Origin of the sequence: Desulfoferrobacter suflitae, from assembly GCF_022603395.1 — a bacterium.
GTDB classification, from domain to species: domain Bacteria; phylum Desulfobacterota; class Syntrophobacteria; order Syntrophobacterales; family Syntrophobacteraceae; genus Desulfoferrobacter; species Desulfoferrobacter suflitae.
Genome location: NZ_JAIBKA010000015.1, coordinates 1 through 106,308 on the forward strand (window position 1 = coordinate 1; position 106,308 = coordinate 106,308).

Here is a 106,308-nt window from a genome sequence, read left to right on the forward strand (position 1 = left end):
GAAAACTTGATGGGCGTGAGTCAAATTATTTTTTTGAATTGACGACGGTTAAGTCACGTATTGTAACATCACAAATTGAAGGGAATGCCGAGACCGGAGCGGCGACGGCCGTCACGGCACCCTGAACGGAGCGACACCGACTGCGGGATTTGACAGCGGGCAGGCCTATTACTTCGACGGCATAAACGACTACATAGAGGTTCCATTGAAAATCAACCCCTCCCAGTACGTCAAATTGACCATGGGTGCCTGGGTGAAGCCCAGCTCCGCCGATCCGGTGCGGCAGGTGTTGTCCTGTGACAACTGTGGTTACGACCGTTCGCTTGGGATCGATTACCGCGGCGGCGGCATCGGCTGGTCCGCTTTCTGCGGCAGCCAACAGGTGCTGGGCTTCAAGGCGGTGGTGCTGGAAGCCTGGGTTTTCCTGGCGGTGGTCTACGATCAAACGGCAGGAACCGTCAAACTATACGCGGGCAATTATGCTCCTCTCAATAAGAGCTCGTGCACCCTCTATGAAGAATACAACATAGTGGACATTGGGCGCAATCCCGGTTATGGAGAATACTTCCACGGAGCCATTGACAACGTTTTCTTCCTTGGAGAAGCGCTGAGCGAAGGACAGATCAACTACCTGCGCACGACCGGCCCTTCCGCCCTGTTTTTATTCGCGCGCGGCATGGGACCCGCCGGTTATATACCGCTGCTGTTTGACTGATGCATGGCGGATCCAGTTATGACTCAGTCGCTCAGCAGCAGGTGAAGCACACCCGGCGCCACTCCGGGCAGCGCCATCGGTGTGGGCACCGGGGTATACTGGATGCCCGCTGCATCGCCCAGGCCCCACTGGCCGTTCCGCAGGCACAGGTGACTGCGGGAACCGTCACCGTTGGAAATGCCGATGGTTTTGTCCCTCTGCGCGATCCTGCCGGTGTGCTCATTGCCGTCCCCGTAGAGGAACCGGATGACTCCCGAGGAACTCAGCTGCACGGCGACATTGACCGGGCGCCTGTCCCGGTAGGTGTGAGCCGCCCAGCGGATAGTCACCCCGTGCGGCTGTTGGCTAATGTAGACAGCATCCCCGTCCGCCTTCAATACGGTGAGATCGTCCCAGAGTGGGGCTATGGCCTGTTTGGCCTTGAGACCGTCCACGCTGTTCTGATAAGTCGGGTCCTCCCGGGCGCCGAGGTAGATGAGGCCGTTGGCATCCACAGCCACCCTCGTATATCTCTTTCCATAATAGGGGAATGTGAAGGGGAGAGGATACTCCCAGGCGGCATCGTCCCCCGACCAGCCTTGGGCCACCCCTCCCGTCGGGAAACTTTCCTCCACCTCGACCTGCGTGTAGCCGCTCAGGGCGGTATCGGCAACCTCTTGAGCCAGTCCGCTGAACGAAACGCGACGGCCCAGGTCCCATGGATCAGAGTAGTAGCTCGGATGTTCCCCCAGGTTATCGTCGTAGTAATCCATTTCCTCCGATTGTCTCGAATCGTGAGCCAGGGCATACAGGTAAGCCTCTTCCATGCTCACCACCCCGTCGCCGTCGGCGTCTCCGCCGGCCGGGTTGGCCGCCGCATAAGTGAAGTGATAGCTGAACTCATCGTACTCGTAAGTCGGGGCCATGGCGTAGGAAAGCTCCCAAAAACGCGCAGCTGAAATGAGCACCCGGTTGGGGGCCTGCAGATCGTCGATCATCCCACCGGAAAAACATTGTTCAAAGATGCAGACGGTAGCCCCGGCCGTCACCTTGTTCACTTCCGCAGCAAATTCGGCGTCCGTGATGGTTTCACCCCAGAGGTAAAGGATAACCGTCGGGTTGGCGTACGGACTGACATCATTGGACCCGCCATGGTCCGTAGCGAAAATGTAGAGGATGTCGTCGGCGCCGAGCCGGCTTCGCAGGCTGTTAAAAACCTTTGTGATATTCGCTTTGGTGGCGCTGAACCGGATGTCCGGATCTCCATCGCCATCCAGGTCAAGGGGCGAGTCGGTGCCGTCGGAACGATCCGCCGACGGGTCGGTGCCGTCGCTCATGAGCACATAGATGTGGTCATCCTGGAAGCCGTGAGCCGTCAATGTGCGGTAAAAATAAGAACAGTCGTTCCAGTAGCGGACGTGATTGGACCATGCATTAAAACCCCCGGAAATGATGACCGCCCAACGATTGGCCGGCGGCGTGCCGACTTCTTTGGGCAGTATGTTCACCCTGGCAGTGAGATCCGGAGGGGAAAGGGAACCCTTCGGCACATCAATGGAATTGCCTTCGAGCTGCGAAGCAGGAAGCGACGGCATCTCCCTGAAAAGAGACATGGTCTTCGGCGGCGTCATGGATGGGGTCACGAGGATTTCCCCCGATTCCTTCACCAGCACAAAACGGCAAGCGTGCTCCCAGTTGGCCGGTGGATTGTCGTCCAGAAAGAAAACCCAGCCGGGACCGTCGCCCAGGATGAGTCGCTCCCGCCAATTTTCCACTGCCACCTCACCCTCCAACCGGCCTGCAATGGCGTATATCTTGCGGTTTCCGACCGTATGCCCGAGCAGTCCGTCGATCAACCGTTGGTAAGCCATCGGTAGAGACTCCACCGCAGTTGCAGAGGCAAAGTTGGTCGATGTCAGCCGAGTCATCGTCAGATAAGAGGAGAGGGACAGGGGCCTTCCTTTGGTGACTTTCCCAACGACAGCACCTGACGGGGAGACCAGGACCACCTGGTGAAGCGGATGTTCGGACAGGGTGTCCTCGATGAAGAAGATCCAGCCCGGGCCCTCTCCCAAACGAACCGGACCTTCTGTTGTCTCGATCACAACCAGGCCATCCGCCGCCTGCGGATCGCCGAAAACCTCCCGGCCTGCAAGGTCGTCGCCCAGTACCTCGGCAACCAGCTTGTCGTAAGCGAATTGCAGGGAATTGATCTGTGCGTGGCAAATGGGAGAAATATACAGAGGAGCCACAAAGAGGAGCAAAAGCAGGCATCGGATCCGCGGGTTTTTGATTGTTCCCATATCACCCTCTTAAGTATTTGAGAATTAGAGTTATATTTTGCTTTGCTGAATTAGAGCAAGCATGATACGTGCGTCACGACGGACTCGCAAGGCTATTTTGGGCTTGTGCCCCAGTGGGTGCCTCGCCGCCCCCCCGCCCACAGTGGCCTTCAACCTTGTACTCCCGCAGGAAATTATTGAATTCATTGTATGTCTTGACAGTTCTCAGGGGCTTGGAGTATGTTTTGGGCAGTGGTTGGCAGGGGGGGATTGTTTTCACGCTTTTCACAGCAATCAAAGCCTACTCGACATGGCCGAAGGCAGCTTGCCGTCGGGCAGGGTAGCGCCTGCGGGCGGGAGGCGGGGAGGTGCGTATGCGGGACGACCCGGAAGGAGGCCGGCCATGCGCAGGAGCGTGACGGTATCACTCGCAGTGGGGGCACTGTGGCTTTGTATCGTTTCTCATTCCAACGCCGAAACCTACACTGTTCGACCGGACGGGGGCACGGCAGAGCAATGCAACGGCGTGACAGATGCCCCCTACACGGGCTCGACCGGTGGGCAATGCGCCTGGGCGCATCCTTTTTGGGCGATCAACGGGGGTAACCCGCCAAGCTGGAAGATCAACGGCGGGGATACCCTGATTGTCCGTCCGGGGAGTTACCGCATGGGCTTCGGCGCCCCCAACACCTCCTGGTGCGATGCTGCCTACCCCTGGGATTGTGTGCTCCCTGCGTTGCCCTCAGGTGCCGATCCTCTGCATCCAACCCGGCTCCTGGGCTACGGATGGAATCAAGGCTGCCCGCAACCGCCGGAGCTGTGGGGAACGGAGAGGGCCGCCCACATCCTGAGCCTTGAAGGTACGTCCAATGCAGTGGTCGCATGCCTTGAATTGACCGACCATTCGGGCTGCATCGAATCCTTCTGCCCGGACTGTTCGGACCCGGCTGCCGTGGCGGTGAGATGCAAGAGAGACTCTTATTCATATGGTGACTGGGCGGTGCGAGGCATCGTGGCTTATGATTCCAGCGATGTGCGTCTGCAGGACCTCGACATTCACGGACTGGCCCATACCGGCGTGCACGCAGCGCGACTTTCGGACTGGATCGTCCAGGACGTGAGAATTGCCGGCAACGGCTGGTGCGGTTGGGATGGGGATATGGGGGCCACAACCAGCAGCAATTCCGGTACCCTGACCTTCAGACGCTGGATAGTGGAGTGGAACGGGTGCGCCGAGACCTACCCGGGCCGACAGCCCGATCACTGCTGGGATCAAGAACACGGCGGCTACGGCGATGGAGTGGGGACAGAATCCACCGCCGGCCATTGGATCATCGAAGATTCCATCTTTCGCTACAACACCTCCGACGGACTGGATCTTCTCTATGTGCGGGAAAATCCGAGCCTGATCGAAATCCGGCGCACCCGGGCCTACGGCAACGCGGGCAATGGCATCAAGGTCGCCGGTCCGGCCGGGATTGAAAACAGTCTAATCATCGGCAACTGCGGCTACTTTTCAGGCAAGCCCTTCGCCCAGGAAATGAGCGCGCACTGCCGTGCGCTGGGCAACAGTTTGGAGTTCAGCTTCGGCGCAGGCGATCAGGCGACCGTGATCAATTCGACGATTACGGGCCAGGGGGATTGCCTGGTGGCGGTGGCAGGAGACCGGGGAAACCTGCCCTGTGACGGATCCGAAAGCCTGACCGCTCGAAACAACATTTTCATCGGCCACCAGGATTTTCTCCAGCCCTGGGAGAGCGCCTGCTACATCTGGTATGATGAAGAGAATTATTCCGGTACCTTCAACACCGATTACAATGTGGTCTATAACACCAAGATCGGGAACGTGGCCCCGGCGAGTCATGACCTGACCCAAAATCCTCTGGTTGTCAATGCCAGCCTGGCAAGCTTTGACGGCCATCTGCAGTTTAACAGCCCGGCCATCGACACGGGACTTCCGGTAGGCGGCCTGGTCCCCGATCATGACCTGGAAAATCGGACGCGCCCCTGGGGTGCACAGGTGGATCGCGGTGCCTTCGAATACCGCAGCGCCCCGCCGCCCGCTGAGCCCGGCAACCCGCTGACCGCTCTGTACCCGCTTCTTTGGGACTGATGCAACTGCCGCCCGCCTTCAAGACGGGGAGAAACAGCAATGCAGCACCCCGCAAGCCATATTCATGCGCTGTACGAATGGTTGTGGAGCACTTGGCAAGCTTAACTATCGCCCAAATCAGGAAGGAGGAAAGAAACATGAGGAGATCATCCCTGCCTGGAATCACTGCAGGATCTTCGTTGCCCAACCGACCCGGCATATTGTTGCGGCTATCGATTGCCGGCGCCTTGCTGGCGGTTGTGATCAGCCTCTGGCTGCCACAAAGCGGATACGCCTATGGAATATCAGTCACCATATTATCCGACCCAACTCAAGAAGAAAGCTATTACGGTTCCGAGTGCAGGTCTGTGAGCGTCAGTGAGGGGACATCGAGCGCTCGAGCTGCCCCTTTCAATTTGCTTGCCCGATCCTCATCATCCGGTGGCCCCGGCAACGCTTTCGCTTATTTTTATGAAATGGTGATAACCGTCCAGGATCGACAAAAATTTCTCAATCTCATTCCTGCGGGCCAAAACTATCTGGATCTTCTGCTCAATGTGAACTTGGCAATAACAGTCAATACTCCATTGCATAAACTTCCTTTCGGCGTTTGGGCCGTTTCAACCACAGATGCATCATTGGGGCTTTCTGGCGGCCCTGAAGCATGTTTCGTGGAGACTCTCGGAGGACACATCACTCATGAGATCGATTGGGTAGACGTAATAACCGAGTACACGGGTTTTTTCGCCGGTATTCCTGTTGGTGGCGCCAATCAAGTGGTGAGTCTGCCGGTGAGGATTTGTAGACCAGTATCAAGCACTGCCCTTCCTAGTCTCACGATCCTCACTGGGGATGTAAGTTCTCAAAACGACTCAGTCGACTCTTACGCCCAGAGCAGCATCAGAATGTGGTTGATGTTGAACGACAATCTACTCACCTTGCCCAACGGCACTCCACTGGCGTCTTTGGGCATCAGTTACACGGTGCAGCCTGCTTGCCCTAACGGCAGCCTGAATGCGCCCGGTAATTTTCTGCTACTCGATTGAGCGGTGTACTCTAATGTTTTCAGACTGCTGTCTGCACTTTCTGCTGGTTCCCAGGCTGAAGCCTGGGAACCAGCAGAAACGCGGACCGGCCGCGAACACCGCTTCGTTGCGCACAGGGCACCTACGATAAAAAGGATTACCTACATTCAGGTAGAGCTGCAGCGAGAAACGTTGTGCAGCCCTTTCCGGACAAGCTCCCAGGGCAAGTGCCCGGCGGTTGTGTGGATCTTCCGGCAAAGAAGGTCGCATACGCTGCTCCCTCACAACCTGGCCCTGGCGAAATACAGCCAAAGGGCCGTGCTCACCCCCCAAACGGCGTTGGTGAGAAAGACGAAAACCGGCGTCAGCTTCCCCAGTGCCAATCCCATCATGCCCTTGCCGGCCAGGTACGGCAGCCCATAAAACAGCTGGAAGAGCGTCGGAAAGAGGCTGAACAGGATGCCCCGGCTGAATACCCCGATCCAGAACCCGGTCCGCCACATGGGCAGAACAAACAGAAAACCCCAAAGACCGCCCCACACCAGGTGCGAATAAAGAAAAGCGGCACTCCAGGCGGGTGTCACGGCGATTCCGAATCTCTGCGGCACCCCCTTTTGTGCCAGATACCAGGTCAGCCAGCAATACACCAAAGCTCCGACACTCCCCGCTGCGTAGGTCAGGCTGACCCGCGTCATGATCGAATTCATTTGTTCATACTCCTTTCTTTGGATGTCGAAGAAAGTAACAGCCAATACGCGTTGAAGAGACTGCAGCAGCGTCACTGTCCACCGTCATTCCCGCAGGCCTTCAGCCGCCATCCAGCAACATGGCGGAGCGGACTTGAGCGCTGCATTGGGGCTTGGCGCCGCCCTAAGGAACCGCCCGACGATATTTTCTACAACGGCGAGTTGATACCACAGCGGGAAAGGTTTATAAAGGTCTGTAAGTATGGCAGGAGTACGAAATCAGTGAAAAAATCATATGTTAGCATAACTCTCTGGGGCCTTGCCTGGATGCTGCTGACGATGGCTCAGCCGGCCGGGGCGACCCAGGTGCATGCCGAACCTGAGGGCCTCTATGTCCACCAGATCGCGCACCTGTTTTTCATCGTCTCCATGGGCATCCTCATATACTGGCTCCGGGAATGGAAGTTGGTCGAACAGAAGGGCTGGCGCCTGGTGCAATATTCAAGTCTCTTTTTTATCCTGTGGAACATAGACGCCATGATCGTTCACTATCTCGATGAGCAGGGTGCTATTTTTCAAACCATCAACGCCGGAACGGATTATGCCAGCCTGGCATCGGACCCCGCCTCAAGCGGTCCGGCACTGCTTTACTACCTTGCCAAGCTGGATCACCTGCTGTGCGTGCCCGCCATTGTTTTTCTCTACGCCGGCCTGCGGCACCTCCTGCAACAGGCCCAGGCAGCCAAGAGTTCGGACAGCGCGACATGACCCTGCCCCTTTTTCCAATCTGGATGGTGGATCTGGCGGGCTCCAGCCTCATGATCCTGTTTTCCTTTCTATGCGTGCGGTTGGCCAGGAGACTCAAGAACCAGGATCAGAGCAACGTCATCTGGACATACCTTTTGTGGCTGTGCTACGCTCTGGCGGCCTTTGCCATCTCGCGCTCGGTAGGCCACATCGCAAAGCGAATTTTGTTGACTGCAGGCCATAACGATATCTGGAATTTGTTGCGTCCCTACAGCGGGTCCATCAATTCGCTGATGTTTGTGGTCGTCGCTTCGATCACCCTTTTTTTCGAGAGGACCTGGAAGGTCTACCAGCAGATCTCAAAAGACCAGAGAGCTTTGCAGGAAGCCCATGAGGAACTGATTTACCTCAATCGCAACCTGGAACATCTGGTTGCTGCCAGGACCCAGGAACTGGCCCTCTCCGAACGAAAATATCGCAGAATCTTCGAAGTCTCCCGTGACGGGATCATACTGGTAGATGGAGGTGCAGCGATCATCAATTTGAATCCCGCCGGCCTCGCATTGCTCGGGCTCTCCAGCTTGACCACCGATGGCGAACGAATTCGATTTTCCCATTTCTTCGCTGCCGCGGAGGAGTGGCGTGGCATTCAGGAGGCTCTCGAGCGGCAGGGCTTCGTCCCGGACACGGAAGTCCTCCTGAAAACGGATCGCGGCGCCCTTTTTCCTGTGCTGTTGAGCGGGACCGCCGAAACCGGCGACAACGGCGCAATCGATTCGGTGCAGTTCCTGATCAAGGACATCAGTCAGCGCAAGGCCATGGAAAAACAGCTCCTGCAAGCGGACAAGCTGGCTTCCATAGGCCAGTTGGCGGCCGGCATCGCCCACGAAATCAACAACCCGCTGAGCATGATCCTGGGCTACGCTCAACTGATGCTGCGCGGCGAACAGGAAGGCACCCAGCAATATGCCGACCTGAAAATCATTGAAAAGCATGCCCGTAATTGTAAGACCATCGTTGAAGATCTGCTCAGCTTTGCGCGCAGCACTCAGACCAGGCGGACGGTGGGTCATGTGCATGCCGCCCTCGACGAGGTGATGAGCGTGGTGCGGCATCATTTCGAACTGGATGGGGTGCACATCGAAAAGAACTTCGGCGCGCAGGTCCCGCAGATGATCCTGGATGCAGAAAAAATCAAGCAGGTGTTCATGAACCTCATCATGAACGCCAAGCAGGCCATCGGCAGGAAAGGAAGCATTCTTCTGCGCACGCGCTATGATGCGGCGCACGCGCGCGTTTCGATTGAGGTCCGCGACACGGGGGCGGGAATATCCCGGGAACATTTGCCGCGCATCTTCGACCCGTTTTTTACCACCAAACCCACCGGCGAGGGCACCGGCCTGGGACTTTCCGTCAGCTATGGAATCGTCAAGGATCACGACGGCGACATCCTGGTCCGCAGCGAGCCCGGGCAAGGATCGACATTCACCGTGCTGTTGCCGGTAACGACTACCCGGGGGGCAGAAATCGATAATGGCGGATGAAACTCTTCTCATTATAGATGACGAACAGGACATGTTGCAGCTCCTCAAGCGCAGCCTGGAACCGGAGATGGGCTGTAGCGTGATCACCGCTTCCAGCGGCGAGGAAGCCTTGAACATCCTGGCTTCAGAACCCCTGGACCTGGTCCTGCTCGATATGCGCATGCCCGGTATGGACGGCCTCGAGGTCCTGCAGAGGATTCGCGACAAACACTCCTGGCTGACGGTTATCATGATGACCGCCCACGGCTGCATCGAAACGGCGGTTCAGGCCATCAAAATGGGGGCCTATGATTTCATCACCAAACCCTTCGATCATGAGGCACTGGTGTGGACGCTCAACAAGGCCCTCGAGCGAAGCCGCCTGCTGCGAGAAAACTTGAAGCTGCAGCGGCATGCGCACTGCCACCAGGCGTTCCAAAATCTGGTGGGAAGGAGCGCCAGGATGCAGCGGGTCTACGAAAGTGTGCAGATGGTGGCCAAAACCGACCTGACCGTGTTCATCAGCGGCGAATCGGGAACGGGCAAGGACTTGGTCTCACGCGCCATCCACGCCCTGAGCGAGCGCCGCGATCGCGCTTACGTGGCGGTCAACTGCCCCACGGTGCCGGAAAACATCCTGGAAAGTGAGCTGTTCGGCTACAAGAAGGGGGCCTTCACCCACGCCAGTCAAAACAAGATCGGCCTGTTTCAGGAAGCGCACGGCGGCAGCATTTTTTTGGATGAAATCGGCGATATCAGCCCTCCAATTCAAACCAAGCTGTTGCGGGTGCTGCAGGAAAAGGAGATCAAGCCCCTCGGAGATACCAAATCAATTCACGTGGATGTGCGGGTGATCGCGTCCACCAACCGGAATCTGCCCGACAAGATCCGGCGAGGGGAGTTCAGAGAGGATCTTTTTTATCGGTTGAACGTCTTGCCGATCGAATTGCCCCCCCTCAGAGAACGGCGCGAGGACATCCCTCTGCTGGTCGACCACTTTCTGCAAAAACATTGCAGCGATCTCAAGAAGCCGCGCAAGTCCATATCGGCCGAACTGATGGACCGATTCCTGAGGGATCCCTGGGAAGGCAACGTGCGGGAACTGGAAAATGTCATCATACGAGGCATCCTGTTTTCACCGGAGGAAGAAATTCGCCCCGAACATGTGGGATTTCGCGAGGCCACACGGCAGACCGGCGACGTTCTTGATGAGACCTGCCATGAGCTGGATTATCGGGAAGCCAAGGAAGAAGTCTTGCGGCGCTTCCACGCGAGCTATATCGGCAACCTCCTTGCCAACACCCAGGGGAACGTCACCCAGGCCGCCAAACTCTGTGGATTGGAACGTCAGGGACTGCAGCAAATCATGCGCCGATACGGCATCCGCCCGGACAAGTTTCGCGATAATACAGGAGCTTGACGTTTCTCCTTGAAAAAAAGCTGCATCTACGGCAGGAAGAAATGAGCTCAGGCGTCGATTCGAATAAATGCATATCAAACGATCGCGGGTTCCTGGAAGCCCGAAGGAAAGGTCTGAAAGTAGATGAAAGAGCGACTGAAGGAAATGATTTTGAAAGAGGCGTTTCAATTCTCCGATACCCCTATATTTAAGCTGGTCCACGGAGGAAAGAGTCAGTTCTACTTCAATTGCAAACGCGTCACCCTCGATCCCGAAGGACAGTACCTCATTGGAAACCTGGTGTTTAGATCCATCCAGGATCTCAACGTCCAGGCAATCGGCGGACTCACCCTGGGTGCCGATCCCATTGCCAATGCCGCCGCCTATACCTCGTGGATCGAGCACAAGCCCATCCAGTCTTTCGTGGTGCGCAAGAAACAAAAGGATCACGGCGCCGTGAATTTGATCGAGGGAAAGGTCACGGCCGGTGATCGCGTGGTGGTTGTGGATGATGTCATCACCACCGGAGGCTCTACTCTCCAGGCCATATCCGCGTGCCGCTTTGCCGAATTGGAGGTGGTCAAGGTTATCGTGCTGGTGGATCGCCAGGAAATGGATGGAAGAAACACTATCTTGAAGGAAGTGGCGGATGTCGAGGCGCTCTTCACCAGAGATGAAATCATGGAGCTGTACCGCAGGCATTAGGCCGGCAGGTTGCATAACGCTTTGGCTGCTTGGGCGCCCTGCTCAACCAAGCGTATCGTGTTTGACGTAAGCTCGGGAGAAGGGAGGGATCCGAGATGAGACGGGAACTATCAATCTATTGCTCTCTTGCATTGACAGCGCTGCTCATACTCTTCGGCGCAGGCGGTGCAGGTGCCCAGTTTAACCCGGAGGCCGATTCAGAGCTAAGAATTCCCTTGCCCATGCGCATGCTCATGGGAGATCAGGGCAAGGACACCCCGGGCCTCAAACTGGAGATGGTCATCCAGAGTAATTTTTTCGCCAGCCAGCTGGCCGTCGATCAGAATGTTCTCTACTGGGTGAATCGGGGCGGCAGCACCGTTCTGCGCTATGGGAAGGTCAGAGGCGGGCGGCTCGACATGGATGGAGACCTGGACCGGGACTTCCAGGGGGACATGCTGACCGTCGACCAGGGCCGACTCTATTGGATAGATCCCATCAAGAAAAATCTTCACTATGATCAGATAGTGGACGGACGTTTGAAGAACGACGGGCATCAAATCAGCAATTTCGCTCCCAAACTGTTCACCGTGGACGACGGAACCCTGTATTGGCAGGAAGAGGGCGACAGCACGCTGTACTTTGGGAAAATAGCCGACGGCCAGGTGCACAAACAGGGGCAGCTTGAAAAGAACTTTCGCGCCAAGTTGCTGACGGCCGAAAAGGGCGTCCTCTACTGGGTGGATCGCAACACCAGAACACTCCGCTCCAGTAAAGTGCAGGACGGAAAGCTGCAACCTCCAACGGTGCTCAGTGCCAATTTTACCGGAAAGCTTCTGGTTGTTGAAAACGGCGGGTTCTTTTGGCTGGATCCCAAGAAGGAAGAGCTGTGTTTTGGCAGAATCTCCTGATCCGGCAAAACCGCCCGGCTCATCTCGAAAAATGGAAAAATCGAGGAGGACTTATGCGACACGTCTTGGCTGAAAGGCATCACATGCTGCTTCTGATACTGCTGCTGAGCACCTGGGCGATCGTGGTCGGGGGCTGCGCCACGGTTCCTGAGGAACACCCCGCACCGGTATCCGTAGCGGAAATTCTTGATATGAGCAAATCGGGCGTGCCTCCCGATGAAATCATTCAAGAAATCGCCGAATCCGGAACCGTCTACCGGTTCCAGGCAAGTCAGCTGGCCGATCTCGAAAAACAGGGCGTGGCCCCATCGGTGATCGACTACATGCAGCAAACTTACCTTGACTCGGTGGCGAGCAGCCCGCACCTGGAGAGCTTCGACTACTGGACTCAGGAAGGAGACGGCTACTGGTACGGGGGCATGCCCTACGGGTGGGACCCCAATATCTTGCCTTAATAAAGCTCCACACAATAGACTGGCCGGATACGCAGTCACTCGAACCGCGTGACGCACTTCAACAAGTGCGTTACGCGACCCAGCCCTGATTCTTTCAGGTACAAGCTTTAATCCGTAGGCCAGGTTGCGACCAACGGGCCTTCGCCGTATCGTAGCGTGTGCCAGAGCTTGACTGGACGAGGCTTCGGCCGCGCAGGCGGGAGCTACCTGACACCACAATTCAACATGAAGTGCATTGGGAGGGGGGTCAGGGAGTGCTGCGCACACCCTGACCTGCGAGGGATTTGGATTGTTGGCGGATGACGTCGGTCGTTCGTCCCAAGAAAGAATACGTCAACCAGTCGGCCGCGGGATGGGTAGAGCGAAGCGAAACCCATCAACAAGGCTTGCAAACAATGAAACATCTAATGCGTAACCGGTATAACCGTCCAGGGTCCCGCGGCACTCGGGGCCCACTCCCCCTCACCGCGCATGCACCCATTTATTCCCAGCCAAAAGTCCTTGCCAAAAAGGCCGCCATTTGTTCCCTGGTTACCGCGTCTTCGGGGCAGAATCGCAGCGGCGAATCGGCACATCCGCTGGTAATCCCTTCGTTATAGAGCTGTTCAATCCAGCTGCCGGCCCAATGGCTGACCGGTACATCGGCGAAAATTCCCGTTGCAGGAGGTGCCTCATAGCTGTTGCCATGTTTGATCTTGAGCAGGAATTTGGCCATCTGTCCCCGGGTAACCACATCCTCCGGGCAGTACCGCAACGGCGAATCGGCACACCCGGAAGTATAGCCTTCACCATACAGCTGCTCGATCCAGTCGGCTGCCCAGTGGCTGGTGGGTACATCCGCAAAGACGCCGACCGCATCCGGTGCAGCATAACCCTCTCCATGCTTTGAAATGAGCAGAAACTTGGCCATCTGTGCACGCGTGACGAGATCTCCCGGACAATATTTCATGGGCTCTTCCGAACAACCCGAAGTGACTCCGCGCGCCCGCAGGATTTCAATGGACTTAAACGCCCAGTGGCTGTTTGGAACGTCGACAAAGGTGCCGTCGAACTCAAACTCATAGAAGTGATAAAGCTTGGTCGAATAGGCCGACTCCTGGAAGAAATTCTGCGCCGGATCGCCGGTGTGATAAACGTTCAGGTTGTTCAGATAGTAAGGTCCGTTCTTGCCCGACTTGCCAATCTCCTCCCCCGCAAAGCTGAGCACCAGCGGCGTAGAAGTCTGGGCAGAGACTTCCACGAAATTGTCGCTCCAAACCAGAATGTTTCCCTGGGAATCGGACAGGTTGGCCTCCGCCTTCACCACGCCATCGGCTTTCGCCTGGACCATGACGGTCACGTTCAGCAACTCATGCAGCCCATTCACATTGTCGTCGACGGTCGAGTCCGAATAGTCGAGCGCAAACGCCAAAGGAGGCTCGAACTGGTTGTATTTGAAAGCGCTGGTAGTGAAAGCGTTGGTCTGCCGGTCGGCAATGCCCTCGGCCCCTGCGCTGACTAGTACGTTCCTGAGATGATAGGGGCCGTCCGTTTGGCTGGCAAATATCTTTCCGCCGGCAAAACTCAAGCCGGCCGTCTTGCCGGTCGGGACCGATTCGGATTGGTAATCCAGGTCGGCGCTCGCCTCGGCAATTTCATTGCCGGCGCCATCGGTGAGAATTGCCGAAAGAATATAACGGCCCTGCTTGATCACCTCCATGGTGACCTCCACCTTGAGCTCATCGAACAGGCCGTTGCTGTTGGTATCCACCCCCGTCGCCTGATAACTTTTCAATTCCACCGCCCCGCCTTCAAAGTCGGTGTAATCGTATGCCTCGGTGCTGCATGCCTCACCGGCTGAAACCATGGTTTTTCCGTTCTGGTCAGTCAGCGTCACCTGGCCGAGTGTGTACGAACCGTTTACGTGTGCCCAGCGAACTTCCCTGCCGGCAAACGAGAGCAGCACCTGGTTGTTGCCCGCCGTCAAGTCGGTTTCCTTTTGGGCGTAGGCAATGGACTCGCCGGAACCGGTCTGCAGCCACCCGCTGAGCCCGTAATGGCCGGCCTGTTTGACCGACACCGGAAGCTGAATTTCCAGGACGTCAAACTTGCCGTTTCCGTTGGTGTCCTTGGCCGTGTCCGCACAAGCGCTTCCAAACCAGGCCGGCGGGTGCTGAAAATCGTCGTACTGGTAGCTGGATGTGGTAAACGCGTCCTGCATCACTTCCAACGGCTGGTTGTCTTCGAACGCCACTTCCACAACTTTGAGCACGTAGGGGCCATTCAATCCGCTCTGGAAAATGGCGGTTCCCGCAAAATGCAGCTCCACGGGCTGCTGGCCCGCGTTGAAAAATTTGGCGGTGGTTGCCCACGCCACCTCATTTCCCAATAAATCGGCCAGGCGGCCATGGACTATGTAGTGCAGCCCTTCAGGGATATTGACGGTAAAAGCAATGATCAACTCGTCCAGGTAGCCGTCGCCATCGCTGTCCACGGAGCTTTCACTGAATGAAGTGAAGCTTTCCCCGATCTTCACGGTCTCCGGCAGCAGCCCTTCCTGGTACTGTTGAATGATGACCCTGCTGCCCTCATCGGCCGGCACTCCCGACAGGCGGGCCGCGCCCTCTGGGCTCATTACATATTCCTTTTCGCCCAGCGGGGAGGATTCGGCCTTGGCGCTGATCCCCTGTGCCGTGGCAATCTTGCCATTGTGTGACCAGTCTTTTTCAGCGACCCCGGAGGCGCCGTCCCCTGCCAGGATACAGGTGTATTCTTCATCGCCGTAATACTTATAGACGTTGTTGACCGGTGATTTTGCAGCATTCACATTGAAGGTGTCGGTTTTGGTCTTGTCTGTGGGATATGTTTCGCTAGCCCCGTCCTTTTCCACTTCGTCAGGCAACCGGTCGTCATAGTTTCTGGCGTCATTGGGGCCTTTGGCTACAAAATCCGAATTGGTCTTGCCATGCCAATCTCCGCCGGCAGCATTTTTTTGACCAATCATCTTATGATTGAATTCATGTGCCAAAACTTGTGCTGCGGTATCGATCCCCTTGGTGTTGTAGACGGTCTTGTTGGTGCCGCCGAAATTGTAGGTCTTGGCGGCACGATCCGCCGCCGCGCAATCATACAGCAACACCTTGCCATCCGAGCAACAGGCGCCGTAGCTGTATCCCGCCGCTGCACTGCAGGGCTTGCCGCTCACATACATGCTCGCGTTCTTGTGGGCAAAGGCATTGTCGGCCACCCAGTAAGTGTACCAGTTGGGCGGCTGATTGGCGCCTTTGTCCTTGGCGGATTTTTCAAAATAGAGATTGAAGCTTTTCTTAAAGGTCGCCTGTCCCTCTTCATCCTTTGATTTATCCCGGTAGTAGAGGGTGGCGGTTATGACATTGCGCCCGTAGGTGCCCACCTGCGGCTTGATTTCCCATTCGTTGTTGTCCTTTTCATAATCTTTTTCCTCGACGTCCCACTTCTTCAATCGTCCCTTGGATTCGATGACCCAAACCACTTTTTCGTTTTCGAATCCGTCCACTTCGGTGATTTCGGCAGTGAACTTGAGGTCTTTGTTGGTCACGGGAACGCCGAAATCGGCATGCGGGGTGATCTCAATGTCCTTGATTTCAGGGAACTTGGTGACTTCCAGTTCGACTTCCCGGTCCACGACGTTTCCCCACCCCCAGGTTTGTTCGCAGGGATCATTCGGATCATGACCATATCCCAGGTTGACACGCAGCCAGGTCTTGGCAACGTGCTCTGCGGGAATGGCGAACTGTTTGACGAAGGTCATGGTCCCCGAGTAGTTGATATTGAGGTACCCCGAACCTTCCAGGTCCATGACCTTTTCACTCGCTTCAAACTGCTGATTGCCGTTCCAATCGAGCCACGCGTTGACGTACTCGGGGCTCGCATCATACGAGGGGCAGGGCTCGCCCGCCACGCACCCGGCCGGATTGGCAATGTAGACCCCGACGGTGAGCCGCATGGTCTTCTTGTCGGGCAGCGTCTCCAGGTTAACGTGGTTGATGCTCTCATACTCGGTACTGCCCCCCGAAGACGGGCAGTAACCCGCGGCTTCCATGACCTTTTCCGGCGCCGGCCCTGGTGCGCCGCGTCCCTGCACCAAGCCCTTCGAGGCATCCACAGCCGAGGTGAGCGAAAGCAACAGGCTGCAAAGCGCAATTAGCCAGACAAACCCCAACGATGCTCTTGTTGATGCCATGATGTTCCTCCTTTTGATGGTACCGACGGGCGACGGACCCATTCCGCGCTGCCCATCCCCTATGTGTTTACTCCCCGCGTTGGTGGAAAGTACAAAACAGCATGGGCAGCATCGTCCCTGCATGGAACGAAACCCGTCGTACTTTGGGTCCACCAAAATTGTCCTCAACGATCACAAAGCATCCATGGAGTCAATATTCTTGATGCGTGCGGGTTTCCAGGCGGATCGCCATGCTCCCACCCCCGACTGAGAAGCCATTTCAGGCTATCCCAAACAAGCCGGGGGAGCAAGAACAATCGACGCCGGCCGGCACAACGCCCGGCCCCACCAGCCACGGCCTTCGAGTCCCTTATCAACAGGGCTGCGGCCACTCCTCCCCGAGCAGGTCTGAGTGCAACTCTGGATGGAATCCCGTGCCAACAACGTTTTGTCAGGGAGTGCTGCGCACACCCTGAGCTGCGAGAGTTTGGGAAACGGTTGGAAGGCGCAGGTCAGGGCGCAACCGGGAGGAGCCCCCTGTCACTTGCCTGGGTTGGCTGCAAAGCCGTCATTGGCTGGCGGCGGACCACCGGGCATCAGCGCATGCAGCAGAGCTTGTATTTCTTGCCGCTGCCGCAGGGGCAGGGCTTATTTTTGGGGTAGTCGCCGGCATCGAAACGGAAGCGAATCTCGATTGGCTTCTCCTCGGCCTTGATTCCAAGCTCCCGGGCAAATTCCTTGCGCTTTTGCCGCACCATGGCTTTGAATGCCGGGATGTCCCCGGTGAGGTAAAAGTTCCCTTTATCAAGGTTGTCGTAACACGCCTGCAGCCACTCCGAAGCTTCCTTCATTTTTCCTTCAGCGTGATCCAGCCGGACCAATCCCGCCATGCCTTCCACCGCCCGAGCGTCCAGGTCGATCGCCTGCAAATAAAACCTGCGGGCGGAAGGATAATCCTTGATGTATTCGTAGAATTTGCCGCACGCCAGATGGACTGCCGGCCTGGACGGCTGCAGCCGGACCGCTTCCAGATGCTCGCGCTCGACGTCCAAAAGCGACAGCGGCTGCCCTTCCCGTTCCTCCAGGCGCACATGTTTGAACGGATAGTGAGGCGGCGGCTGCCTGTTCATCTTCTGAAAGGCCAGCAGCTTGAAGGACTCGGTGGTGATCTGAGCAAAACTCGCCGGAGTCAGCTCGAACCGGTTCAAAGTTTGGCAGTTCTTGCAGCGAACATCATCCACAATGACTATCCCCTGCCTGTAGGGTGTAAAATCCTTTTCGGCCTGCTCCGGCTCCTGCCTGTCATGCGGGTGCTGGTGCACTTCCCGCAGCTGGTATTGATACTTTTTGCCGCAGTTCCTGCAAGCCAGCTCCAGTTGCATGAAGGACGGCCAGTGTGCCTGGCGATCGCTCAAAACGCGGCGGCTTTCCTGCATAAAGGCATCGCCCCTGGCGACATCTCGCTCGATTTCAGCAAGACGTGAGGGATGCATCCGGTTGACCTGACAGAGGTGAACGTAGACGCGCCCCAGGTCCCACTCGCCCGGGCGATACTCGTGCTCGATGACGGGCAGGAATTCTTTGGCTCCCATGTCGTAGGCCACCTTCAATGTGCCTTCGGCATTTTCGGCATAGAGAGAAGCAAAGAGCGGCGCAACCGTTTGGACACTCTCCTCAGTGGGAAGCTGGGCGAGGATTTCCAGAATCAGGTGCTTTTCTCTCATCTGCGCCTGGCTCAGGCGAGTCAGCAGCGGCCCAACCGCATCCGCACCCATTTGCAGCAGAGCCGATTTGGCGGCTTCAACGGACCATTCTTCCGACAGATCCTTGAGCAGCGCCACGATCATGGCGGTTGTCTCGGCAGCCCCCAGGCGGCCGAGCAGGATGAGACATCTGGCGGTTCCCCAACCCGTCGGGTGATTCTGCAAGTGGTCGCTCAGACGGGCCACCAGCTCACGCCGGTCGGCTTCAGCCAGCACGGCGGCCTGCAGGGATTCATCATCGCTTTGCGGCAGCCTGTCGCCCAGCAGGTACTGCAGCTTCTGTTGCCACTGCGCCTGCGGTGCAGGGGGCGGGAAAAAACGCCCTTCGAGCATCTTGGCGAGGGCCGACCAGGCCAGACAGCACAGGCCGTAACGCCAGCTCATATCCCCTGGAGAACCGTCTAACCCCTTAATTGTGTGACTCACTATGGCGTTTTCAAATTGGCGACACTCACCCCCGTCCAGCAAATCACGCTGCAGCAGGGTGAACTCATGCACCGACTGAGAATCATCACCTTCCAATGAATCAACCGCTCGTTGCAAAGCCTCGAGTAAATCCGCAGCATCAGCGGCAGCCGCCGCCCGCAAATCGGCCGCACGCCTTGCCAGGTGGCGCGTTACCGCGGGCCTGTTGCCAAAAAACACATCGGAAGGGTTCAACATCGGGTCGACCTGGGCGAGCAGCAACCCGAGAGCATCGCGCCGGCGCTCTTCCTTGCAGTTGCCATCCAGGACCACGTTGAGCAGCGTCGCGACATCTTCAGGCTTGCGGTGTTCGAGGAGCGCGGCATAAAACAGGCGCCAATGGGACGAATCTTTGTCGCGCACCGCCCTCTCGGTATCCTTCAGCAGAGAATAGGCATCTTCCCCTGGAATCCGCCCGAGGGCCTGGATCATGGCGGCGATCTGTTCTCGCCCGAGCGGCGGGCTGCCCAGGATACGCTCGCGCATCCAGGCCACAGCCCCGGCTGTCCGCCAGTTCCCCAACACCTGGATGGCCTTGGCGGAGATGCTCTCGCTTCCGGTGAGGTAGAGCTCCTTCAAAATGGCAACCAAGTCCTCCCGGGATGGTTCGTCCATTAATCCCAGGCTGGTTTGCACCACCTCCTGGTGCTCATCCTGCAACAGTTCAGGCAAAAGCTCCCGGAACCTCCGTGGATAAAGAGCGGACAATTTCACTACGGCCCATCGCCGCACACCGGCCTGAGAATGGTTCAACAGTTCTTCCAGTCTGGACTGGGTCCAAATGAATGACGCCATGGATTCTTTTCCTCCGCTTAATCGGCTGACGATTGATCGCATAATGACACCCGGGAGCCTGTCCGAGAATAAAAGATTCCTTTCCCGCAAGGGGGCGGGAGCCCGCCCACAGGCTCCTGGCCTCGGCGATTGCACCTGGCCAAACTTGCACCGTCATTCCGGCGGGATGCCGCCGCGGCGGCAGTGCCTGAGCATAACGGCGAGTCCAGAGTGTAATCGTAAATTCAGGGGACAGACAAGGGGTCTAATAGAACAGAACCGGTCACGATCTGTCAAGGAATGCAGAGGAAGCGGCAGTGCACCGCCTTGGCGGGCGCAAACAGTCAGATGGACGGACCATGAGTGGAACCGTGATGGAGAGTGTGGCGCGGCATACGTCCCCGCCGCCAGGCGGGGGCGCATGTCACGCAGGAGAAGCGGGCAGGACCCGTTATTCAGGAGGGTGATGTGGATGAGAGCACCGTGGACAGGCCACGCGGCACCCGTTAGATGTCAAAGTACAGCATGAATTCATGGGGATGGGGTCGCATGCGGACCGCATCGACTTCATGCTGCGTCTTGTATTCGATCCATTTTTCGATGACGTCTTCGGTGAACACATCCCCCTTGAGCAGAAATTCATGATCGTTCTTGAGAGCCGCCAGGGCCTCATCCAGGGACCCGGGAGTCGAGGGGACATTGGCCAGTTCTTCCGGGGTCATGGCATAGATGTCGCGGTCCAGGGGTTCGCCCGGGTCGATGCGATTTTCGATGCCGTCGATGGCGGCCATCAACAGAGCACTGAAGGCAAGATAGCCGTTGCAGGACGGATCCGGGAAACGCACTTCCAGCCTCTTGTGCTTGGGCGAAGGCGAGTACATGGGAATGCGCACCGAAGCACTGCGATTGCGGCTGGAATAGGCAAGGTTCACAGGGGCTTCATAGCCCGGCACCAAACGCTTGTACGAATTGGTGGTGGGATTGGTTATGGCACAAATGGCAGGAGCATGTTTGAGAATTCCCCCGGCAGCGTGCAGAGCCATTTCGCTCAAGCCCGCATACTTGTCGCCGGCAAACAGAGGCTTCCCTTCCTTCCAGATACTGATGTGGATGTGCATCCCCGATCCGTTGTCGGCAAACAGGGGCTTGGGCATGAAGGTGACCGTCTTGCAGTTGCGCCGGGCCACATTTTTCACCACATATTTGTACCACTTGAGATTGTCGCCCATCCTGACCAGCGGAGCCGCCTTCATGTCGATTTCGGCCTGACCGGCCGTGGCCACTTCGTGGTGCTGCGCCTCTATTTGCAGGCCCACCTGCTGCATCACCATGACCATCTCGGTGCGCAGATCCTGCAAACTGTCGGTGGGAGGCACGGGAAAATAGCCTTCCTTGTGGCGTGGCTTGTAGGCCAAATTTGGATTTTCAATGCGGCCGCTGTTCCAAATGCCCTCCACCGAATCCAGAAAATAGAAGCCATATTGCGACGCCGTGTCAAAACGAACGTCGTCAAAAATGAAGAACTCCGCCTCAGGTCCGAAAAAAGCCTGGTCGCCGATCCCGGTGAATTTCAGGTAGGCTTCCGCCTTCTGGGCAATGTGCCGCGGATCGCGCGTGTACTTCTCCTTGGTCACCGGATCCACGATGTTGCAGATCAACGTCAGCGTGGGCACCGCCATGAACGGGTCCATCACGGCGGTGACCGGATCCGGGATGATCAGCATGTCGCTGGCATTGATGGGCTGCCATCCGCGAATGCTGGAACCGTCAAATCCGTAACCATCCTCGAAAGAGCCCTCGTCGAGCTCGCTCATGGGAACACTGAAATGCTGCCAGGTTCCAATGAAATCCAAGAATTTAAAATCGACCATTTTGGCGCCCTGCTCCTGGGCAAAGGCAAGCACTTCTTTAGGCGTCATGTGTATTCCTCCTTGACTGGTTGATAATGGCTTTCAAAGTGTCCTTTTCAGTTAAGGCAATTTGCTTGCCAAAAGGGAATGATCTCAACAATATTTGCAGAATGAGATCGGCTGCAGCCGTCGAGAGAATTTCGCCTGCTCCTTTTGAAGAAACAAATCCAAGCATATTCCAAAGGTTATTGAGAGTCGGGGCGAACGGATGCGGTCCTCTCGATTGAACGGGAAGATTCGTGGCGCAACACTTTGGATCTGAGTTGCAGGTCACTGGGCTGAAATCCGGCACAAAACCGCTTCCCACATTTAACAAAAATGTACCGTCCACGGGAACAGGGCACAGGCTTTCCCTGCGCGCCGCTTCGCTCCATTCATCTAATAGCCATAAATACAGGAAGTTATGTGGTTTGTAGCCGCTCCACAAGGCGGGTACAAAAATGTAGCACTTGTCAGGACAGCCAAGTGCTTCACACGTGGCATCAATTTTCACGCCCCTCTGCCTGGCCGCACCATCGGTCAGCCAATGGCCGCCAGGGCCGCCAGCAGTGTTTCGCGCACCGCCCGATGCGCTTCGGGCTCCTGCAGTTTGTTGCCGTACAGGTCAGTGACATAAAAGACGTCGGCGACTTGCGCGCCGGGGGTTGAGATTTTGGCCAGTTGAATGGTGATGCCGAGCTCGAACAACGCATTGGTGATACTGTGCAGCACTCCAGGGCGATCCCACGTATACACTTCGACAATGGTATAGAAATCCGATGCCTCTTCATCGATCACCACCCGGTCTTTTCGACGCGGAAGGCCTTTGGGCTGCAACAGAGACGGTTTGCGCCTGGCAGACAGCAGATGGTTGAGATGGGATCTCGAATCGAGGGCCCGGGTGAGATCATCGCGCACTTTGCGCCACAACTCGTCGGCACGCAGAGGATCGGGGAGCCGCTCGACGATCAGGACATCCATGGCGATGCCTGTTTGCCGGGTGAAAATATCGGCCGAAAGGATGTTCAGGCCGCGCGCCCATAGAACTCCCGTTATGATGGCGAACAAACCGGGACGATCGCGCGTGGCAATGGTGATTTGCCACATTTCCCCTGCACTCCGGGCGGTGTGCATGGCGAGCAGAGAGCCGCTCAGTTCCTTTTCCAGATAGTAGTGCTGCACAATGGATTGAGGTTTCTGTGAAAGCAGATAGCGAAACGAAACCGTTTCCAGCCAGCGCAGGATTTCCTGCTTTTCAGGCTCTTCGACCACCAGGTCAAGGACTTCCTGCTGCACCTTGTGCGAGCGCTCCTGCAGATCGTCCCGTTGCCATTCTCCGCGCCGCAGCTGGCGGTCCACTTTGACAAAAAGCTCCCTCAACAGGGAGGCCTTCCAGGTATTCCAGGCGCCCGACCCGGTTGCTCTGGAATCGGCGATGGTGAGCAGATAGAGCATGTTGAGGCGTTCTCTGTCGGCGATTTCGATGGCGCAGCGGAGAATTGGCTTTTCATCCATCAGATCGCGCTTCAGGGCGATTTCAACCAGAATGAGATGGTTCCTGATCAAGAAGCACAAAAGGTCCGCCTCTTGCGGGCTGAAGCCGAGCCTTTCGGCAATGGGACGAGCCATCTTCTCGCCCCGCAGAGCATGCCCTTTTCCCCCGCCTTTGCCGATATCGTGCAGCAGGGCCGCGGCGAACAGCACCCGACGGTGCGTCAGAGTCTGAAAGATTTCCTGCAGGCCGAGCTTGAGCCCGGACTCTTCGGGTTGCTGCTCCATCTGGTGCAGTTCTCGAACCGTCCTCAACAGATGTTCATCGACGGTGTAGAGATGATAGACATCGTGCTGCACACGATAGCGCACACCGGCAAATTCCGGCAGGAATGCATCGAGGAAGCGGGTCTCATGCATCACCTTGAGGACGCGGAACGCCTGTTTCGGGTCAAGCAGGATGTGGAAAAACTGGTCGAGCACCGCGGCGTCGGTACGGGCCGGATCGGTAAAAAACTCGAGATTTTCCCGGATCACCTGGCCCGCCTGATGATGGAAATGGGCATCCGACTGTGCGGCCTGCCAGAAGAATTGCATGAGCAGCCGGGGATCTTTCCTGATCCATTCGGGCTCCATGAAATGAAGATGCAGGCCTTCCAGCATGAACGGTCCGGGCAAGACCCTTCTTCGCAAACGCAGGCTCAGCTTCTTTCGGTTGCTTTCCTCGAGCCGTTCGAGAAAGAATGAGGTGGTCCTGCGGATTCGCGCGGTGTGGCGATAGTAGAGCCGCATAAACGCCTCTACGGCGGACCCCTGGGAACCGTCCAGGAATCCCAGACGGGCGGACACCTGTTCCTGTTCGGGGAAGAGCAAATGGTCCTGGCGTCTTCCGGTCAGCTGATGCAACTGCAGCCGCACCCGCCAGAGAAAATCATAAGCCTGCTCCAGCCACAGCTCTTCATCCGACGTCAACCAGCCCTGCTCGACCATATCGGCAAAGCAGGAGCTATGCAGATAGACCATACCCGCCCAGCGAATGATATGCAGGTCGCGCAGCCCACCGACACCTTCTTTGACATGCGGCTCCAGCAGATAAGAGCTCTCCCCGTATTGCAGCAGTCTTTTGCCACGATAATAGGCAAGATCCTGCAGGAACTTCCTGCGCCGTTGTTTGCCGAAATCGTGCAGGAAAGCCCTTCTCCAGTCGGCATACAGCGCATTGTCGCCTGCGATGAAGTGCGCCTCCAGGTAATTTGTGAGAATGGTGAAATCTTCCCGCACCATCTTCTTGACGGCAGACAGTGAAGCAGTTGCGTGTCCGACTTCAAAACCTCCATCCCACAAGCCATAAACAAATTCCTGGATGATCTCTTCCAGTACTCGCGGCAGACGATTGCGATACAGGAATAATAAATCCAAGTCCGACGCATGACTGAGCTCACCCCGGCCGAAACCGCCCACGGCGATCAAGGACCATCCGGCTTTGGATTTGACCTGTTCTTCAAAGGATCGCTTCAAGTTGTCGAGAAAGGATTCAGTGTACGTGCGCGCAGCCAGCAGTCCGGGAACATCAATGCGACACGTTTGCACAAAAGTTTGTCGGACTTCTTTGAGGCGCCTCAGGAGGGCTGGAAAACGTTTGGGCGACATGCCAATCTTTCCACAGGATACAGAACAATAAACACCACTTCGGGTACAGGGGCGATCTAGAGCGCCATCTCTCCCTGTTCACCCGTGCGAATGCGCACACACTCTTCCACTGGAAGCACAAAGATCTTGCCGTCACCGATCTTGCCCGTAAAGGCCGCCTGGCGCACCGCTTCGACCACCTCGGCAACGTGATCGTCCGGCACCACCACCTCGATCTTGATCTTCGGTAGAAAATCGACGACATATTCCGCACCTCGGTAGATTTCTGTATGACCTTTTTGCCGGCCGAATCCCCGCACCTCGGTAACCGTCATTCCCTTGATGCCCACCTCGGCGAGCTTTTCTTTCACGTCATCCAGTTTGAACGGCTTGATGATGGCTTCAATTTTCTTCATAAGAATTCCTTTCCGGCATCGTTTTCAAAGGTCGTTGGTCATGGCCCGCCGCATTGATCGGCACCATCGAGCAATCAGAGCAAAATTCGTTCCAGAAAAAGAAATCCCGTCGGCACATGCAGGAATGATGTTCGGCGAGCATTTTTGGACGATCTCCCGAAGGCGAAAACCGCGAGGTACGGAAACCTTCTTGTGCAGTGACAAGCGGGCAGGGGGTCACGCAGTGGGCTTGCTGCGAAAGCGCTTGGGATCGATGCCGTATTTTTGCACCTTGTACTGTATGATGCGCTTGGTGGTCCCGAGCAAGCGGGCCGCTTCCGATTGATTGCCGTGCACATCCTTGAGGGCATCCGTAATGAGATCCCGCTCAAAAGCACCCACCAGAACCTCGAGTTTGCCGCGGCTGATGTTCTGCTTGCCGACCGGCTTCATCTGCAGCGTTGGCGGCAGGTGCCAGGCTTCGATGGCTTCATCGCCGGCCAGCAGCACTGCGCGTTCGATGCAGTTTTCCAACTCGCGAACATTTCCCGGCCAGTGGTAAGACATGAGCATGTCAATGGCACTTGTCGATATTCTCTTCACGTTCTTGCGGAAATCCTGTGCATACCGGGAAACGAAAAAGTCGGCCAGCAGAAGAATGTCCGGCCCACGTTCACGAAGTGGAGGCAAGAAAATGGGGAATACATTGAGGCGGTAATACAAATCCGATCGAAACGCCCCCGCAGCCACTTCCTGTTCCAAATTCTTGTTGCTCGCGGTGACCACCCGCACATCGACCTTCACCGTTCGGGACGAACCGAGCGGTTGAAACTCTCTTTCCTGCAGGACCCGCAAAAGCTTTGCCTGAGCAACCGGGGAAAGCTCACCCACTTCGTCGAGAAAAATGGTGCCGCCCTGAGCCTCTTCAAAGCGGCCCCTCCTCCTTGTGATTGCACCCGAAAAGGCTCCCTTTTCGTGCCCAAAAAGCTCGCTTTCCAGCAGCGTGTCGGGCATGGCCGCGCAATTGACCTGCACCATGGGCCCTTTGGCTCTGCGGCTGTTTTCGTGGATGGCACGGGCGACCAGTTCCTTGCCGGTTCCCGTTTCCCCATGAATCAGCACGGTGGTGTTGGTATCGGCCACTTGATCGATGAGCCGCAACACTTCATGAACCACTTTGGAGCGGCCGATTATATTGGTCTTGGGGCGTCTGGCTTCAGCCAGCATACGCCGCAAACGACGGTTTTCCTCCTCCACGGCACGAAAATGGACAATTTTCCCAAGCAGCTCCACAACGGCGCCAAGAATTTCCACTTCGCGCTCAATACTCTCCACCTGATGGGCCAGCTTATCCGCCGAAAGCACCCCGACAACGCGGCCCTGGTACAAAATGGGCACACACAAAAAGGCAAGCTCTGCGCGATTAAGAGACTTGCGGGCGCCCGTGCGGTCGAGAAAATGCGCTTCGTTGCTCAGATTGGCGATTCCCATAGGGCGGCCGGTTTGCGCCACCTTCCCCGTAATCCCCTCGCCCGGCTGATAGCAGACCCTGGCTGCCTCAACATCCACGCCGCGGGCAACGTCCAGCCATGCCTCTCCCGTATGCAGGTCGAGGATGGAAATCATGCCACGTTCCATGCCCAACCAGGTGCTCAAAACATCAAGAATCTGCTGCAACTGGTCCTTGAGCTCGATGGCACGCGACAAAACCCGTGCCACCTCATGCAGGGCCCTAAGTTCCAGGTAGGTGAAATTTGCCGCCATTATGAATCGACCGTTTGCTCTCCCAAAATTTTTCTTGCGCTCATATCGTATTATCCCATGAAAGTCATGCAATTTCTGGCGGGATGATCTCCGCCGGCCCGGCACTAACTCTGCCGGTGTTCCGGTCTGAGCAGATCATTGACGGTTTTAACCGGATTGAAAGTGATGATCGGCACCTCGACACACAGGGTTATCCAATCCGCCATGGCCCCATTCCACAAACCGGGAAGTTCCAGTGCTTTCAGCTCACGACCGCCGCTTGACTTGTGCGAAATAAACACAGCTTCGGGATTGGTGTGGCGCCTCAGGTCAAACGGCCGCCCCCGGTAGTCCAACATGCAACAGACCAAATCGACCGGATTGAAATGGGTTGAAGAATTCCACAGGGATTCCTGTTGCGCCGTATCGAAATTGACCTGTGCCTTCTCGACAATCTGAATAGAGCAGGTGCCATCCTTTTCTTTTACCCAGAACGGAGCACCCCCCGGTTCACCCACATTGCGCACCACACCGCAAACCCTGATGGGGCGGTTGAGCTTGGAAAACAGGAAATGGTAGCGTTTGGACGACGGCCATTCGGCATATTCCGCGGGGAAATCGATGCGCAGGTCGTTTTTCACGAACCGCTCCGCATCCTTTTGCACCTCCTCGCCGGCATCATCCTTGAGGCGCTTCAGATGGGCATGGATCGATTTCTGCAATGCCACCAGTACACCACCCAGAACACGCTTCCAAAAATAGGTCGCCTCCTTGAGGCAATCCGGAACCACATTGTCGATATTCTTGATGTAAACCAGATATTCTTTCAACTCACTCAAATTCTCCAGAAGCGCTCCATGGCCGCCCGGTCTGAAGACCAGCCGCCCATTGTCATCGCGCAAGGGAGTGTTGTTCAAATCAACAGCAATGGTATCCGTTGACGGCTTTTGAAATGAAAACTCGACCTTGAATCGAACATTGTATTGGCGTTCGTAGGAACTTTGAACCTTTCCCAGAAGCCTTTCAAAATTTTCCTGCTGCTCCGGTGAAATGGTAAAATGAAGTCGGCAGATCCCCGCCGCATCCCGCACATATTGGCTTGCTTCGACAAGGTGTTCTTCGAAGGCGGTCCGGCTGCCGTTCGGATACCGATGAAACTGCAGCAGACCCTTGGCCATGGAGCCATAACGCAGTCCCGGTTCCCCCAGCACATAGCTGAGCACTTCCCTGAATTTGCCCCGCTCCAGTGACCGCTCGGCATCGAGGCCATCCCGCGCCATGATTTCTTTGAGGTCTTCCCAAAAAGCAAACCCGGGCAGGTTGTCCACGAACTGCTTGAACTGGATGCTGGTGGCATCCCCCTCCTGCGCCGCCCTGTCGATTTCTTCCCGGGTCGGTTCCTGCCCGGCCTGCATCACCTGGAAAAGGAACTTGAACATTCTTGTGGCAGCGCCCGAAGCGGGAACAAATTTCAGGAATCGCCCCGCCTCGGCGGCTTGCCGGTGAATTTCAAGATAGCGATCGGCGTGCTCCTGTTCAATCTTGACAATGCCGTCCCCCACGGTGCAGTTTCTCACAAGTTGCACGCTGAAAAGAGGTTTGCGGAAAATATCGAGTTGCTCCAGCACCTGCTCTTCCGATATTCCCAGCTCTTGCAGCTGGTTTCGATCCGCTTCGCTAAAATTCGATTCGGTCATCTCTGGTCCTCCTCCCGCAAAAAAAATCGCCGCACCTGCAGCACTTCCCTGGACCTTGAGGATTGCCTCGGGTCTATTTTGTCACATTAACCTTTGACTGTCATTCCCGCAATCTCCCAGCAGGCATCCAGGAGCTTGTCCGGGCATGGGAAAGCTTCCTGGCTCAAGCAAGAGAATGTTTGCGGGCCGGCTTCCAGGCTGCCCCCGGAAGATCGATGCAGCGCGGGTTTGCCTGCCAAGACCGCCACATTGAGGATCGAAGGAAGGTTTTGCACTGAACCGGGAGGGATAATGGAGGGATAATGGAGACGGGGGCGCGTTTGCGTCTGCCGCGCCCCCCCGCAGAAGAATCCCCAAAGCGAGCGAATTTCAGGTTGGGCCATTGCCAACCTGAAGGAACGACCAAGGCAGTGTCTAATTTTTCAAAAATTCCTGAATTTTGGCGTCCTTCTTCAGTTGCGCCGCATACTGTTTGACTTCTTCACCCATTTTCTGCTGCTCGAGATAGCCCTTTATCTTGTCTTTGGCTTCGTCGAAAGTAACGGTGCCCGCCGGTTTCTTGTCGGTCACTTTGATCAGGTGGTAGCCAAATTGGGTCTCGACAATATCGCTCACATCACCCACTTTCATGGCAAACGCCGCATCCTGAAAAGGTCCAACCATCTGGCCGCGCTGAAAAAAGTCAAGGTCTCCCCCTTTGGCACTGCTGGGGCAGTCGGAATATTCCTTGGCAAGACCGGCAAAATCTTCGCCTTTTTTCACTTTCTTTTGAACGTCCTGAATTTTCTGGCGGGCTTTGGCTTTGTCGGCCTCACTGGCATCGGGCTTCACATTAACCAGGATATGACTGGCGCGAACCCTTTCGGGGGTCTTGAAATAATCGGGATTTTCATCGTAGAATTTTTTCATTTCCTGATCGGTAATTGTTGCCTTGGCGGCGAACTTTTTGTCCAGAAGCGCTTTTATGGCCAGTTCCTTTTCGAATTGAGAACGCAACCCGGCCTCGTTAAGACCCAGTTTTTCAATCATCTTGTTGAATTCTTCCTCACTTGGGAACCTCTGCTTGAGGGTGTTTATGCGTTCATCAACCTCGCTCTTGCTTGCCTTGATACCTTCTTTCTGACTTTCCTGATACAGCAGTTCGCGATCGATGAGGCCATCGAGCACCCGCTGTTTAATTTCATTGAGTTGCTCCGGGTTGGGAGTCTGGCCCATCATGGCCATTTGCTGCTCGTAGCGTCCCACTTCCCTCTCAAAATCGCTGCGGGAAATAGCCGTACCATTCACCGTCGCAATCACATCCTTCTCTGTCGCCTCCTCCTTGGAGTGACTCACGGCCGCAAAAGACAGAGTGAGAAAGAATAACATTAGAAAAGCAGTGAATATCTTAGACTTCGAGATCATGCCAAGCTCCTTTGGTAGCTGTTTCGAGTGGCCCACGCAGGGTTCCCGACTTTCTGCGGAAGGAAGGTACCGGGGTGGGAAATCAAAAAAGTACAGTTCAACACCAAGTTCATTAATCAGCATCTATATATCAGTTAATTCTTAAGAGTCAATTGGAGTATTGCGGTTTGGGTCTGGGTTCGCCTGGTTTGACCTCATTTGCCGGGAATGCTAGTATCGCAGCGCACCAACCGATTTTTTTATTGCATCGGCTCTTTATTGGACGATCTTCCTTGACTGCGGGTTGATCATGCTGCTGGTCCGGTCCCTTTTGACATTTTCAGTAACGGCTTTGCTGGTGATCAGTTGCGCCATCTTCATCCTGGCTCATTGGGCAGCATGGCGGCAATACAGACGATTCCCATCGGAAAAATCACCAGAACCGCCGCCGGGCGTATCCATTCTCAAGCCGGTAGAAGGCGCCAACGAAACCACCTACGAAGCCTTCGCCTCATTCTGTCGTATCGCCTATGCCGGCCGCATCGAGCTTCTGGTGGGGACAATCCGGCCGGATGACGCCATCACGACTGTGGTTGATCGACTCCGCAAGGATTATCCAGAATGCGACATCCGGCTGTATTTCGCCGAACTTCGAGGAACCAATCGGAAGACAAGCATCATGGAGACTCTATGGCAAAAAGCTGCGGGCGATTACCTGTTCTTTTCCGACGCGGATGTGCTGGTGGCCCCGGACTATTTGCAGCAATTGCTACCTTTACTGACCAGACCCGGAGTGGGCTGCCTCACCTGCCTTCCGCGCGGGATTGGCGCCCACACGCTGGGTGGAAAACTGATCGCGCTGCATTACGACTTCAATTATCTGCCCCAGTGGATGCTGGCCATGCGGACCACCGGTATCGACTGGGCCATCGGGCATACCATGGCCGTTCCCCGGGAAGTGCTTGGCGGGTTGGGAGGTTTTAGAGATTTTTTGAACCATTTGGCAGACGACTATGAGCTGGGGCATCGTGTCACCCGGCTGGGCCTGAAAGTTCTGGTTCCGCCCTATCTCATCGATTGTTTTATGCCCCGGGAATCGTTGCGTGCAGCCGTACGCCGACTGCAGCGGTGGAAACGAACCATGCGCCGTGCACGCGGACCGGCATTCCTGGGCAGCATCCTCACCTATCCGGTTTTTTGGGCCCTGTTGCTGGCTGTGCTGCAGCCTTTGTACTGGTGGTCGTGGGCGGCCCTGGCAGGAATCGTGGCAATTCGTTATGGATTGGCTTTCCAGTTGCAAACGTTCGTACGGCTGCCCGGGTGGAAGCGCAGCTGGTGGCTGCTGCCCCTCGTCGACATCATCGAGGGTATTACCTTTGTGGGAGCGTATACGGGCAAGACCATCTATTGGGCCGGCCGACGCTATCGACTGATGCCCGACGGCACCCTCGCCGCTGCATCCGAGAACCGCCACGGCAGTGACCTTTGACCGTGCACCATAGCGTGGCATCTCGACCCCGCATCGGCTGCATTTAAGACTTGCTTTCATTTTTCTGTCTGTTTATAAGGGAAAGCCAACAGGCTCGTTGGGTTTCGTGTCTTAGAGCCCTTACGAAATCGGTCTTGTGCCTGAACTCGGCGGTTTCACAGCAGCTCTTCATAACGTCCCGACAAGCACCTTACATTCTGTTTGGAAAGGAGGGATGAAGAGTGACTGAAGGCCGAGTGAAGTGGTTCAATGACAAAAAGGGATATGGCTTTATCGAAACCGAGGGCCAGGGCGATGTCTTTGTTCATTACAGCTCCATCGAAGGCAGCGGGTTCCGTTCTTTGAGTGAAGGCGAACGCGTGCAGTTCGATGTGGAACAGGGCTCCAAAGGACCTCAAGCGGTCAACGTACAAAAGGTTGGCTAGATTTCGCCCTCCTCCATCTTGTTGATTGTTGACAAAACACATAAACATCGGGCCGGGGATCGCCTCCGGCCTTTTTGCTGGTCGACCTTCATGGGTAACGCGCCCGCTGCACTGCCGAGGGCGCATAAAAGAGAGGATCAGGGCTGATGCTGTTGAGCTTGATGTTAAGAAGCCTTATTGTGATTATAATCATCTGTTCCACCGGCAACAGTGGAACTGCGGGAGAAAAGGGCATGAAACCAACCACGGAAAATCCCATGGCAGTCATCGAGACCAGTGAAGGTGCAATAAAGGTTGAGCTTTGGGCGGACAAGGCACCGATCACTGTGAAAAACTTTATCAGCTACGCTGAAGAAGGGTACTATAAGGGCACCGTCTTTCACCGGGTGATCGACGGATTCATGATACAGGGGGGGGGACTGGACGCAAATCTCAAACCTAAAGCGACTCGCTCGCCCATCAAAAATGAAGCCGCCGCCGAGCTCAAAAATGAGCGCGGAACCATTGCGATGGCTCGAACCAACGTGGTGGACAGTGCCACATCGCAGTTTTTTATCAATGTCGCCGACAATGACTTCCTCGATCATCAGGACAAAACTCCCAAGGGGTACGGGTACGCCGTCTTTGGAAAAGTGGTGGAGGGGATGGACGTTGTCGATCGCATTGAGAAGGTCGAGACAAAGAGTATGGGGCCGCATCAAGACGTACCCGTAAAGTCCGTTGTCATTAAAGATATCAGGCTGGTCAGCGAATAAGCGGATCTCCCGCTTTCAGCGCCCCCTGGCCTGCTCTGCATCCGGTTCCGGTATTTTTAGCAAGGGCGTTAAACAACCCTGTCTGCTTGCCTGAAAGCAGCAAATCAGAGTACCCGGGTCTCCCGCGGCAAACCCGAGATGAAAACTGTCATCGCGGGCTTTGCCGTACACGGGAGAACCTTTGAGTTTACAGGTGGGCGGCTTTTGTCAGCAAGGGCGTTGTCAATGCCGGAGCTCCAGCATGAAGATCAAGAAAAATAAGTGGGCCTGGGGAGCAGGCCTCGCAGCTGCCCTTGCCCTCCTGCTCTTGCTTGGGCTTGCTTGTCTGCCCATGATAATCAATCTGCAGCCCATTAAGGACAGCATCCTCGACGACCTTTCCCGAAAAATTGGCGGGCGCGTGAGCGGCGAAAAGATCGACGTTGCTTTGCTCCCCGCACCACACCTGACCATTCGGAAAATGCAGGTCGCCAAAGAAAATCGCTTTGCAGGAAGTCTGGAATCATTGATCGCCTATCCACAGATTTTTCCCCTCATGCGGGGTCAAGTGAAGCTGACCAGGATGCGGCTGGTGGCTCCAGATTTGGCCGTGTGGATGGCTGAAGAATCCGCCGCCGGTGGGGAAACCACTCCCCGCCGGCCGATGATGGCAAGGCTCCGGGAACAATTGACTGCAGCTTTGGGTTTGTCCACTCTGTACGCCCCTGCTCTCTTCCTTGAGATCGAAAACGGAAGCGTAACCATTGCAGCGGAAAACAAGCCGCCTCTCCATATTGCTTCCATCAATGGCAGCATCCAACTCCCGCCGGCTGGATTTCGCATCCAACTCACATGCCGCTCCGGCCTATGGAAATCTTTCACCGCGACGGTTGAGGTGGGATCCGATTTGACCACACGGGGCCTACTCCAGGTCGATGACCTGCAACCACAAGTCCTTGGGCAGTGGGTCGCGCCCCCCCTCTCGACCACCATGGCAAACAGCAGTGTGAACCTGAATGTTGAGTTTGCATCAAAGAATCTCGAGACGCTGCATTTGGACTTCCAAGGGACGGCCCCGCGACTGCAAATTGTTCAGCAGGACGAAACGGTGAGAATTGACTGCGAAAATTTGCAGGCAAGCTTAGATCTGGATAAAGACGGGCTCACCATCGATTTGGCCGAGCTGCGGTTAAACTATCCCCGGCTCAACCTTTCAGGCCAATTTTTGCGCCACCACAACCCCTGCCGCTATCAACTGGCACTCAAAGCAACCGAGCTCGACGCCGACGCCACAAGGCAGGCAGCACTGGCACTTCTTGGCAGATTTTCAGTTGTCCGAAAAATATTCCAGATCGTTCGAGGCGGCACAGTACCGGAAATCACCTTTTCCACGCATGGAAGTTCCGCACGTGACTTGGGAAAGGCGGAAAACATTCATATCGTCGGCAGCATGCACAACGGGAAGATTTTTGTGCCGGCTGCGGAACTTGATTTAACGGAAGTTTTCGGTGAAGTGGACATTTCCCGGGGAATTTTACAGGGTGACAAATTGAGGGCACGCCTGGAAAACTCTACCGGCACGGATGCCTATCTGCGCCTGGGCCTGACAGGCGGTGACGCTCCATTCCACCTGGACATCATCATAGATGCGGACCTGGCGCAACTGCCCCCGATTCTGGTGAGAGTGGTGAACAACGCTCTGTTTGACCAGGAAATGGAGCACATCCAATCGCTTGCCGGAACCGCAACGGGCAGACTGATCCTGGGCGAGAGCCTCGATTCGGTCAAAGCCCTCGTCGATGTCAAGGACATCAAGTTGAACGCGGCTTATGCAAGGCTGCCTTATCCTCTGGAGATCACAAACGGCGAGTTTTCCTATGACGGCATCGAGGAAACGGTATCCGCAAAAGACCTGAGCGGAACTTTGGGGAAATCGACCTTCTCGGCATTTTCGGCGGCGCTGGGCTGGAGCGACCGGTTCCATCTCCAGGTTGAAGCCGCCAATGTCAATCTGTCCGTTGACGAAGTCTACCCCTGGATCACCTCGTATGCCACACCGAGGAGAATACTCAAGGAATTCAAGTTCGAGAACGGCCGCATCGAGGTGGCCAGGCTGACGTTGACCGGGCCTTTGCTGCAACCCGCAACATGGCAGTTCGAAACAAGCGGAACGATGCAGGACTTGGCCGTCCAATGGACCTCCTTTCCCGATACCCTGATGATATCCAACGGGAAGTTCAGGGGAGTTCCAGACAAGCTCGTGTTAACCGACACGCGGGGCCGTCTGCTCGATGCCGCTTTTAAGGCCACTGCAGAGTTGGATGAATTCAGAAAGGGACTGCTTGCAGCCGATTTGAAAATAGGTGGCCAACTGGGCGCCAAGACCATCAAATGGATCGCCGGGCTGAGCAATCTTCCTGCAGCATTCTATTTTCGGCCTCCTCTCGTAGTCGCCGATGGGCACCTGATCTGGGAAAGGGATGTCAAAACGACTTTCATGGGTGTTGTGACGCCCAACAACGGACCCAAAGTGACCATCGATCAAACCTGGCAAAAGGAAGATTATCTTTCCATCAACAAGCTGCTCATCCAGGATGCCGAATCCAATGCACTCATATCGGCAGATCTTAAGCCGGAAGCATTAGAGTTGACCTTTTCCGGGAAATTGACCAAAAACACTGTGGATCAGCTTCTGCAAAACAATGATATGCTCTGGGGCTGGATCAACGGGGATTTCACCGCTCACTTTTTTTTCACCCAGTATATGGCCTCCACCGCACAAGGCAGCCTGCAGGGAGAGAGGATCAACTTTCCGGCGATCACCGGGTTGGAGCAAATTCAAAACTTCTCGATCCATGCCAATGGGAAAAGCATTCAGGTGGATGCCGCGACGATCCTTTGGGAAGATAACAAACTGGAGACCAATGGATCGGTCGTTTTTTCCAGGGATGGATTTCTGCTCGACCTCGATGTCAAGTCCGGCGGCATTGACTGGAGCAGCATCAGCAAGATTTTCCAGGCAACCAGGCACAGTGCAGCCGCATCGAGCCAGTTGGAGCGACTGCACATCCTCGGAGAGATTCGCTTTGTTGCGGATTTTTTTGCCTTCGAGCACTATACTCTGCAACCTCTTGAAGCGAGTATCCTGTTGATGCCCCAGGAAAGCCAGGTGCGCGTGACCAACGCCAAACTTTGCGGAATTTCTCTTCCCGGCCTGCTAAAGATTTCCCATCAAAAGAAAACAACCGTCGAGTTCACGCCACAGGCCCACAACCTGCAATTGAAAGAAACCCTGGTTTGCCTGTGGGACAACAACGGCCTGATGGTAGGTGACTACAGCTTTGACGCAGATATGAAAGGATATCTTTCGGACAACCGGTTCATCAAGACCCTCTCGGGAGAATTTGACTTTCATTCCGATAACGGCCGCATTTATCGGTTCGGCTTGCTGGAGAAAATTTTTTCGGTATTGAACTTTACCGAAATATTTCGCGGCAGGCTGCCTGATTTGGCACAAGAGGGGTTCGGGTACGATTCCGTGCAAATTGAAGGGACTCTGAACGACGGCAGGATGGATATCGCCGAGGCCATTATCAAAGGCACGTCCCTCGAGATGGTTGGCCGGGGCAGTGTTGATCTCACCAGCAGGAGCATTAATCTCACCTTCCTGGTGGCGCCCCTCAAGACCTTCAATGTGATCATGAACCATATCCCTGTGGTCGGTGGAATCCTGGGCACGATCGTCTCTGTTCCGGTCCAGGTTACCGGTGACCTGGAGAACCCCGTCGTTATACCGCTGTCGCCAACCGCCGTCGGATCAGAACTGCTCGGTCTCATGAAAAAAACTCTGGAGCTTCCACTGAAGATCATCCAACCGCTGATGCAACAAAGTGACAACGACCGACCCGAAGAAACGCCTCGCCCGCAAGAACCGGAAATAAGGTAAAACAACCGCGAAGCCTACACAACATGGAGAGACGCAATGGACTACAGTGAAATCATTTTTCGACGAGATGGTGCGATCGCTTACCTGACTCTCAATCGTCCTGATATCCGCAACGCCATCACCAGCGATGTGATGATCGAGGAAATTGTCAATGTCTGTGATACGGTGCAGGCGGATGAAGCGATCAGGGTCCTGGTGGTCACCGGTGCTGGAACCTGCTTTTCGGCAGGAGGCAATGTCAAAGACATGCACGAACGCAAGGGCATGTTCTCCGGCAACCCCGAGCAACTGCGCGACAACTACCGCAAGGGCATACAGCGTATACCTCTGGCTTTCAACAGATTGGACGTGCCGACCATTGCCGCCGTCAATGGACCTGCCATCGGCGCAGGCTGCGATCTGGCATGCATGTGCGATATGCGCATTGCGGCAGAATCCGCCCGATTTGGGGAAACCTTCGTATCCGTCGGATTGATACCCGGGGATGGCGGCGCTTTTTTTCTGCCGAGAATCGTCGGATTTGCCAAGGCCTGCGAACTGACCTTCACCAGCAGAATCGTGGATGCCGCCGAAGCCCTGCGCATCGGCCTGGTCAACGAGGTGGTGCCTTCCGAGCAACTGCCGGCCCGGGCGCGTCAGCTCGCCGAAGAAATTGCCAGGCAGCCCGGCAAGATACTGCGAATGGCCAAGCGCCTTCTCTACCTTGCCCAGAACAAAACCCTGCAGGACACCTTGGAGCTCTCCGCCGCTTTTCAAGCACTGTGCCATTACAGTCCCGAACATAGACAGGCCCTGGAAGCCTTCTTTGCGCGGCAGAAAGCGGGCGGCAAATAGTTGAGAAGCGAGCTTGACCAGTATCCACTGGATTTGCCAGGCTTTCATTCCCCCTTGAACTCGATAAAGGATGCGCAATTGATGAAGACCGCACTGATCATCGCCTCCAATGACAATGGACTGCAACCTGTTTTCCGCGTGCCCAACATACGCAGACTGATCCTGCTTGCGACCAGGCTTGGATTCGACAACGTGCACATCGTAGGACGTATCAACTCCATCGCCTCGGCAGTATCCGACCTGCTGCCGGGCAGTTCCCTGCATACCGCTGAAGAGCCGGCACAGGCCAAGGACGTCCTGCAACAGATGAACTTGAATGAACAGGAGCGAGTGTTAATCCTTAAGGCCGATGTCGTTATTGACCGCCTGTCCCTGAGTGAGTTTCTCGAGGGCGCCCAAAGCGTCCGCACGGCCCGCATGGAACTGGCCTCCAACGGCACGCCGGATGGCATCTATATGTCACATCCGGACCATCTTTCTGAGATACTGGAAGCGCTGTGGGTCCCGTCGGCAACCGGGGCAGAATCCTTACTGCGCAACGTGGTGAGCTTCCCCGGTCGCAATGGCCTGCCGCGACTCGTCGACTCCCGGGAAAACGATGCCGGCGCCGCCGAAGAGAAATTAATCGGAGTGCTGGCCGCTCAGACCGCGCAAAGCGACGGTTTCATGGCGCGTCACTTTGATCGGCGTATCTCCCGGTTCTTTAGCCGAAAGCTGGTGCGCACCGGGATCACCCCCAATCAGGTCACCTTGATTGGCGTGTCCATCGGATTGACCGGCGCGCTGCTGTTGTCGCTGGCAAATTACTGGGCACATCTGGTGGGAGCGATGCTGTTCGTGTTCTGCGTCATTGTGGACGGTGTTGACGGGGAGGTCGCCCGCCTGAAGCTGATGGAAAGCCGATTCGGCCATTACCTCGACATAACCACGGACAACTTGGTGCATGTTGCCGTCTTTGCGGGCATTGCATTTGGATTGTACAACGGTAGCGGAAACCGCCTCTACCTCTGGGCTCTGTGGTTTCTCCTGGGAGGGTTCGCCGTTGCCGCCGTGGCGGTTTATCAATGCATCAAGCGCGTGGATCCGAAAACCTTCAAACAGTCCCCCAAACTGGTGCGTTTGATGAAGATGTTGAGCAATAGAGACTTCGCGTATCTGGTGCTCCTGCTCGCTTTGATTGATCATCTGGAGTGGTTTTTGCTCGGGGCTGCAGTGGGCACTTACCTGTTCGCTGTGGGACTGTGGCTCCTGACTTCCAGGCCCGGCAAGGAAGCAGCCCAAGTACAGTGACACACAATTAAGTGGCCGAATTCCGCAGGTTGTGGATTGAGCGCAGCGAAATCCAACCTGGGCTGGGCCAGCTAACGTACTCGTTGGGTTGAGTCACGCGAAATGCGTGACTCAACCCAACCTTCTACGCCTGTACCTTCGCAAGTCCGTCCACTGCATTTTGGGCACTCGATGGGTGTGGAGCTGTGCCAGGAACATCCCCATTGGCAAGCCAGGCGGCGGTGCCTGCCGCTGCAGTGCAGACCTACAGCGCCTGCCTCGCTTCGGAGATAAAGCGGCTGACGGACCACGGTTCCTGTGCCGCCCCGCGGCATGAATACCAGCATTGACCGCAGTCGGTCGGCGCAAAAAAAGATTTTCTCCATTGGCTGTAATGACACGCTGGGGGATGGTCCGAACAGCGCTTGATCATGCCGTCGGGGGTGACCTGAACCCAGTTCAGCCCGGCCGTGCAACCGGGCACATTTCTCCTGGCGACAAACTCTGCCACGCGATTCAAATAAAAATCCCCGGTGGTCACATTGCCAAGTTCACTCTTGAGGCGTTTCACTTCCGCTATCACCTCACCCAGTCGATTCAACTCATCGGCATCAATCATGTGTGTTTCGTTGTTGATTCGCCAGCAATTATAGGTACTGAGCGAAACCTTGACTCCCATCTCATGGGCCCGTCGAATGATCCGGGGCATCTCGGCATAATTCTCTTTCTTCATCACAACATTGAAGCACAGGCTCACCCCTGCCTTGCGCAGTTCAGGAACCACCGCCAAGATATGCCTGGTGAGACCGGGCAACCCTCTTTCCCGGTCATGTCTCTCATCCAGATAGTCGAGCGACAGCGACAGCCCGTCCAGCCCTGCCCGCCACAGCTCGAGGCCCCGTTCGTGCGTGAGCAGTGCACCGTTGGTGATCAGGCCGATGTGGAGAAATTTGAAATTATTGCGCAAGCCTGCGATCAAATCAGCCAGATCGCTGCGCAGCAAAGGCTCTCCTCCCGTCAAACCAACGGACAAGGGATTGAGCTTCTTGACGACGGGGACATAGTCCGCGAGCTCAGCGGGCGGCTTGACCTTCCAGTAGTCACAGAAGTCACAGCGCGCATTGCAACGCTTGGTGACCTCTAAATTGATATTGAACATGCCGCCGCACATCAGATACTCAAAGAACCTGCCTCCGCCGCCTATCAGTTCAGTAACGCTGAGTTTTCTGGCCATCTAACCCCCGCTCAAAGACCCTTCTGTTTCGTGCCCAGCCGCGCTGATCCCTGCGGGCAATAGACCACAACCATTGTTTGCCATCCGGAACACCTTTCAGGGGGACTTGGCGATGGCCTTTTGTTGAAGGCGCATTCTGTTCAACAGAGCTTCAAAGGATTCCTTCTTGATGACCCTGTCAAAAGCATTTCGGTAATTTCCCGCTATGCTGACCCCGTCGACCTTGACGTCATCGACCAGCCAGTCTGTCGCCCTTTTGGACAGAGAATAATCGACGGTGATCTCATCGTTGGCCCTGACAATCACCGTGCTCACCGTAGCACTGTCCCTGCGCACATCCTCTTTAGGGTAGAGGACTTTCTCCCGCTTGATGAAATTCAACACCAAACGCGAATAGGAGTCCTGGAAAAGGTCCCGAAAGATCTGTTTGAACTCGTTGCGCTGGGCTAAGCTCAGATTCCGCCATTGTTTATCAAGGGCTATCTGCGCCATGGCATCAAAGTCGATGTTTTCACCTATAATCTGCTTGATGGCAGCCCGTCTTTCTTCACGATGCTCGGAACCTTCCAGCTGGGGATCGGTTTGAATCGTCATGATTTCTTCCAACATGGCACGGATGCGCTCCGTTGGCTCTTCCGCACCCGCCCTGGAACGGATTGCTCCGCACATGAAAAAAACCACCAAAACAGCTAGTATCATCAGTCGCATCTTCATATCTGCTCCTCTTTAAGAGTACCGTACACCTCATTTCCATGCCTTGTTCAGGAACAAGCGCCCGGCTGCCGCACATTTTCGGCAACGGGCCGCCTCCCGTATGGGTATGTGGGTATGACGGTTTCCCCACAATTCCTCTCTCCCCATGGGAGAAAAAATTACTGGTGCGGTTTCCGGATGGGAACCAGCTATTCCGCCAGAGTACCCACAACATATTCCAGTTGGGCCAAGCCCACGTTGTAGTTGTACAAGGCCTCGATGTAGCTGCCTCGATTCTGCCCGTATTTTTCGATCGCCTCGAAGATCCGTTGGGCCGTGCCGATTCCCATGTCAAAATTAGAAAAGGCTACAACCACCCACTTTCTGGATGCAGATGCAGCCTCCTCATATGCCTTCACCGAAGTGGCATATTGTACCACTTCCTGATACACATTGGCAACCTGGATCGGGATGTTCTTCTCCGCATCCGCTTTCGTGTTCAATAACTTGCTGTATTCCGCCCGTTCCTTATCCACTTTGGCCTGTTGAATTCCAAAATCAAAGTGCCACTGGAGCCCTGCAAAAAAACCGGCGTACTCATGGTTGAATTCATCTGTAAAATAGGGCGTATCAAACTGGTCACGTCCTGGAGCGCCCGCAACTGAAGCAATCACCGCGAAAAAAAAGGATGGATAAAGATCACTCTTGGCAGCTTCCCACAGAAATTTCTGGGCTTCAATACCTTGCTTGAGTTGTTTCATCTCGGGACGCTGTTCCAGAGCTTTAGCCACATATTCCTCCTGGGCCTGCAAGTCCAGCTGTCGTTCAGGCAGAGACTCCTGGGCAAGGGTGAAATCTTCCGAAGCCGCCATGCCCATGAGCGATTTGAGTGCAAAATAGGCCACTTGACGACCCTTCTGGGCTTCCGCCTTGAAGCCCTTGGCCTGGGCGCTGTATGCATCAATCATGTATAGATCGCTTTCATCCACATGGGTGGCGCCCAGTTCCATCAGGTTTTCTATGCGCACACGAATGTCCTGGAAATAGCCCTCGGCCTCATCGGCCACACCTAATCCCTGCTCCGCCAGCACCATGGCATAATAGAGTTGCTTGACGCGGAATATCAGTTCCGCGCGCTTCTGATCAATCCCCAACTGTTTGGCTTTTACCCCGCGCAACGCCGCCTCTCGGCGATTGGACAGCTTGCCGAAGGTGTACAACGGCTGGGAGATGGTGATGTCAATACGACCGAAAATGCCCAGATCAAAAATTCCGCCCGGCGACGGGTCAATAATCTTTCCGTTCTCTACCCGGGGCTCATCCGCATCCGCTGCGGGCCCTGTCACCAGCGTCGCATCCAGTTGCGGGAAATAGGCCGATTCCACTTGCCTGAGATCACTTTTTGCCGCCATGACTTCACTCTGGCCGATTTCAATATATGGACTTCTGGCCAGCACTAGGTCCTGGATTTCCTGCAGTGTCAGAACCTTCTTCTCAGGCGCGGCCGCTCCTTTCTTGGCGAGAGCGCTTCCCTGCAGCGTTGTGATCAGCGTAACCATGATCACAGATAAATAAATAGCCAACCATCGAACCTGCCCATCTTTTTCGAACTTTGGTCTGGTCATTCCCTTCCTCTTTTGTATCCCCAGAAAGCCAATGCGGAACTCTGCCCTGTGACAGCAAGTGAGCTTCCCTGCCTCTTTTCTGACAGCAAAAAGATATAATTGATGAGGCCGAACAAGGCCCAAAAAATCTGCTCCAGACGCAGCGTTACCCCATAGGTCATGCCGGTAACCAAATCAAAGCCAAGCGCCTTGAACGCGATGACCCGGCTCCCTTCCTGAACGCCCAAATTGAAGGGTATGGCAAAGATCAGCAGATCAAACCAGGTCCCCAGAAACCAGATGCCGGCCGCTACCGGCATGGACGCTTCAGCACCCAGCAGCGTGAGGAAATACCAGGTCTTGATAATGCCAACCCCGAATCCCACAATATGCCAGAATACGGCCACCGGCAAGCTGGCTGGATGAGTCTGATAAAAAAGCCTGAGGGCATTGTCCACCTCGTTGATCTCGTGGCTCACTCTGCGCAAAGGATTGCCCCCTATTCTGTGCGACACCAGCCAGCGAATCAGTGCGCCCAGCTTGCCATATTTTTGGACAAGCAAAAATCCAATGATTCCGATTAATAACAACGCACTGCTGAGCAGCATTCCAATCCACAAAGCCGCTGGAAGCCGGATGCGTGACAGCACCAGGAGCGAGCCGAAGGCGACAAAGAGCAATTGCGAGAGGGCAAATGAGAGCTTGCCGATGAGAACGCCCGTTACCGCTTCGGGGCTCTTGTGGTCCAGCGAGAGGAGCGCCCCTTTGGTGACTTCTCCGCCCAAACTGGCGGTGGGCGTCAGATGATTGATGGCGAATCCGGCCATGCGGATTCTGAAAATGCGCACGAAGGGCAATGACCTGTGAGGGCCGCTGAGACAATAGCGCCACCCGAGGGCGTGAAAAATGTCAGCGATCCCTTCGATCAGTATCAGCGGCACCAGCCCCCAACCCAGCAGCGTGAGCTCGTGCCACAGGGCGGAGATACCGATCTTCCACATGAGGAAGATGAGCAAAAGCAAGCCCGTCCCAATACTAAATATATGAAATTTTTTCATGCACTTAGTCGCTGACTATGCGCACCACGCCAGCGCCGTCGGATCCGGCTTGAGCAGTTCAATCGGCCGCGACGCTTCGCGATTCGACTGATAGGCCAGTTGAATCAACTGGGTGCACCATTGGGCCTCCATCAGATTGACGCCCCGTTCATGCACATTTTTGATTTCGCGATGAAAATTGTCGATCACCGGCGCCATCCATTCCGGATGATGCGACCCGGCGGACAGCGCTTCGGCAAAATCAAACCTGACGGGAGATCTATTCCGGCACTCCAGGATTATATGATCATCGTTGACAAAAATGGTCCCCTTATCCCCGACAATCTCCCCGAAGTTGCGCCGGCAGTCGGCCTGCCAGGTCAGGTGCAGGCGGGCTTCCGCCTGGCGAAAAAGCACGGACAGATCCACCGCCTCTTCGCAGCAATTGTGAGCCGCTCCGGGTGTCTCCATCCTGGCCGATACCAGCAGCGGCGGCTCGCGCAACAGGGAAAGGAGCACGTAGAGATTATGCCAGCCGTGATCTATAAGGATTCCTCCCCAGGCCACATCCAGACGTTTTCTCCAGTCGGCAGCTCCACCGCCCGAATTGGAAGGTCGCAAAACATTCAAGGAAACCGAGCGAACGGTGCCGATTTGTCCAGCGCACACCAGTTCGGTTGTTTTCAACCAGAGGGGCGCATACTTCCAATTGTTGACCGTAAAAACAACCCGCTCCTCGCGGCTTGCCACCGCCTGCATGGCGCGCAGGCTCTCAAGGGATGCAGCCAGGGGCTTTTCACAAAATACGTGAAGCTTGGACTGACATGCCGCCATAACCAGATCGACATGGTGGCAGGGAGGAGTACAAATATCGACAAAGTCCAGTCTGCCGTTGTTCAACAATGCATTGACGGTTGCGTACACACGTGCCTCGGGCAGCAGCCGGCGCGCCATCTGAGCTCTTTGCGGATCGGGCTCTACTATCGCCTCAATGGTAAAATGCTCACTCACCTGCCAGGCGGGCAGGTGGGCATAGATCGCCGCATTGCCGAAGCCCACAATGGCCCCGCGAAGCGGCTCTCCATTTTCATGATTGACTGCATTCATGCTGAAACCCTTCAATCCAACCGGATCACTCTCATTACTTATAGGGAATGTGCTCCGCGACGTGCGCGAAAACCTCGTCAATAATACCCAGCCCCTCGTCCGCTTCCGCTTTACTCAGCGTAAGCGGCGGATTGATGCGGAAGTTGGCCTTATAGTTCATGCTGATCAGCCCGCGCCGCAGACTCTCCAGATAGATCTGTTTGGTAACGCTCTTGTCCAAAGGTTCCTTGCTGCGGCGGTCCTTGACCAGTTCGACGCCGATGAGCAAACCGCGACCGCGCACGTCTCCTATGAATTCATACTTTTCCTGCAGCCGTTTGAGCCCATCCAGCAAATGCCGCCCCACGACGCGTGAATTCTCCACCAGGGACTCATTGACAATGGTCTCAACAGTCGCCAGCGCTGCAGTGCTGGCCAAAGGATTCCCGCCATAGCTGCTGGAGGAGGAACTCGGTTTGGAGAACGGATGGCTCGCTGTGATTTCATCGGTTGAAATCAGGCCGGAAACCGGAAATCCGCTGCCCATCCCTTTGCCTACCGTCATGATGTCAGGCTTGATACCGGTGTGATGGCAGCCGAACATCTTGCCTGTGCGCCCAAAGCCGGTGATCATCTCGTCAGCAATAATGAGCGCATCGTTCTTGCGCGCGATCTCCACCAGCCCGGGCAAGAATTCGGGGGGAGGGATAATGTTTCCTGCAGTTCCTTGAATCGTCTCCACAATGATGGCGGCCAGACTGCCGGCGGTATTGTTTTCGATCATTTTTTCGATGAATTCGAGGCAGAACAGACCGCACTGAGGATATTGCATTTTGTAGGGGCAACGATAACAGTCCGCATACGGAGCCAGGTGCAGCCCGGGGTGCTGCACCCCCCAGTGCTTTTTAAAGGGATCCCCGATCAAGCCCAGAACACCGCCGGTCTTTCCATGAAACCCTCCCCAAAAGCTGAGAATTTCAAATTTTTTTGTATAGGATTTGGCTAACCTGAGGGCCGCTTCAACCGCTTCAGCACCGCCACTGTATAACTGAGTGCGGGTCAGACCTTCGGGAGTCAGCGCAGCAATGGTTTTGAGAAGCCGCACCCGGTTCTCCGTGGTGAAGCTGCCGACAGATACCCGATCCAGCTGCTTTTTCAATGCCTCGACATAAGTGGGATGGGAGTGCCCAAGGCTGCAAACCGCAACACCTGCCATAAAGTCCAAATAGCGTTTGCCGTCCACATCCTCCAGATAGCAACCTCGCCCCCTCTTGATAACCAGCTGGGAAAGCTGCGCTACTTCCTGAAGGCCGGGCGACATGAACTGCTGCTCTTCATGATATAGCTGGGACGACTCGGTCTCAACGTCACTTGCACTAAAGTCTTTGTAATACATTCGGCTGACCTCTGTTTTCTCGCACAAAATCGGCTCGATGGAGCGAACCAGCGGCCTTGAGTCAATTCCTGTTGATCACGTAAGAGGCGATGCTCTCGGCCGCACTGCTGCGGCAACGGGAAAAGCTGGGCCAATCATTGAGATCGATCAGGAATACCTTGTTTTGACTGGTCAGCACTGCATCTCCACCATACACTTTAAGCCCGATGGTCCGGGCTGCATGGGCAGCTATCCGGGTGAGCGGCTCAACCTGACAGGTGAGTTCCTCACCGGACTCTGTACAAAAAGCTCTAAAATATTCCCCCTCGCCAACGCCATAAAACTTGACCACGCGGCCCTGCACGTGGTCCTGAACCAGAATGTCCAACACATGGTGACGGCGGAAATGGTCTACAGCGACGGCAAAATCCTCATGCGAACTGGAGAATACCACATCGCCCGACTGCATGGCGTGGACGTCACCACGCTTCAGCCAGACAGGACCCGAGCACTGCCAACTTTTTCGATCTGCTGCTTGTTCCAGTGGAACAATGCGGCTGGGCGGCAAATGCACACCGGCTTCCAGCAACAGCCTTATCAACGGCTTACGATAGCAGTTGCGGATCGACCCGGCCGAGTTGATCACCTGAGTACCCCCAGCTTCCCACTGGTCGAGGATTTCAAGACAGCGCGCGGACTGCGCCATATTGAGGACACAGTCAGGACGAGGCAGGGACCCTTGCAACGCTTCGGCTTTTACACCGGACACCTTGCACCCGAACTGTGACAGCACAGCGAGAGTCGCATCGAGGATGGCTGCGTCATCCTGCACCTTTCCCGGCGAAAAGATCTGTTCGCGAAACACACCGAGCACCGTGGAGGGCTTCATCGTTCGTTAATCTCTTTCAAAAAACGGTCGGCTTTTTGAATATCTTCCGCATAATCCACATCGATGGTCTTTGCCACGGGCAGGCCGCACAAGCTATGCCCCGTAGCGATAAGCAGTCCCAGGAATTGACGCAGGGCCGTCAAGTTCCGCCGGCGGGCCGCATCGACCAGGGAAAATATGGTCGGCTCAAAATAATAAAAGCCGGCGGTAACGTACCGGCTTCCCCTGGCTGTATCGCCCAGAGCGGTGATCCTGGAATCGCCCTGAATTTTTGCCCACAGGGGCTTTTCATCGTCGATGTGGTCCGTAAGGGCCAGCACACCGGCCGCTCCCTTGCACTCTTGTGCAGCGGCCAAAAAGTCCCGAACCGTGGCGAACCCAAATACCACATCCACGGTGAACAGCAGAAATGGCTCCTCCCGCAGAAACGGTTCAAGGCAAAAGAGACTCTCCATGGAGCTCGGCGTGGTTTTGACCGTGAGCTCCAGAGGAATCGGCCATGAAGTCGATCGCAAGAACTCGGCCACGTCCCGCTGCACATCATTAACGATGCAGGCAGCGGAACTCATTCCGAGTCGTGCAGCGGCACCGATGATTCGTTCGATGAGAGGCCTTCCTCCCACCGGCACGAGCGGTTTGGGAGTCCTGATTCCTCCGAGCGTCAGCCTTTCTCCAACTCCGGCTGCGATGATGGCTGCCTTCATAACAGTAAGGACTCCAATTCAGCCAGACTTTCAATGGTCCAGTCCACTGGCTCGGGTTCAGCCGGAAATCTCGGGTTCGGCCCTTTAATCCAGATGGTCTTCATCCCCATGCGGCGCGCCGGCAACATGTCCCTGTCGTAGGAATCTCCAACAAAAATGCAGTCCTCTGCTGTGACATCCAGATCCTGCAGGGCCCGTTCGAATATTTCGCGGTTTGGCTTGCCGTAACCCAATCGGGTAGAATCCAGAATGGTGATCAGGTGTTCCGTCAATCCAGCCTCTTCACACAGGGCTGCAACATTGCCATAGAAGTTGGAAACAACCCCCATTCGGTAATCGTTGCGCAACCGCCTCAACAGCGCCGCATTCCGCTTGAGGCAGTACTCCGTCTTGGCGCAGAACTCAAGGGCCATTTGTCGTGCCTGTTGCGACGCCTCGTGCAAATTCAACAGTGCGAACTGATGCCGGATATGGTACTCCATCAAAGGTCTGAGCCCCATCCGGTCGACTTGCGGATCATCGCAACACGTTTGATCCGCTTGATAAAATACTTTTTTGATCAAATCCCTGGGCACCTCGAGACCAGCGCTCTCGTACAACGCATAAAATCGATCCAGCCAATGCTCGCCGTCGGAATCCAGGGTGCCCCCGAAGTCAAACAGGATGGCCTTACAACGGCGCAATTCGCTCCGCGTGCCCACCGAAAAGCGGTCGCCTGGCATGCCCGCTCCTACTTGAGACACTGTAAGTGTTCTTGATTCGTCGCCGCATGGCCGGTATGCCGGCGCGCGTTGAGGTAACTCAAAAACTCTCTCCCTTCCCGCAAACGGCGCATCAGCAGATGGCCGTTGGTCGCCATTTCCCGCAGCATGCGCAGAATCGGCCTGGGATGGAAATAAAACTCGCGATACATGCGTTCGACCGCATCCTGGATCTCCTCCAGGGTGAGATCGGGGTAGCTCAGGGTGGCCATTTGGATTCCACTGTCAGCCAACGGTGCATCGTTTTTCAGCCATCCGTTGCGCACCGCCTGCTGATAAAATTCCGTGCCCGGAAAAGGCGCTGCGATCGACACCTGGATACTGTAAGGATCCAGCTCCTGGGCAAAGCGTATGGTCTCCTCGATACTGCGGCGACTTTCTATGGGCAAACCGATCATGAAAGTCCCGTGCACTTTGATGCCCAATTGGTTGCAGTGCTTTACAAACCGGCGCGACATGTCAAGGGTCACACCCTTTTTAATGCGCTTGAGAATCTCTGCGTTACCCGTCTCAAAGCCCACTACCAGCAGGCGCAAACCGTTTTCTTTGAGCTGCTTGAGGGTGGCAAAATCGAGATTGGCACGCGCATTACACGACCAGGTCAGCTTGAGCTTTTTAAGTCCTTTGCTGATCTCCAGAGCGCGCTCGCGATCGGCGGTGAAGGTATCGTCGTCAAAAAACCATTCGCGCGTTTCGGGAAAAAGCTCTTTGCCCTCTTCCAGTTCACGGATCACAACAGCCGGGCTTTTGGTTCTGTATTTGTGCCCTGCAATCGTCTGCGGCCACAGGCAAAAAGTGCAGCGGCCCGGACAACCGCGCCCCGTATAGAAGGATACATAAGGATGCAGCAGGTATCCGATGAAGTAGTTGTTGACATCCAGATCGCGATGGTAGACCGGCAACACACTGGGCAGATGATCCAAATTGCGGGAAAGCTCCCGCTCCGGTGTGTGCTTTATGGAACCGTCCGCAGCGCGATAGCTGATTCCTTTGATGTCACGATACGGCTTGTCCCGAGCCAGCTCCAGGCAAGTGTAATCGAACTCATTGCGGCACACAAAATCGACTGCAGCGGCCTTTTGCAGGGTCTCTTCGGGCAACACCGTTACATGAGCACCGACAAAACCTATGCGTACACCGGGATTTGCGGCCCTCAACGCCTCTGCACACCTGCTGTCGTTGGCCAGAGAAGAAAAACTGGTGTGCATGACGATCAGCTCATAGTCGGCGGCAATGGCTAACACGTCCCGCATGTGCAGCCGCTGGGGCGGCGCATCGACCAGTTTGCTGCCGGGCACCATGGCGGTCGGTTGAGCCAGCCAGGTAGGGTACCAGTAGGAAGTCACTTCACGCCTCGCGGGATAACGTGCACCCGCCCCCCCATCGAAGCCCTCGAAAGAGGGTGGATTGAGGAACAGAGTTCTTTTCACGACGATCTATACTCCTTAGAGAGCCTCAATTTGCCTAAAAATTTAAACGTTATTGCCTAACAAACTGGACCGGGATTGTCAATCCTGATCATCGCCATGTCATCGCCGTCGAGTCTTGTCGATCCCGTTCATAGCCATGCGCCGTCCCCGCGAAACATAGCCCGACTTGGTGGCGGTGCATACGGAAGGGAGGCTCGTTTACGTGAACCCCGCCGGAGTCAAGCTGTTGGGTGCCACCTCGCGGGAAAGCCCGATCGGAAAGCCGGTGCTGGATCTTATCCATCCGGATTTTCATGCTCAGGCCAAGAACCGCATAAGACAGGTGCTCGAGCAAAAGATACAAACGCCATTGGCAGAAGTTTCCATTATTCGCCTGGACGGGCAAGAATCACAGGTGGAAGTCAGCGGCACCTTCCTCGAGTCCCTGGACAGGCCCTCGATTCTCTTGATCGTGCGGGATATAAGCGAGCGCAAGTCGGCGGAAAAAGAAATTAATCGCCTGAACCGGGATCTGTGGGCGCGGGTAAACGAACTGCAAACAATCTTTGAAGTAGTGCCTATCGGCTTGGCTATCGCAGAGGATTTCCAAGGCCTCAATATTCGCGGCAACCCGACTAATGAAACCCAAGATTGGCTCTTCCGAGCAGGAACCAACTCGATGGGTTCAGAACTCCATTTTTGGGGTTCGCATAATCTCTCTTGGATCTCGCCGATAAATCGTGGAATACGCAAGGACTGATAATCAATTCCAAGCATGTCAGCATACCAGCTGTGGGAACGCAGATATGCTGAAGTCTTCTTCCACGCTTGCATGAGGACGTATTCCAATCTGAGGTCATCTACAGAGGGTTTGATGTGCTGCTTCATGATACAAACGCCTCCACTTACCGTAAAAGAAGTGACAGATTTCTTGCTCGTCTACGGGCCTTGGAGATGGCTGTTTTCCCCCAGTCCTTGCTACTCACGAGCGGATGTCGTCTGCAGTTTGGCAATGCAGCATCACCAGGTCATCATCCAATCCGTGCCTCAAAAGCTCCATGCGCGGCGAAAGAGACGCTAAGCGCTCCGCGGATATGTGCGCCAGACGGAAGGGGAAAAGGCTGGGACTGTCGAGCAGGTCCCTCAGCGGTGCCGATCCATTGGTTCGTGAATGCAAGGAGGCCTCAACAAGCCATGCGATCAGCGCAGGGCTGTCAACGGTCACTGGGGGAGCTGCGCTGTAGATTCCTTTCGCATCAGTCTTTTTGAGCACGCCCCAGTCCAGGAACGAGCGTAGAACGCGACGGGCGGCGCGGGAGACTGTTTCTCGTTCGCCGTGCTGCTCGCGTATGCGGCGTTGGACATGTGCCGCAGCGGCAGAGCCTTGGAGTCTCAGGAGACGGCCGACCTGGGAGGCCACGTCCGCCCAGAAGGGGTAGACGGCCATGACCATTCCCCAATGCACGGGCAGGTGGTCCAATCTAGGAACACGCTTGAGCAGCTCCAGGCCGCTCACGCGCAGGGACTTGAGCTCGGCCGGCGCCGTGAGCCACACTTTCAAAAGAATGGTGATGATCTTCTCACGATTGCCGCGGACTGCCTGCCCGCCGATGGAAACCTTGTCCTGTAAAAGCTCCTGAAGGGCATCGTTGACAGCAATTCTGTCGTTCCCGGAGAGGACGAGGTTAGCGGTCTGTTCGAGCCATTCCAGTCGCACACGTTGGCTGAATCCGATCTGGCGAATGCGTCTTGGCGTCGCGCGTCGCGCGTCTTGCGTCCGGCTCTCGTTGTGGCTAGTCATTTGCTGGAATCCCTTGACGCTTGACGTTCGACGCAAGACTCCCAGACACAAGGCTCCCAGCCGTTCGCTCGATTTGTACCAGAGGAACGATGAGCTCCTCGAGAGAAATGCCCCCGTGACCCACGGTGCGCAGTTTCTCGTGAATAAATGCCTGTCTGGCCGGAGCCAGGAGAGCGAGGTAGTCGTCCGGGAGACCGATGGGGTCCCATGCCAGCGTGCCCGGAAAACGTTCTTTCACATTGGCGCGAAGCACAGCGTCGGGATAGACGCGGACTCGTTCGCCGCGCAGGTCCGCCACGGCCCCTTCCGTGGGACGGCCGCAGCCTTCGGCTTCGATATTGCCATGGTCGGAGGTCAGGTAGATTCGAAACCCATGATCCAAGAGCAGATCAAGGAGCGAGCATAAGTAAGGCTGCTGGGCCCACTGGCGCACCTGGTTGTGCATGCCGGCCGTGCCCATTTCCATCCCGTGCATGATCTTGTCGACCTTGTCGATCACCAGGCCGGCGATCCTCGCCTTGGGATGAGAAAGCGCCTCCGAAACCCTCTCCAGACTACCGTCACCCAAGCCCTTGAGGTACACGATCTCACTCGATGTGAAGCCTTGATCCGCCCAGAATTGCGTCCACAGAACCGATTCCTTGTCGGTGATCCGGATGCTTTCGGGAAAGAAGACGGGGGCCTTGCCGGCAAAGGCGGCCTGGCGCGAGACGGATGTGAGCGAAGGAATCCAGGCGAAGACCGCCTGCTCCCGAAAGCGGAAACCGGACTGCCGTGAGGCGAGCGATTCCCGGACTACCAGCCACTGGTCCAGGGCAAGACCATCCACCAGGAGCAGCGCGACCTTGACGCCACGATCTTCCGCCACCTGGCGGGAAAGGAATCGCGGGAGGTGATGCAGCATGACCGGAGGTACGGGCGGGAGGTTGACAAGACCGGCGTACCGCTTCAAGAGCCAGGTGCGGAATCCCGTGTCCACTTGTTCCTGCAATCTCTTGATACGCTCGCTCGTTTTCGCGGGAACGGCTCCATCCTCTCCATTCGCCAACATCACCAGCTCCGCCCATATGCGAGCGAAGTGAAGCCACTCCCCGTGCCTTGCATCCTCTGCCGGAATGGATGGCTGAAGGCCTTCGACGAGCTTGGTCAAGCGACGAGACCGGTCCGAGGCGGGATCGGTTCGAACGCCGACGCTTACCCATGTATTGGACAGGGTATCTGCATGCTCATGAGATACGGAATGAAGCAGTCCATCGAGAAACAGGTTATCGACGTAAACACGGATGTCATGATGCTCGAAGGGAAGATCGGGAACCAAGTGCGTGGTGCGAGGTGCGTAGTGCGTTTCCTCAGCGTACCCTGAGGCTTCAGCCTCCCGCACTTCGCACCTCGCACCTCGCACTGCTTCTGCCATCCGGTCAAGGAAAATAGGCCAACGTTCCTGGAGAAAGCCGAAAAATGCTTCCCTGTCCGGAATAAGGGTTTCAAGTGGCCAATCGTCGAAGGCATTGTTCCGGCGCAGGAACTGGATGAACCGTTCGTCGAGGATGGCAGGGATTCGCTGACCACGGTAATGACGGCGCAATAGTACCCTCAGCAGATCGGACGGCTGTTTGATAAGCTCAGGGGCGATTTCGAAGACATGCAGGAGGACGAATCCCTTGGTGGCGTTATCGCCAAGTTGACCGGGGGTATGCCGCTTTTGAGCCTGGTACAAAGCATCCAGGTCCCCACGGTCCAAAGCGGTTACGACCGGATAGCTGAGGTTCGGGAAGATGTCCCCGAGGTTGAAGGACAGCTTGCGGCTTGCCTCAAGAAGGTCGTAAGGCAACGCACCGAGATCGCTTGCCTGGGAATGCAAAACGACCACCAGGTCCGTATCCTCGCCCCGGTCCCAACGGGAACGGAATTTCGATTCATAGGCGTAACGGAACGCGATGTGGTCCTCGAAGGGGATCAGCTCGAACCCCCGTTCACGAATGCCTTCGAGAATTATCTCCTCGAGCAGCAGACCGTCGGGGTCCGCCACCAGAGTGAGCCGAGCGACTTTCGGGGTAAATTCTTTCAGAATTTGATCGCGCCAGCTACTCATGGATTACTCCAACCGCGAATGGACGCAAATGAACGCAAATTTAGAAAGGAAGGGGCTCTGCTCATTTCGCTTTCCTGCCCTGTTGCAGCACGATCTTTTTCCACTCGAGTTTTGGATGCTTGAAATTTAGGATCACTCCAGCTTCCAGGTCGCTAATTCTGAGGTAGTTCAGCACTTGGCCGATATGCTCGTCAACGATTCTGTCTACTGTCTTCACCTCAACAATCAGGCGACTCTCTACCTCGAGATCAGGGATGTAGTCATCAATATGTTGATTGCGGTAATAAATAGGATAGATGTGTTGCTGCTGAAAGGACAATCCTTGATTTTCGAACTCAACGCACAGAGCCCGCTCATATGTCTTTTCCCGCAGACCATGACCCAGCACGTTCACAACCGCCATTGCACAGCCGACAACCTTGTATGTCAGGTCACTTTCTATATATTCGCGTTCATTTGTGTTCATTCGCGGTTCCCTTCCACGCGAATCATGAGCAAGGCCACCATCTCGGGATAGACATGGGCTCTTTCGTCAAGTTGTTGCTGAAAGGTTTTCTCCTCTTGAGCGAGAAGGGCAAGGCGGTAATTGCGCACTTGCGGCAGGCCGATCCGCTCGATGGTTTTGCGTCGGGCCGCGAAGGCATAGTCGGCTTTCTCCCGCTCACGAGCGATTCTCGCTCGGTGTTCCTGTACGAGTGCCTCGTAGATGGGCTTTCCTTGCTCTTCGGCGGCCTTGTGCATCTGTGCGTGGACGGTCTGGGACACCTGAGTGTCGAGAATGGAACAGACTTTCGGGCTTGCCATGAGGAGCTGGTCCCAGACATGCCTTGCCGTCGGCATGAAGACCCTGCCATCGTCAGCAAGGAATAACGGCATGATCCTTCGGCGGTTCCATTCCATGGTTGTTATGGCGATCCGCCACAGGGACCAGACTCCATTGATTTCTTTGGGGACGCCAGGAAGGGATACGACTGGGACCGGCTGACCGGGTGCGAAGCGGGGAAGTCGCATGGCCAGGCCGCGAATTTTCGGCTCTTCCAGGGTGAGGTGCCGGGCGGTGGGAAACCTCTCAGCCTCCTTGCCCGTAAAGACCGCGTTCGTGTAAATCTCGCCATCGGGCCAGGTGATGTTCCAAGTTTGGCCTTTTCTTTCAGCCTGGCCACCGTGCGCTTTCAGATAGCTCACGGTCATGCGCTCAACCCAATGGGGCAACGGATGGGTCAAGAGTCGCTGAGCTTCGCCCGGCTCAAGGTCTTCCGTCGCCCCAAGTACCGAAGCGGTCGTACGGGCTTCGCGCACCTGGTCTTGCAGCCGGGCGATTACGCCGTCCACGGATTCCTCCATCTTTTCCGGGTTGAGGATCGCCTCCAGGTACATTTCGTCGAACATTCGACCGGCCTGGGCCGAATCCAGCACGTCACCGGTCTTATCGATCCCGAATTCCTCGAAGATGACGGCGAGCTTCTGCTCCAGGACCTCCCGGACCCGGTGTTCGACCGAGTCTTCAAAAACGAAGTTGACAGCGCGCACGGTGTGGGGCTGCCCGATACGATCCACGCGGCCGATCCGCTGTTCGAGCCGCATCGGGTTCCAAGGAATATCGTAGTTGATCACCACGTGGCAGAATTGCAGGTTCAGGCCCTCCCCACCAGCGTCGGTGGAAATGAGGATGCGGACTTCATGGGCGAATGCTTCCTGAACCCTCTTGCGCTCCTCCATGTCCATGGAGCCGTTCAGGCAGACCACCGAAAATCCACGTTCGGTCAAGAAGCGCTGCAGCATCTCTTGTGTTGGAACGAACTCGGTGAAGACCAGCGCCTTGAGCTCTGTATCACCTTCTTCGGATTGGAGACGGTAGAGCCAGTCGAGCAGTGCCTCGGCCTTGGCATCCGGCCCTGTCTGCTCACATCGGGCCGCGGCATCGAGCAGCAGCTTGACCTCCGCGCGCTCGTTCTTGAGAGCTTTGAGACGGATACCGAGCAGCATGTCGATCTGTTCCTGGCCGTCCAGGTCCTCCCATTCCTCTGTAGAAAACCGCGAATAAACGCCAATGGACGCGAATGGTTCCTCTTGTCCTATTTGCGTCAATTCGCGTTCATTTGCGGTTCCCTTCAGCGCATCGAGGCGTCTTTCAAGTGTCGTGCGGATGGCGCTTGTACTGGACACCACCAGACGTTGCATCAGAATCATCAGGAAGCCGATGGTGCTTCTTTTCTCCCGCATGGCCTGGTTGTAACCCTCGCGAACATATTCCGTGACGGCTTCATAGAGAAGCTGCTGATCGCGGTGGCGCTCTTCCCAGGAGACCGGGCCGATCTCGGTGCGCCGGGGTTTGAACAACGGCTTTCCCTCGGCGTCGATGGCGCGGCGCTTTTCGGTTCGGATCACATGCGGCTGGACCCTCTCGCGGGTCACACTGCCTACGTCCGGAAACTCCTGAGCGTCGATCAGGGACATCAGCCGGTGGAAGGCGTCGGTCTTGCCCTGGTGCGGCGTGGCCGAAAGAAGCAAAAAATATGGTGCCGCCTCGGACAGTCCTTGGCCTAGTTTAAAGCGCGCCACCTGGTCGGTGCTTCCCCCCAGTCGATGGGCCTCGTCCACGATGACCAGGTCCCAACCGGCCGATATCAAGTCCTCGAACCGCTCGCGGTTGTACTCGTGCACCTGGCTCTTGGTCCATCCCCGACGCTTGTCCATGGGTTTAACCGAGTCCATTGGCACAACCACCTGGGAGAACATCTGCCAGGGATTTGAGATTGGTGATTTTTGATTTGAGATTGCAGATTGGTGATTGCAGATTGCCGCAGTCTCGTTTTGAAATCTAAAATCCTGCAATCTAAAATCATCAATTCCCCCGATCCGCCTCAGTGTCTTGATGTCCTCGGGGAGAACAAGCTGGAAGGTTTCACCAAAGTGAAAGCGCATTTCGCTGACCCACTGACTCACCAACCCCTTCGGAGCGATGACGAGCGTCCGCTTGACCAGCCCGCGCAGCTTCAGCTCCCGCAGAATGAGACCGGCCTCGATGGTTTTGCCAAGGCCGACTTCGTCCGCCAGAAGATAGCGCACCCGGTCGTTGGCGATGGCGCGGGACAGGGCCCGAATCTGGTGCGGAAGCGGGATGACGGAGGACTCGATGGGCGCTAGGAGAACGTCCTGAGTCAGGGCATCGGCCACCCGCGCCGCGGCCGCGACGTAGGTGATGCCGTCTGGCGAACCAGTCCCGGCGCTGTCCAGAGATTTAAGCGTTGAGGCCGGGATGCGGACCACGGCATCACTGCCGGGCAGCCATACGCGGCAGGTCGTTTCGCCCCAGAGCGACTGGACTTCGATGAGCTGGCATATGCACTGATGATCGACGGAATAGAACCATTGATTGACCAAGCGGGATTCAACCGTAGTCATGCCAGTGCCCCCAGTTGCAATCGATTGGCTCTGATCCCCTTCCGCAGCCAGTGTTCTGTAATCGACTGGATGAATTCAGGGCGAACCAGCTTGGCACGCTGATCGAGCCAGTCTCCCTTGTCATAACGGAGATAAAGGCCCTCTGCGGGTTTATCAGTGAACCGCGACTGTGAAAGCAGATTTACGAGATCAGATAGTGCAAAGCGCCCTTTGGCTATTGTGGGCACTTGGAAGATGCCAAGCGAATGCAAAACCGCATCGCGTCTGGGACTTGAAAAGAATCTGCCGTTGTTTTTGTCAAAGACATCGAACCCGAGAAATCGATCCGGCAGCCGAACATAGAAGATGGAATGCACCGCATAACACCATTCTCCGAACAGGATGTACCGATCAGATAGAGTGTCCAGAAGCAGGTCAATCCTGGGTTCCAACCACTCCGAGAGTTTCTTCCACTGGCCTGAATAGGGAGAATGGAGGTATGATCCTCTATTCTGGACTCTTAAGTTACCAGAAGCGTCAAATGAAATGCCCAGATTTGAGCCATCCACTTTTTCTTCAACGGCGAGCTCGTGTCGCAGGAACTGATCTCGTTCCTGCCCACTCAAGACCTTGTCGTCTCGGACCGTGTTCTCGCCAAGAATTGCCAGATGTGGCGTCGAAGGGAATTTATAGAAATCGTCCTTCACGTTCCCATCTTCTCTTCATACTTTGTCCTTGCATAGTCAGGACACAGGAAGTTGACAACAATTTCGACATCCAAAAGAGCATGTTGCCAGCCCCACCATTTGCTGTCTGTTGCTTCCAGAATGGGTGGTTTTCTTGGATGAGCATTGGCAACCGCAACGAACTTGCGGTCAGAAGGGTCGAAATCCGAGAGACCTTCGTGATCAGGGAATTCCTTGTATGAGTCACCGTCCCTTGTGATAGTCACCCGATCTTCCGTGGGAAATCTCCAGCGATTGTCATGGACCCATTTCACGAACCGGTCTCCAACTCCTGGTTGCCCTCGCATATCAAGTTGTCGGCGATACTCATCGAAGATCTCATCTCCAGCATCCATGACTAAACCACCCGTTTTGACCACATGCTCCAGTGCTTCCACACATGCAAGCACACAACCTGTCAATTCATCGGGAATTGTGGCGGGATCGATTGCTAGATTCGCGGTCTTGGGCACGTTGGTATCCAGCAGGCACTTCTTCAAAAGCTTATTCATGCTGAGCGACCTCCGGCTTTTTGCCGGCCCATCCGTTTTTGCATTGCAGCCTTGGATTGCTCAGTTATGTCCCCCATCTCGTCACCAAAGAAATTCTCTGGCCAGTTTTGAATGTTCCCATATATATCGATTTGAAGCTGCTCCAGTTTCGCCGGCGTTTTAGATACATTTGCAAAATATGCGGACACACTTTTCTGTGGAATTGCGTCTTCTGCAATTCTGCGCTGGAGCCGTCTTAGAAAATGTTCCGAATGTGTTTCGATGAGGAGCTGAATGTTTCTGTGCGTTCTCGATTCACGTGAGTTAACCACGTCAATCATCACGTCGGCCAAAGCAGCTTGTGCGCTTGGATGTAAATGGATCTCCGGCTGTTCCATAATGATGATTGAATTGTGAGGTGCATAGAAGCACTGTACCAGCACCGGCAGCACTTGGGAAATCCCAAAGCCGACATCCGGAAGGTCAACCCAGTCTTCCGATCCCTTTGTTCTGAGTTTGACCTCATATTCATTTCGCTGCTCAGAAATGGGATTGACCTTAAATTCTTCAATTAGGCCCATCTCTTTGAGTTTCAAAGCGATGATTTCTTCAAATGGCTTTGTCTGTTTCCTGTATCCAAGTCCTATCTTACGGTTTCGAGCGGCCAGAATAGCAGCGATTGTATTCTCACCGGAATAACCAACGCTTTCCGGTTCGATGCCAGTCCAGGAATAAAGCCGCTCTGCCTTCATGCGTAAGGGTCCTAAATAGTTAAGTGATCGGAAGAGCTTCTCGTGTCGGAGATTCAATTCCTGAACGAAGTCTGCATTTTGATGGTAGGCAACCACTTCATCCGGGAAGCCATAAAAGCGCACCGGAGAACCACGCTGCCATGGCCGTCCAGGGTTTCGCTTCAATGAGTATTTAGCCGCCACGACTTCATATCCTGGTTTAGTCTCAGAACGGCGGTTCATGCTAATGGAGAAGACTTGGTTGCCCTTTTCAACGAGCTCATACTTGAGACGGTACAAAACTAGTGGATGCTGCTCGTTGTCTCCACTGCCGACTTCAGCATTAAACGACAGCATATTCCCCGAGTAAGACTGGGCAGAGAGAGGATCCCTAATCTTTAGTGCATCTGTGACGTCCCATTTGTATTCAAAGGCAATTCTGTTCTTGGGATTTCTGTGAAATACCATCTCCTGGAAGGAGCCAAGCTGGACTGCGGAGGTCTTGCCGCCTGGGTAAAAGACCGCCTTCCGGTCTGGGGACTCCACGGTTTGCTTCAGCATCATCAAGAACTGACCGATACTCGACTTTCCGGAACTGTTGATGCCGAAGAAAAGGGTGATTGGAGCCATTCGGATGGAGCCGGTGTCCTGCCATAACTTAAAGTTCTGAATCCTTAAATTACTGAACATCCTGGTTACCTCCCATTCGCGTGACTGCTTGATCATACCACATGAGCAGCTTCGGATCTTCCTGTAGGACGTTTTCGGGTATCTTGCGGGCCACTGTGATGATGGTGGTGTAGTCGCGCTCTTGCCACGCCTTCTTGAAGCCGGCACGTACGGCTTCAAGGCGGAAGACTTTGAGCCACCGCTGCTTGGACTCTCGGTACTCTTCGAACTCTCGCAGCAGAGTTCGCTCGCGTAGTTTTTCCAGGTCGCCTGCCTTATTGGGATCGGGCACGTACCAACGGTCTTTGGCCTTGATGCATAGAGTCGGATCGTCTTTGGGAAGGTTGCGCAGCTCTTTGAAATTGGTGGACAGATAGCTGTGGATCTGAGTGGGTACATCGCTTTTGCCGTCGTAGAGCAGGAAGTTCTGCGCCAATAGATCCGAAAGCTCCAGGGGTTTTTCGTGCTTGTGCCAGCCACCGATCTCCTTGAGGAATTGAGGGTGGAGCTCTTGGAAGGTCTGTGGTTTTTTCGTGAGCTGCTGTTTGAGCCACTGGATCGCCGAGGATTCGTCTTTGACCCAAATTTCGAGTTGGAACATCTCCTTGACGGTCAGCCGTTTCTTGTCGTACTCGGCCGCCTGTTCCGGCAGGAAATACATGCCCTCGCGCTCGGGAAAACGCTGAACCAGTCCCTGGTAGAACTCCGCAGCGGATAGAGGCACCGTCACTCCACGCTGAACATGGAAAGCGACCATGCGGTCGAAGAGAAGGTAGTTCTGACGCTCGGCGATGACCTCAGCCTGGCCGTCCTTGGAGACGAAAACCGGGAGTTGCTTCAGGTGCGTTCGGATGAAGTCCCAGACGCCTTCTTCGGTTCCAGCAGTCAGCTTGAAGCGTTCTTCAAGGCCGCCGTTTGGTTTGTAGGCAGAGATTACCAGGTCCTGTTTGACGGCCGTGCTGGTCACCTGTCGATATGATCCCTGCTGTTTGTCCATGGTTCGGACGTCAGCCACCACGAACCGCGCCGCCAGCATGGCTTCTTGGATGGCGTTCCAGACGGCGTTTCGGGAGTTGTGGAACACCACCGTCATCCACCTGCCGGGCTTGAGAACACGGCAGTATTCCGTAAAACACCGCTGCATCAACCGCTGATACTCGGGTAGCCCTTTCTTCTTGAATTTGTCAATGATTGCCTCGGGTGCAGCATCCGTAAACACGCGATGCCAGGATTCAACCAGGAAGTTGAGGTCTGCGTAGTAAATGTTTTCTCCGAATGGCGGGTCCGTAAAGATATAGTCGATAGAGTTGTCAGGAACTCCGATCATGGTTCCGGTGCCAGTAGAGATGGTTGCGTTCTCTCTTGTAGAAGCACCGAGCTGAAATACTCTTGGGAGTCTTGCAAGCTTACCCTCCAAGATGTACCAGGGGCTACATTCTGCATGTTGGGATGCAAGATAATAAACACCGGTCATATATTGGTTGACTTGAGAGAAACCTGTTGGACGGTAGCGGTTGAGAAGTGAAGCTGTCCATATTGCCTGTTCAACAAAGAACAGCAGCATGTGTCGAATGCGCAAGTGGTTATGGGCGCTTGCCTTTCGCCACATGGCCGTCAATGCTTGAGCAGCCCGGGGAAGGAAGAAGTGATGGATGTGTGTGAAGCCCTTCGGCTCTATCCGTGATCCGTGGTACATCTGCTTGATGGGAAATCGGTTTGCCGGCATTTCACTTGGCAGCGGCATCTGTGCAATACGATCAAGCAGCTGGAGGTCAGCATCGTCGGGCTTCTTCTCATATCTCTGACCGCTGACATCATAAGAGATGAGCGATGGTCGAAACTTCACGCGCCTCCAGGTATCGCCCGTGATGGGATCTACTCGCGACTCGAACACCCGCCCAAGATTGTCCTTGGTCAATTCCGCACTAAAGTGAGGACAGGGGAAAGAACCTCTGACTCGCTTTGTCTCCTCATCAAGCGCCTCATCGAGGAAAACCACCTCGCCGGTACAGTCCGGACAGATGAAGACTTCGCTCCAGACTGTATAGTCGATCCGGCCCTTTGTCTTGCCGTCGGTATGGAGGGTCTCATACATCCAGCCGAGCTCTTGCTCCATCTCGGCGAGGAGTTTCTTTCCGGCCTTGGCAAATGCCTGGACGTCGAACGGCAGATTGTAGTTGGCGGCAATAAAGGTGGCCGCCGGGGCCAGATCGTTCAACACCACGCGACGGGTGCCCCACTTCGGTTTATCGAGTCCCTGTTTGGCCCAGTCGGTCTCCAACCGAAATCGATATTCCGCCGGAGCGGCCCCACACCACTGGGCTGCAACACCGGTCATTCCCGAGCCACAGAAGCCGTCCAGAATAACGTCCCCCGGGTCCGTATAGTGGAGGATGGATGGCACGATGGCCAGGTGCGGCACCTTGGTGTGATAGGAGTGGGCCTTGTAAAGAGGGTCGGTCTTCCCCTCGCTCACATCAATGGCAAAGGGGTTGCGACTGTAAGGTACGGACGGATCGTAAGGCTTTCCGTAACAACGAATGAAGTCGTCCAGGAATGGGTTGGGGCATGCGGTGTAGTACGGAGGGTCGGACAAGGACAGGATGTCCTCGTCCGAGCCTATCGGAAAGCCCTCGATCTTTCGGAATTCCGGGTCCTTTAGCTTCTCACGCAGCTTTTCCAGGAAGTACTTCCGGCGCTCTTCGTCGTTCGGAAACGTCATGCCCAGGCATTCTACCGGTTCGGTCGGTTTGGCGGTGAATCGGGTTTCAAAGATGCTATGTTCGCGATAGTCCTTCGCCATCGGGCCGCTCCTTAACATCCACCGGCAAGGGAAGGAGTGTGCGCAACAATGCCGTGCAATTCGCTTGCATTCGTGTGCGGCGCATTTCCGCGATGGAGTTTCTTGTTGTATTCGTTTATGGTTTCAAGTGTATTCAGGCGGGGCTTAGTGCGGGCAAGCGCGTTATGGTCTTCGAAACGCGTGAAAATACACGCGGCACGCGTAACATGCGCGCGGCGCGTGAAAGTACACACGGCGCGCAAAAAAACGCTCGATTCGCCCGCACTGCCGTTTTTGGACATAAGACGCTCCTTTGGCGTGCCCCTCCTGAACGCTCGTATTTCCGCATGCGCTCATATCGCCGCTCGTAAAATACGAGCGCGCACGTATTTTGAGCGGTTCGTGGGTTTCACCGATCTCGGGGCTCTTCCCACATGTGTGTTGTGATCTTCCCACATGTGTGAATAATCACCCCTTGCGCATGTAGGCGGCTTTACACAATCAGCTCACCCCAAACGTGATCATGCCAGTCAGCCTGATCATATTAAAGCACTCATGATCTCATTTCCATAAACATGATCATCTGACCAAAAATGATCATATTAATGCGATCATGATCACGTTTTCCGCCAGATGGCATCACGCCCTCCCTTTACGCACACGATTTTTCCTGCCTCCCGGAGGTCTCGGAGGGCACGATTGATCGTGGGACGGCTGACTCCCGGACAGGTGCGCTCGATGTCCGCCACCCGAAACTCCTCCGGTAAACGTCCAATCGTCTCAAAGACCAATTCCTTCTTGGCCCCATGGGTGGTGGTCAGCTCGCCGGTTCGACGCTCGAATTCATGGTAGGCGCCGAGGAGCATCACACCCAAGAAATACTCCCACCATGGCAGCAAGGTGTGTGTGCCTTGGTGCCAGCCCTGAGAGGATTTGTAGAGTGCGTCGTAGTATCCTTCCCGCTGATTTTCGATCAAGTGCTCGAGACTGATATAACGGCCGACTTCGAAACCAGCCTGATAAAGAAGGAGCAATGTCAGCAGCCTCGCCATCCTGCCGTTTCCATCTGTAAATGGATGGATGCATAGAAAATCGAACACATAGGCTGGGATGAGCAGAAGAGGATCGATTTCTCCATAATCCCATTTTTCTCTGAAAAGGGCGTGGAGCCGCTCCATGGCTTCTGGCGTCTGATGTGCGGGAACCGGCCTGAAACGGACAAACTTCGTTCCATCGGCCCGCGTCTCGGCAATCTCGTTGTCCGTCATCTTCCATCGTCCCCCTTGTTGGGCGACGAATTGATAGAGATCACGATGCAGTTGGAGAACAATACCGACCGTAAACGGCATATTGGCATGGTTGGCATGAATCGTCGCAAGGGCATCACGGTATCCGGCGATCTCCTGTTCGGATCGATTCCTTGGCGTGGTCTTGTGCTCCACAAGCTTCTTGATCCGTTCAGCCGGTGCTTCAATGCCCTCGATACGGTTGGACGATTCGGTACTCTGGATAATGGAGACCTGGCGCAACGATTCGAGTATTTGGGGCGTCTGTTCCTTGAAAAGTGCTTCCTTTCCTCGGTATTCGCCCAACAATCGGATGGTCCGCAGGAACGAGTGGGGGATCGCGTGCCTTTCGAGGAAGTCTGACTGGAATGAATTCATGGGCGTTCCATTTTAGATTTTAGATTGTTGATTTTAGATTTTTGATTGCTGATTGAAGACTTGGTGGTGCGGATGGATGCCACGAATATGGCGGTTAACTCATTGGCCTCCTGGCGAAGGGGTTCAACTTTAGCGCGAGGGAGAAGCTCTCCGTCCATGATCAATTCCAGCCAGAAACAGCATTCATCGGCTTCTTCCAATACCGTTCCGAGTTTTGAGGCGAATTCCGCCTTTGATCGTCCACGACAGGCAGCCCGATAGTTCGCTCCAACCGACGTTCCCGCCCGGACAAGCTGATTCGCGATCGCTCGCCCTGAAATGGAGTTTGGCAGAGCATCCACGAGCTTCATCACGCGCAGGGCAAAACGCTTTGTCCGCTCCTTCAGCTCTTTCTCATTCAATTCCAAACCCTCCTATGTTCTTAGATTGACGATTGAAGCTTGTCGACTGCCAGTACAATGGCATGCAATGCATTCAAATCAAAAATCTGCAATCAAAAATCTAAAATTACTCTAAAATTATCCTCACCTTCCCAGGCTCCTTGCCCTTGGCGAGCTGGTCCAGGTATTCCTCGAACCGCTTTTTCATCTCCGCCGGGGTGGCCGGGGAGCCCCCCGAAAGCAGCGCGGCGCGCAGGTCCTCGATCTTGACCGAGACCTTGGTGAGTCCGGATAGAACATCCTTGAGCGCATGGATGAAGTCCTGGCTCAGGTCGTCGGGTAGGGCCCCCTTCTTGATGAAATCCTCTACCAGTTTGCGCGGCTCGGGTTTGAGAAGGCCGAGATTGGTCTTGGTGGTCGGGTCCGCGAGATTGGTCAGCAGCGTTTGCGTCCATCCCTCAATCAGCTTGTCGAGCTCGCCGTCAAAGTCGTCGAGCATGGTTGCCGCGGGGGGGCCTGGCGGCTCTGTTGCCGGCTTGAACTTACAGTGTGGACAGAAGGGCGAGGCGTCCAACTCCTGTTCCGTCATTTCGAAACAGCTCCTTAATGCCGCCAGGCGGTTCTGGAAGTCTAACAAGTGTTGGCGCGGCATGAGGTCGATAATGGAGAGCTTTTGCAGGTCCTTTGAGTCGCTCATCGCCCATGAGCCTGGCCTTGCGCTTGTCATCGTTCACTCCCAGCCGCGCCTTGACGTGCATGCTGATGTACGTCCGCAGATAGGCTTTCTTGAGATCGTTAAGCTTGTGCTGAGTTTGCTGGCGGAAGCCCGCCGTACCGCGCTGGACCGGATCGCCAATCTGGTCGAGGACCTCGTCACGCACAGCCTTCATCTTGTCAATCCATTCGTGGTCGGTGGGTAGAACCGCCTCGGCCGTGGAAAGATATGAGGCTGCTGACCCGAGGTCGCCCGCCAGCTCCTGTAGCAGCTCGATCTCCTCCAATGACTGTAGCCCATTGCGATGGCCGGTGATCTCCTGAACATCATAGCGCAAGTTCTTGAGCTTTCCGGGCGTGGTGTAGGCCTGCAGAGACTCGAGGAATTGCTTGGTTCTTTCAAGGGAACCGCGAATGGACGCAAATGAACGCGAATGCCCATCTTCGATTCGCGTCAATTCGCGTTCATTTGCGGTTAAATTCACCCCCCAGAAAAACAGGCCGGTCTGCAAGTTTTGCTGCGTGAGCACCAGCCGTTCCACGGCTTCGGTAATGGCCTTCTGTAGTTGTTGGACCGGTCCATCATTGCCCTGGGTGACCAGCTGGGCCATGCCCGGCGTAAGGCCGAGCAACTCGAAGAGCGCTTTGAGCGCGGGCAGGTTCCAGTCCTTGGGCCGTTCGACATGCTTAAACTGGGTGAGCTCGTCAATGCCGGTTCCGGCCAGTTGCGGCAGGCCGGTGGCGTCGAACTTCTTGCCGGGAATGGCAAGGACCAGCTCGCCGGCGTAAACCAGGGCGGCCAGTACGACCACGGCCCATTCAGGCTCCAACCGGAGTATCTGTGGGGCAAGATACTCGATTCCGAAAACATCCTGGATCAGCTCGGAGCGGTTGACCACCTGGCCATGGCCCTTCTTCTTCACAATGGCGAGGATATGCTTGGCGTACTTTGACCGGTACGGGTCCAACCTATCGCCATCGAGAAGCTCGAGTCCATCCAGCACTGCGGTTGCCTGCCTGGTTGGTTTCTGCCCGGAAATGGTGCGGAGCGCATCCTGTGCGGCCTGTGCCCGGGAGGCGCCAAAGATGAGAACTGAAAAAAACGGATATTCAGGGGCTTGGTCGCTGAAGTGAGGGCCAAGGCAGATGCCGGCCACGGTGTTTACCACGTCACGAAAGTTGATACGCTCCTGGGAGCTTGACTTGCCTTTGGTCCACTCTGCAATGGTCTTGGCTCGGCCCTGGTAGGTGGCTTCAAAGACACTGGTCATGTTCTTCTGTAGCCATTGAACCAGGTTGCGCAGGAAACTAGTACACTGCGGCGAAAGTAAGTACCTCATGTTTACGTAATCGCTAAACTTTTGGCTGGACGAATGATCGTCCTTCATGTAGGGTCAAATTCTCGAAGACCTTAACATGGAGGATATTTGCCCGTGCCAAGACTCAAACCCGACTCAATTGTACTGACTGATCAACAGCGTGCTCTGCTTGAGAGGATAGTTCGTCGAGAAAAGAGCACGCAGCAACAGATCCGACGAACTCAAGTCATCTTGGCGGCAGCCGATCAGTCGGAGAATCGGTCCATAGCCAAACGATTCAATTTGAATGTAAAAACTGTCCGCCTTTGGCGTCGACGTTGGATCGAGGTTAGCCAAGCCATGCACACTGCTGAAAAGAATGGTGACATAAAGCAATTGGAGCAACTCATTGTCGATGCCCTCACGGATGAAAAGCGTAGCGGCAGACCGGCTCTGTTTACCCCGGAGCAGATCTGTCAGATTGTTGCCATGGGCTGCGAAAAACCTGAAGATTCGCAGCGCCCCATCAGTCACTGGACGGCAAGGGAACTGGCTGATGAGGCCATCAAACGCGGCATAGTTGAAAACATCTCGCCCCGCAGTGCAGGGCGATTTTTTAAAAGAAGCAGACCTTAAACCCCATCTGTCCCGTTATTGGTTGAATGCCAAATATGATAATCCACAAACCTTCAACGAACAGGTCGTCGGCGTATGTGATGTCTATGCTATGGCACCCACCGCTCAAGAAGACGGACTGCATGTGATCAGCACGGACGAGATGACCGGCATCCAAGCACTCGAGCGCCTCCATCCTACGAAGCCCATGGAACGGGGTAAACCTGAACGACGCGAGTTTGAATATATTCGCCGCGGAACACAGACTCTGATTGCCAATTTTGATGTGTCTACCGGCAGAATGATTACGCCCACGGTGGGGGACACACGCACTGAAGAAGATTTTGCCGAACACATCAAACGTACCATCGAAACAGATCCTCAAGCGCGGTGGATATTCGTAATGGACCAACTCAATACCCACAAATCAGAAGCTCTGGTCCGCTTGGTTGCCGACCAATGTGCACTCAAGGAGGACCTCGGGATCAAGGGCAAATCAGGTATTCTCCAATCCATGGAAACGCGGGCCGCTTTTCTGCAAGACAAGAATCATCGCATTCGTTTCGTTTATACCCCGAAGCACGCTTCCTGGCTCAACCAGGTAGAAATCTGGTTCAGCATACTAATGCGAAAGTTACTCCGTCGTGGCAGCTTCACTTCAAAAGAGAACCTGCGGGAAAGGATCTTGGCTTTTATCGACTATTTCAATTCCACCATGGCCAAGGCTTTCAAATGGACTTACGCCGGCCGCCCGCTGGCATGCTAAAATGGGCCACGCACTTTCGCCGAGCTGTACTAGACGCCTTGGATTCATGCGTAGCCTTGGCCTGACCGGAAGAAGTGGACGCGAGGTCCAGGGCTGCGGCATAACTGCCCAGGGCCATGCGGAATTCTTCGTCCATGCTTGCCAGGTGCAAGAACAGCTCATCGGATTTCTTTTCGTCCTTGAAATGCGGTGCGTCGAAGGGCTGGATGAAGTAAAGGTAAAAGTCTCGCGGCGGCACGGCGGTAGATCGTTCGTTGGGCGCGCCGAAAAAGAGATATCCCTGGCGTGCGGCCTTGCGCTCCAGCCACTCCATTTCGTGCTGCCAGATTTTGTAGCCGGTGACGTATGTCTGGTCGGTACACTCCATTACTCGCCGAAGCGCATCATAGTAGTAGCGATCCAGTTGCGAAGAATCCAGGCTCTCGACCCGTTTCTCAATAAGAGCATCGAAGTCGTCGGTCTTTTTGAGGTCCAGGTAATACTGACGGTTATCCGAATTGGAGGAAATGAATTGTCCACTCACGGTCTTGTGGATTTCCCGCAGGACGGTCTCTACCTGGGAGAGCAGATCGTCGGCGGGATCGCCTCCCAGCTCCTCGATACCGGGCTGGAATAGACAAAGAGCATCCCGCAGTTCTTCAGCCGTCGCGCCGAGAGTCGCGTAGATGTCGCCCGTAGTGAGCCGGTGGACCGATAGAGCATGGATCAGTCGCAATGCCATGGGCTTGTAGGCAGGGCGTGTGAAGGCCTGCTGGATGCGTGACTCCAATACCTGACTGCAGTCGATCACCGCCTTGATGTCCGGCACCGCTCGGAATGACGGGTTCTCGCGCAGGGTCGTCCAGTATCCGTCGTAAGCGAGCAGCCCGGGGGGCTGTGTCCATGGGTCAGGCGTCAAGCGTCCAGCGTCCTTTGTGTTGTGACGTTCGACGTTCGACGCAAGACTCGGGACTTCTTTGTCGATGAGCTTTTTCATGGACAGAGACAGGGTTTTGAGCACCTCGCGCTTTTCCACGGCGGTCACCCGTTCAAAGGTATCAATGTAGTCCGGATGCACGGGGAAGAGGCGCACGAACTCATCCATGCGCTCATTCATGCGGCCGTAGAACTTGGTGAAGGGCGTCAGGTACTCACGGATTTTAGCCTGCTGCTCGGCGGTCTTCTTAAGCAGGCGCTCCGCGACCACAAATTTGACATCCTTGCGGGCAATAAGGATTTGCTCAAAGCGGTCCTTTACCCGGCGAACACTATCGGCCACAAAGGCGAAGCGGGGGCTGTCGAAGATAGCTTCCTGCACGCCGGCGATAAAGCGGAACCGCAGGTCCTTGCAAACCTCGCCAATTTCACGGAGGAAATTCAGGTCGAGGATCAGCTCCTGATCTTTTCGGCTCCTAAGAAAATCCAGCAATTCATCCACCAAGAGAAGCAACCCTTGATTTGGGTATTTCTCATGGAAGGCAGCCATCAGGTTCTCGAAAGCCACTTTGTGGTTCGGTAATTTGTCCTGCGGAGGAAACTGGTAGTCCACTTCCCATCGAGCCAAAGCCTCTTCGAGCTGCAAGCAGATGAAATCCCGGAACGGCATGGTTGTCGCTCCGAGCTCGGTTCGGATGACTTTGAATCGACCGGCTATACGGGAAAAGGATTTCGCGACGGACTGGTTCGAAAGACCGTCCGCCAGTTCCTCGTTTTCCGCAATCGAAGATATCACCGACATGAGGTGTGATTTGCCGGTGCCGTAGTTGCCGACGACGAGTAACCCCTTATTATCGGTCGGCTGTTCGAACTGCAGCATCGGGATGGCGACAGCGGTCAGCCGGTCGGCCATTTCCTCCGAGACCACATAAGTTTTCACGTGCTCATGTGCTCGGTCGGTTTGGTCGGCGTGAATGAGCTGTATGGTTGATTCGATTGGCTCGAATTGAATCAGATCTCCGTATTTCATATGTTCGTCTCCAACCGCAAATGGACGCAAATTAACGCAAATAGGAAAAGGATCGATGGCTCATTTGTGTGCATTTGCGTTCATTCGCGGTTCCAGTTCCTTGCCTTCATGCCGACGCCTCCGGGCTGACTACCAGGAAATCCCGCAACGGATATCGTTTGTATTCGGGGTGATCGGGCTTGGCGTAGACCATGTGCTCTCCGCCAATGGGGCCGCCCCAGGACGCAACCACCGTCTTGTTTCGAGAGAGCCCCTGCAGCAGTCGAAGCGGGTCCTGTTTGAGCGAGACATCGAACAGCACTTCAATGTTGTCGAGAAGGACCACATCGGCCCGGGCCGCATCCACTACATCGGAGAGGAGACGCGGCAATTGAAGCACCCGCTGACGTTCGGTGAGGTCAAGCGTCCGGCGCGACAACTCGAGATTGACATTGAGCAGCGGAGCGTTCGTACGTTCGTGAACCTCCTGGAGCACGGCGGTCTTTCCCATCCCGGCAGGGGCCACCAGCATGACTAGGCGGTGATACAGCTCGGCAGCCTGCTCGATGCTTCGTATGACTCTTTCCGCAAGCGGCTCCCCCATTACTGATCACCCCCTGAATCCGCCTGGCTGGATCGAGTTTCATCGAGCCATCGGTCAATGCCTCCTTTTCGGAAACGCCAGTGTCGACCGATCTTCTGGGAGGGGATCTTGCCTTCCCGGACGAGCTTGTAGAGTGTGGATTGTGGGATCTTCAAGTAGGCCGCCAACTCTTTGATGGTCAGTACATCATCTGGCTTTTCATCCATCGGGCGCACCTCTCCAACATCAAGACATTGTTCAACCGAAACATCATATTTATCTCGGAATTTACAGTTACTGGCAATTGTTGTCGAGCGTTTTCCCGAGTCGAAGGCAGGGGCTACATGGTTGTGTGGTCCGCTTGGAGAAATGTGAGCATGAAGACGCCATAGTCGCAGGCATCTAGGCATGGACCTCATCCCATGACTTTCCGCTTCTTACATCGGCGAGAAGGAACCGTGCCCCTTGATTGTCGGTTGGATTGAGCCACAACATCCGTTGAAAGACCTGCTCTGCTTCGGCAACCCGTTTGAGACGCGCCGGAGGCAAAGCCCGTAGCCATGCAGACATCGCAGGTACGGCCGGTTGTCGATCCACCCCCAGGCGAGAACACCGTCGAAGGCCTCGCCCAGGGAAAGCGCGCCGATGCGCATGCGCATTTCATAATGACGCAGGGCGTCTTTCGGCATACGGTCAAAAGTCATGGTCCCCAGATGAGCATGGGCATCGAGACAGCGGAGATCCGCAGCCAGAAGCTCCATCAGCAGCGTTCGCGCCTCATCGAGGTCACCGGCCGCCTTCAATTCGTTGGATCGGGTGATCGGATCGTTGAAGGGGTCCGAAGGGTTCGCGCCGGGAATGACTTGCTCCATCTCGAACAACATGGGGCGAGGACCACGCGCGATGATCGGTGATGCCCACTTCGGAATCGGTTCGTCGGGCTCCCCCCCAATATTCATCGGCAGGGTCCCACAGTCCGCGATCATAGAGTCCCAGAGCTTTGAGATCCAAGAAAGACTTCATTTTTCACGACCTACGTCATTGTTTTGTGCCCAATATGAGAAGAGCAGGGGTGGCTGAAGGGGAAAATGATGGCTTTTCCGTCTTTACCGAAAATGGAAAACGCCCGCCCGTCGTTACTCGTCGTTACCGGGGCAAAAGAGGCGGGATGCGATTTGACGGGGCAAGGCGTTTTACCAATGATTTCTGGTGCCTGGGGCGAGAATCGAACTCGCACGGAGCTGAGCTCCAAGGGATTTTAAGTCCCTTGTGTCTACCTATTCCACCACCCAGGCCCAAGGTTTAGAGGGAGAAATTTGTATCATAAAGTGAAAATTGCTGACAAGGAAAAATCCTCAAAGCCACAGTCCATAGCCTGGGATCGGGAAAATCGCATCCGAGTACGCTGCTGAACTGATCCCTTTCTTGCGAAAAAACCACCTAAAACAGCCCACGGTTAGAACGAGATCTCCGCGGTTTCCCGACCATTGTTTTCGCTTGACAGGATTTTTCAAGATTTACTATAGATGAAGGCATGCAAAGGATTATATCCCCTGCAATGAAAACAGCATTCAAAAAGGGTGGATAGCGATGGGCAGCCGAACCGACAAGGCGCGTTCCTACCTGGGTTACTACTGTTACGCCTATTTGAGGCGGTCTGCCCTTTGATTGTGCGCCTCAGGGATCCAAGGCCGTGGGCAGATCGCTAAAAGGGTTTGCCCACGGCTTTTTTATTGTTGAAGCCGTGGTGTTGCAGCCGCGGCTTTTTTTTGGGGCATGAGCGGTTAACCAACAACAAAGGAGTCATTATGAAAGGTTCAAATCGACATTTCGCTTCGCTATTATGGTTCATCGCTGTGTGCAGCATGGTGTTATGCCCATTGCTTGCCGCACCAGCCAGTGCCGCGGAGAAAGAACCCTACAAAATCGGTGCGGTCTTTTCTATCACCGGTCCGGCCTCTTTCCTGGGTGAGCCGGAAAAAAAGACCGCGGAAATGATCAGGGACGCCATAAACAAGCAGGGCGGTGTGGATGGTCACCCGGTTGAACTGATCATCTATGACGATGAAAGCGACCCGACCAAGTGCAATCTGGCCGTCAAGAAATTGATCAAACGCGACAACGTCCCGGTCATCATCGGCCCCAGCACCAGCGGCACCAGTCTCGCCGTGGTTGGAGTCGCCGAGGAGGCACAGACCCCTCTTATTTCCTGCGCGGCCAGCTACAAAATCGTGACGCCCATTGAAGAGCGCAAGTGGATTTTTAAGGTGGCCGGCTCCGATCTCCACGTGGTGGGCAAAATGTATGACCACATGAAGGCAAAAGGCATCAATAAGATAGGCGTCATGACTGTCTCCGACGGCTTTGGAGCAAGCGGACGGGAAGAATTGCTGAAGCTTGCTCCCGAGTACGGAATCGAAATCGTCGCCGACGAACGATACGGTCCCAAAGACACGGATCTCACGCCGCAGTTGACCAAGATAAGAGCAGCCGGGCCGCAAGCGGTCGTCAACTGGTCCACCGGGCCCACGCAAATTCTGGCCGTCAAGAACTGGCGTGATTTGGGAATGGAATCCATCCCCCTTTATCAAAGCCACGGCTTCGGCAGCAAGAAGAACATAGAATTGGCGGGCAAGGCTGCTGAAGGAGTACTGCTGCCGTTGGCCAAGGTCAATGTGGGACCCCTGCTTGCCGACGATGACCCGCAGAAAAAGGTCATCATGGAATACACCAAGGAATATGAAGCCCGGTACAATGAGCCGATTTCGTCCTTTGGCGGGCATGCATGGGATTCCATGTACCTGGCGATGGCAGCTCTTGAAGCAGCCGGACCGGACCGGGCCAAGGTTCGGGATCAACTGGAGAATACCAAAGGATTCGTCGGACAGCACGGGGTATTCAATTTTTCCCCTGAGGACCACAACGGTCTCAGCAAAGACGACTTGGTCATGGTGGTGGTAAAGGATGGTGACTGGGCCCTGGCGCAATAGCGAGCGGCCATACGCTGCAAGCATCCGGGTTATACCGACCTGTATCGGGTGATTCATATGGTACCAGCGCGCAGGCGACGTTTCGGCCCAATACCGCCGGGGCGGCAGGAATCCAGAAAAGCAGGGCAATGCTCCGGGTGGCTGTCTCCCTGGTGGTATTTCACCGGCAGGACGCAAGGGCAGGACGGATTCATTAACATTCCGGCTGCTATTGTCAGTTTCGAGTGTTGAGGTTGACTGTTCAACCCGAATTGAAGATGCGGGCTTCGGTTCGGAGCTTTTTTGTGCTCCAGCTGACCCGCATTTTTTGCCTCTATTCGGCAATCTTCATTTAACAGAGCCCAATCGGTATCCCGCCGTGCTACCGCCAGGACGGCAAGCAATAATCGTTGCATTGCATTGAGCTAACGGGTATTTTACCTAACTTTGGCGTGGCCTGAGCAACACGCGGACAAACCATGCGCTCGCATCCAACAAGGAGGCAAATACAGAGATCGTGGATGAATTTGGGCTGGGCACCGACCTGCTGCAATATACCGTCAGTGGTCTGACGATAGGCGCCATCTACGCCTTGGTGGCCATTGGCTACAACATCATTTACAATGTTACCGAAATCATTAACTTTGCGCAGGGCGAATTTGTCATGCTGGGCGGCCTGTTTGCCGTCTTTTTCATGGGTACGCTGCATTTTCCTGTGTTTGCCGCTTTCTTTGCAGCCATCGTCATGGTCGCCCTTGCAGGGTTTGCCATGGAGCGCTTTGTCGTGCGGCGGGCACGCCATGCCAGTGTCCTCTCTCTCATCATCATTACGATCGCCATTTCCATCATATTGAAAGGGACAGCGATGCTTGGGTGGGGCAAGGACCCCTACAGTCTGCCGGCTTTCACTGCGGGCAGCCCCATCCTGATCGGCGGGGCGGCCTTACAGATTCAGGCGCTTTGGGTGCTTGGAGTGAGCATTGCCATTGTTGTCTCCCTGACCCTCTTCTTTCACCATTCACTCTACGGGAAGGCCATGCTGGCCTGTGCGGACAATCCTTCGGCGGCGCGCATGGTGGGAATTCGGGTACGCCAGATGGTGTTGCTTTCGTTCGTCCTGAGTGCTGCCATTGGAGCGGCTGCGGGTGTGGCCATCACGCCGATTTCGCTGATGGAGTATGACCGAGGAGCGCTGTTGGGTCTCAAGGGCTTTGGCGCAGCGGCCTTGGGTGGCCTCGGCAACTTTTATGGAGCTTTTGTGGCAGGACTTCTGTTGGGCCTCGCCGAATCCTTCTGTGCCGGCTATCTCTCCTCCGGCTACAAGGATGCGGTTGCTCTCATTCTGCTGCTGCTGGTACTTTTCTTTAAGCCCGAAGGCTTGTTTGGAAGCGCTGAAGCGGCGAAGCTGAAAAGGTTTTGAAATGAGGACAACGGACCGTTGGATTTTCACCGTTGTATTCCTGCTGATTGCCGTGTTCCCGTGGCTGGTAGGGCGCATCAGCGGCATTTCGCACTACATCGAGGTCATGATATTTGCCGGCATCTTCAGTCTGGTGTGCCTCGGGTTGAGCCTGCTGATGGGCTACGCGGGGCAGATTTCTCTCGCACAAGCCGCCTTTTTCGGTATTGGCGCGTATACTTCAGGCATCCTCACGGCCCGGTTTGACTGGAATCCGTGGCTTGCCATGCCCGTGGGCGCAGTTTTGGCGGCTGCCGTAGCGTGGATCGTGGGAGTCCCCGCCCTGCGACTCAGGGGTCACTATCTTGCCATGGCCACCCTGGGCTTTGGAGTTATCGTGCATATCGTTTTCAGTGAGGAGGTGGAGTGGACCGGCGGCCCTTCCGGGATGGTCGACATACCGGGTCTTGCCATCGCAGGCTGGCGTATATCGAGCGAAGTTCAGTGGTATTACCTGATCTGGGGGATCGTTTTCCTGGCCCTGCTGTTTTCTTTTCATATCCTGCATTCGCGCGTCGGCAGGGCGCTGCGCGCGATTCACGAAGAGGAGATCGCGGCCGAGGCCATGGGCGTACCGACGGCACGCTACAAAGTGCAGATATTTGTGTTCGGAGCTGTACTGGCAGCCATAGCAGGCAGCTTTTACACACACTACGTGACATTCCTGAGTCCCAGTTCCTTTAATCTCATGTGGTCCATCCGCTTTGTTCTGATGGTCATGGTGGGCGGTATGCAGAGTCTCTGGGGGGCGCTTCTCGGCACCGTGCTGTTGACCTTTGTGGGAAACGAATGGCTGCAGGTGTTCGCCGATTTTGAAGTTTTGGTGTATGGTGCGATTCTCCTGGTTGTGGCTCTGTTTCTGCCGCAGGGACTGATCTCGGTGCTGCGTCGCGGCCCTGGAGGCGCGCGCAGTTCCGTTTCTCGATTGGGCGGCGAAGGTTGATGGAACATCCTGCACGACAACCTGGGGCATCCATTTTGGAGCTCAACGACATTCAGATGAGCTTCGGTGGAGTCCATGCTCTCAAGGGCATCAATCACGCTGTTCCGGAAGGGATCATTCAGGCCGTTATCGGCCCCAACGGAGCGGGCAAGACCACTCTGTTCCACTGTATCAGCGGACTGCTGAACCCCACTGAGGGTTCGATCCTTTTTCGGGGAGCAGAAATCAACGGACTGGCCCCTCATAGGATCGCGCATCTGGGAATTTCGCGCACTTTTCAGCACGTAGCCCTGTTCAAGAGCATGACGGTACTTGAAAACGTCATGCTTGGCCGGCACAGTCGAACACGCAGTGGGTTCTGGGCGACCGGCCTGCGCTTTCCCGGCATGCGCAGTGAAGAGCGTAACATCCACAAAAAAGCCGAGGCATTTCTGGATCTTGTAGGATTGGCGGATGCTTCGCGGTTGCAGGCTGGAACGCTCCCCCTCGGTAAACAAAAGATTCTCGAGATCGCTCGTGCGCTGGCCACGGAACCACGGCTTGTGCTGCTGGATGAGCCGGCCGGCGGTCTCAATATGACCGAAACCGAAGAGCTCGGAGTGCTCATTCAGAAGATTTGTCAGACCGGAATAACAGTGGTTCTGGTGGAGCACGACATGAACCTGGTCATGGATATCTCGGACCAGATTCTGGTGCTGCACTACGGGCAGTATCTGGCTTCTGGAACACCGCAGCATATCAAAGACGATCCGGCCGTCATCGAAGCCTACCTGGGGGAAAACTGATGCCATCGGGGTTTGAGGAAGCATGCTGACTCTCAAGAGCATCCACACCTATTATGGCAGCATCCATGCGCTGAAGGGCGTTTCCCTGCACGTCCGCCCCGGCGAAACGGTGGCTTTGATCGGCGCCAATGGGGCCGGCAAGAGCACCCTGGTCAGTACCATTTGTGGTCTGGTGAAGCTTCACAAAGGCACGGTGGAATTTCAGGGCAGGAACATCGCCGGGTTTTCGCCCGAAGACATCGTGCGGGAAGGAATCGCGCTGGTGCCCGAAGGCCGCCAGATTTTTTCCACTCTGACGGTGGAAGCAAATCTACAGATGGGCGGCTTCATTCATCGCCACAACAGCCGGCAAATGGCGCAGGATATGAAACGGGTGTACGAACGGTTTCCCATCTTACGGCAGCGCAGTCAGCAACTGGCCGGGACTCTCAGCGGAGGCGAGCAGCAGATGCTTGCTATCAGCCGCGCCCTCATGGCTCGCCCCAAGCTCCTCATCATGGATGAACCCTCGATGGGGCTGGCACCCCTGGTCATTAAGGAAATCTTCAAGATCATTCGCGAGCTCAGAGAAGAAGGGCGCACGATCCTCCTGATCGAACAAAATGCTCGCGCGGCTCTGCAGATCTCCGACCGGGGCTATGTGCTGGAAACCGGCAAAATGGTACTGCAGGGAGAGGGGGCGATGCTGCTGGAGCACCGAGAGGTGAAAAGGGCCTATTTGGGCAAGGGAGCGAAACAGATTTGGGAAGCCTGACAAAAAATTTGACTGCAAAAGATAGGATTTAGCCATGCCCATTTGGCAACCGGACAAAGAGTGCATGTCCCGGGACCAGCTGCACCAGGTACAACTGGAGCGGTTGCAGTCTACCCTGAATCGAGTCTACAGAAATGTCTCCTTCTATCACCGACGCTTTAAAGACATCGGTTTTTCGCCCGAGGAAGATCTGACCGACGTCAAGGACCTGGAGCGGCTGCCTTTCACCACGAGCCTCGAGGTGAGCGACAGCTACCCCTATGAAATGTTTGCCGTGCCGTTGCGCGAAGTCGTGCGGGTGCACTCTTCTTCCGGCACCATGACAAATCCTCGGGTAGTCGGCTATACGCGGCAAGATCTCAAAACATGGGGAAACCTGGTGGCACGCATCCTATCCGCCGCCGGTGTCACGCAGGACGACGTCATCCAGGTGACCTTCAGCTACGGCCTGCTGACCGGGGGCCTCGGCATTCATTACGGAGCGGAGCTCGTCGGGGCATCGGTACTCCCAACATCTGTGGGACGAACCGAGCGGCAGATCAAGATCATGCAGGATTTCAGAACCACCGTTCTGGTTTCAACCCCTTCCTACGCCCTGGTGATGGCGGACCATATTGAGGAACTGGGTGTGGATCCCAAAACGTTCTCCCTGAAGTACTGCATCTGTGCCGGTGAGCCCTGGAGCGAAACGATGCGGCGCGAAATCGAGGCAAGGCTGTTCGTAAAGGTTACCGACAACTACGGCATCAGCGAAGTGATGGGTCCCGGGGTGGCGGGCGAATGCCTCGAACAGACGGGAATGCATCTGCAGGAAGACCATTTCTATGCCGAAATCATCCATCCACGCACGCAGGAGGTGCTCGAACCGGGGGCCGAGGGCGAACTGGTGCTCACCACCCTGACCAAGGAAGCGTTCCCCATGATCCGCTATCGTACCGGAGACCTCTGTCGCCTCATTGCCGAGCCGTGCACATGCGGTAGGACGTTCTGGAGGATGAGTCGCATCAAGGGTCGGTGTGACGACGTAGTGGTCATCAAGGGCATCAACATCATACCCGAGCGGGTGGGCGATGTTTTGCAGCAGGTAAGAGGGCGCAGGCCGGTTTATCAGCTGGTCGCCACCCGCCAGGGCCACAAAGACCAATTGGAGATCCGGGTGGAAGTGAGCGAGGAGTTGTTCTTCGATAAGATGCGCGAACAGCGTGCCCTGGTCGATGTGATGCGGCAGAAGGTAGCCAACTTCATCGGAATAACACCACGGATCAAGCTGGTGGAAGCGGGTTCATTGGAAAGAGATGACGGTAAAGTTAAACTCTTTGTGGATCGCCGACAAAATAGTTAGTGGAGATTGCAATGCATGAGTTGTTAATGCCTAAAGACGACAGAAAACAGCTGCTCCTGGGAAATGAGGCCATCGTGCGCGGCGCCCTGGAAGGCAACGTCAGATTTGTTGCCGCTTACCCGGGAACCCCGTCATCTGAGATTATCGACCGTTTTTACCAGGTTGCGGCGGAGGCCGAAGTCTATGTCGAGTATTCCGTCAATGAGAAGGTTTCCATGGAAACCGCCTGCGCCGCAGCAGTCTCCGGCGTGAGGAGCCTTTGCTCCATGAAGCATGTGGGGCTCAACGTGGCCGCCGATGCTTTCATGACCCTGGCTTATGTGGGAGTCAAGGCGGGCATGGTCATAGTCGTGGCCGATGATCCCTCTTTGCATTCCAGCCAGAACGAGCAGGACAACCGCTATTATGCCAAGATGGCAGGTGTGCCGATGCTGGAACCGGCTACGCCGGAAGAGGCCAAAGCCATGACGCTGGCGGCGCTGGATTTGTCAGAAAAATATCAAATTCCCGTTATCCTGCGCACCACGACGCGGGTCAATCACTGCCGCGCACCCGTTACCCTGGGATCTCTCCCGGACGAATCACCCAAGGCAAAATTCACCAAGGATCCCTTTAATCTCGTGGTTGTTCCCATGGTGGGTCGCAAACTGCACCTGGCTCTGCTGGAAAAGCTGCAGAAACTGCAAAAGGAGGCCGAAGAGAGTCCCCTCAACCATTCCACCGGCGACGGCAGATGGGGGGTCATCACCAGCGGAGTATCTTACCTTTATGTGCTGGATGCCGTCAGAGAGCTTGGTCTCACTGATCGAGTCAAGATTCTCAGGGTAGGTTTCTCTTACCCTCATCCCAGGAAGACCATCGCAAATTTTCTGCAGGGTCTTGAGAAGGTTCTGGTGGTTGAAGAACTGGAGCCTTTCCTGGAAGAAATCGTCAAGGTGGTGGCTCAGGAAGAAGGGCTTGCCGTCAAGATCGCCGGTAAAGGAGGCGGGTTGATTCCACGCGCCTTTGAACTTGATTCGGCCAAGGTTAAACAAGCGATGAAGACCTTTTGGGGAATCGCATATGAGGCTCCCCGGCTATTCAGTGTACCGGAGCTTCCCCAACGCCCCCCCAATCTCTGCCCCGGCTGCCCCCACCGGGCAACCTATTACTCCGTCAAGAAGGTCTTTGGCGAAGAAGCCGTCTATCCTACTGATATAGGCTGTTATACGCTGGGCTTGCTGCCGCCTCTGGGCATGGCGGATTTTCTCATCTGCATGGGATCCAGTGTTGCGACCGCCGGAGGGTTCAGCAAAGTTTTGGATCAACCAGTGGTGGCTTTCATCGGCGACTCCACATTCTTTCATGGCGGCCTGCCGGGACTGGTCAATGCCGTCAGTCATGACCACCGCATCCTCCTGGTGATTCTCGATAATGGAACCACAGCCATGACCGGACACCAGCCTCACCCCGGAGTGGAATTGACTGCCGAAGGCAAGAAGGCCCCCAAGGTGAGTCTGGAGGGAATCGTGCGCGGCTGCGGCGCAGAGCGCGTGGTGACGGTGAATCCGCTGCAGACCCAAAAGACTCAGGAAGCTCTGGAGCAGATCCGCAACCAAATGAAGGACCCGGGTGTTTCCGTGCTGATTTCCAAGAGTCCCTGCCCGCTCTTTGAGCGACGCATGACCCACAAGAAGCAGAAAGTCGTTTTTAAAGTCGACGCCTCCTGCGACCTGTGCAAGAAGTGCCTGACTGAGTTGGGTTGCCCGGCCTTTGTCTGGGAACAGACCCCAACCCGCGAGTGCATTCAAATCAATGCAGCCCTCTGCAGCGGGTGCAGTGTCTGTGCCCAGATGTGCAAATCCATACAACCGGAAAAAATATCCACATAACAAGAGGACAATCCGATGCCCCTGGACAACAAAGCTTTTGATGCAATACGCATATTCTTTACCGGAGTGGGAGGTCAGGGCACTCTGCTGGCCACGCGACTGGTGGGAGAGGCAGCTCTGCAGCAAGGAATCCCCGTTTGCCTGAGTGAAATTCACGGGATGGCTCAAAGAGGAGGGGTGGTTGAATCTTCAGTTGTTGTTGGAAATAGAGCGAGCCCGACCATTGCGGACGGAGAAGCCGATATCCTGATGGCGTTTGAGCCCCTCGAAGCCGCACGGGCCCTGCCCAAATGCCGCAAAGAGACGGTGCTCATCACCAGCACGGTTCCCATCGTGCCTTTCACCGTGGCCGTGGGGCAGAGCACCTACCCGGATTTAGCTCAATTGTATGCGCTACTCGAAGGCAGCGTAGCGCGCCTCATCAAAGTCGAGGCGGCCGTCCTCGCCAGCCGGGCGGGTTCAGAAAAAGCTGCCAACATCGTGATGACAGGAGTGCTCGCCGCCCTCAACCAACTGCCAATTTCCCGGCAAAACTGGCAGGAGGCGCTGAGAAGAACCATCCCCGAGCGCTTTTTAGCGCTGAATAAAAAAGCTTTCGAACTGGGCTGGCAATTCGGGTTGCAGGTATGAATTGGTATTTCCTGGGGCAGGCTCATCAGCCTGCCCTGTTTGATTGTCGCCTGTTCTCTCAGTTTTCTTTTTGGATAGCCTCCCTGATTCGGCTGTCGACATATTCCCTGAGCGCTTTTTCAACGCTCGCTTTCGTGGCTTCGAGCCTGGCGCGTTGTTCCGCAGACTCATAACAGCCGCTGAATTCATTTGCGAGGCCACAGTCCCAGTCATTGCAGGCACTCACCGGAGCACTCTTAATTTCTTTCTTGATCTGCAGGTATTGTTCAATTGCATCGAGAATTCTTCCAGAGTCCATGACTATCTCCATAGGGTTCGCTCGGATCAGGATTCCATCTGTTGTGATTTGAGGTGGATGAACTCGGCTATCAACGACTCGTATTCTTTACCCACATACGAACGACGGGCCAGCAACTCATGCTTGAGCTCATTCCAGTAACCCACAAGACTTTCCCGCGAGGTGAACTCATTGATACGTTGATATATTGAATCCAAATAGCGTTCGCGCAATCGAGTGCGGTGAAAATCGCACATTTCCTCCAGCAGGGAGCTCTGCTCCTCCGTGAATTGCAGTTCCTGCCGTTTCCCCTCTATTTCCTCCTGAATCGCCTGGAACTCGAAGAAATGCAACGTGGCACTCAACCGATTCTGGATCTCCCTGAGGGCCGCATCATTGATCTTTTCCTGCTGGAGCCGGTACGCCTCAGCCAGCTCTCGTTCCAGATCCCCGGTATCGTAAGGGAGCACTTCCTGCAGATTCCGGATCATCGATTTGAACTGCTTGGCGAGCTCCTCATGATTCCACTGAGACTTGAGGGTGTGGATCATTTCATCCAGCTGCACCGCCTCCTGATAGTGCACTTTGATGGCCGGTTGATGCTGGCTTTGCAGAAAATACAGACCACCATAACATTGCGGCAGGTAAAAGGACTCCTCAACCTCAGCACAGCTTTCCGGCAGATGGATGTGTTCAAGCAAGAGCTTCAGCACCTCCCGGCGTTGCTCCACCATTTGGCTGATATGGCGAAAGCTGATCAATCCATTGCGAACCTCTTCGCCAAAATGATGGTGAAACGCGCGAAACGCAATGAGCAACAGCTTCAGACATGCTTTCGGCTGCAAAAAATTACTGAGGGGATGGAAGTCGTAGATCCTCATTCCAGCCCCGAGGTGATCTAAGCAATAAAGCAGGTAGTTGCGCATTTCCAGTTGGAGTGAACAGACCAGACCTAGAATGGCAAGGGCGGTTTGCAGCTGCTTTTCAAAAGCAGCCAGTCCGACACTCTTCAGTTTCTTCTTGTGGTATATGAAATTGACGGGCATGTCCAATTCATACATTTGGATGTCCTGATAATCGACCCAGGTAGCTCCCATCAGTTTCAACAGCCTTTCAACGGCGGCAATCTGGCGCCCTCGCCACAAGGCGGGATCCTCGATATCACCATCGATAAATCCGCACTGGCGTGTCGGCTCTACGGTAAACAGGCAGGTTCGCGGAGAATGCGCCGAGGAGTCTGCCAACAGGGCATCCCCGGTTTCCCGAAACACTTCCTTGAGCCAGGCTTGCCAGTTGCTATTGGATTTTATGATTTCGAGGGCCACGGCCCTGAAAGATAGAAACGTGTCCAGCAGGTCGGCGATCATCAGCCCTTCCTGGACGGCAGCGGCAGCCAGGATGGCATGCAGCACAAACGCATCCAGCATGCGGTCGTCTTGGTTGATGGTCAGTTGTTCCAGAGCCGTGATCGGCTCTTCCCCCTGAACAACATGCCCGAAAAGCCCATGGTAGCGCACCAGCATAATGACCAACTGCTCGACCCGAGCCCCCACCTGGTACTTTTCAAGCATCCTGGAACCTTCCAGGATCAGTGCTCCGGCTTCGGCATGGGTCCACCAGTCCGCTGCGGCGGGCAACACGTCACCATAAATACCGATCTTGCCGATCTCCTGAAACAGCAACGCAAGTGTGAGCGCCTGATAAATAGTGGAGCGTTGCTGCACATGATCGACCAAATACTCGAGTGTTTCCATTTGTGCATGGGTTGCCCCGATACCCTCTTCAGCCAACGGACCGAATTCCTGTTTGGCCAACTGGTAAAACGTGTTGCGGTCCTGGAATGCATTGCGATCCTTGATAATCAATGCCTGGAATTTTTCCAGACAACGCATGACGTAGGCCCCCAGCGACTGTTTCTGGCGCGTCGGCCAGTTTTCGATAAGGCTGCCAAAGGCTTTAAATTCCGGCAGGTTGAAGGCGAGAATCTCGGGGCAGTGTTTGGCAAGCACACTGATGTTGTCATAGATTTCCTCAGGAACAAAAATCTGATTACGCAAAACAAATTGCAGTCGTTGCTCGAGCTCCTCGATCTCCCGATTCTTGTCACCAACCCCGGCCGCCTGCCCAAGCAGATCACATTGCAGTTCACACCCCTCCCGGTCGAGATACTGGTGAAAGCTGTCCAGTTCTGAAAAGAGTCGCTCCATATCCTGCAGATTTCTCAGGGAAATGCCACGCAATTCCTGCGATTCGAGATGGGCCAGCAAGACCTCAATCTGGTGGATGTTTTCATCCACATCCACAAAGGAAACATCAATCGCTCGCGTCTGGTGGTTGTACATCATGCGAATGCCGCTGTCGAATATGAAAGCGGGACGGTCTTCCATCAGAGTCTGCTGAATGTCTTCGAAAAATTTTGGCTTCAGCCGATCGATGGGTAGGCGCAGCAGAGTCTCTCTTATCTTGCTGAGTCGCTGTTCGTAGCGATCTTGGGGGATGCCGGTTAACAGGGGGTTGAAGTTGATGATGTGTCGCTTGGAAGAATTGACTACGATCCAAAGGAGGATAAAGCCCGCCTTAGTTCCAAGCCTGGGGAAAAGGTGTCCGGTACCGTGAAACTCTGTGTTCAAGAACTGGCGAAAGAAATAGAGCTTCCCAAATACGTAGTCTCCCAGGAATTTCTGCTTAAAAAGATCGGCAGTGTGCGCTAATGTCAGGGCTTCTTCAAGTCCGGCCAGTTTGGCCGGCTGATAATCGCAGAAGACCTCTTTTTGAAAAATGTTTGCATCAAGAAACTCCTGCCAGCTGTCGAGAAATTCAAACAGATTGAAAAACTTCAACATTTCACGAATCGCTTTGTTTTGCGCCCCGCCCATGGCGCTGATGCGAATATCGTGCAGCTTTTCCCAATTTAGATTGGGATCGGTAGCAACATAGATGGCATCATCGTAGAGCCGGTACAACTCCCTGGCCTGTTCCCCGGTGAATGCATCCCCAAAAGCGGCGGCTATTTCAGCCATGCTCATGAGCCGGCAGACGCGAAGTTGGCTGAGTATGTCCTGATAGTTGCCTTCTTTGGCTTTGTCGGTAATGGGTTGCAGGGTTCGGGCCGGAAGCTTGCCGAACACAATACGACTCATGGTGGTATGCCCGACGACGATGAGCAGCATTTCCCGCAGTTGCTCGGGCGACAATCCCTGCAAGGAAAGCTTATGGATATTTTCCAGCACGCGGGTGTTCTGACCGTTGATCTGGTCCGGGTTTAAGCTCTCTCGGATCTTCTCGAGCCGGGGGATTTGTCCGAGCAACTGCAATATGGCCTCAAAATTTCGGTTTCTGGCACGAAACGGATTGGCCAGACGAGCTCTTTCCAGCTCTGAAAGCTTCGGGAAGTCGTTGTCGCGAATCTGGGCAAGGGTGTGAAGCACGTCCAACATGTAACGGAACGTGTCACGATATTCCGCTATCAATTGGAGGCTGCATCCCTGCATGCCGGAAGCCTTGACTTCCTCCTCAAGCGAGTCGAGGGAGACTTTCGGCTGCCGCGGACGTCCCACCAAAACAGACAGGCTTTCCGGCAACCGGCAGTCCAACTCCAGCCGATCCTGCCAGTGCAGCCGTTTGCGATTGGCGTGCTGGCGCTGACTATAGCTGCTCTCGAAGTAGGTTTCGACCACCGATTTCCACTTTTTCACCGGATCTTTGATGAAAGCTTGCGGCAACCGAAGATTGAGATAGGGGAGCCGATCAATGTCCTCGATACTGAGTTCTTCGGGTTTCCTGGCACCGAGCAGGCGCTTGAGCTGAGGTTCCGAAAAGGCAAACCGGTTCAAGTAATAATGCAAGTCCGAAGTGTGGACTTTCAGCTCCCCGTCAGAATTCGTTGCATACTTCCTCTTGGTCTTATAAATATGGGTAAATAAGAGAAAAAACTTGAACTCTTCGGTACTCTTAAAACGCGCGCGGCACAGCTGATCGCCTTTGGGCCCCGCGGAATTGGCCAGCATGACGAGCTTACCGTTGGATTCCAGCAGATCGTAGATCCTGCCCGCCAAATACCCTGCGTAGTTTATCACCCGCCGCTGAGTCATGGGACTCTTGGCGGCCCTGGGCAATTGCTGCTCGAGCAGAAACTCGAAAATATCCTTGGGGATGACAGCAATATCCAGCGGCAACCGCCAGGAACGGATCTTGTCGATGCTCTCGAAAAGAAAAATTTGGTGGCTGGAGAGCCGCGCCGTCAATTCATGTACGATCAAATCATGGCCGGCTGTCAGAAGCCCGATGTCCAACCTTTCGGTGCCGGTTTCCAGGGCATGCTGCAGGATGAGTGCCTCTATCTCATCCCCTTTGGTCTTGATGTCCCGCAGTGAGTGAGCCACCAGGTTGATGGGAATCAAAAAGTAGCGCTTCCCGGCCGAACTGAAACGAATCAGCAGGCCCAGTTTATGATAGATGGCATTGAGTTTTTTTGAATGGCGGCCAAGTTCGATGATATCCTGATAGTTGACCCCCTCGAGAAAGTCGGTATCCGCTCTGCTCAAAGCGGTTTGTTCGATCAAGCCAAGCCCGTAGGCATTGCCGCCCAATCTGCTGGGAAGAAAACTCGGATGGTCTTCGGCGGCAAATGTTCCTATGGGGACATCTTGCGGATCGATGCCGTAACGCGCATACTCTTCCGGGTTGATCAAGCGGAAGAAGGTGTCCTGCTGATCAAGGTGCTTCGACGGTCGGGATGCCTGCCTTTCCTGCATCATGGGTCCTTCAGATCTATCCTTTCACGCATCAGGCTATGGGTTCATCCCCCATGGCCCTGACTGAACAGCTCCGGCGAAAGCGCCTGCCCAAAAAAAATATCGAGCAGCCCAGAGAGAGGCCGATAAAATCAAGCAGCAAATCAAAACAGCTGGGCATTCTACCGGGAATGAAAGACTGGTGTATTTCATCCGAAACGGCGAAGGCCATTCCCCCTGCCAAAACCCTGCGGATTAAAGGCGCCGCACCCCGAGAAGGTAGCATGGCGTGCCCCATCCAGCAAAAAAATATGGCAAGGAAAGCGTATTCCACAGGGTGAAAAAAATTGACGTTGATCCCCACATCCGCACCGCTAAAGGATTCGTTGGAGAGCGAATAAATGAACAGGCAATAAATCGCTGCGGGCACCCAGTGGTGCAGCATCCTGGGACCGACTCTGCCGCCACTGGAGCGCACGACCACCGCATGCAACGTTCCCATGACCAGCAGAGCAATGGGTAAGATCATCTGTCTTGGCTCGAGCCCGAATACCGCGGCCGCTCCTGCGGCACCCAGCACCTGCGCCCCGTAGAGCAGGGCTATCCAGGTCCATGGCTCCACCTGAGCCAATGCAGCCATCTTTTCTTTGGTCAGCGCAAAGTTCATGCTGACAGAGCGACTCCTTCTTTCCGATATATCGGCACATATCGTTCACCACCGCATGGGTTTGTCCACCGGCCTACTTTTTAAACTATACAGGTCGAACACAGAAGCTTTATATTTAAAAATTGTGAATAAAGTTGAATGACGCGAGTTCAGTCGGCCGCCGGAGGATACCCAGTCATGTTGATGTGCAAACTGAAGGGTTGGTTTGAAACCTTCGCACTTCTGCTTTGGACAACGCACATGTTGATGTGCTGCCACCCAGGCGCAGCCTTCGCCTTCACCCAGGAAGAAATGAACACCATGGCCGTCTACAAAGCGGTCGCGCCTTCCATCGTGAACATCACCGCAACCACTCTCACCTATGACTTTTTCCTGCGGCCCTTTCCTGAGGCGGGCAGCGGCTCGGGGATAATCTTCCGAGAGGACGGCACCATCATCACCAACTACCATGTGGTGGCCGGGGCGAAACGCATTGAAGTGACCTTGTCGGACGGCAGCCACTGGGATGCCCGGATAATCGGGGCTTCCCCCAATGACGACCTGGCCGCCATCCGTATCGAAGTTCAGGGACGCACACTTCAGGCCATCCACCTTGGTGACTCGGACCACCTCGAGGTGGGCGAAAAAGTCCTGGCCATAGGCAACCCGTTCGGCCTGGGACAGACTCTGACGGTCGGGGTTGTCAGCATGCTGGGGCGCAACATCCGAGACAACGGGCGCATACTCAAGGATCTTATCCAAACCGATGCATCAATTAATCCGGGAAACTCGGGAGGAGCCATGGTCAACGCCGGAGGCGAACTGGTCGGGATCAATACGGCCATCTTGAGTCCTACCGGGAGCAGCATCGGCATCGGCTTTGCCATCCCGGTGAACAAGGTCAAGCAGGTTGTACCCGGAATGCTCTCCTTCTGGGGAAGGTGGCTCGGCTGGATTCTTGCCGTGCTGTTAGTTTACTGGCTGTTTCGTAAGATTTATCGTTGAGAAGAAGGGACGCTATGAGACAAACATCCCAATCCATTTTCTTCGCTACGAACCCTTTCACGCCCGGCGGTTGGAAACCCTGGCGGCCGTCTTCCTGGCCAAGGATGCCGGCTGCATGGTCAATCTGGCTGTGCGTGGTGTTGCTCTCTGCCACCGCCTCTTTTGCTCTGACGGAGGATGAAAGAAACAACATCGAACTGTACAAGAGGCTTTCTCCGGGAGTGGTGAACATCACCAGCACCGTGCTGGAACGGGATTTTTTCTTCAACATTGTGCCTCGGCAGGGAACCGGTTCGGGTTCCATCATCGACACCAAGGGTTACATCCTGACCAACCATCATGTCATTGAGGACGCGCGGAAACTCGAAGTAACCCTGGCCAATGGCAAGAAATACACCGCCCGCTTCATCGGCTCCGATCCGAGCACGGACCTGGCCGTTTTGAAGATCGATGCTCCCAGCAGATATCTCAGCGTGATTCCCATGGGCTCGTCCCAAAACATCCAGGTGGGACAAAAAGTGTTAGCCATCGGGAATCCATTCGGTCTGGGTCAGACCCTTACCACCGGCGTGATCAGCTCCGTAGGGCGCACGTTGCGATCGACGAATGGAGCCCTGGTGGAAGATATCATTCAAACGGACGCTTCTATCAATCCCGGAAACTCAGGCGGGCCCCTGATCGATTCATCCGGGAAGATGATCGGCATCAACACCGCCATTTTCAGCCCCACCGGCGCCAACGTGGGAATCGGCTTCGCCATCCCTGTGGACACAGCGAAACGCGTCCTACAGGACTTGATCGAAAAGGGCCACTACGCCTATCCCTGGTTGGGGGCAACCCTCATGACCCTGTTCCCCGACTTTGCCGAGGCACTCAAGCTGCCGGTTACAAACGGGGCCATGATAGTTGATCTGGTGCCGGCAGGTCCGGCCGCCAAAGCGGGCTTGCGCGGTGGAGACAAACGGGCGCAAATTGGTAACAGTATCATCGTGGTCGGCGGCGACGTGATCACTGCACTCAACGGTCAAGCCATTGAAGATGCGGATTCGGTAATCCGGGAGATTCGCAAGATGCGGCCGGGAGATCGAATACGCCTGCAAATCGCACGCTGGGATGGCAGTCGCGATGAGGTGACGGTGATTCTTGGTGAGCAACCCCGTCGCTCCCGCTGGTAAACAGACAAAATCTTAGGGAAGCCCGATACGGCAATTCAGGGTGCCCGCTTTTGCGCACGATTGCACCCAGCTTGAAAGGAAATCAATGAACTCCGCACACCCCATTTTGACCAAACGTCATGCCAGACCCTTAACCATCGTGATCATGGATGGCATAGGCTATCGAGCCGAGCGGGAAGGGAACGCCGTCGCCGAAGGTTTTACACCGCATCTGGATTGGCTCCTGGAGAATTGTCCGTACACTCTGCTGAAAGCGCACGGGACGGCGGTGGGGCTGCCCTCGGATGAAGACATGGGAAATTCCGAAGTGGGTCACAACGCCATCGGAGCTGGACGGTTTTATCCTCAAGGGGCAAAACTTGTGAACCAGGCCATCGAATCGGGGCGCATTTTTGAAAGCAAAGCCTGGCGGCTGTTGGTCCGGTTTTGCCGCGAAAACCGTGGAACACTGCATTTTATCGGGCTCTTTTCCGACGGCAATGTGCACAGCAACTTGAGCCACCTCCGGGCCATGCTGCAGCATGCCGCATTTACCGACCAGCTCAGCAGAGCTCGCATCCATATTTTGCTGGACGGCAGAGACGTCCCTGAAACTTCGGCACTGGAATATGTCGATTCGTTCGAGTCCTTCCTGCAGGATCTCAATGACAAGGCGCTCGTAGACTATCGCATCGCAAGCGGCGGAGGGCGCATGGTCATCACCATGGACCGTTATCAGGCGGATTGGAATATGGTCGCCCTGGGCTGGCAGACCCACGTTGCAGGCGAAGGCCGTACGTTTTCCTCAGCCCGAGAAGCGATCGAGACATATCGCCGGGAGAACCCCGGAATCATTGACCAGAACCTGCCACCCTTTGTTATTGCCGACGCCTCCGGTCCGGTCGGCCCCATCCGAGATGGAGACTCCGTTGTCTTTTTTAATTATCGCGGTGATCGAGCGATCGAGATCAGTCTCGCCTTCGACCAGCAGGAGTTCGACAAATTCGAGCGCAATCCCCGCCCCCGAGTGAAGTACGCGGGCATGATGGAATATGACACGGAGGCTCACATTCCATCCAACTATCTGGTTGAGCCGCCTTATATCGAAAATACCATGGGGCAGCTGCTGTGTGAACGGGGCATCAGGCAAATGGCCATTAGTGAAACCCAGAAATTTGGTCACGTCACTTACTTCTGGAACGGCAACCGATCAGGCAAGTTTGACGAACAGCTGGAAGACTACATTGAAATACCTTCGGATAAGGGAGCTTTCGAAGACCGACCCTGGATGAAGGCGGCAGAAATCACCGACCGGGTCATTGGGGCCATTCACGGTGATCGGTACGATTTTATCCGACTCAATTTCGCCAACGGCGACATGGTTGGACACACCGGTATCTATCAGGCGGCGAGACTTGCCGTTGAGACGGTCGATCTATGTATCGGCAGACTGATGCGAGCCATACAAAAGACTGAAGGGGTACTGCTCATTACCGCCGACCATGGCAACGCCGACGAGATGTACGAAATCGATAAGAAGTCGGGGAAGACAAAGACCGATGAAACCGGCAGGCCAAGAGCCAAAACTGCTCATACCCTCAGTCCCGTGTGGTTTATCGTGTACGACCCCAGTGCTGATCGGGTAATCAAGATGAATACCGAAGTTAAAGACCCGGGGCTCACCAATATCGCAGCAACCTGCTTTCAACTGCTGGGCCTGGAACCGCCGGATCTGTACGATCCGCCCCTGCTCCTATTCGGGTAGCTTCTGCCCCGGGACCCTCCAGTACCACAACGAGGCTCTCGGCCCCTCTTCCCGGCGAACGGGGGAGAGGAGTTTTCCCTTCCCGGCCAGGCTCCCGGGCCGGAACGTCGCCACTGACACAAGACGAAACGGAAGCTGCCGGGTTGACCTTTGCGCAATCCCCCGGTTGGGAATGGCTACCCGGGAAGGTCGGCATCGCTTTGGGCTGGTGGAGAAAGTCCGCGCCGCAAAGTGATCAGTGCCACCTCTCCCTGGGAAAAAAAGCGCAAGGGCACCCCGGAAACACCCGCCCCATCGCTGGTGTACCCGGTCATCCCGCGATATTCCCAAATGCCTTTGCTGTAACGCCTTGGCGCGCGGCTGTGAGTGAAAAGTGGACCGATACGTGGTATCTGGATTTGGCCGGCGTGGCAGTGCCCGCACAGATAGAAGTTGGCACCAAACTTGTGGGCTGCGCGGTAGGCCTCATTGGTGTGAGCCAGAAGAATGCTGAAATCCCCCGCCGGGACTTGCTGGAAGGCCTGCTCCAGGTCATCGCAGCGATAGTAATGGGGATCATCCACTCCAATGAGCCAGATCTTCTCACCATTCCTTTCGATGGCCAGAGCATCGTTTATCAAGTAGGTCATCCCCTCTTCCTGAAGAGGCTCGACGATCTCCATGCAATCATGGTTGCCCAGGATCCCTATGATTCCGTCTTTGACCCGGATTTCAGGAAGCAAACGACGCATCCGGGCCATGCTCTCAACAAACGGACCATGCGTTTCCATTCTCAGGTCTCCCCCGATAACGCATAAATCAGCCGGCAGATCACGCACCAGGGACTGCAATTTTTCGGTCAAACCGCTGAGACCGTCCAGGTGCAAATCGGAAAGGTACAGGATCTTGTAGCCGTCAAACGCCTTGGGAAGCTGCGGAAAAGCAAAAGCAAGGCGCGACACTCTGATCTGCAGAGCATTCTGCAGACCTCTTTCGTAGACCCCCAGCAAACGGAAAAAAGATTTTAAGATGAGGTGATAATAGATGGCATCTTCGAAGTTGAGGAAGTGGTGCAACGGATGAGATGTGATCTGGCATGCGCGCAATTCGCGCAGGCGGACTCGTGAATTGACGGTGCGCCGATACCCCTCATAGGGCTTCTGCAATAAAATCCCTTTGAAAAAGCGTGAACCCAGGTAGGCTCCAACCGAAAATACCAGCGTCAGCAGAAGAACATCGCGTAAACTCAGGGAAACATAGGGCCCCACAACGGCCAACGGTAAAAGCCCCTCGAACACCTGGTCCAGGCCGAATACGGTACTGCCGGATGGAAAACTGCAACGACGCTTGACAAAACTGGACAGCAGGTCACCCGACATGCTCAAAATTCCCGTCAGGCATGCCAGCCAAAGGGGAAACCCCAGCGCCCAGCCGCCAACAACACCGGCCGCAATTCCCGCAAGAACCCCCCTCCGGGTCTTGTGCGGTCCCAGGAGAAACTGTCCATCCCGCAGCGTACAACCCCCATCGAGAGGTGCATTCCACTTGTCGCCAAGCAGATGTGCCAGCAGAGGAGGCGCAAAATTAATCAGCCAGAGAAGCAGCAGAATTTTTGTGTAAAGCAGCATTGGACCGCCATGCGTGAATCAGGAACGGAGGATTGCGCTGATAAGATCAGTCGGGCAGTTGAATTTTTCTGGTTTCACACGAAGCCAGGTAACAGGGTTCCGGTTCCCGGTACAGAAATACCGTCCGGCCTACCAGGTGGACATAGTGAGCACCCACCTGTTCGGCCAATTGCTCCGCCTGCTGCTTCTTGCCGGCTTCCTGCCTGGACAGACCGGACCATTTGACTTTGATCAATTCATGGCTCAGCAGTTGTCGGCGTACTTCCCCGATCACCGCTTCGCTGATTCCTTCCTGGCCTATCAGAACCACCGGTTTCAGGTGATGAGCCAGTCCCTTCAAGAATTTGCGTTGTTTGGCCGTCAACCTGCCGGGAGGATTGGGCGCCCAATTCAGTCGGGCAAGCTCCCTGGCACTGGTTGGCGCTTGCACGCCGGGATCTGCATTGCCTGTTCCATGTTCTTCGGCGAATCCATTCACCCTGTTCATGTCCTTTCCTTATGACCAGTCAGCCCAAGTCGTTCAGCGCAGCGCGTCGTGCATCAGCAGTTTGCCGTTCACAGCCCAGCGGGGAGTCAAACCTTGCCGCCATGCAACCACACCAACGAGCAAAGCCCGGAATTTCATCCAGCGAATGCCGGTAACGAAATCCGGGCTCTCTGACCGGTAACGTTTTGGATAAATCGGTTCCAGCAGCCTGCATTAAGCCTGGCAACTATTCCATGAACGTTTTCAGCGAAGACTGCCGATTCGGATTGCGCAACTTGCGCAACGCCTTCTTCTCGATTTGTCGAATGCGTTCTTTCGACACATTAAAGCTCTTGCCGATCTTTTCCAATGTCTCGGCGGGCTGCCCGTCAAGCCCGAAGCGCAGACGCAAAATCTTCTCTTCGCGCGGCTGCAGGGTCGACAGAAGCGATCGCGTCACTTCCGCCAACTGCTTGTCCGAACATTCTTCCAGGGGCGATGCCGCCCGCTCGTCTTCAATGAAATCCCCCAGACGCTGCTCGTCCTCTCCAATGGGAGTCTCCAGGGAAATGGGCTGGGCCGCCAGGGTCAGCACCATTTGCGCCTTATCCAACGGAATATCGGCACGGTCGGCAATTTCCTGCGCTGTGGGCTCCCGCCCCAGTTCCTTCAAGAGTTCGTAGAATACCTTGAAAAATAGATTCTTCAGCTCTATGAAGTGCACCGGCAAACGAATGGTTCTCGTCTTGTCGTAGATTCCTCTGATAATGCTTTGCCTGACCCACCAGGTGGCATAGGTACTGAACCGATTGCCTTTGGTATGGTCGTAGCGCCCCACAGCCTTCAAAAGCCCCAGATTGCCTTCCTGGATCAGGTCGTCGAAACTCATGCCCCTCCCGCGGTAACGCTTTGCCACGCTGAGCACCAAGCGCAAGTTCGCGCGCACCATCTCCTGCTTGGCAGCATCAACAGAGGCCATAATGTGGCGAACCTGAGAGAGCAAATCCGCATATAAAACTCGTTTGGGGTTCTCTTTGGCGGCCCGCTCCAGAGTGCGCAAAATGACTTTCAAGATCTTGTCGCGGACACCGGGGAACGATTTTTCATGGCTCAAAAGCTTTTGAACCTTATCGTCCAACTCCTCGAACAATTTGTTTTCTGCGGCGTGGCTGGCGACCATCTCCACCAGCAGTTCCTGGCCTTGACGAATCTTCTGTGCGAGTTCGATTTCGCGTTCCTGGGTCAGCAGAGGGTAGCTGGCAACCTCTTTAAGGTAGCAGGTTATGTGGTCCTCATCAAAATCATCACTGACCTGAAATTTCGCATCTGCGCCTTCTCCGTTCTCCTCATCTTCCCCGTCATTCTGTTCTGAACAGGAAGCAGCCTCATCATTCTCGCTCGTCTCTTCTTCTGCCCGGACAACTTCATCAAGCGCGAGGTCTTTCTCAGAATACTCTGAGTTGAGAGTATCTTCGGCTACGAGACCTTCGTACTCTTCCTGCATTTTCTTACGTTTGATGAAGAAATCGTAAGAAATGCATTTTTCGCTTGAATACATTTGCATCATGTCCCTCCAAATGTGGTAAGGTTAACGTCTCTGTAATCGTCAACCTTCTCCCCGCGAATTCATGGGGAGGTAAGAGCCGCAACGGCTCTTGCTCTATCAAAAAATCTAAGCATACTTAAGGGCTTAGTCAACGCTGGCGAATCAACGGTTGGGACTGAAGCGCAACATTATCCGGCGTTCGGAAAGCCCGATATATGCTCGGATGTAATCTTACATAATAACACCATATTTTTTATTGTCAAGAAGAAATATCCCCGATTGGCCGTTTTTTACAAACTAGCGCTTGACACATCAGGCTCCCGATGCTAATCTTGTGCTCCTTCCAGGGGTTGTTCCGGAGGGATGGCCGAGTGGTTTAAGGCGGCGGTCTTGAAAACCGTTGTTCCGTTAGCAGCGGGACCGTGGGTTCGAATCCTACTCCCTCCGCCAATGTAAAACCTCGCGCGTCACCCGTTGCGGAGAGATGGCCGAGTCGGCTGAAGGCGCTCGCCTGCTAAGCGAGTGTGGGGTGAAAGCTCCACCGAGGGTTCGAATCCCTCTCTCTCCGCCACCCAAGCCAATTTAGCCCCGCATCCGGTGGCCCGGATCACGGGGCTTTTCTTTTCATGGTACCTAATAAGGTACCTTCAGGTAGTCGCCGAAACGGTACCCGCCTGGGCCCATCACCAGAGTGTTGGCCGGATGCCCGACGGGACTCATGAACCTGGCGGAGGAAGCCAGAGCAACCACCATTCCGAGAGACTCGGCCGAAAACCCCAGATCAGCGGCTGTATCCAGTGCAATGGGCGCCATCAGCATGGCCACCGCCGCCGTGGGGATTATTTGGGCGGCGATTGCCGTCACCAGATACAGACCGGCGACCGGTTTCCAGGGTAAGGACCCGCCTCGCCCGACAATTGGTTTACGACCATGGTGTCCCTCCGGCCTCGGCGGCAAGGGCGTTGGGTGTATCCACCTCGGCGGTCAGCAAAATTACCAGGAGCACCGAACGATAAGTTGACAAATTCAAGAACGTCCCGGTATGCGTTCGATTAGATTCTGAGCTTTTGCTTTCCGGAGGAAGGTGCGCTATTATGGGATAGTAGAGGTTAAGCCCGTATGAGAGCAGAGCTACCTAAATACACAAAAAGTTAAATGGTTTGCAACTGCATAGCCTTAGAAAAGGCGACCGAAAATGCTCTACGGCTTTTTTGCTGATTAAAGGCAGGTGTATAATGGGTGAAATTCAATATATTTCGGACGAAAATAAAAACGTCACCGCGGTCATTGTACCCATTGATCTTTGGCGGGAGATTCAATCGGAGCGAGAGACGGCCTATTTGCTCAAGAGCGTGGCCATGAAACAACGATTACTCGAGGCCAGGTGTCGCAAGGAAGGCATTCCGCTGGATGAAGCCTGTGCGCAGCTTGGAATTTGACCCCGCCGCTTTTGAGGATCTGGCTTGGTGGGTTGAAAAGGACCGCAAGAAAGCCCTGCGAATCATCAAGCTCATCAAGCAAGTCCAGCGAGATCCTTTCAGTGGGGCTGGACAGCCGGAACCTTTGAAGCATGCGCTGTCCGGTTGCTGGTCTCGCCGTATAGACCAGGAGCACCGTCTGGTCTATGAAGTTGAAGAGAACAGAATCAGGATACTGGCCTGCCGCTATCACTACTGAACCGGGACGGCACTTCATCTGTCGTTCTCATGAATCGCATCCCCCCCCCCGAGCAAGTCAGATTAGTTCAAAAGAAAGCTCTGAGAAGTTCCAGCTTTTTTTATCTGAATGGCTTTGATTTTAGTACATTTTTGCGGTAATGTGGTACCTGTTTTTTAAGGAAACAATCTCGCTAGAAAATACAAAATCCAGCAGTCAACTGCGTCGAACTATCTATTATACTTCCAACCTAAATTTGGCGATTATGAGATAGATTAAATCAACAACATCGCAGTATGAAATACCATGAAATGGCAAGCTCTAGATCCCGCTTGTTCAAGTCAGGTGCGGTGAAACGAGATTTGACCCGAAAATTGGTGAGTCGCTCGGTCAACTTTTGGGAATGTTCCAGTTTCTTCTTTGCCAATAGCTTAAAGTAACGCTTATTTACCAGTTCCAATTGTTGACGTGTCCACCGGTAATCTTCTTCGGATATCCAATGCTTGAGCTTCTTAAAGGTACTTTTGAATGAAGCAGTATCTTCTTCCTCAAAAATCTCGGGAGCATATTGTATGGCCAACGATGCCCACGCTGCCGCCCAGCGCAAAGAGTGCTTAAAGTCACGCGTGCTGCATTCTTCTGGAAACCTGAGTGCCAAGTCGGCAAGCCTTGCAAATTCTTCTAAGGGAGAAGTTCTGATTTTCTTTTTGTCAACAAGCCATGTGCCTGTAGAAGTCATTAGGTTGGGGGCGGATTCAGTGAGCATAGGTTTTCCCTCCGCATTATCAGCAGATGACTTGTCTCTCCCATCCGCTGCAGTTTCCGGCGGCACAGGTCTCTTATGATCAACCTTTATTCTTTGTTTAGAGCGCTTTTTCTCTGAAAGTTTTGTATTGAGGCCGAGGGAATTTGCTGCTTCCGCCAGTTGCTCCTGGAAAGTCTTTTTCATCCTTTTCACTTTGAAGATATAGAGTTGGAGGACTACTTACCACTTGCGCTTCAAGAGATGTTTCCCATCTCTCATTCGTGATTTCACTTCACACGGGTGTAGGTAATTGCCGTTACCTTGCACTTGCGTTTGGTCTGGTCCATGAATCCGAGGGAAAACTTGTCCTCGGGCTTTTGGAAAATGTCCAGACCGCGGCCCAGCATGATCCGCCACCCTGAGTCCGTTTCGATCCACCGATCGTGGAGGTCATTGTCAAACTTGTACTCCAGCAGGATCTTGTCCTTCACCAACCCTTTTTTCAATTCTTCGAGTTTCCCCGTCAATTCAGCTTGCTGGTAGGGGTCGCAGCCAGTCACCAAATTCAGATTGAGCGGCTCTTCAGTTGGCTCCAGGATTTCGCAAAAACTCATCAGATTGTAGATCTGATACTGCAACCTGATATAAGGGTCGCAAAGCGTGACGGACTTGGCCCCGCGCAAATAGGGCACGAAGAGCTTTTCGTAAGAGATTCCTTTCTGCCCTTCGGCAATGTCAACAGTCATTTCTTCGGGCTTTCTGTCCGCAGACAGCGGGTCGATCTTCTGTTTTTCAATGGCCGCTGCAGGCTTTTCCTCCGGATGGGAGAGTTGAAACTCGTCGGGAAGCTCGCTCTTTATGGTGACCCACTTGAATTCAGCATCGATCTTGGATAGTTCGTCTCGGATCTGCTGTCGCATCCGCAGCGCCGGATTGACACAATACGTGGTAAACTCTTCGTCGCTGAGATTGAGGTCGGGGAAGAGTAGCTTCAGATAGCCTTCGGCCAGCCGTGATATGGCCTTATTGTCGCGCATGTCCTCACACTGCGGCAGGTGAAGACTTTGTGAAACATAATCGGCGTAGCGGAGATCCGTACGGAGCTCATGAAGCACTTCACTGAAGAAATCCCCCTTGAATCCAAGCGTTTTCGACGGCGTATTTTTCGATATGCGCGGCATGAACCACCCTTCGATCAAGCCGTGAATGCGGTCGATGAAAGCGGATTCCTGCAGGGCAACCGGCAGTTCCTTAAAAACTCCGTCGCTTTCATAGAGCGGCAAGCGGTTTGGCCCCAAAGTGATGTTTCCCAGCATGACAAAGCCGGATTCAGATGTCCCCAAGTCTCCTGTCGCCCGCCTGTACCGGCCGCTTTCCAGGTACATCTTCAAAGCAGCCATGGCTTCCCCGGCGGCGTCCGTATGGATTTTTTGTATTTCATCGACAACCACCACATCGTATCTAGGGATCAGGCCAAGCTGTTTGGTATTGCTGTTAAAAAAAAGGGCCGGGGCGGAAAGCTTACCTCCCGGAATGACCGCTGCGTACCGGCTGATATTGTCGAACACAAATGATTTTCCGGTGCCCTTGGGCGCCAGTTCCGTCAAGTTTACTCGTGGCTCTATGAGAGGAATGATCCGGCTCAACAGCAGCAATTTTTGCGACAGCCTCAAGACATCGGGATTGAACTGACAACTGGACACGAGAAGATCCACCCATTCATCTATGGTGAAGTGCTTGCGGGAATCGCGAAAGTACTCCAGGTCCACGCCGGGACTCTGAAACGCTTTGAAATCCACCATCCACACTTGCCCTTTTTTGACTTCTTCGCCGTCAGGGGGCACGTACCTCAGCGTTCCTAGTCCCCACATGCCGGTCTTCAAGAGCATCGGGTTGTTGTCAATGATATCCTTCTGAACCATTCCGCTATTGACGTCGAGCAAAGGTATGCTCAACTCATGGGTATTTCGATCCAGGTTCACGTTGACTCGAAAGTCATCCAGGATCCTGACCTCCTCCTGCTCCATGAGTCGATTGAGTATGGTGTTCTTGTCGGCTTTCTGCGGCAAAAAACGAGAAATGGTAGCGACAATTTCACTTCGGCCCTCTTCCGTAAGGTCATCTCCCTCCATGAATTGGCTGATGATCCATTCTCCCACGTAGACCGGAATAGCGCGCGCGCCGAATCCTGCCTTACCCATGAGTCCTTTGTTGATGACGACTTCACCGTAGTAATCTTTTGCTTTTTGCTCGAAAGAATTCATTCGACTCTTAGCTCCCCTTATGCACCCTCACCCCAACCCTCTCCCTCAAGGGAGAGGGAGCTATCGGCCAAGCTCCTATAGATCTTTCAGGCTAAAGCCGGTGGTCATTGCCGACTTGAATTCGCTCGCTACGGCGGCATTCGTAGTGTGTGTCCCGCCGGCGATTTCATAAACGATTTCGATCTCAAGTGAGTTCTCATTCAGCGCTGCCTTCTTAAAATAGCAGTCCAGCTTCAGAACACCAGTCGCCAACGGTCCAACGACCGGTAACTGATAGCCTTTGATTTCCGTATCCGGCGTAACCACGCTGACCCTTAAAACCTGCAATTCAGCGGTATTGGGATTCTGTATCTCAACTTCCAAGGGTACGATTCTTTGAACGTAGAATTTGGCCTTGCCGGATTTCTGATCCAGTTCGAGTTGCAGAAAGCGTGCAGCAGGTTTTTTCCATGCCACCTCGACGGGTTTATACAAGTAAGTTGGTACGATGACTTCTTCCGGAGCCGCTCCTCCGTGAACAAACACGCTCTTTTTGCCCGGCAGCCGGACCGTGTTGTGTCCACGCGGGATGAAGTAGATTTTATCCTCGGCAATAAACGGCTGCTGGAACTTGTGGCCAAGTGCCCAGAGGTTTTCCGGAACCTCGCAAGCCTGCTGTTCACTTAGCTCTGCAAATCGATACTTCTCGTCCGGAAATAACTTACTGATCACTCCAGCGTCCAGGGTGTGTTTTTCCTCATCGAGAATTCGGCAGGCCCCATGGTCTGTCACCACATAAACATAAAAGTCCTCTTTTTTGCCCGTCCATGCGCCGGCCAGCTGGTCAACGGTTTCCGCTAATCGGTCGAAAAGCCTTTGCAGTTCTTCCTCGTGAGTGGTGTTCTTGGCCTCGAGGTCCTCATGCAACAAATCATCACTGTCGATGGAGTTCAAAACGACTACGGAAGGCTCCAATTGGAACTGCAGGTCGGAAAGTCCTTTGAGAGAGCTGAGATAAATTACCTTTTTGTCGTCCCAGTCCGATTTTGCCCGAGCCTTGAGAATATTCTCGTAACTCTTCTCAGAATAATCCCAGGCGCCACTCAATACCAAGCCTTTGTTTCGTTCAGTGATCGTGGGCAGCGGCGCGTAACGGTATTGCGACCCGTGCAGGCTAAATCCAAAGTTGTGCAGGGCCTGGTCCACCAGCCCCATGAACTGAACGGAAAGGCCGTCTAAGACCAGTATGAGAATGAGTTTGTTGTCACTGCCTGCCACCTGGATTCCGGACAGGGAATGCACCAGACTCAGTTCCATATCCTGCTGGATAGCAGTGTACTCCTGCAGATACCAATCAGAGAAACGCTTTACCGTGGCCTCGAGCTCCTCATCGTAGTGCCGGTTATAGACTTGCCAGGCCCGATAGGGGATGTATTCCTTAGTCGTCCAGGCAATCCAATCCCGAGTGGACCATTCTGTTCCATCCGCGAGGAGTCGAGGTCTGGCGGGCATAACGCAGTGGTCCAACAGCTTGAGCCGGCTTGCAGTTACCCCGGGGCATTGTTTGAAGATCTCCCTGACTTTTCGGACATCTTCCATGGTTACTTTGAATTGCCCGCTCTTGATTAGCTCCTGAATGTGTTTGAACTCCAATAAAACGCGTCCTGAGACAAATCCCAGCACCTTCAGAAAATCTTCTCTGGTTTCGACCTGAGGGGTTATCTTATTAAAAAATAGATCAATCTGGGTGATCCCTTCATCCCTGGCTTCCGGCTCAATCGGTATTCCGGCAACACTGGCAGCGGGAACGCTTGCAACCCACATCACATCCTGTGCTGCCAGCACATATTCCAACAACTCTTGCGGGTAAGTGTGCAGCACAGCCCAGGAACTCAAACACTTCCAAACATGCCTCAGTTTTTCGGGTATACGAACAGCAATGGCCTTGGCCCACTTGTCCGCGCTTTGCGTTTGCCACTCGTCGCATTTTTCCTGAAGACAGCGCTCCAAACTGGAGTACTCCTCGAAAAGCTTAGTGCGTGTCACAAAATAACATTTACAGTTTATGCGGATTGTGGGCGTATAGCATAGTTCCACTCGCCATGGAATTCGTCACGGACGATGTTGACCTGGCGCAACTCCTTGTCCGAAACCTTAATTCCTTTGGGATACTTATTGGTATCGAGCTCGCACTTGACTGTCAGGCCTGTGCGGGTCTTCGTTGAAGCAATGAGGTTGACGATCACTTCATGACTCACAAGAGGTTTACCCCGCCAATTCTGACTGATGAAGGAAAAGAGTCGATGCTCGATCTTGTTCCACTTGCTGGTGCCCGGTGGGAAATGGCAAACCGATATGACAAGACCAGTTTCGTTGGCGAACTTCTGCAACTCGATCTTCCAGAGTCGAACTCTCGCCCCGTTGCTGCCGCCACCATCAGCGGTAATCAGAAGGCGAGCCGCCTTCGGATAAGCTTCCCGTCCCATGGTAATCCACCACTTGCGGATGCTTTCCACGGCAAACGTTGCAGTGTCATGGTCGGTTCCGACATTGACCCATCCGGTATTGCGGGTCTGGTCGTAAATCCCGTAGGGGGCCACTTTTCCAAGTTCGGGGATCTCAAAATCGTAGACGCGGACTTTTTCCGGGTTGCCCTTTGGTCGGAGCTCCCGTCCACCGTTCTTGAAGTCACCCACACGTTCCTTCTTCTTTGTGTCCACCGAAATAACAGGCTGGTTACAAGACTGAAACTCCTTGACCTTCCCGTGAATGTGCTCAAACTGGGCATTCCGGTCCGGATGCTTGCCTCCTTCAGCGGTCTTTCGGTTCGCCTGCAGACTATAGTCCATCGCGGGAAGGAGCTCGGCAACCATCCGGTGACTGGTCTTATGTCCCATTTTCTTCAATTCATCGGAAAGATTACGCACACTCTTAGCCGTCCATCGCAATGGCGATTCGGGATCTCCTCTTGTGACGGGTTCAATGAGTCCTTCCAAGTCACTTCGAAGTGTCTCGTCAACTTCGATGGTACGCTTTCGTCCTCCGCCTTTCTTGCGCACACGCACCGCAGAGGACTTCGCAGAAGCCTCCTTTGTCGTTTCATCAAGAAGCTCTTTGCACCCCATAGTGATCGTTGGCCGCGAGATCCCTGTCGCTTGAGACGTCACGGAGATGCCTCCACGGCCAAGAACCAGCGCCTCGGCAGCCACGTAGAGTCGCAGCTGCCTCTCGTTGAGCAGTGGAGCCAGAAATTCAAATCGTTTTTTGATCAGTTCTTTCTCCATGACAGCAGTATATCATGGCAAGAAAGAGTGTAAAGTTTATTTCGTGACAGGCACTTAGTTGCTCTCTCCGTTGTGAGAATGCTGATTATTTCTGAGAGATTTCCCGCATCCAAAGTTCCGCCCTGAAAATCAGCCCCGAAAAAGTGCGCCAGAAAACGATTCTGAAAAGTCTCAGGTAAATGAGCTTCGATCGGCAAGTTCAGAAGTTTTTCGTCAAGAATAGTTTTATCGTCCAGCCAATCGGGTAAGGACACTTTCCACTCGTCTGCAAGCACATCGCGCGCCGTTTTTTCTCCACCTGTGCAGGCCAGGCCGATTTGTTCCGCAAAGTTGCGTAGCCAGACGAAGTGATTCTTCTTACGCACCCGAATGCTCAACGGGCTATCCGTTGAGAAATGGTCGGAGATCACTCTGCAAACGCGAACATAATCGTGATCGTTTTCTACCAGGAAAACTTCTTCCGCAGAGGGAAGTGCCAGATCTCCAATAAAATCTATGCGAAGATGACTACTTTGATTTAACATCACTTTTCTTGTCACTCTTCTGCTGCTTCTGCGTAACTGTTCATACCCCCCTCACCCCGACCCTCTCCCCCCAAAGGGTGGAGAGGGAGACCGTGCCGGAGCTTACTTCAACAACATTGGCCCCGCCCCTCTTCCCCGCAAGGGGAGAAAGGGAACTAGAGCGGTTCTGCGTTCCCTCTCCCGCAACGGGGGAGAGGGAGCTGGAGCGGTTCTGCCGTTCCCTCTTCCCCTCTGGGGAGAGGATTAGGCTGCGGTTCCCTCTCCCCTCTGGGGAGAGGGTTAGGGTGAGGGGGGGAGAGTGAATAATCACTCTTCTGCAAGCACCTTGTTCAGTGTAACTTCAACCTGTTGTGACATTTCACTGCTGATAATCTCTTTTTGCGTGGCATAGTTCAAAAGCGACTTCATAACCGCGACCAGCCCATCTTTGTCGTTTGGGCATTTGAAACTGCCTTCCGTCCCCCAGGTAGCTTGTTGAAAGAAGATTTCGTATTGTTTTTCCTTATTAATAAGCTCCACGCTTACCGGATCACTGTAGTTTCCATCGGCGTCAACAGCCCTCATCTTGACCTTCACCTTGGGCTGGTCCTTTACCAGTTTTGCAATATCCAGATAATTATCACACACCAGAGTCGTACTGGACTGCTTCGGATCAGTGCCATCCAGGGTGTATACGATTTTGTTCGCCCCATCGGGAACTTTAATGGGAACGGCATCTTTTTCCTTAAGGAAGTAGGTCTCTTTCTCCACAACCGGCTTGTAAACAAACGTTTTCGCGGTGTCGATCTCAGCTTTTGCCTGTTTCAGCTTGGTTGCATAGTCTTCGACATGAAGGGAAGTCCAGTCCCGCACGCGACCAAATCCGAAATCCTTTGGCAGCAACTTCATCATCTTATCGTCAAAGGATGCCGACTGATCAGCCAACCGGGTAAGCAAACAAGAGGCTTCCTCCAGTTCACACTTGGCGGGGTCCCGCTGGGCTGGATCAAGTTCCTTATGCCATTTGCCGATAGCCTTTTCGCACTCAATCATATCCCCTGCGGCATCGTAAATTGCGCAGACAGCTTCAGCGATCCTTCTGCGCACAACCTGCTCTCCGGTATTCAGGAGTTTCACGTCTTCGGCAAACGCCTGGCAGATTTCTTCGGCTTCGGCATCCGTCATTTTCCCACTGTTTTTCTCTCCATTGTAAATTGACGGAAGTCGCTCCAAAAGAACGTCGAACCGGTCTGCGCTCTGATTGAGGCCGCCTAGGAGCTGCTTCAGATTATTCAAGCGGGACTGCCTGTCTTTGTCGTATAAAGTTGTGATGCGGGCAACTTCAGGAACCTTGGTCCACCAGCCTAAGAGAGCTTCGAAGGCCGATCCGAGCGTCCTGACTTCCCCATGTTTCAGTGGTGGAGCATTGACTGCACTGGCGGTAAGGTCGATGATCTTGTGCTGCGCTTCAGAAATTTCCCTGACCTCAAAGACCACCTTGGAGGCCGGATCGGACACGATCTTGCACAAATCGTCGTAAGTCTTGACGGGAAGCTCGACCATCTTGGTCGAATCTTTAAAAACGATCAATCTTTCCCCGTATGCTCGAATGACATGGGCCAGAGCGAGTATCATCGGCGTGCCCCCGACCCCCCAGGGTTCAGCCATGACCTCGCCGACAAAAGACCCCACTTGAAAGGACTCGCCGGGATTGAGACGGGTCAGCCGCCCGCACAGTTCCTTCAGTACCGGGAAATCATCGCTGATTTTGGCCGGATCTCGTTCGCAACTGAAATAATTGACCGTTCCTTCAGTTCCTGTCTTGCGGAGTGCCCCCGCACCTTTCAGCAGCACTTTTTCGAGGTACCTCTTTTCGCCGTGATTTTCAGGATTACCGTTGTCGATAAGCACCCGCTCCCCTTCCAGCAGCACGTTCACTGCCTGCTTGAGAGCCGTATTCTTGCCGGTGCGCCACTTTTCATCATGGCTCAAGTTGAGGTCCGGATGCTTGATCCGGCAGCGTTTATTAAATAATTCATCAGCCAGCATGTCCGCCGGTTTGTGGGACTGCTTGGGCTGATCCACCAGGATCTTGCCATCCTTTTTGTACCAGCAAGCCTCCTCTCCCTCTTTGATCGCATTAAAAATGCGCTGAAGTTGAATCAGGTAGCCGTCACCCGGGTTTTCAAACAGGTCGCGCAGACGCGATTCCATTTGCGCACTGATATTTCCCGCCTGGCTTGGCGGCAGATAATGGCGACAGGCCTTTACTTTGAGCAAAGTTTCGGTGAACGGCTGGGGCGCATGAGGTATCGCAAGGGCCACCTTTTCGTCGGGAATCGATTTAGCTGCTTCCAACGCCGTATGGATTTCGGTATCGTTCTCACATAATGCATAAACCAGCGTTCCTTCAAAGCTGGTACTCGGTTTATTGCGGTTTTGTTCCCAGTCATTGCGGACTTCGTCCCAAAAAGCCGGCCCCAGGTCTTTAGCCGGTACAAAACGAGTGCGGAAGCGCTTGTCTTCATTGAAAGGAAGGTTGTAGCCCTTGGCTTCCAGAAAATCTAAATTCTGCTTTGGTCCCCCTTCTTCCAGAAAGGCTTTGACCAAATCCTGGGGATGCAAGTTCGGATCGGAAACATAGCGGTCAATCAGTTCGTAAGGGTCTTCGCCCGTGCCGGCAGCTAGTTCATAGGTATTGGACTGCTTGCGGAAAAATAGCGCGCCGTTCTTGACGAGATCCTTGAGAAGCGCATCTAGCTGCTTTTTATCCGCCGCGCTGAGCGCATAGAGACCGAATATGATGTTGTCCAGACTTGCCGGAATCTGGCAGAGCTGGAAGATGAGCACCGTTTTGAGGATTTTCAGGCCCTTGTGATCCTCGAGCCGATACATCGTTCTGCCCTGAATGGCTTTCCGCAGCGCATCCAGGCTGGCATAATAGCCGTTCACAAATTGTCTCTGCCGGTCCCTGAGCTCCGGGTTTTTCGATGAAAGCTCCTTTTCGAAGAAGGTGAAGAGCTGATCGACCGTGTAAAGGTTGAGCTTCCCGCCGGCGACCGTCAGGTCCGAATTTTCAATGAATTCCGCATAGGAACCGGCAGCCCCACCCACATCCCCGGAAAAGAAGGTGAAGGTGCTGCGCGCATCGGAACCGATCTCGGAGGAGAGCCGCAGAAGACAAGCCAAAGCCATGGGATGCACGCCGTAGATGTCCTCCAACACCCGCTGGCGAATCCTGTTCACATCATCGATCCAGGGAAACAGGTCCAGGCTCTTGCAGGGAGGAACCAGCATGTCGAACACGCCGGTCTTGGGTTCCACGGCCTCTTTCCAGAGCTCACTTTCCTTTTCCGTTTCGACGATGGCGCCGATGATTTCCTCAATCCCTTCATTGAGGAGATCCACCTGAGTGAGCCGCGCGCTCATGACTGCGGCATCGTCTTTGCTGAAGCGATCGGCATAGGATTTGAAATCTTTGTGAATGCAGCCCACAAACAAAACATTATGTTCGTTTTTGCAGATGCTCTCCATGAAGCCCTGCAACACGTCTTTGGAGTAGGCGCCCTTTTCCAGGGTGAAACCAAATTCGTCGAAGAAAACCGCCAACCCCTTGAAACGGTCTTTGAACGGCTGGCTTTTGATCAACTTGGAGACGATCGGGATGAGGTTGCCGGATTGAGACTGAAATTCAATGCCACCCATCATTTCCCTGAAAGCGGCCCGAAATTTGCCAAGGGTCTCGGAATTGTATTCCTTGAGCTCGAATCGCAATTGGTCCACGGAAAGACCCGGTGCAACAGCTTCCAAGGCCTTTTCGAAATCTTGGTAAAAATTTCGAATGCCGCCTTGCTTACTTTTTTGTTCCCAGACTGCAAGCTGCCGTTCGGCTTCATCGAACTCGGTCTGC

The 106,308-nt window shown here is 54.8% G+C and carries 81 protein-coding genes, 3 tRNA genes and 2 pseudogenes; 33 read left to right on the plus strand and 53 right to left on the minus strand.

Annotated elements, in window-relative coordinates; all coding sequences use genetic code 11:
• Nucleotides 1-181 precede the first annotated feature (181 nt).
• A complete protein-coding gene (locus K1V27_RS20235) occupies nt 182-715 on the plus strand; it encodes a LamG domain-containing protein (protein WP_258932154.1) in 534 nt (177 codons plus the stop codon).
• A 23-nt stretch (nt 716-738) separates the two neighbouring features.
• On the opposite strand, the gene K1V27_RS20240 is transcribed toward K1V27_RS20235, so the two are convergent.
• Complete coding sequence (locus tag K1V27_RS20240; RefSeq protein WP_258931946.1) at nt 739-2,997, minus strand: C13 family peptidase; 2,259 nt, start codon at nt 2,995-2,997, stop codon at nt 739-741.
• 382 nt (nt 2,998-3,379) lie between these two features.
• Here K1V27_RS20240 and K1V27_RS20245 point away from each other — a divergent pair, with 382 nt between their 5' ends.
• Entirely contained in the window at nt 3,380-5,089 is a 1,710-nt protein-coding gene (locus K1V27_RS20245; RefSeq protein WP_258931947.1) for a right-handed parallel beta-helix repeat-containing protein, read from the plus strand.
• A 179-nt stretch (nt 5,090-5,268) separates the two neighbouring features.
• Nucleotides 5,269-6,114 carry a hypothetical protein gene (locus K1V27_RS20250; protein WP_258931948.1) on the plus strand — a complete coding sequence of 282 codons (846 nt, stop codon included), beginning with the start codon at nt 5,269-5,271 and terminating at the stop codon, nt 6,112-6,114.
• 260 nt (nt 6,115-6,374) lie between these two features.
• On the opposite strand, the gene K1V27_RS20255 is transcribed toward K1V27_RS20250, so the two are convergent.
• A complete protein-coding gene (locus tag K1V27_RS20255) occupies nt 6,375-6,800 on the minus strand; it encodes a hypothetical protein (RefSeq protein WP_258931950.1) in 426 nt (141 codons plus the stop codon).
• Nucleotides 6,801-7,061: 261 nt separating this feature from the next.
• Here K1V27_RS20255 and K1V27_RS20260 point away from each other — a divergent pair, with 261 nt between their 5' ends.
• The 6 genes from K1V27_RS20260 (at nt 7,062) to K1V27_RS20285 (ending at nt 12,498) form a co-directional block, all read left to right on the plus strand.
• Nucleotides 7,062-7,547, plus strand: coding sequence for a hypothetical protein (locus tag K1V27_RS20260; RefSeq protein WP_258931955.1), 486 nt, complete (start codon nt 7,062-7,064; stop codon nt 7,545-7,547).
• Entirely contained in the window at nt 7,544-9,070 is a 1,527-nt protein-coding gene (locus tag K1V27_RS20265; protein ID WP_258931974.1) for a two-component system sensor histidine kinase NtrB, read from the plus strand. The genes K1V27_RS20260 and K1V27_RS20265 overlap by 4 nt, the downstream gene beginning before the upstream one ends.
• Entirely contained in the window at nt 9,060-10,469 is a 1,410-nt protein-coding gene (locus K1V27_RS20270; protein ID WP_258931975.1) for a sigma-54-dependent transcriptional regulator, read from the plus strand. Before K1V27_RS20265 ends, K1V27_RS20270 begins: the two co-directional genes overlap by 11 nt.
• Before the next feature lie 123 nt (nt 10,470-10,592).
• A complete protein-coding gene (gene pyrE, locus K1V27_RS20275; RefSeq protein ID WP_258931979.1) occupies nt 10,593-11,153 on the plus strand; it encodes an orotate phosphoribosyltransferase in 561 nt (186 codons plus the stop codon).
• 95 nt (nt 11,154-11,248) lie between these two features.
• Nucleotides 11,249-12,043, plus strand: coding sequence for a hypothetical protein (locus K1V27_RS20280; protein WP_258931981.1), 795 nt, complete (start codon nt 11,249-11,251; stop codon nt 12,041-12,043).
• A gap of 53 nt (nt 12,044-12,096) precedes the next feature.
• Nucleotides 12,097-12,498, plus strand: coding sequence for a hypothetical protein (locus K1V27_RS20285; protein ID WP_258931983.1), 402 nt, complete (start codon nt 12,097-12,099; stop codon nt 12,496-12,498).
• Nucleotides 12,499-12,979: 481 nt separating this feature from the next.
• On the opposite strand, the gene K1V27_RS20290 is transcribed toward K1V27_RS20285, so the two are convergent.
• The 10 genes from K1V27_RS20290 to K1V27_RS20335 all read right to left on the minus strand — a co-directional run bounded on the left by K1V27_RS20290 (nt 12,980) and on the right by K1V27_RS20335 (nt 29,928).
• Nucleotides 12,980-16,699: an S-layer homology domain-containing protein gene (locus tag K1V27_RS20290; RefSeq protein ID WP_258931987.1), complete on the minus strand. Its 3,720-nt coding sequence runs from the start codon at nt 16,697-16,699 to the stop codon at nt 12,980-12,982.
• Nucleotides 16,700-17,274: 575 nt separating this feature from the next.
• On the minus strand, nt 17,275-19,701 hold the full coding sequence (locus tag K1V27_RS20295) for an SEC-C metal-binding domain-containing protein (protein ID WP_258931990.1): 2,427 nt from the start codon (nt 19,699-19,701) through the stop codon (nt 17,275-17,277).
• 485 nt (nt 19,702-20,186) lie between these two features.
• Nucleotides 20,187-21,599, minus strand: coding sequence for a type I glutamate--ammonia ligase (glnA, locus tag K1V27_RS20300; RefSeq protein WP_258931991.1), 1,413 nt, complete (start codon nt 21,597-21,599; stop codon nt 20,187-20,189).
• The gene (locus tag K1V27_RS20305; RefSeq protein ID WP_258931997.1) at nt 21,589-22,083 is read right to left on the minus strand and encodes a hypothetical protein; all 495 of its coding nucleotides are present in this window, start codon (nt 22,081-22,083) and stop codon (nt 21,589-21,591) included. Before K1V27_RS20305 ends, glnA begins: the two co-directional genes overlap by 11 nt.
• 26 nt (nt 22,084-22,109) lie before the next feature.
• Nucleotides 22,110-24,710, minus strand: a complete 2,601-nt coding sequence (gene glnD / locus K1V27_RS20310; protein WP_258931998.1) for a [protein-PII] uridylyltransferase — start codon at nt 24,708-24,710, stop codon at nt 22,110-22,112.
• 56 nt (nt 24,711-24,766) lie between these two features.
• Nucleotides 24,767-25,105, minus strand: a complete 339-nt coding sequence (locus tag K1V27_RS20315; RefSeq protein WP_258932000.1) for a P-II family nitrogen regulator — start codon at nt 25,103-25,105, stop codon at nt 24,767-24,769.
• Between the two features lie 216 nt (nt 25,106-25,321).
• Complete coding sequence (locus tag K1V27_RS20320; protein ID WP_258932003.1) at nt 25,322-26,848, minus strand: sigma-54-dependent Fis family transcriptional regulator; 1,527 nt, start codon at nt 26,846-26,848, stop codon at nt 25,322-25,324.
• Between the two features lie 104 nt (nt 26,849-26,952).
• The gene (locus tag K1V27_RS20325) at nt 26,953-28,524 is read right to left on the minus strand and encodes a DUF4301 family protein (protein WP_258932008.1); all 1,572 of its coding nucleotides are present in this window, start codon (nt 28,522-28,524) and stop codon (nt 26,953-26,955) included.
• A gap of 86 nt (nt 28,525-28,610) precedes the next feature.
• Nucleotides 28,611-28,907 (minus strand): hypothetical protein, encoded by a 297-nt coding sequence (locus K1V27_RS20330; RefSeq protein WP_258932009.1) that lies wholly within the window; start codon nt 28,905-28,907, stop codon nt 28,611-28,613.
• A gap of 31 nt (nt 28,908-28,938) precedes the next feature.
• Nucleotides 28,939-29,928 (minus strand): peptidylprolyl isomerase, encoded by a 990-nt coding sequence (locus K1V27_RS20335; RefSeq protein ID WP_258932010.1) that lies wholly within the window; start codon nt 29,926-29,928, stop codon nt 28,939-28,941.
• 289 nt (nt 29,929-30,217) lie between these two features.
• On the opposite strand from K1V27_RS20335, the gene K1V27_RS20340 reads away from it, so the two are divergent.
• The 6 genes from K1V27_RS20340 to K1V27_RS20365 all read left to right on the plus strand — a co-directional run bounded on the left by K1V27_RS20340 (nt 30,218) and on the right by K1V27_RS20365 (nt 38,625).
• Entirely contained in the window at nt 30,218-31,396 is a 1,179-nt protein-coding gene (locus K1V27_RS20340; protein WP_258932015.1) for a glycosyltransferase, read from the plus strand.
• Between the two features lie 221 nt (nt 31,397-31,617).
• On the plus strand, nt 31,618-31,821 hold the full coding sequence (locus tag K1V27_RS20345) for a cold-shock protein (RefSeq protein ID WP_258932017.1): 204 nt from the start codon (nt 31,618-31,620) through the stop codon (nt 31,819-31,821).
• Nucleotides 31,822-32,054: 233 nt separating this feature from the next.
• Complete coding sequence (locus K1V27_RS20350; RefSeq protein WP_309574034.1) at nt 32,055-32,576, plus strand: peptidylprolyl isomerase; 522 nt, start codon at nt 32,055-32,057, stop codon at nt 32,574-32,576.
• A 241-nt stretch (nt 32,577-32,817) separates the two neighbouring features.
• Nucleotides 32,818-36,501, plus strand: coding sequence for an AsmA-like C-terminal region-containing protein (locus K1V27_RS20355; protein WP_258932022.1), 3,684 nt, complete (start codon nt 32,818-32,820; stop codon nt 36,499-36,501).
• A gap of 36 nt (nt 36,502-36,537) precedes the next feature.
• Nucleotides 36,538-37,335 carry a crotonase/enoyl-CoA hydratase family protein gene (locus K1V27_RS20360; protein ID WP_258932027.1) on the plus strand — a complete coding sequence of 266 codons (798 nt, stop codon included), beginning with the start codon at nt 36,538-36,540 and terminating at the stop codon, nt 37,333-37,335.
• 81 nt (nt 37,336-37,416) lie between these two features.
• The gene (locus K1V27_RS20365) at nt 37,417-38,625 is read left to right on the plus strand and encodes a CDP-alcohol phosphatidyltransferase family protein (RefSeq protein WP_258932030.1); all 1,209 of its coding nucleotides are present in this window, start codon (nt 37,417-37,419) and stop codon (nt 38,623-38,625) included.
• Nucleotides 38,626-38,869: 244 nt separating this feature from the next.
• On the opposite strand, the gene K1V27_RS20370 is transcribed toward K1V27_RS20365, so the two are convergent.
• From K1V27_RS20370 to hpnJ, 10 genes are all read right to left on the minus strand, one after another.
• Complete coding sequence (locus K1V27_RS20370; RefSeq protein WP_258932035.1) at nt 38,870-39,838, minus strand: radical SAM protein; 969 nt, start codon at nt 39,836-39,838, stop codon at nt 38,870-38,872.
• Nucleotides 39,839-39,934: 96 nt separating this feature from the next.
• Entirely contained in the window at nt 39,935-40,552 is a 618-nt protein-coding gene (locus tag K1V27_RS20375; RefSeq protein WP_258932038.1) for an MlaC/ttg2D family ABC transporter substrate-binding protein, read from the minus strand.
• 188 nt (nt 40,553-40,740) lie between these two features.
• Complete coding sequence (locus K1V27_RS20380) at nt 40,741-42,156, minus strand: TolC family protein (RefSeq protein WP_258932041.1); 1,416 nt, start codon at nt 42,154-42,156, stop codon at nt 40,741-40,743.
• Nucleotides 42,153-43,193, minus strand: coding sequence for a flippase-like domain-containing protein (locus K1V27_RS20385; RefSeq protein ID WP_258932042.1), 1,041 nt, complete (start codon nt 43,191-43,193; stop codon nt 42,153-42,155). The genes K1V27_RS20380 and K1V27_RS20385 overlap by 4 nt, the downstream gene beginning before the upstream one ends.
• A 15-nt stretch (nt 43,194-43,208) precedes the next feature.
• A complete protein-coding gene (locus K1V27_RS20390; RefSeq protein ID WP_258932043.1) occupies nt 43,209-44,279 on the minus strand; it encodes a Gfo/Idh/MocA family protein in 1,071 nt (356 codons plus the stop codon).
• A 34-nt stretch (nt 44,280-44,313) separates the two neighbouring features.
• Nucleotides 44,314-45,654, minus strand: a complete 1,341-nt coding sequence (locus K1V27_RS20395) for an aspartate aminotransferase family protein (protein WP_258932044.1) — start codon at nt 45,652-45,654, stop codon at nt 44,314-44,316.
• A gap of 61 nt (nt 45,655-45,715) precedes the next feature.
• Nucleotides 45,716-46,522 (minus strand): ATP-grasp domain-containing protein, encoded by an 807-nt coding sequence (locus K1V27_RS20400; RefSeq protein WP_258932045.1) that lies wholly within the window; start codon nt 46,520-46,522, stop codon nt 45,716-45,718.
• The gene (locus tag K1V27_RS20405; protein WP_258932047.1) at nt 46,519-47,226 is read right to left on the minus strand and encodes a nucleotidyltransferase family protein; all 708 of its coding nucleotides are present in this window, start codon (nt 47,224-47,226) and stop codon (nt 46,519-46,521) included. Before K1V27_RS20405 ends, K1V27_RS20400 begins: the two co-directional genes overlap by 4 nt.
• Entirely contained in the window at nt 47,223-47,948 is a 726-nt protein-coding gene (locus tag K1V27_RS20410; protein ID WP_258932049.1) for an HAD family hydrolase, read from the minus strand. The genes K1V27_RS20405 and K1V27_RS20410 overlap by 4 nt, the downstream gene beginning before the upstream one ends.
• Nucleotides 47,949-47,956: 8 nt before the next feature.
• Nucleotides 47,957-49,417 (minus strand): hopanoid biosynthesis associated radical SAM protein HpnJ, encoded by a 1,461-nt coding sequence (hpnJ, locus tag K1V27_RS20415; protein ID WP_258932051.1) that lies wholly within the window; start codon nt 49,415-49,417, stop codon nt 47,957-47,959.
• Nucleotides 49,418-49,586: 169 nt separating this feature from the next.
• On the opposite strand from hpnJ, the gene K1V27_RS20420 reads away from it, so the two are divergent.
• A complete protein-coding gene (locus K1V27_RS20420) occupies nt 49,587-50,156 on the plus strand; it encodes a PAS domain S-box protein (RefSeq protein WP_309574035.1) in 570 nt (189 codons plus the stop codon).
• 222 nt (nt 50,157-50,378) lie between these two features.
• Here the strand turns inward: K1V27_RS20420 and K1V27_RS20425 are convergent, their stop codons facing one another.
• The 13 genes and pseudogenes from K1V27_RS20425 to K1V27_RS20490 all read right to left on the minus strand — a co-directional run bounded on the left by K1V27_RS20425 (nt 50,379) and on the right by K1V27_RS20490 (nt 66,484).
• Nucleotides 50,379-51,197 carry a hypothetical protein gene (locus tag K1V27_RS20425; protein WP_258932054.1) on the minus strand — a complete coding sequence of 273 codons (819 nt, stop codon included), beginning with the start codon at nt 51,195-51,197 and terminating at the stop codon, nt 50,379-50,381.
• Complete coding sequence (gene pglZ / locus K1V27_RS20430; RefSeq protein ID WP_258932058.1) at nt 51,190-53,289, minus strand: BREX-3 system phosphatase PglZ; 2,100 nt, start codon at nt 53,287-53,289, stop codon at nt 51,190-51,192. Before pglZ ends, K1V27_RS20425 begins: the two co-directional genes overlap by 8 nt.
• Before the next feature lie 61 nt (nt 53,290-53,350).
• On the minus strand, nt 53,351-53,755 hold the full coding sequence (locus K1V27_RS20435; protein WP_258932063.1) for a GxxExxY protein: 405 nt from the start codon (nt 53,753-53,755) through the stop codon (nt 53,351-53,353).
• On the minus strand, nt 53,752-56,694 hold the full coding sequence (locus K1V27_RS20440) for a DEAD/DEAH box helicase (protein ID WP_258932066.1): 2,943 nt from the start codon (nt 56,692-56,694) through the stop codon (nt 53,752-53,754). The genes K1V27_RS20435 and K1V27_RS20440 overlap by 4 nt, the downstream gene beginning before the upstream one ends.
• Nucleotides 56,691-57,380 carry an RNA ligase family protein gene (locus K1V27_RS20445; RefSeq protein ID WP_258932067.1) on the minus strand — a complete coding sequence of 230 codons (690 nt, stop codon included), beginning with the start codon at nt 57,378-57,380 and terminating at the stop codon, nt 56,691-56,693. Before K1V27_RS20445 ends, K1V27_RS20440 begins: the two co-directional genes overlap by 4 nt.
• Entirely contained in the window at nt 57,377-57,910 is a 534-nt protein-coding gene (locus tag K1V27_RS20450; protein ID WP_258932069.1) for a hypothetical protein, read from the minus strand. The genes K1V27_RS20445 and K1V27_RS20450 overlap by 4 nt, the downstream gene beginning before the upstream one ends.
• The gene (locus K1V27_RS20455; protein ID WP_258932071.1) at nt 57,907-59,310 is read right to left on the minus strand and encodes a DUF3696 domain-containing protein; all 1,404 of its coding nucleotides are present in this window, start codon (nt 59,308-59,310) and stop codon (nt 57,907-57,909) included. Before K1V27_RS20455 ends, K1V27_RS20450 begins: the two co-directional genes overlap by 4 nt.
• Entirely contained in the window at nt 59,300-62,092 is a 2,793-nt protein-coding gene (locus K1V27_RS20460) for a site-specific DNA-methyltransferase (protein ID WP_258932080.1), read from the minus strand. The genes K1V27_RS20455 and K1V27_RS20460 overlap by 11 nt, the downstream gene beginning before the upstream one ends.
• Nucleotides 62,093-62,103: 11 nt before the next feature.
• Nucleotides 62,104-62,373 carry a hypothetical protein gene (locus K1V27_RS20465; RefSeq protein ID WP_258932082.1) on the minus strand — a complete coding sequence of 90 codons (270 nt, stop codon included), beginning with the start codon at nt 62,371-62,373 and terminating at the stop codon, nt 62,104-62,106.
• A 315-nt stretch (nt 62,374-62,688) separates the two neighbouring features.
• The gene (locus tag K1V27_RS20470) at nt 62,689-63,735 is read right to left on the minus strand and encodes a Fic family protein (RefSeq protein ID WP_258932091.1); all 1,047 of its coding nucleotides are present in this window, start codon (nt 63,733-63,735) and stop codon (nt 62,689-62,691) included.
• Nucleotides 63,732-64,136 carry a four helix bundle protein gene (locus tag K1V27_RS20475; protein ID WP_258932094.1) on the minus strand — a complete coding sequence of 135 codons (405 nt, stop codon included), beginning with the start codon at nt 64,134-64,136 and terminating at the stop codon, nt 63,732-63,734. Before K1V27_RS20475 ends, K1V27_RS20470 begins: the two co-directional genes overlap by 4 nt.
• A 106-nt stretch (nt 64,137-64,242) precedes the next feature.
• Nucleotides 64,243-66,148: pseudogene (locus K1V27_RS20485) on the minus strand (DUF6079 domain-containing protein); the annotation flags it as partial.
• A gap of 135 nt (nt 66,149-66,283) precedes the next feature.
• Nucleotides 66,284-66,484 (minus strand): hypothetical protein, encoded by a 201-nt coding sequence (locus K1V27_RS20490; RefSeq protein ID WP_258930666.1) that lies wholly within the window; start codon nt 66,482-66,484, stop codon nt 66,284-66,286.
• A gap of 3 nt (nt 66,485-66,487) precedes the next feature.
• Here K1V27_RS20490 and K1V27_RS20495 point away from each other — a divergent pair, with 3 nt between their 5' ends.
• Both K1V27_RS20495 and K1V27_RS20500 read left to right on the plus strand, forming a co-directional pair.
• On the plus strand, nt 66,488-66,763 hold the full coding sequence (locus tag K1V27_RS20495) for a helix-turn-helix domain-containing protein (protein ID WP_258930665.1): 276 nt from the start codon (nt 66,488-66,490) through the stop codon (nt 66,761-66,763).
• Between the two features lie 91 nt (nt 66,764-66,854).
• Nucleotides 66,855-67,508 carry a transposase gene (locus K1V27_RS20500; protein WP_353740584.1) on the plus strand — a complete coding sequence of 218 codons (654 nt, stop codon included), beginning with the start codon at nt 66,855-66,857 and terminating at the stop codon, nt 67,506-67,508.
• Nucleotides 67,509-67,524: 16 nt separating this feature from the next.
• On the opposite strand, the pseudogene K1V27_RS20505 reads toward K1V27_RS20500, so the two are convergent.
• From K1V27_RS20505 to K1V27_RS20525, 5 genes and pseudogenes are all read right to left on the minus strand, one after another.
• Nucleotides 67,525-69,453 (minus strand): annotated as a pseudogene (locus K1V27_RS20505) (DUF6079 family protein); the annotation flags it as partial.
• Between the two features lie 106 nt (nt 69,454-69,559).
• The gene (gene brxF, locus K1V27_RS20510) at nt 69,560-70,036 is read right to left on the minus strand and encodes a BREX-3 system P-loop-containing protein BrxF (RefSeq protein WP_258932105.1); all 477 of its coding nucleotides are present in this window, start codon (nt 70,034-70,036) and stop codon (nt 69,560-69,562) included.
• Nucleotides 70,036-70,242 (minus strand): helix-turn-helix domain-containing protein, encoded by a 207-nt coding sequence (locus K1V27_RS20515; protein ID WP_258932109.1) that lies wholly within the window; start codon nt 70,240-70,242, stop codon nt 70,036-70,038. Before K1V27_RS20515 ends, brxF begins: the two co-directional genes overlap by 1 nt.
• Before the next feature lie 210 nt (nt 70,243-70,452).
• Nucleotides 70,453-70,974: a hypothetical protein gene (locus K1V27_RS20520; RefSeq protein WP_258932111.1), complete on the minus strand. Its 522-nt coding sequence runs from the start codon at nt 70,972-70,974 to the stop codon at nt 70,453-70,455.
• Nucleotides 70,975-71,222: 248 nt separating this feature from the next.
• Nucleotides 71,223-71,310: transfer RNA gene (locus tag K1V27_RS20525), tRNA-Leu, on the minus strand.
• A 513-nt stretch (nt 71,311-71,823) separates the two neighbouring features.
• Between K1V27_RS20525 and K1V27_RS20530 the strand changes: the two genes are divergently transcribed.
• From K1V27_RS20530 to K1V27_RS20565, 8 genes are all read left to right on the plus strand, one after another.
• Nucleotides 71,824-73,005, plus strand: coding sequence for an ABC transporter substrate-binding protein (locus K1V27_RS20530; protein ID WP_258932112.1), 1,182 nt, complete (start codon nt 71,824-71,826; stop codon nt 73,003-73,005).
• A gap of 496 nt (nt 73,006-73,501) precedes the next feature.
• On the plus strand, nt 73,502-74,404 hold the full coding sequence (locus tag K1V27_RS20535) for a branched-chain amino acid ABC transporter permease (protein WP_258932114.1): 903 nt from the start codon (nt 73,502-73,504) through the stop codon (nt 74,402-74,404).
• Between the two features lies 1 nt (nt 74,405).
• A complete protein-coding gene (locus K1V27_RS20540) occupies nt 74,406-75,386 on the plus strand; it encodes a branched-chain amino acid ABC transporter permease (RefSeq protein WP_258932116.1) in 981 nt (326 codons plus the stop codon).
• Complete coding sequence (locus K1V27_RS20545) at nt 75,386-76,171, plus strand: ABC transporter ATP-binding protein (protein WP_258932125.1); 786 nt, start codon at nt 75,386-75,388, stop codon at nt 76,169-76,171. The genes K1V27_RS20540 and K1V27_RS20545 overlap by 1 nt, the downstream gene beginning before the upstream one ends.
• Nucleotides 76,172-76,193: 22 nt before the next feature.
• Nucleotides 76,194-76,925, plus strand: a complete 732-nt coding sequence (locus K1V27_RS20550) for an ABC transporter ATP-binding protein (protein ID WP_258932126.1) — start codon at nt 76,194-76,196, stop codon at nt 76,923-76,925.
• A gap of 34 nt (nt 76,926-76,959) precedes the next feature.
• On the plus strand, nt 76,960-78,267 hold the full coding sequence (locus K1V27_RS20555) for a phenylacetate--CoA ligase family protein (protein ID WP_258932128.1): 1,308 nt from the start codon (nt 76,960-76,962) through the stop codon (nt 78,265-78,267).
• Nucleotides 78,268-78,278: 11 nt separating this feature from the next.
• The gene (gene iorA, locus K1V27_RS20560; protein ID WP_258932131.1) at nt 78,279-80,138 is read left to right on the plus strand and encodes an indolepyruvate ferredoxin oxidoreductase subunit alpha; all 1,860 of its coding nucleotides are present in this window, start codon (nt 78,279-78,281) and stop codon (nt 80,136-80,138) included.
• Nucleotides 80,139-80,153: 15 nt separating this feature from the next.
• Nucleotides 80,154-80,768: an indolepyruvate oxidoreductase subunit beta gene (locus K1V27_RS20565; RefSeq protein WP_258932132.1), complete on the plus strand. Its 615-nt coding sequence runs from the start codon at nt 80,154-80,156 to the stop codon at nt 80,766-80,768.
• Between the two features lie 58 nt (nt 80,769-80,826).
• Here K1V27_RS20565 and K1V27_RS20570 read toward each other — a convergent pair whose 3' ends face one another.
• The 3 genes from K1V27_RS20570 to K1V27_RS20580 are packed head-to-tail and all read right to left on the minus strand — an operon-like array spanning nt 80,827 to nt 86,445.
• Nucleotides 80,827-81,066, minus strand: a complete 240-nt coding sequence (locus tag K1V27_RS20570; RefSeq protein WP_258932133.1) for a hypothetical protein — start codon at nt 81,064-81,066, stop codon at nt 80,827-80,829.
• Nucleotides 81,067-81,092: 26 nt separating this feature from the next.
• On the minus strand, nt 81,093-85,802 hold the full coding sequence (locus K1V27_RS20575; protein WP_258932134.1) for a hypothetical protein: 4,710 nt from the start codon (nt 85,800-85,802) through the stop codon (nt 81,093-81,095).
• 28 nt (nt 85,803-85,830) lie between these two features.
• On the minus strand, nt 85,831-86,445 hold the full coding sequence (locus tag K1V27_RS20580) for a VanZ family protein (RefSeq protein ID WP_258932135.1): 615 nt from the start codon (nt 86,443-86,445) through the stop codon (nt 85,831-85,833).
• A 177-nt stretch (nt 86,446-86,622) separates the two neighbouring features.
• On the opposite strand from K1V27_RS20580, the gene K1V27_RS20585 reads away from it, so the two are divergent.
• The 3 genes from K1V27_RS20585 (at nt 86,623) to gpmI (ending at nt 90,348) form a co-directional block, all read left to right on the plus strand.
• A complete protein-coding gene (locus tag K1V27_RS20585; protein WP_258932136.1) occupies nt 86,623-87,429 on the plus strand; it encodes a trypsin-like peptidase domain-containing protein in 807 nt (268 codons plus the stop codon).
• 14 nt (nt 87,430-87,443) lie between these two features.
• On the plus strand, nt 87,444-88,604 hold the full coding sequence (locus K1V27_RS20590; RefSeq protein WP_258932137.1) for a S1C family serine protease: 1,161 nt from the start codon (nt 87,444-87,446) through the stop codon (nt 88,602-88,604).
• A gap of 85 nt (nt 88,605-88,689) precedes the next feature.
• Nucleotides 88,690-90,348: a 2,3-bisphosphoglycerate-independent phosphoglycerate mutase gene (gene gpmI / locus K1V27_RS20595; RefSeq protein ID WP_258932138.1), complete on the plus strand. Its 1,659-nt coding sequence runs from the start codon at nt 88,690-88,692 to the stop codon at nt 90,346-90,348.
• A 176-nt stretch (nt 90,349-90,524) separates the two neighbouring features.
• Here gpmI and K1V27_RS20600 read toward each other — a convergent pair whose 3' ends face one another.
• The 3 genes from K1V27_RS20600 to K1V27_RS20610 all read right to left on the minus strand — a co-directional run bounded on the left by K1V27_RS20600 (nt 90,525) and on the right by K1V27_RS20610 (nt 93,988).
• Nucleotides 90,525-91,955, minus strand: a complete 1,431-nt coding sequence (locus K1V27_RS20600; protein WP_258932139.1) for a CDP-archaeol synthase — start codon at nt 91,953-91,955, stop codon at nt 90,525-90,527.
• A gap of 46 nt (nt 91,956-92,001) precedes the next feature.
• Entirely contained in the window at nt 92,002-92,442 is a 441-nt protein-coding gene (gene yhbY, locus K1V27_RS20605; protein WP_258932140.1) for a ribosome assembly RNA-binding protein YhbY, read from the minus strand.
• 226 nt (nt 92,443-92,668) lie between these two features.
• Nucleotides 92,669-93,988 (minus strand): sigma-70 family RNA polymerase sigma factor, encoded by a 1,320-nt coding sequence (locus tag K1V27_RS20610; RefSeq protein ID WP_258932142.1) that lies wholly within the window; start codon nt 93,986-93,988, stop codon nt 92,669-92,671.
• A gap of 336 nt (nt 93,989-94,324) precedes the next feature.
• Between K1V27_RS20610 and K1V27_RS20615 the strand changes: the two genes are divergently transcribed.
• Together K1V27_RS20615 and K1V27_RS20620 are read left to right on the plus strand one after the other, a co-directional pair.
• Nucleotides 94,325-94,417: transfer RNA gene (locus tag K1V27_RS20615), tRNA-Ser, on the plus strand.
• 28 nt (nt 94,418-94,445) lie between these two features.
• Nucleotides 94,446-94,538, plus strand: a tRNA-Ser gene (locus K1V27_RS20620).
• Between the two features lie 62 nt (nt 94,539-94,600).
• On the opposite strand, the gene K1V27_RS20625 is transcribed toward K1V27_RS20620, so the two are convergent.
• Nucleotides 94,601-94,924: an SLC13 family permease gene (locus tag K1V27_RS20625; RefSeq protein WP_258932143.1), complete on the minus strand. Its 324-nt coding sequence runs from the start codon at nt 94,922-94,924 to the stop codon at nt 94,601-94,603.
• Nucleotides 94,925-95,202: 278 nt separating this feature from the next.
• Between K1V27_RS20625 and K1V27_RS20630 the strand changes: the two genes are divergently transcribed.
• A complete protein-coding gene (locus K1V27_RS20630; protein ID WP_258932144.1) occupies nt 95,203-95,406 on the plus strand; it encodes a hypothetical protein in 204 nt (67 codons plus the stop codon).
• Nucleotides 95,378-95,644 carry a Txe/YoeB family addiction module toxin gene (locus tag K1V27_RS20635; protein WP_258932145.1) on the plus strand — a complete coding sequence of 89 codons (267 nt, stop codon included), beginning with the start codon at nt 95,378-95,380 and terminating at the stop codon, nt 95,642-95,644. The genes K1V27_RS20630 and K1V27_RS20635 overlap by 29 nt, the downstream gene beginning before the upstream one ends.
• Nucleotides 95,645-95,903: 259 nt before the next feature.
• Here K1V27_RS20635 and K1V27_RS20640 read toward each other — a convergent pair whose 3' ends face one another.
• The 6 genes from K1V27_RS20640 to K1V27_RS20665 all read right to left on the minus strand — a co-directional run.
• Nucleotides 95,904-96,572: a hypothetical protein gene (locus K1V27_RS20640; protein ID WP_258932146.1), complete on the minus strand. Its 669-nt coding sequence runs from the start codon at nt 96,570-96,572 to the stop codon at nt 95,904-95,906.
• A gap of 83 nt (nt 96,573-96,655) precedes the next feature.
• Complete coding sequence (brxL, locus tag K1V27_RS20645; protein ID WP_258932147.1) at nt 96,656-98,632, minus strand: BREX system Lon protease-like protein BrxL; 1,977 nt, start codon at nt 98,630-98,632, stop codon at nt 96,656-96,658.
• Nucleotides 98,633-98,707: 75 nt separating this feature from the next.
• On the minus strand, nt 98,708-100,621 hold the full coding sequence (locus tag K1V27_RS20650; protein ID WP_258932148.1) for a PglZ domain-containing protein: 1,914 nt from the start codon (nt 100,619-100,621) through the stop codon (nt 98,708-98,710).
• A 53-nt stretch (nt 100,622-100,674) separates the two neighbouring features.
• Nucleotides 100,675-101,895, minus strand: a complete 1,221-nt coding sequence (locus tag K1V27_RS20655; protein WP_258928282.1) for an ISAzo13 family transposase — start codon at nt 101,893-101,895, stop codon at nt 100,675-100,677.
• Nucleotides 101,880-102,434, minus strand: a complete 555-nt coding sequence (locus K1V27_RS20660) for a hypothetical protein (protein WP_258932150.1) — start codon at nt 102,432-102,434, stop codon at nt 101,880-101,882. The genes K1V27_RS20655 and K1V27_RS20660 overlap by 16 nt, the downstream gene beginning before the upstream one ends.
• A 291-nt stretch (nt 102,435-102,725) precedes the next feature.
• A partial coding sequence (locus K1V27_RS20665) for a chitobiase/beta-hexosaminidase C-terminal domain-containing protein (RefSeq protein WP_258932152.1) occupies nt 102,726-106,308 on the minus strand: 3,583 nt, incomplete at its 5' end.

Coding starts and splice junctions, on each gene's coding strand:
- glnD (WP_258931998.1), bottom strand. CDS start 24,710: ATGTCGCCCAAACGTTTTCCAGCCCTCCTGAGGCGCCTCAAAGAAGTC.
- K1V27_RS20460 (WP_258932080.1), bottom strand. CDS start 62,092: ATGGCGAAGGACTATCGCGAACATAGCATCTTTGAAACCCGATTCACC.
- K1V27_RS20320 (WP_258932003.1), bottom strand. CDS start 26,848: ATGGCGGCAAATTTCACCTACCTGGAACTTAGGGCCCTGCATGAGGTG.
- K1V27_RS20545 (WP_258932125.1), top strand. CDS start 75,386: ATGGAACATCCTGCACGACAACCTGGGGCATCCATTTTGGAGCTCAAC.
- K1V27_RS20395 (WP_258932044.1), bottom strand. CDS start 45,654: ATGTATTACAAAGACTTTAGTGCAAGTGACGTTGAGACCGAGTCGTCC.
- K1V27_RS20530 (WP_258932112.1), top strand. CDS start 71,824: ATGAAAGGTTCAAATCGACATTTCGCTTCGCTATTATGGTTCATCGCT.
- K1V27_RS20425 (WP_258932054.1), bottom strand. CDS start 51,197: ATGACTAGCCACAACGAGAGCCGGACGCAAGACGCGCGACGCGCGACG.
- pglZ (WP_258932058.1), bottom strand. CDS start 53,289: ATGAGTAGCTGGCGCGATCAAATTCTGAAAGAATTTACCCCGAAAGTC.
- K1V27_RS20325 (WP_258932008.1), bottom strand. CDS start 28,524: ATGACCGAATCGAATTTTAGCGAAGCGGATCGAAACCAGCTGCAAGAG.
- K1V27_RS20385 (WP_258932042.1), bottom strand. CDS start 43,193: ATGAAAAAATTTCATATATTTAGTATTGGGACGGGCTTGCTTTTGCTC.
- K1V27_RS20355 (WP_258932022.1), top strand. CDS start 32,818: ATGAAGATCAAGAAAAATAAGTGGGCCTGGGGAGCAGGCCTCGCAGCT.
- K1V27_RS20640 (WP_258932146.1), bottom strand. CDS start 96,572: ATGAAAAAGACTTTCCAGGAGCAACTGGCGGAAGCAGCAAATTCCCTC.
- K1V27_RS20555 (WP_258932128.1), top strand. CDS start 76,960: ATGCCCATTTGGCAACCGGACAAAGAGTGCATGTCCCGGGACCAGCTG.
- K1V27_RS20335 (WP_258932010.1), bottom strand. CDS start 29,928: ATGATCTCGAAGTCTAAGATATTCACTGCTTTTCTAATGTTATTCTTT.
- K1V27_RS20340 (WP_258932015.1), top strand. CDS start 30,218: ATGCTGCTGGTCCGGTCCCTTTTGACATTTTCAGTAACGGCTTTGCTG.
- pyrE (WP_258931979.1), top strand. CDS start 10,593: ATGAAAGAGCGACTGAAGGAAATGATTTTGAAAGAGGCGTTTCAATTC.
- K1V27_RS20600 (WP_258932139.1), bottom strand. CDS start 91,955: ATGCTGCTTTACACAAAAATTCTGCTGCTTCTCTGGCTGATTAATTTT.
- K1V27_RS20255 (WP_258931950.1), bottom strand. CDS start 6,800: ATGAATTCGATCATGACGCGGGTCAGCCTGACCTACGCAGCGGGGAGT.
- K1V27_RS20270 (WP_258931975.1), top strand. CDS start 9,060: ATGGCGGATGAAACTCTTCTCATTATAGATGACGAACAGGACATGTTG.
- iorA (WP_258932131.1), top strand. CDS start 78,279: ATGCATGAGTTGTTAATGCCTAAAGACGACAGAAAACAGCTGCTCCTG.
- K1V27_RS20435 (WP_258932063.1), bottom strand. CDS start 53,755: ATGAACACAAATGAACGCGAATATATAGAAAGTGACCTGACATACAAG.
- K1V27_RS20515 (WP_258932109.1), bottom strand. CDS start 70,242: ATGGATGAAAAGCCAGATGATGTACTGACCATCAAAGAGTTGGCGGCC.
- K1V27_RS20450 (WP_258932069.1), bottom strand. CDS start 57,910: ATGAATAAGCTTTTGAAGAAGTGCCTGCTGGATACCAACGTGCCCAAG.
- K1V27_RS20585 (WP_258932136.1), top strand. CDS start 86,623: ATGTTGATGTGCAAACTGAAGGGTTGGTTTGAAACCTTCGCACTTCTG.
- K1V27_RS20380 (WP_258932041.1), bottom strand. CDS start 42,156: ATGACCAGACCAAAGTTCGAAAAAGATGGGCAGGTTCGATGGTTGGCT.
- brxF (WP_258932105.1), bottom strand. CDS start 70,036: ATGGGGGAGCCGCTTGCGGAAAGAGTCATACGAAGCATCGAGCAGGCT.
- K1V27_RS20375 (WP_258932038.1), bottom strand. CDS start 40,552: ATGAAGATGCGACTGATGATACTAGCTGTTTTGGTGGTTTTTTTCATG.
- K1V27_RS20635 (WP_258932145.1), top strand. CDS start 95,378: ATGAAGCCTGTGCGCAGCTTGGAATTTGACCCCGCCGCTTTTGAGGAT.
- K1V27_RS20360 (WP_258932027.1), top strand. CDS start 36,538: ATGGACTACAGTGAAATCATTTTTCGACGAGATGGTGCGATCGCTTAC.
- K1V27_RS20520 (WP_258932111.1), bottom strand. CDS start 70,974: ATGAATATTGGGGGGGAGCCCGACGAACCGATTCCGAAGTGGGCATCA.
- K1V27_RS20350 (WP_309574034.1), top strand. CDS start 32,055: ATGAAACCAACCACGGAAAATCCCATGGCAGTCATCGAGACCAGTGAA.
- K1V27_RS20470 (WP_258932091.1), bottom strand. CDS start 63,735: ATGAATTCATTCCAGTCAGACTTCCTCGAAAGGCACGCGATCCCCCAC.
- yhbY (WP_258932140.1), bottom strand. CDS start 92,442: ATGAACAGGGTGAATGGATTCGCCGAAGAACATGGAACAGGCAATGCA.
- K1V27_RS20630 (WP_258932144.1), top strand. CDS start 95,203: ATGGGTGAAATTCAATATATTTCGGACGAAAATAAAAACGTCACCGCG.
- K1V27_RS20580 (WP_258932135.1), bottom strand. CDS start 86,445: ATGAACTTTGCGCTGACCAAAGAAAAGATGGCTGCATTGGCTCAGGTG.
- K1V27_RS20495 (WP_258930665.1), top strand. CDS start 66,488: ATGCACACTGCTGAAAAGAATGGTGACATAAAGCAATTGGAGCAACTC.
- K1V27_RS20295 (WP_258931990.1), bottom strand. CDS start 19,701: ATGGCGTCATTCATTTGGACCCAGTCCAGACTGGAAGAACTGTTGAAC.
- K1V27_RS20570 (WP_258932133.1), bottom strand. CDS start 81,066: ATGGACTCTGGAAGAATTCTCGATGCAATTGAACAATACCTGCAGATC.
- K1V27_RS20240 (WP_258931946.1), bottom strand. CDS start 2,997: ATGGGAACAATCAAAAACCCGCGGATCCGATGCCTGCTTTTGCTCCTC.
- brxL (WP_258932147.1), bottom strand. CDS start 98,632: ATGAATTCTTTCGAGCAAAAAGCAAAAGATTACTACGGTGAAGTCGTC.
- K1V27_RS20365 (WP_258932030.1), top strand. CDS start 37,417: ATGAAGACCGCACTGATCATCGCCTCCAATGACAATGGACTGCAACCT.
- K1V27_RS20265 (WP_258931974.1), top strand. CDS start 7,544: ATGACCCTGCCCCTTTTTCCAATCTGGATGGTGGATCTGGCGGGCTCC.
- K1V27_RS20410 (WP_258932049.1), bottom strand. CDS start 47,948: ATGCCAGGCGACCGCTTTTCGGTGGGCACGCGGAGCGAATTGCGCCGT.
- glnA (WP_258931991.1), bottom strand. CDS start 21,599: ATGACGCCTAAAGAAGTGCTTGCCTTTGCCCAGGAGCAGGGCGCCAAA.
- K1V27_RS20285 (WP_258931983.1), top strand. CDS start 12,097: ATGCGACACGTCTTGGCTGAAAGGCATCACATGCTGCTTCTGATACTG.
- gpmI (WP_258932138.1), top strand. CDS start 88,690: ATGAACTCCGCACACCCCATTTTGACCAAACGTCATGCCAGACCCTTA.
- K1V27_RS20390 (WP_258932043.1), bottom strand. CDS start 44,279: ATGAATGCAGTCAATCATGAAAATGGAGAGCCGCTTCGCGGGGCCATT.
- K1V27_RS20440 (WP_258932066.1), bottom strand. CDS start 56,694: ATGACTACGGTTGAATCCCGCTTGGTCAATCAATGGTTCTATTCCGTC.
- K1V27_RS20245 (WP_258931947.1), top strand. CDS start 3,380: ATGCGCAGGAGCGTGACGGTATCACTCGCAGTGGGGGCACTGTGGCTT.
- K1V27_RS20465 (WP_258932082.1), bottom strand. CDS start 62,373: ATGTCCAAAAACGGCAGTGCGGGCGAATCGAGCGTTTTTTTGCGCGCC.
- K1V27_RS20575 (WP_258932134.1), bottom strand. CDS start 85,802: ATGATGCAGGAAAGGCAGGCATCCCGACCGTCGAAGCACCTTGATCAG.
- K1V27_RS20290 (WP_258931987.1), bottom strand. CDS start 16,699: ATGGCATCAACAAGAGCATCGTTGGGGTTTGTCTGGCTAATTGCGCTT.
- K1V27_RS20405 (WP_258932047.1), bottom strand. CDS start 47,226: ATGAAGGCAGCCATCATCGCAGCCGGAGTTGGAGAAAGGCTGACGCTC.
- K1V27_RS20400 (WP_258932045.1), bottom strand. CDS start 46,522: ATGAAGCCCTCCACGGTGCTCGGTGTGTTTCGCGAACAGATCTTTTCG.
- K1V27_RS20315 (WP_258932000.1), bottom strand. CDS start 25,105: ATGAAGAAAATTGAAGCCATCATCAAGCCGTTCAAACTGGATGACGTG.
- K1V27_RS20590 (WP_258932137.1), top strand. CDS start 87,444: ATGAGACAAACATCCCAATCCATTTTCTTCGCTACGAACCCTTTCACG.
- K1V27_RS20370 (WP_258932035.1), bottom strand. CDS start 39,838: ATGGCCAGAAAACTCAGCGTTACTGAACTGATAGGCGGCGGAGGCAGG.
- K1V27_RS20565 (WP_258932132.1), top strand. CDS start 80,154: ATGCCCCTGGACAACAAAGCTTTTGATGCAATACGCATATTCTTTACC.
- K1V27_RS20330 (WP_258932009.1), bottom strand. CDS start 28,907: ATGGCCCAACCTGAAATTCGCTCGCTTTGGGGATTCTTCTGCGGGGGG.
- K1V27_RS20550 (WP_258932126.1), top strand. CDS start 76,194: ATGCTGACTCTCAAGAGCATCCACACCTATTATGGCAGCATCCATGCG.
- K1V27_RS20540 (WP_258932116.1), top strand. CDS start 74,406: ATGAGGACAACGGACCGTTGGATTTTCACCGTTGTATTCCTGCTGATT.
- K1V27_RS20500 (WP_353740584.1), top strand. CDS start 66,855: ATGGCACCCACCGCTCAAGAAGACGGACTGCATGTGATCAGCACGGAC.
- K1V27_RS20610 (WP_258932142.1), bottom strand. CDS start 93,988: ATGATGCAAATGTATTCAAGCGAAAAATGCATTTCTTACGATTTCTTC.
- K1V27_RS20280 (WP_258931981.1), top strand. CDS start 11,249: ATGAGACGGGAACTATCAATCTATTGCTCTCTTGCATTGACAGCGCTG.
- K1V27_RS20455 (WP_258932071.1), bottom strand. CDS start 59,310: ATGTTCAGTAATTTAAGGATTCAGAACTTTAAGTTATGGCAGGACACC.
- K1V27_RS20655 (WP_258928282.1), bottom strand. CDS start 101,895: ATGGAGAAAGAACTGATCAAAAAACGATTTGAATTTCTGGCTCCACTG.